This window comes from Streptomyces sp. NPDC051976, assembly GCF_040680795.1.
GTDB lineage: Bacteria > Actinomycetota > Actinomycetes > Streptomycetales > Streptomycetaceae > Actinacidiphila.
In genome coordinates this window covers 57,672-153,873 of the sequence record NZ_JBFAXL010000017.1, presented here as the reverse complement: position 1 = coordinate 153,873, position 96,202 = coordinate 57,672, and the positions used below count along the sequence as shown (strand labels likewise).

Below are 96,202 nucleotides of genomic sequence, written 5' to 3'. Positions count from 1 at the left end.
ACGGCCAGATCCGGTATGACTCCTTCGACAGCAGCCAGTCCAAGTGGATCTACGACGGCCCGGGCCACTCCGTTCGGACCCAGATCATCGACACCCGAGGGCTCAAGCTCTCCTGGGGCATCTACAACTGATCGCGCATCGGGCCGGGCCGGGGAGGCGTGCGTCTCCCTGGTCCGGCTTTCGCCCTTGCGGCGGCGCTGTGGAGAAGACAGCCCCGATCCTGAGGTGCTGAGGACCATGGCACGATCGATGTGCGACATCCGGCGCGTGACTGTGAGCAACCACCACGGCCGCGGCAGCCGGTCAGCCGCACCCAGCACACGCGCCCGAGCCGAAACGCCCGCCCCGGTGGCCGACCGCTGCAGAGCATGCGGGTGCTCGGCTCTCAGCGAAGGGCCATCGCGCGCCGACCCAGAGGACATCCGGCGCGAGCATTTCGCGGATGCAGCGGCGCAGTCCGTTGCTGGAGTCGACCGGGAGCAGCCGAGGCGCCTGCTGGAACACCTCGCCGAGTTCGTCGGTGGCGGGGTCAGTGAGGAGGGTGCGGAGTGAACCGTTCCGGGTTCTATGGAGGCTCGATTCTTTGAGAGGATCGAGTCATGGCACGTCCCTCCCCTTATCCCGCTGAGCTGCGGCGCCGTGCGGTGCGTATGGTCGCCGAGGTGCGCCCGGACTACGAGACCGAGTGGGCCGCGATGAAGGCGGTCGCGAGCAAGCTCGGCATCGGCACGGCGGAGACGGTGCGCCAGTGGGTCCGCCGGGACCAGATCGACTCCGGGACCCGGCCCGGGACGACGACGGAGGAGTCTGCCCAGGTCAAAGCGCTGACGAAGGAGGTCGCCGAGCTCAAGCGGGCGAATGAGATCCTCAAGGCGGCCTCGGCGTTCTTCGCGGCCGAGCTCGACCGGCCACATCTTCGCTCGTGACGTTCATCGACGAGCACCGGGGCCGCTTCGGCGGCGTCGAGCCGGGCACAGCCTCTATCGAAGAGCGAAGAGTCGCCTTCATCCTCGCAGTATGCAAACTATGCGCCTTCGGGGTAATGAAGGTCGAAGAATTCGAGACATCCGGATACCAGTTCGAAGACGTTCTTCTACCCGACCGCGACATGACAGCCATTGAAGGCTTTCTCGACCAGGTCTTGCTCAGAAACCGCTACGAACAGCCCGAGCCTGTTCCCGACAACCTGACCGAATGACCATGTGAAGCCCGGTCCAACCGCCGGGCTTCTTCATACCCGCGTACCGCCAGACGCGCTCCATGACAGCACGACCGCTGGGGGAGGCTCGTTGTTCCACGTCTCACCTCCGCCCTCACGGCGGCCAGCGCAACATCGTCGCGCTTCTCTTCCTGCACTTACCCAGCACGCGTCGGACCGTATGGATGCCATCCCAGCATTGGCCGCCCCCGTGGAAGGTCGCGGGTTGGGGCGTAACGCCGACCCTCGATCACCGCGTTTCAGAACTCCACCCGGGCGTGCTCATCGACGCGAGCCACGGACTCCTGGTGGAAGCGTGCGTTGTACAGGGCCCTGATCTCCTCGATGCGACCGTCGGCCGACGCTGCGTCACCGCTGGGGTAGAGGAGGTAGATCTCGTAGCTGCGCTCTCGTTCGATCATCCCGTGCCGGTCACGGTACTGACCCAAGGCCTGTGTGACGGTCAGCCCCGCGGGAAAGCGGGGCGTGACGGACTGGTCGACGAAGTCCTGGAACTCCTTGTCGCTGACCGCGGGGCCGCCGTCGGGCCGGGCGGTGCCGAACAGCAGATGCGTTTCGATGTACGGGGCAGGAGCAGCGCGCGGCGCCGTGCGGTGTTCCAGGGCCGCGTAGGCGCTCGGGGCTGCCGCCCCCAGCACGGCGGCGGACAGGACGGCAGCAGCGAGAGAACGTGAAGGCTTACGCATGCCCTGGCAACGACCCAGCCACGGTGCGCGATGTTCAACCAAACGGGTGTTCCGGCCTTCGCGACAGGCGCTCCATCGTGCAGGCGGCGGTTCCGTGGCCGTGTCAGCTCGTTGCGGTTCGGCCCGGCCAGCACGCCGGCCGGGCCGAACCGCTCGTGGAGCCACCGCTGTGACCGTCATCGCGAGAGCCAGCCCGCGGGCCTTACCTCAGAGGTTGATCACGTAGACCTTCCGCAGCGTCTCGTGAACCGTCCAGGTCGTTCGGTCGCCTTCGCGTAGCACAGTCAGGTCACCCGGCCCGACCTGCAGCGTCGACCCGCCCTCGACCTCGATCGTCGCCGAGCCGCTGACCACCACGAACAGCTCGTCCGCCTCGGTGTCTGTGACCACGCCGGGAGTGATCTGCCAGATACCCCGGATCTGCTTGCCATCCGCCGACTCCCAGAGCACCTTCCCGGTCACCTCGGGTGTGCCGGAGACGATCTGCTCCGAGTCGAGCGGCTCGGGTTCGAGATCGGCATCGAGGACGTGGAGAGCGAAACTGTGCGTCATAGGGCGACCCTAGCCAGCGGACACCCAACTCGATCCCTACACAGTGTCGCGCATCGCACCTACAACAGGACAGATCATCAGGACGTCGGCTGCCTGGACTTACGAGCTGGTGCGTGATTGCGGTTGAGGCGTGATCGCGCGAGGGTGGGATGATCCAGTCTGTGGTGATCATGGTCAGCCGGGGCATCCTCGCGCATCAGACACGCGACGGGGACAGGACGCGTGAGGCGGGGGCCGGAGCCCGGCATCGGCTGGTGTTCGTCGACCGGCTGGTCGTCACGCTGATCCGCCTGCGCCACGATCTCCCGCACTCCGTCCTCGCCCTGTTGTCTGGTGTCGACCGTTCCTCTTACCGATCCACGACACAACGCCGAACGAAGCGCGGCTGAGGGCGAGTTGCGGTCCCGCGTGTCCCCCGCGCTCAGCCGGCGGCCCGAGGAGCCGACGGCTCCCCCAGCGACAGCTCGGTCCAGATCACCTTTCCCGTGGGTGTGTATCTGGTTCCCCACCGCTGGGTGAGTTGGGCGACGATGAACAGCCCTCGGCCGCCTTCGTCCACGGTGCTGGAGCGGCGCATCCGGGGGGAGGTGCTGCTGTTGTCGGCGACCTCGCAGATCAGGGTGCGGTCCAGGATGAGGCGCAGCTGCACCGGGCCGTTGGTGTAGCGCAGGGCGTTGGCGATCAGCTCGCTGAGCACTATCTCGGTGGTGTACGCCAGTTCCGTGCTCAGCCCGCGTTCGGTCACCCACGCGGACGCGGCGCCGCGCAGGGCGGAGACAGCCGCGGGGTCCGGGGGGATGTCCCATTGCCCGACGCGGTCCGGCCTGAGTACGCGGGTACGGGCGACGAGGATGGCCACGTCGTCGCCGGGCTCGTCGGGCAGCATGGCGTCGAGCACGGCGGCGCAGGTCTGCGCCGGGAGGCGGCGGCCCGCCAGGGCGGTGCTCAGCAGTCGCAGGCCGTCATCGGGGTCGCGGTGGCGGCGTTCGATGAGGCCGTCGGTGAACAGGACGAGGTCGCTGCCCTCGGGGAGCACCATCTCGGCCGACTCGAACGGGAAGCCGCCCAAGCCGAGCGGTGGGCCCGCGGGCAGGTCGGGGAAGGTGACGCGTCCGTCGGTGTCGACCAGGGCGGGCGGGGGGTGGCCGGCCCGGGCCAGGGTGCACTGGCCGGTCAGCGGGTCGTAGACCACGTACAAGCAGGTCGCGCCGATGACGCCGGCTGCGGCGCCGCCGCCGCAGCCCGTCTCTCCCGCCTCCTCGTCGAGCCGGTTGACCAGGTCGTCCAGGTGGGCCAGGACCTCTTCCGGCGGCAGGTCGAGGGCGGCGAAGTTGTGCACGGCCGTACGCAGCCGGCCCATCGTGGCGGTGGCGTGGAGACCGTGGCCGACGACGTCCCCCACGACGAGGGCGACCCGCGCTCCGGACAGCGCGATGACGTCGAACCAGTCGCCGCCGACGGCGGCTTGGGCGGGGAGGTAGCAGTGCGAGACCTCGACCGCGCTGTGACCGGACAGGCGTTGGGGCAGCAGGCTGCGCTGGAGGGCCAGGGCGGTGGCGTGCTCGCTGGTGTAGCGGCGGGCGTTGTCGATGCAGACCGCGGCGCGGGCGACGAAGTCCACCGCGAGCGCCAGGTCGTCCTCGACGAAGGGTTCGGCCCTGTCACCGCGGTAGAAGGCGGCCACGCCCAGCACCGCGCCGCGCGCTCGCAGCGGAACGCACATCATGGAGTGCGCTCCGTGGGTCGCGGCCCAGTGGTCCGACGCGCCGTCATGCTCTGCTCCGAGCACGGATTCCAGCACTGGCTCGTTGCCGCGGTACGCGCGCTCGTGCGGCCCGGCCGAGCGGTACCCGACCAGTTCTCCCACCGTCCCGCACAGCCCGCTGCCCACTGCCGCGACGCGCCGCAGAGCGGCGGGGGCAGGGGGCGGTTCACCGCCGTCGAGTACGGCGTCCGGCAGGTCGACGGTCACCCCGTCCGCCAGCCCTGGCACGGCGACTGCGGCCAGTTCCCGGACGGTCGTACGGACGTCCAGAGTCGTGCCGACACTCACCCCGGCCTCGTACAGCAGCCGCAGCCGCTCCCGTGCCGCGACGGCCAGCCGCCCGACGCCCTGCTCACCGAAGAGCAGCAGCCACCGGTCGGCGCCCTCATCCTTGGGCGCGGACGCGGGCTGGGTCACCGCCGGCACGGGCTCGGTGGCGGGCAGCGGTATCCGGGGTATCTCCCCCGCCCGGGGCAGCTCCACCTCGACCGCGGTGCCGGACACCCCGTCGGGACCGGTGACGGAGTAGGCGTGCAGTGCCGCGGTGCGTTGTGCGGTCAAGGGCACCAGCAGCGGCGTGAGCCCCGGGTGCGAGATCAGACGGGCGGCATGTTCCTGGAGCACCACGATGTCGGCCGGGTCCACGTGGGGGCCGGGGGCCGCGGTCCTCGCCTCCGGCACCTGGTGCAGCGCCGTGCGCAGTGCCAGCTCCCGGCGCGTGTACGGGGCCATGAGCCGGTTCTCGATCTCCCGGCCGAGCCGCACAGCCAGCGACTCGATACGCGCGGTGTCGGCGGCGAGCGGAACGGTGACATCGATGACGCCCTCGATCCGGCCGCACAGTGGATCGCATATCGGCGCTGCGGCGCAGGTGTAGGGGCGCAACTGCTCGGCGAAGTGCTCGGTTCCGACCACGCTGCACAGCCGCCGCTCGATCAGTGCGGTGCCGATGCCGTTGGTGCCGATGGCCGCTTCGGCGAAGCTGAAGCCGGGGGCGATCGACAGGCGGTCCAGGACTCCGTTCAGGGAGCGTTCGCCGACCAGGCGGTGGAGCACGGTGGCGTCCGCGTCGGTGAGCGCGACCACGATCGGACTGCCCGCGATCACGTGCCGAAACCGTTCCAGTACCGGGGCGGCGGCGGTGAGCAGGCGGTCTGCGCGGTCCATGACGTCCGCGTAGGGCAGCTCCGTCCGCTGCGGCAGGACGCCGTGCGACCGGGAGCGGCGCCAGGAGTCCAGGATCGAGGCGCGCACCTCGTGCTCGACCCGGCCGCCCGCGAGGAAGGTCTCCCATGTCTTGACGGTCGGCCAGTCGCCGGAAACCGCGTGCATCACTTCGGGTCACGTCCTTTGTAGACCACAAGATGCCATTCAGCATACGCATATCGGTCAATACCAAATTTGTTGCGTCTAAATCACCCCAAAGAATGTGAATAATAAACATTTTTGGTGTGCTCTTCCCGAGGCTGAACCGTCCCCGGGTGCCGGAGGTCCGGAGCGGCCCGGCGTACATCCCGCCGGTTCGCCGCGGGCCCGCCACCAGCAGGGGTACCGCTCGGCCGGGCGTCGGCGTACTGTCGAGCCGGAGCGGAATGAGCTGGTTTGTACCTTTCGACGAAAGGGGCCGGTCACGATGTACGGACCCGACATGCTCCTGGTCAGGCTGAAGAGCCTGGGCCCGGCGGGGGTGGCGAGCGCGGTGCTGGTGAGCCTCGAAGGCGAGGTCAGGGACGGCGATAGCGCGGTGCTGGACTCCTGCCTGACCGCGGCGCGTACCGGCGGCGGCGACGTGGTGGTCGACGTGGGCGCGGTGACGTATCTGTCCGAGCCCGCCGCCCACGTCATCGAGCGCTTCGCCCGCCTGCAGGCCGCGGAGAGCCGCCGCGTGGTGGTGGCCGGTGCCTCGCCCGGGCTCCGGGCGACCCTTGCGGGCACGGCGGCGGGCTCCTCCCTGCGGTACGCGGCCAGCCTCGCACGGGCGGTCGCCGACACACGGCGGCTCGCAGCGCCCGGCGGACTCGACGGGGCGAAACGCTTCGGCGCCTCCAGGGTGTGCGCGCCGCGGACCGAGACGGCGCCGGTGTGCGAGCCGCGCTCCATGGCCCTGATCCACCGCGCCCAGCAGATACTGGTCAGGCGATACGGACTGGACGGGCCCCGGGCGGCTCTCAGCCTGATGCGGGCGGCGTCCTCGCTCCACCACGACCTCGCCATCGTCCCCCTGGCCGTGGCGGTGCTGTCCACCCCCGCTCCGGACCTCGGCGCCTGGCAGTGGTTCCCCGGCCACCGCGGCGAGGAGGCTCCGCCACTGCCCTTCGCCCCGACCCTGAACGCCAGCTCGGCGAAGCACTCGGAGACCGTGGCCGCGGTACGTGACACAGCCTGCCGCCTCGCGCAGACCGACATGGGCAACGTCCAGCTCACCGCGCATGACGGTGCCGCGCTCCGCCTGCAGGCGCACCGCGGGTTCTCCACGGAGTTCACCGACTATTTCGCATGGGTGAGCGACGACACCTCCGCCTGCGGCCGCGCCCTGCTCGACGGCACACGCGTGATCATCTCCGAGGTGGCCACCGATCCGGTCTTCGACGACACCGCGCGGCGCGTCATGCTCAGCGCGGGCATCCGGTCGGTGCAGAGCACCCCGCTGCGGGGATCGTCCGGGCGCCCCATGGGCATGCTCTCCACCCACTACCCGCTGTCCCGCCGGGTCCACAGCACCTCGGAACTGCGGGCCCTCGACGAACTCGCCACCCAAGCCGGCATGTGGCTGGAGTGGCACGAACGAGCGGTCCTGATCAGTGCCCTGGAACACCTGCACCGCATAGCCCTGCACCGCACCGACCTGCGCGGCGACTCCGGCGGCAACCGCGCGGACACCTCTCCGGCGTGATCGCGAACCACCGCTGGAGTACCGGGTGCCGCCGCGCGCGAGCCTGACGTCCCCTCACTCTTCAGGAGCCGCACCATGTCGCCGCCCATCTCGGCAGACGTTCCCTGATCAAGGCTGCACCGCTCGCCGGTGGGGCCGTCCTACACCGTCGGCGGCGGTCAGGTCGCGTCAACGTGCCGGCCACCGCGCCCGACATCAACGGCTCCGTGGTCTGCGTCGAGGCGTACCCGCCTGCGCCGGAGCGGCCAGGGTGACGGTGTTCCGGGACGTGGGTTACCCGCCACCAGTGCCGTCCTGCCGCTGAGCAGCTACGGTCCGGCGCCTGCCGGGCATCGGCTGACACCGCCCGCCTCCTGCCTCCGCGGGCCCCGGCCAACTGCAGGGGCCCACTCCCCCGCTCCTGGACGAAGCGGTGGCACCGCAATCCGTCCGCCGACGGAGCGGGACCGGCTCCGGTCATCCAGCCGAGGTGATCGACTGCTCCGCCCAGATGGTCTTGCCCGCTCGGGTGTACCGGCCGCCCCAGCGGTCGGTGAGCTGGGCGACGAGGAAGAGCCCCCGGCCGCCCTCGTCCGTGCCAAGCGACCGCCGAAGCCGCGGCTGGCTGTTGCTGGCGTCGCTGACCTCGCACACCAGCGTCCGGTCGACAGGGAGCCGCACCCCGATCACGCTGCCCGCGTACCGGACGGCGTTGGGACCAGTTCGCTGATGATGAGTTCGGTGATGAAGGCCAGCCACGAGGCGCGGCGCGGGCTCATGTGCTGTGTGAGTGCCGTAGGGCCGCACGGGCTGCGGTGACGAGGGCAGCGTTGTCCGGGGCGGGACTGCCGTCGGGAAGGTGCAGCACGTCCTCCAGGCCGATCCGGACGTCCAGGCGGTTGGAGGCCGCCAACCGGAGGACGGGCCAGGCAGCGGCGTCCTCACCATGAAGGAGGATCGGCGCGGCTACTGCCCCGAGCTCGCCCAGCAGGTCGGCGGCCGCACGGACCGCGTCCTCCTCCGCCGTCTCGGTGATCTCGGCCAGGATACGCAGGACCCGGCGGGATTCGGGCCAGTCCAGGAACCGCTGGGCGGCGGGAGTGCCGGAATAGATGCCTGCCTCGATACCGATCCCCCGTTCCAGCAGCGCCGCAGCCACCTCGGCGGCACCGTCCTCGTGCCAGTTGACGGAGGCATGGTCGGGGAGCACGGTCCAGATGCGGACCTGCGCGACGCGGGTCCGAGGGTCCGCTGCGGCCCACGCGCCGGTGGTGACTCCAACGGGGACGCCTGGGACCGCGGCCCGCACCGCGTTCACAGCGGCGGCGACGGCGGCGGCCTCCAGCGTGTCCTGGCCGTCGCGGTCCTTGGGGTGCAGATGAATGTCCTCCGCGCCGGCGGCGACAGCCTCGCGGGCCGCCGCCGCCAGTTCGCCGGGGGTCACCGGGAGGTGGGAACACTCGGTGCGGCTTCGGGCGCCGTTGAGACAGACCTGCAGCATCGCGCCATCTTCGCAGACCCCGGCCGGGAATCTCCCGCGATGCGACCGGGCCCAGGCCGTGATCAGCTCCCTCCCCCAGGCGACCCGTAGACCCGCGTCCCCGACCACGCCTCCACCGCCACCTACCGGGCCGACAGGTTTCCCGTACGGACCGCGGGGAGAGGCTCGACCCATGCACGCGATCTTGCACGCGCTGTCGATCACCGGGTCCATGACCTGGGAGATCACCTGGGCGCTGGTTCTGGGCTTCGCCCTGTCCGCCGTCGTGCAGGCGGTCGTGCGCAAGTCGACGGTCGTGTCCCTCCTGGGCGACGACCGCCCGAGGACGCTGGCGGTGTCGGCCGGCCTGGGTGCGGCGTCGTCGTCGTGCTCCTACGCCGCGGTGGCCCTCGCGCGCTCCCTGTTCCGCAAGGGCGCCGACTTCACCGCGGCCATGGCCTTCGAGATCGCCTCCACCAACCTCGTCATCGAACTCGGAGTGATCCTGGCGCTGCTAATGGGCTGGCAGTTCACCCTCGCGGAGTTCACCGGCGGTCCCGTCATGATCGTCGTGCTGGCGCCGCTGTTCCGGCTCCTGCTCCGCGAACGGCTGCTGCGCCAGGCCCGCGAACAGGCGGAGCTTGGCGTTGCCGGATCGGTGACTCCTCCCCCTCGTGAACGAGGGGGCTTCTCGTTATGCCGGTTGGGCTTTGCGACGGACCAGCCCGGCCCGTAACACGTTGAGTGCGCCCACTGTGTCCGCGTGCGCGGTGTGGCCGCACGAGAGGCAGTGGAACTTCTCCTGAGTGAGCCGGTTCTCCGCGCAGACGTGCCCGCAGGTGGGACAGGTCCGGGAGGTGTTGCGGGGGTCCACGGCGATCACTTCCCTACCGGCGCTTTCAGCCTTGCTGGTGAGGATCGTCAGGAACACCCCCCAACCGGCATCGTTGATCGAGCGGTTGAGTCCGGCCTTCGCAGCAGCCCCGTTGGGCAGGAAGCTGCCGGTCTGGTCAGGGTCGGGCTTCGACGCGGGGGCCCGGCTCATGTTGCGGACCCTGAGGTCTTCGTGCGCGATGAAGTCATGCTGACGCACGAGGTCAAGAGCGGTCTTGTGCGCGTGGTCCAGGCGTTGCCGGCGGACCTTGCGGTGCACAGTGGCGACGCGTTCGACGGCGCGCCGGTGGTTGCCGGTGCGCTTGGTACGGCGAACGTGGGGGAAGCGGGCGAGGGCCTGCTGTGCGGCCTCCAGTTTCGCGGTGGCCTTCCGGCCGTGGCGCGGGTTAGGTACGAACCGGCCGCCTGAGTCGGCGAGGAAGTTGGCTATGCCCAGGTCGACGCCGACCACGCTGCCTGTCTTGGGAAGTGGTTCGGGCTGGGCCTGTTCGGCGGTGAGGACGACGTACCAGCGTCGGCCTTCACGTTTGACGCTGACGGTCTTGACCTTGCCGACGACCGGCCGGTGCTGATTGACCTTGACGTGCCCAACGCCCTGGAAGCGGACGCGGGTGACAGGATCGTGCGGGGTGGAGTCCCAGCGGCAGCCGTCGCCGTCCTTGGGGAAGTCGACCGTGTCGAACCAGTTCACCGCGCGAAAGCGGGGATAGCCCGGAGTGTCGCCGGCCTTGACGCGGCGGAAGAACGCGGCGAACGCCTTGTCGAGACGGCGCAAGGTGGCCTGCTGGCTGGAGAACGACCAGCGGCCCTGACGCTCCGAGTCAAAAGCCCGGATGTCCTTGAGCTGCGCGGACTGCTGTCCGTAACTGACGCTCGTCTTCGATGCATGCCGGTAGGCGTCGCGACGTTCCTGCAACGCACCGTTGTAGAGGGAGCAATGATCGCGGAGCATCTCGCCCAGCGCGATCGTCTGGCCCCCGGTGGGCCGCATGAGGAACTTGTACGCACGGATCATCCAGCCCACCCCCTTCCCCAGTCGGTTCGATGATCATACGACGCTTGGGGTATGTCACCCTGCTGGGAACCAAATCCGGATATCCGTACCGGTCGTCATGTCACCTACAACCTTCACGCACACTTGGTGTTCGTTACGAAGTACCGGCGTGACGTGTTCGATGACACCATGCTCAGGCGCTGCGAAGTGATCATGCGTGAGGTCTGCGAGAAGTTCGAGACTCAGCTACGCGAGTTCAACGGCGAAGCCGAACACGTGCACCTTCTCGTCCACTACCCGCCAAAAGTCTCCCTCTCCAAACTGATCAACTCCCTCAAGGGCGTCAGCTCCCGGTACCTGCGGGCCGAATACACCGGACCGATCAACCGCATCGGCATGGGCTCCGTGTTCTCCCGCTCATACTTCGCAGGATCCTGCGGCGGAGCACCACTGACAGTGATCCGCCAGTACATCGAGGGCCAGAAGCGCCCTGTCTGACCGTCACGACCGAGACGCAGAGAACTCCGGCGCTCCACGCCTCCGGTCTCAAGGATGCGTTTCCCTCCCCGGCTGAAGCCGGGGATACCCACGCAAGACCAGGATGGTGATCGCGCCGACCGCGAAGACCAACAGGGCGCCGATGCCCCACAGCGGCAGGATGCCCGCGGCGAGCGCGCCCAGCGCCGGCCCCACGATGATCGCGCCGCCGAGGCCGGCCGCGATGGAGTAGAGCGCCAGCGCGCCCAGCCGGATGACCGCCCGTCTGGTGTTGGCGGGGCGCGCGCCCACACTCACGCCGAGGATGGAGGCGACCAGGTAGCCGCCCACGCACCAGCCGACCGCCAGATAGAAGGAGGTCAAGCCGTTCTGGTCGCTGCTGGAGACGGGAACGACATCCTGGACGGCGACAGTTCGCTGCTTGGTCGCGTCGAACCGGACCACGATCTTCTCGATCGCGGTGGCCAGCGAAGCTCCCGAGGCCGTGGCAACCACCAGCTGGTCCTTGCTCCCCTTGAGATTGGGGATGAACGCGCTGTAGAGCTTCTGATCCTTGATCTGGCGGACCGCCTCGGCCTCTGAGGCAACCGGCTTCGCCTCCAGCGGCTGCCCCGCCACGGAGTTGATCTGGCCCACCAGCTGGGACTGCACCCTGGCCGGAGCGATGATACCCATGGACGCCTTGTGCGGCAGCGGGTGGTGGAGCGCGCCCACGTAGCTGAGGATGAAGCCCAGCTGGAGCAGCAGGGTCGCGGTGACGAGCAGCACCGCGCGGGGGCTCACCGCATCGCGCAGTTCACTGGCGAAGCCGCGCGGCGCCTCCGGCTGGGTCCGCTCACCGGACATGGTCGAGGTCCATTCGTTGATGGCGTTACATGTCGATGTATATCGGGCGAGGGCTCACGCAGCCTTGTAGCTCCGGCCATCCGGGGGTGACGCCGGGGCCGGACGGGTACGCGGGTGTCAGCCCGCCGAGGAACCAGACCGAGGGCCAGGCACCGGCGGATTCTTCGACGATGGAGGAACAGTGCCCTGGTGACAGGACCACCGACCCTGGCAGTCCAGCGGGGCGAGGGCCGCCCCCGGCTCAGCCGCGCTGCCACCGGCCGTGGAGCGATCAGCCGCCCGTCTCAGCGCCGCCGACGGCCACCGGGGTCACGGCGCGCCGGAACGGCCAGGCGAGGGTGGCGTGGAAGCCCCTCGGGTCGGGATACGAGGTCGGGTCGTCCAGGCCGAGCCGGTCAGGGACGCGCCCGGGCTCGTACACGAAGGTACCGAAGACCATGTCCCAGACGGGGAGCACCGAACCGTAGTTGACGCGCTCGCCCGCGCCGTGGTGCCAGCGATGAGTCTCCGCGCCCACCAGAAGGTAGTTGAGCGGTCCGGTGCGGATGTCGGAGTTGATATGGCTGATCGTCTGCTGGAGGTTCAGCACCGCCAGCGCGAGGAACACCGCGTCGGGCGTCGCCCCGGTGAACCGGAAGACCACCAGGGAGATCACGAAGCGGGAGACCAGCAGGTCGAGCGGGTGGAAGACGGGGTGCATGAGCACGTACACCTGGGAGGGGGCGTGGTGCACCCCGTGGGCCCGCCACAGCCGGGGCAGGGTGTGGGCGGCGCGGTGGTAGACGTACCAGAGCAGGTCGAGGCCGAGCAGGACGACCACGGCTTGCAGGGGCAGCGGGACGCGGGCCAGCGGGCCGAAGCCGCCGCTCGGGACGAGACGGGCGGCGACGACGGAGACGCCCATCGTGGCGATCTGCTCGACCGCGAACGCCAGCCCGATGAATGGCAGATCACGCCCGACGAAGGTGTCCCTGGTCATCCGCCAGCGCTCCAGCAGCGGATTGCGTCGCTCGATGGTGAAGGCGAAGGCGATGGTGCCCACGGTCAGCAGGGCCAGGACGGCGCTCTGGGGGACGCCCAGGCGGTGGGTGGCGGCGGCCCATCCGACGGCGCCGGAGACCGCCGCCAGGAGCGGGTAGGTACCGTAGGTGAGGATCGGTCGGGCGGGGGATGCGAGTTCCATGCCGTCACGTTCGCAAGTGGCACAGGGGGTGGGCTTTCCCGTGGGCGCAGACGTTTTGCCTTCCGGCGCTTCCCGTGCGGCCGACCCGGTGGAGGCCGGGCTGCGGGCCTTCGCCAGTGCCCGGGGCGTACGGCTACCGGAGGCGGGCGCGTCACCGGAAGCCGACTGGCTCGCGCCGCTGTGGGAGGCGCTGCGGCGCTCGGGGCTCGGCCACCCCGGGCTGGCCTTCGCAGCCTGGGCGGAGACCACCATGCTCGGTGGCCTGGTGCCGCCGATCCTCGCCAACAGCCCCGACGTCGAGGCCATGCTGGAGAGCCTGCGGTACTTCCACCCGCTGGTGGGCCGCAACGAATTGGTGGTGCGGCCGCGTTCCGGCGGTGGGCCGGACACGGTCCGGCTGAGCCTGCGGGCGTGCGACGGCGGGGCGGCGGACCCGGACACGGTGGATGCCTGCTTCGCGCTGCTGTGCCGCACGGTACGGCTGCTCTCCGAGGGGTCCGCCGGGCCCGACCGAGTCCTGCTGCGCCGCCCGGAACCGGTGGACGCGGGGGCGTACCGCGAGGCGCTGGGTCCCGCGGTGGCGTTCGGCCAGCCGCAGGACACCTGTGTCTTCGGCCCAGCCACGCTGCGCGCCCGGGTGCGGCAGGCCGATCCCGCCGTTCTCGCGATGCTGGCCCCGTACGCGCGGCGGCAGCTCGCCCAGGAGCACACACCCTGGTCAACGGCGGTACGGACGGCCCTCAGCAACGCGCCCGTCGCCCTGTCCGGTCCGCCACGGCTGGCCGACGTGGCGCGCGCCATGGCGGTCAGCGGCCGCACGCTGCAGGCGCGGCTCCAGGAAGAGGGCGCGTCCTTCTCCGACCTGGCGGACGGGTTGCAGCGCGAACGCGCTCTGGCGCTGCTCGCCGAACCGGAGCCGACGGGGCTGGCGATGACCGCGATCGCCGCACGGGTCGGCTTCGCCACCCCGGCCGCGCTCACCCGGGCGGTACGGCGCTGGACCGGCATGACGCCCACCGCGTACCGGCGCTCGGCCACGGCTGACCCGCACCCTGGTGCTTGGTGACCGCAGCCTCCGCCGACGGCCGTGGCGGTGGAACCCAGGCGTCGCAGCGGTCAGCCGGTGGCCGAGCTTGGACTGACCGGATCACTTGGTCACGGGCAGGCACTCGGCGAGCAGTTCGACGACATCGCGCCAGGCTCGCTGTGCGTGCCGTGGGTGGTAGGCGACGCCGGGGACCGTGCGGTGGTCGACCGTCGGATGGTGGAAAGCGTGCACGGCGCCGCCGTAGACCACAAGGCGCCAGTCGATGCCCGCGGCCTGCATCTCAGCCGTGAAAGCGTCCCTCTGCGCGGGCGGCATGATCGGGTCTTCCGACCCGACCCCGGCCCACACCGGGCAGCGAATGCGCGCCGCCTCGCCCGGTCGGCCCGTGGTGGTCGCGTTGACTGTCCCGATCGCGCGCAGATTGGCGCCATCACGCCCGAGTTCCAGCGCGATGGCGCCGCCGGTGCCGTAGCCGATGGCGGCGATCCGGTCGGGGTCCGTTCGCGGTTCGGCGCGCAACACGTCGAGCGCCGCATGGCCGATGCCGCGCATCCGCTCGGGATCAGCGAGCAGCGGCATGCAACGGGCCAGCATCTCCTCAGGCTCACCCAGATAGCGCCCGCCGTGCAGGTCGAAGGCCAGCGCCACGTACCCCAGCTCGGCGAGCGCGTCCGCCCGGCGGCGCTCGACGTCGCTGAGCCCCATGCCCTCCGGCCCGATCAGCACCGCGGGCCGGCGGTCGGCACCGGCTGGGAGAGCGAGGTGCCCGATCATCGTCAGACCGTCGGCCGGGTACTCGACCGTACGCGTCGCCATCGTCGTCATGACATCGGACTGTAGGGATCATCGAGCCCGGGCGGGCCGGGGTTCACCGCGGGCAGAACCACGCGTTCGACGCTCAGCAATACCGAGCAGAGGTCGAACGTGCACCCCCCCGTCATCCTGCATGCGCAGCGTCTCCAGCACGCCCCGCGCCGGGCCACCGCCAGGTCATGCAGGTCCAACAGCGGCCTGGACGCTTTGGTCAACCACACCAGCGCCAGCCGGTCCTGCGCCGGTATCCCCCGCGCCTCCGGCCCCGGCACCACAAACGCACAGCCGTGTCCTACATGGTGAGGCAGACGTAGCGTTTGTCGCCGGCGTCGGATACGAGACTGCGCACCGAATGCCTTCACTGTTGGATGGCGCTGGTCGTGGTGCGCCGCACGGCTCCCGAGGGCACCTGAGGCCTGTGGTGATGCCCGGTTCCAGTCGGGTCGGCGGAGGAAGGGGCGGGGCCGTCGGCTGGAACCGGGCATCACATGTGTCTCAGGCTGGGATCAGTGGGTCTGGAGCGCAGTGTCGTCCAGGACGAAGGACGTCGTGCCGCCGTTGGCATCGGTCTCGGTGCCGGTGAACCGCACGGTGAGAGTCTGCCCCGCGTACGCCGTCACGTCGTGGGAGTGCTGTGCATACCCGGTGTTGTGGTTGAGGTTGGAGTACGTCGCCAGCGTCGTCAGGACGGTGCCGGACTGGTCGAGCAACTGCACCTTGAAGGTGTCGGGGGTTGCTGTGGTGGTGTTCTCCGTGGTGTCGATGTGCAGCCAGTACGAAAGCGTGGCGGTGCAACCGGCCGGGATGGTCACCGTCTGCGCGACGGTGTCGGTGTCGGCCTTGCCGTCGCCGTTGGTCCAGGCGTCCCAGCTGCCGGTGTGGGCGGGCTCGTCGGCGGTGTCGTTGTTGATCGGGGCGAAGCCTAGCGTGGAGCTCTGTGTCCACGGCGCGATCGTGGCGCCGCCCTCGAAGCCGGCGTTGCCCAGCAGTTGCGCGGCCGTGCAGCCGCCGCCGGTGGAGGTGACGGTCAGGGTGTAGGCGGCGGTGTGGCTGCCGGAGGCGGCTGTGCCCTTCACGGAGAGCGGATAGGTGCCCGCGGCGGTTCCGGTCGCGACGGTGACCGTCGCGGTCGAGCTGCCGCCGGCGGTCACCGAGGCCGGATTGAAGGACACCGTGACGCCGCTGGGCGCACCGGTGGTGCTGAGCGTGACGGTCTGGGCGGAGCCGGAGGTGACCGCGGTGGTGACGGTGGCGGTCGTCGAGCCGCCGGGGGTGGCGGTTCCCGAGGCGGGGCCGACGGCGAGGGAGAAGTCGTTCGCCGGGGCGGTGGTCGCCGAGGGGTTCCAGTAGTCGCCGGCCATGACGATGTACACGAGGGTCTTGATGGTCTCGCCGAAGTAGCCGTCACCGAAGGGGTTGGTGGCGAGCTGGTTCCAGATCGTGTCGGTCCACGCCTGGTCTCCGGCGGCCATGGCGGCCGGGCCCACCGAGTCGCCGGCCTCTTCGGCCTGGTCGGAGGTGGAGTAGACGGTGCAGTTCAGGTTCAGGTGCGGGTAGACCTTCTTCGGGTCGCTCCCGGAGACGGACTTGGCGCAGGCCGACCACTTCTTGGCGTCGTTGTAGGCCGTGGCAGCCGTGGCGGTGCCGTTGAGCAGGGCGTCGGTCCCCATGTGCCAGGGCACGCGGATGGAGTTGTAGCCGACGATGTTGTCCGGCTGGCTCTCCTGGTAGTTCGCGGGGGCCGGCTTGGGGCTGGTGGTGTCAGCGTTCACCACGAAGTCCGACAGCAGTCCCTTGGTGGAGGAGTACGCGCTGGTGAACTCGTTGACGATCGCCTCGGTGCGGGTGACGACCTTGTTCCAGTCGTGCGCGGTGTCGTAGGCGGCGAAGGCCCGCAGGTGGTCGAGCATCATGTCGGACGGCCGGGCGTCGGTGGACGGACCGTCGTCCTCGCACTTGAGGTGGCCGTCGGCGGCCACGTCGTGGGCGTAGATCCGGCCGAGCCAGGCCTTGGCATCGCTGGTGTAGCCTCCCCACTGCTTGTCGGCGAGGAGCAGGCCGTAGCCGATGTCCAGATCGCCGTCGGTGGCGGCGTCGGGGGTGCCGCTGTCGGCGTACTTGCAAGTGCTGCCGTCCAGCTTCCACTGCATCAGGCCGTACTGGTCCTCGTGGTCCTTGACCAGCTGCCACAGACCGTCGAACTCAGCCTTGGCGTTCGCGTCGTAACCGGCCATCAGCGGCACGATGTTCATGCCGTAGCCCTGACCTTCCGAGACCGGGCCGTTGTTGGGGGCGTCGCCGTCGCCCTTGGTGGACACGTAGTACTCGTTGGAGGCGCAGCCGTGGACGAGGTAAGCACTCTTCCAGGCGTCGTACTGCTTCTTGACGGCGGCGTCGCGGGTGGCCGCGGACGCCGACGGCATGACGCCGGTCTGGTAAGTCACATGGGTGGGGAACGGGTTGGCGGGGGTCGTCGCAGCGACGGCGGGGCCGCCGCCCGCGACAGCCGTGCCCAGGGCTATACAACCGGCAGAGGCCGTGGCCGCCACCAGCTTTCTGAGAAAGTGCGCCATCGATGCTCCCAAGGGGGCGAGGGGACGGGGGCGAGGGGGGATTTCGTTAGGAAAGTTTCCTAACTACTTAGAGGCGTGTCAATCCCTTGAGCACTGGCTCGCCAAGTCGTTGCTCTCGCCCACGACTGCCGATGCGTGCCTCGGTCTGCTGCCCGAGGCGGCATCCGCACTGAGACAGTCGATGATCGCCTGTTCGCCCTCTCGCCCGAACCACATCGCCGCAACGCACCAAACGAGCCCCGGCGACCGGCCGGGGCCCGATCGCCCGCTCCCGCAGGAGGGCTGGCGGTTTCATGCGGCGGCACACCAGTCGAGTGACGGATTCGGCCGTCACAGGCCCGCTCCTAGCGTCGGACCCGAACGTCGATCCGACGAAGGGAAGCGTGCTGCGCGCCGAGGTCGGCGACACCATCGTGGTGCACTTCCGCAATGCCGACCATCGCTACCGGTGGCCGCACAGCCCGAGGACAACCCGGGGCAACTGGCTCCACCACTGCCACGTCGTCGAGCACATGGCCGGCGGAATGGTCGGCCACTACCGGGTGAGCACCTGACACCCGCCCTCGTCCGCAGAGCCGGCCGTGAGGCGTTGCGGAGGGGCTTGTTGTCCGTCGGGCGCGGGCGGCCCCCTTCCCAGAACGCACGAGGGAAGAAGCCGTTGCAGCCCCGCGGACCACGCGGTAGCCAAGACGATCCGGCGGGCTCGACGATGCCTCGTCGTCCTTGCCGTCGTGCCGTGGGCGGGCCAGCATTCTCGGGTGGCAGCCAATGAGTTGGAGCAGAGTCTTCTTGACGCGGTCCGCGACGGCGAGATGCTCGACCTGGCAGGTGACAGCCCCGTCGACGAGGCCGCAATGCGGTCTTGGGACAGCACCCGCACTGTCCCGGCGGTGCTGATCCGTGACCTGGTCCGCGGTCGCCGGAACATCGAGGCGGACCCGCACGGGCTGCGACTGCGCGGGGCGCGCATCACCGGCCGCGTCGACCTTGCGAACATCACCAGCGATCTGCGCGTCGAACTGGTCGACTGCTTCGTCCCCGACGGTCTGAACCTTTGCGACAGCCAACTGCCCGGCCTGGTGCTGGACGGTTCCTGTTTCGGGCACCCCACGGGTTCGCACGACCCGCCGGTCGACGCCACACGCTTCACCGCCCCCACGGTGACGATGCGCCGGGCGGTTGCGCACGCCGACACGCCTTCCGGCGCGGTCCGGTTCCTCGGCGCCCAGCTCGGTCTGCTGGACTGCGACGGTGCGCGGTGGGAGAACACGGGCGGTCCCGCCCTGAACGCCGAGTCTCTACGGGTCGATCACAGCGTGTTCCTCCGCGACGAGTTCCAGGCCACCGGCGTCGGGGAACAGGGCACGGTCCGGCTCGCCTATGCTCACCTCGGTCGGCTCGCGTGCGACGGGGCGCGGTTGGAGAACACCTCCGGACCCGCCCTGCACGCCGACGGCCTGCGGGTCGACCGAGCCGTGTTCCTCCGCGCCGGATTCCGGGCAACCGGCACGGTCCAGCTAGTCGATGCCCACCTCGGTCTGCTGGATTGCGACGGAGCGTGGTTGGAGAACACCTCCGGACCCGCCCTGCACGCCGACGGGCTGCGGGTCGACCGAGCCGTGTCCATGCGCGCCGGATTCCGGGCAACCGGCGCCGGACACTGCGTGCTCGCCTTGAACGGTGTGTCTGTCCACGGTTCGCTGATGTGGGACACGAGCGGGGTGAACCGGTCGGGTCAGGCCGCAGGTGCCCTGGTCGGCATCAACGGGCTGACCTACGCCGACCTGCCGGCGCCAGTCGAGTTGTCGCGGTGGCTGGAGCTGTTGCGTGACCACACGCCGGGCTACTCCGCTCAGCCGTACCAGCAGTTGGCCACCGTCCACCGTGCGGCCGGTCACGACAGTGAGGTGCGGGACATACTCATGGCGCAGCGGCGGGACCAGATCGGCCGCGGCGCGCTTCGGGGTCGTGACCGGGCCTGGGCCCGCTTCACCGGGCTCACACTCGGCTTCGGCTACCAACCCTGGCGAGCCCTGCTGCTGCTGTTCGCCGTCGTCGCCAGCTCCGTCGCACTGGCGGTCGTCCTCGGCGGGCCGGGCGGCGGCCTGGAGCACTCCGCCGGCCCAAGCACGTCCACGACGCCGTGCAACGTCGTGGAGCGGATCGGTGTGGGTTTGGATCTGGGCCTGCCGGTGGTCAAGACGGGGGCGCAGGACCTGTGTGTCCCCACCGACACCCGTACGGGGCAGACCCTCACTGTCACCGGCTGGCTGCTACAGCTCGCCGCATGGGCGTTCGCCACCCTCTTCATCGCCGGCTTCACCGGCGCTGTGCGCAAGACCTGACGATTCGCCGAGATGAAGACATGCCCGAAATCACGATCGGTCCGGCGATCGCGAGGCGGGATTCCAGCCCGCGACCTGCCCACGCAGGGAGCGCCGCTCCACCCGCCCCGTGCGCGGTACCCCACAGCACATCCTCGACGTGCTCGACATCTCGCGGCCACCGCCCTCGCCGACCGCACAGACCGGCCCCCGCGCGGGCGCGCGGGGGCCGTCTGCGGGAGAGGCCGGCCGATACCGGCCCGGGTCCCTACGGGCGGAGCTGGACCTGCGTCTGCGTGCCGGTGGACTGCAAGGGCTGGACGCCCTGGGCGAGGAGGGTGGCGGTCAGGGTGACGGGGGCGGGGGCGGGGTGCGCCTCCTTGAAGGCGACGGTGAAGGTCGTGCGGTAGGAGCCGCCGGGGCCGAGGTCGGCGCTGGTGGGCGGCACGACCACCCCGGACAGCGTGCCCGCCGGGTCGGCGGTCAGGGTGAGCGGCTGTCCGTCGGCGGTCACCGTCAGGTCACCGGCCTTGAGGCCGCCGGCCCTGGAGAACTGCAGCTTCGTGCCGACCGACGCGTACGCGGCGCCGTCCGCCGGGCTGGTGAAGGTGACCGAGCCGCTGAGCGGGGTCGCGCCGGTCTTGGCGGGGGCCGCGGCGGCCATCGCGACCTTCGCCGCGCTGGTGCTGCCGACGCTGAACTCGTACACCGTGCTGTTCACCGCGAGGTTGTCGACGTACGTGTCGAGGCTCTGACCCGCGCTGCCCAGCCTGCCGACGCCCGCCATCACGCCGACCGCGCCGTCATCTGCCGCATTGCAGGCCGTGGCGTAGTCGCCCAGCGTGTGGACGCTGCCGGCGTCGAAGCCTGCCACTGCGCGGGAGGTCGACCACTGGGAGGTGCTGCCGGCCACGAAGTGCCGCCAGGTGTCGGCCACCGCGCCCGTGCGTCCCAGGCTGTCCTTCGCCAGTTGCGGCTGGAAGCTGAGCGTGGTGGAGGCACCCTGGCACAGGACGGGCAGTTGCAGCTCGGCGCCGTACGGGACGGCCGCGGCCGAGGAGGTCCAGCTCCTGACGTACATGTCGTACGAGGGGGTGGCCGCGGCGATGCCGGTCAGCGGGATCTTGCGGTTGAACCAGTGGGTGACCTGGGACTGCTGGGCGACCGTCCCGGCGGCGACCGCCAAGTGCAGGCTCCCGTTGAACCGGGCGCCGTCCGCGAACGGCGAGATCTCCGCGACGCCCGCGGACCGGTTCGCGTGGGCGGGGTCGTCCTGGAGGCGCAGCCAGGAGCGGGAGGGTCCCAGGTCGTTCGCGGTGACCTGCTGCAGGACGTAGGCGGTGGCGTGCGCGCCGGGGGCGAGGGCGACGCTTGGGATGGCCACGGCAGCCGTGGCGAGGACCCCGGCGAATGACGCGCCGAGGCGGGCGGGGAAGCGGGACATGCGGTGGAACTCCCATCGGCAGGGGGGCTTGTCGAGGGCGGATACGTCCCACCGTCGCGGCACCGCGACGCCTTCTCCGGTCCTTCTCCACCCGGACGGCCCGGCCCCTGCGGTGGCCGCCTGCCATCTCACGCCGCCCGCAACCCCGCCCGCAGCGCCTGCCCCGCCCAGATCGTCTTGCCCGTCGGCGTCTGGCGCGTCCCCCAGCCCAGGGTGAGCCGCGCCACCAGATGCAGCCCGCGGCCGCCCTCGTCGCTGATGGGGGCGCGTTGACCGACACCGCGCTCTGCACGGACGGACCTGCGCGGTCGCCGGCCGACCTCGCCCCGGCGCCGGAACACCGCCCAGGCCACCGCTCCCTCTACGTCGGCCACAACCAACACCGCGACATGGGCCGCCGACCGGCTGGCCGACCCCTTCGGGAAGGCCATCGGGCACAGCATCGTCGCCAGCGCCCGCCTCCGCCGCGGCAATTATGAGGACGCCCGGCACCACCTGCGCCACGCCCTCGACCTGTGCCGCGACCTCGGCGACCGCCCACTGGAAGCAGACATCCTCAACCGCTTCGGCGACGCCCACCATGCCGCACACAACCCCAATGCAGCCCAAGAAACTTGGCAACTGGCCCGGGACATCCTCACCGACCTCGAGCACCCCCACGCCGACCAGATCCGCGGCAAACTCGCTCTGCACAGTGACCGGCCCGGCCGGAAGTCCCGGCCAGGAAGCGCGTCAAAGGGCGGTACGAGCTTGACGTCTCACCTCATTACTGCTCGCGTTCCTTGACCGACTCGGCGCGTGCGGCGGTCTTGCCAACATCCTGGATCGGGCCTTGCGCTGGTTGCGGCTGCCGCGCGGACGTCCGGGCCGGGCCTGTCCCGTTTCGGTGCGGCAGTGACAGAACGCCTTCGAGCGGGCGTTGCGAAACCCTCGCGGGCTACCGACGAAATGCGGCTCGTGAGGTGACGGAATGCCGGTCGCGAAGTCGGCGGGCCGGGCAGCGGCCTCGCGTCTGCCAGGATCTGCCGCTCCCGGCCTCATAGCCGGGTCAACGCAGGAAGTCCGGCACATCCAAGTCACCCGGCAAGTCATTCGGCGGGAGGTGAACGGGGAGACTCCGACCCCAGTCCTCCTCCGACGTTCGGCGGATGTGGATGAGACGAAGGTGGACCCCGTCGGGTGCTGCCAGGCCTGCCTGTACCGCCCTGCTGCGGGCCTGCTCCCACGTCGGTGCCCGGTCGTAGGTGTGCAGCGGATGGTCGTTCCTCCTGGGTACGTCCCACGTGTGGCGGATCTCCCAGCCGTCGAGATGCTGACCGGTGTAATCGTCTGCGGGCAGCCACCGCTGCTCCGTTTCAGACCAGTACAACGTCCTTCCGCGGACGGCTTCGCCGACCGGGTCGAGGTCAATGAGCGCCAGCCGGGCGGTTTCGCTCAGATGCTCTGGGAGGATCAGTGTCGTTGGGCTGGACGTGTCGGGAAGCCGGGTCTCGAGCTCGCTCTCCGGTGATCTCACGTGGCGTCGCAGCCGGATGCGACCCAGAGCGCGCACGGTGGACTCACCCAGTTGCTCGCCGAGCTTCTTCGCCCATTCCTCAAGGAACGGGCCTAACGCCTTGACCACCAGGTAGCCGACCACGACCTGCTCGGCAGCAGGCTCCATACTGGGAAAGGCCATGGGCGTGGACGACGCACTGGTCTCCCGTGGCGGGCGGACGGCCCCCAGCCGTGCGTCTGCTTCTCGCTTCCATGCCTCGGGCACGTCCTCTCGCCCCCAGATGGCCTGCTCTGCCCTGTCGAACGCCGTACCGGCACAGTCGAGCAACCGGACCCGTTCCTCCTCCGTCACCACCACGAACTGTGGGTCGTTGCCGGACGCGCCGCAGTGATGATCACTCCCGGCGACCGTGACGCCCGCGGAGTGGGCCAGGTACACGCCCCGCTCTGTCATCATCTCGAACAGGGCCACACTGAGTTCGCGTGATGAGCTGCTCACCTTGGCCAGGGCGTATGCATCCCAATCGAGCTGGTCGGCTTCGGCATGGCGCCCGGTCTCGTAGAGGGCCTGGGCCAAAGAGTAGAACGCGAGGGTCCTCTCCTGAACGTCGCCTCGCGTGCGAGCGTCCACCAGACGGGCCCATGCGGTGTCGATGTCGAACACTGACTCACTCATGCACCTCACTGTGCCGTACCACCCGAGCGGTCGGCAGATAGGGCAACACGGAGTTCCCTCAGGAACGCGGCTGTTCCGTGAGCTTGCCCTTGCGCAGGACGAGGATGCGGTCGGACCGGGCGGCCAGTTGGTGGGAGTGCGTCACGACGACCACGCATTTCCGCTGCCCGTGGGCGAGTTCACGGAAGGTGTCGATGATGCCCCGGGCGGTGTCCTCGTCGAGGTTTCCGGTGGGTTCGTCGGCGAAGAGGATGTCGACGTCGCAGGCGAGGGCGCGGGCGATGGCGACGCGCTGCTGTTGGCCGCCGGAGAGCTGCAGCACATTGCGCCGGGCCATGTCCTTGTCCAGGCCGATCTGTTCCAGGAGCTGGAGGGCGCGACTCTTGCGGCTGCCCGACGGCGGTCTGGCACCGGTGATCTCCATGGCGGTGGTGACGTTCTGGAGGGCGGTCATGTAGGTGAGGAGGTTGTACTGCTGGAAGATGGTGGCGGCGTGCCTGTTGCGGTAGCGGCCGAGGCCCAGCTCGGTGAGGTCACGGCCGTCGAAGCTGATCGCGCCCCCGGTGGGGGTGTCGAGCCCGCTGGCGAGGCTGAGCAGGGTGGTCTTGCCGCTGCCGGAGGGGCCCAGGACGGTGTAGAACGTGCCGCGTTCGAAGGCGTAGTCGATGTTCCTCAGCACCGTGGTCCGGCGGCGCTGGCCGGAGTAGGTGTGGCTGACGTCGGTGAGGCGCAGGACGGGCGGGGTGGGGGTGGTGCCGGCGGCGGTGGCGCGGGTCATGGCGGGTCACTTGCCCTTCGTGAGGATGACGCGGGGGTTGAGGCGCAGCACGGCGCCGGCCGGGACGGCGGTGGCGAGCAGGCCGATGCCGAGGCCGACGGCACCGACGGTGGCGAGGTCCGCGGGGGTGAGCGCCACGGTGATCCTGTCGATGGGGTCGGCGTTCTCGACGGGCTTGTCGTTCGGGTCGATGCCTTCGCCGAGGCCGGTGCTGCCGGGTGCCGGGGGCTTCCACGCGTCGAGCTTGCGCTCGGCGGCGCCTGCCTCCCTGCCGAGCAGCGCCTGCCCCGCGCTCTGCGTCAGGCGCGCGGCGAACAGGGAGCTCAGACCGATGGCCACTGCCGCCACGAGGACGATCTCCAGAGCCTGCTGCGCGATGAGCATGCCCTTCCTCTCGCCCATGGCCAGCAGGACGCCGTGCTCCTTGCGACGCTGCCTGACGGCGAGTTGGGCCAGCAGAGCCAGCACGGCCGCGCCGGCGACGCCCATCATCCACATGGCGAGCGTGGCCGTGGACCGGATGCTCTTGAGCGGGCCCGTCATCTGCCGGACGGCCTTGTCGTTGGCGTCCAGCGTGAAGCCGTCGAGTGCCGCGCCCGCGACCCGCTTCGCCCCGTCCCTGAACGCGCCCTGCGCATCGGCGTCCTGGAGGAGGAAGGTCGCCGTGCCGACCCGCAGCCCCGCGTCGTGGTCCGAGCTGAGCTTCGCGAGGCCGCCCACCGTTCCGTACAGCATGTCGGCCGGGCTGATGCCGTACTCGGGGTCGGGATCCGCGGTGGGACGCGGGTCGCGGTAGATGCCCGCCACCGAGAAGTCGGCCGTGGTCTTCTCGTCGTTTCCGGCCAGGGTGATCCTGTCGCCGACCTTCAGGCCGTTCTTGCGGGCCAGCCGTTCCTCGATCAGGAGCAGTTTGGTGTCCTTGTCGGCGGCCGTGAGGTGCCTGCCGGACAGCAGGGTGAACCTGCCGCTGCGGAAGGCGTCCAGCAGCGAGGTGTCCAGGACACCCATGCCGACGGTGCCACCGGGGCCCATCGGGTCCTTCGGCCCGCCGTCGGCCAGCTGGGCGCCGCCCCTGAGGACGGCGCGGTCCCAGTTCGCGTACGTGTACTTCTGGACCTGGGGCAGATGGCCCAGCTTGTCGACGGTCGAGGCGTCGATGCGCGGGGCCTGGAGGCCGGCGCCTGCGTGCAACTGGCTTGGGTCCATGGCGAGGTTGACCTCGGCGCCCACGGAGTGCCTGGCGTGCCGCACGGCCTGGGCCGTCGCTTCGTTGATCAGGATGCCGGCCAGCGTCATCACGGAGATGACGACGAAGGTGGCGAGGGTGATCATGGTGCGGCCCTTGCGCGCCCACAGGCTCAGCCCTGCGCGCTTCACGAAGTTCATAGGGATCAGCTCTCTCGGTCCGTGGTGATCGACGGGCTATTCGGTGTCGGTGAGGATGGAGCGGGGGTGCAGGCGGAGGATCCCGATGCCCGGGATGACGGTGGCGACCAGAGAGATCCCGAGCCCGATACCGGCGACCTCGCCGACGGCGGCCGGCTCGACCCGTACGGTCGGCGGAGCGATCCCGGGATCCTCCGCGTGCGGCCCCGCAGCCGGGCTGTCGTCCTCGCGGCCGAGGAACGCGTCGCCCGCGGGCTGTCCGGCGAGCGCACCGGCGAGCGCGGCGAGCGCCACGGAGGGCAGGGCCACCGCCGCCACCTCCACGGCGTGCTGGCCGATGAGCTTCCATTTCCGCTCGCCCATCGCGAGCAGCACCCCCAGCTCGGCACGCCGCTCCCGGATCTGCAGCATCACGACGAGACCGAGGATCAGCGCCCCGGCCAGGGCGATCACCCGGACGATCAGCCCCGCGAACGTGCCGACCCGCTGGATCGGGCGGACCTGGTCCCGGTACGCCTTGTCGTTGACCCGGAAGTCGAAGGTGCCCTTGCCGAGGAGGCGTTCGGCCTCGGCGTGCAGCGGCCGTTCCTGGTCCGGCGAGCCGATCCTGTACACGGCCTCGCTGACCGGTGCGGGACCGGTGCCCAGCCTTTGCGCCGTGCCGACCGGTACGTACAGCGTGTTGCCGGGTAGTTGGTGCGGGGGCTGTCGGCCCGGCGGGTCCTGCGTCGGGTCCTCGAAGACGCCGACGATCTCCAGTGGCACGGTGCGCCTTCCGTCCGCCGAGCACACCCGCAGGGTGTCGCCGACCCTGAGGCCGTTCTTCTCGGCCAGGCGCCGCTCGACCAACGCGACGCCCTTGTCCGCGTCGCCGGGGGTGATGCCGCGCCCCGCCATGACCTTCATCGACCCGTACGAGAAGGGCAGCAGCATGCCGACGTCACGGACGCCGTTCACGGCCATGGGGGCCTGCTCCCGCCCCTCGTGCTCCCCGCGCTTGGTGTCTCCCGCTTCGGGCGGGTCCGAGGACAGCGGCGTGAAGCCACGCGCCCCGGCGCGCACCGAAAGCTCCGGGTTGTAGCGGTGCACCAGGTCCGAGCGGCCGAGCCGGTCGGCGAGGGCCGGGGTGAGGCCCTTCTTCTCCACCGTGACGTCGACACCGATGGTGCGCTGCGCGTCGGCCTCCTGGCGGGCGGCGGCCCCCTGGAGCAGGAAGCCGCCCAGCAGCAGCGAGCAGAGGACGAAGAAGATGCCCAGCAGGCCCGCGGTCCTGGACATTCTGGCACCAAGGCTCATCCCGGCGCGCTTGACGAAGTTCATGCCGACGACCAAAGCAGGAGGCTGTTTGCAGCGGGATAAGCGTGTGACAGCGGCATAAGGACCACAGCCGGAGGGCCTGCGGCAACGGCAGGACCGGTCGAAGCGGGACGCGAGGCTGCTCCCCGTACGCCGGGCTCTGCGCGCAGCGCTCCGGCGTCCTTATCCCCCTGCAATCGCCCTCTTGGTTTCATGACGGCATGAGAGTCCTGGTAGCCGAGGACCACCGTGTTCTGGCCCGTACCGTCGCCACCGGTCTGCGCCGTCAGGCGATGGCCGTCGACATCGCCTCCACCGGGGCCGAGGCCGAGCAGATGTGCCTGCTCACCGCGTACGACGTGCTGATCCTCGACCGCGACCTGCCGGTCATGAGCGGCGACGAGGTGTGCAGGCGGCTCCGCGAGCTCACAGACCCGCCGCGGATCCTGATGCTGACCGCGGCCGGCGAACTCGCCGACAGGGTCTACGGACTCACCGCGCTCGGCGCCGACGACTACCTGGCCAAGCCCTTCGACTTCACCGAGCTGGTGGCCCGGGTGAGGGCACTGAGCCGCCGGGCGCCGAAGGCGGCACCCGCTGTGCTGCGCTTCGGGGACGTCACCCTCGACGAGACACGGCGTGAGGTCTCGGCGGCGGGCACCCCCCTGGAGCTGACACCCAAGGAGTTCGCAGTCCTCAGTGTGCTCGTGCGGGCCGGCGGAGCGCCGGTGCCGCACGACGAGCTGGTCCGCAGAATCTGGGACGAGCACCTGGACCCGCGCACCAGCGCGGTCCGCGCCACCATCAGCCGCCTGCGCGGCAAGCTCGGCGATCCCGGTCTGATCCTCGCCGACAAGGGAGAGGGATACCGGCTGTGCGACTGAACCCGCGGACTCTGCTGAACCGGCTGCCCTTCCGCACCCGCATCGCCGTGGCCTTCTCCGGGCTCCTGCTGTGCACCGGCGTCGCCCTGCTCACCTTCGTGGTGCTCCTCGCACGCTACGGAACGCAACAGCAGGTACAAGGCATCGCGGTCAGATACGGCGAGGTCCCGAGCGGCCTGGCCAGCGCCCCGGCCTCACCCTTCGCGCCCGTGCTCGGCGGCCCCACCCGGCCGGACCACACCCGCCCCTCCACGGACAGCGTCGCCGAGATCCAGAAGATCGACCAAACGGTGCAAGCCGTCCAGGACACGGCCCTGCGCCAGATGCTGCTCTGGTCCGCCGTGGGCCTGCCCGTCATAGCCGTACTGGCCGGGCTGCTCGGCCGGTGGCTCGCAGGACGGGCGCTGCGCCCCGTCGCCTCCGTGACCGAGGCAGCCCGCCGCATCAGCGAACAGAACCTGCACCAGCGCCTCGCCCTCACCGGCCCCTCCGACGAACTCCAGCGCCTCGCTGACACGTTCGACACCATGCTGGACCGGCTGCACAAATCCTTCGAGAGCCAGCGCCGCTTCGTGGCCAACGCCTCCCACGAGCTCAAGACCCCCCTCGCGGTGCAGCGCGCCAGTCTCCAGATCGGTCTGGCCGATCCCCTTCCCGAGGGCCTCGCCGACGTCCGCGAGGACCTGCTGGACGCCAACCGCGAGGCCGAGCAGCTCGTCAACGCCCTCCTGCTGCTGGCCCGCGGCGACCGCGGCCTGGAAGAGACCGAGCCCGTGGACCTCACCGACACCGCCCGGCTCGCGACCGCCGCACTCACCCCGCAGGCGGCCGAGAACGGTCTGCACATCGGCTTCCACGCCGCCAGGACGCCCGTGGTCGTCGCCGGCGACCCCGTGCTGCTCCGCCACCTGCTGACGAACCTGATCCGCAACGCCGTCCAGTACAACCATCGGGGCGGCCACGTCCGCGTACGCGTCGACGCCCGGACCGTGACGGTGACCAACACGGGCCCCCTCGTGCCCGCCGACCGGATCCCCGACCTGTTCGAGCCCTTCCACCGCCTTGACGGAGACCGCACCGCCACCACCGGCCACGGCTTGGGCCTGTCCATAGCCGCCTCCATCGCCACCGCCCACCACGCCACGCTCACCGCCGGGCCCGGAGCACGGGGCGGACTCACCCTCACCCTGCGCCTTCCCTGAGCTTCAACGGCCTTACGCCGAAAGGCAGTCGGCGGGTCGCGGGCGGCGGAGGAAGAGGGTCGAGGCCAATGCGGCGGCCGCCGCCAGGGCCGCGTTGGGCCGCCTTGCGCGCCGCCACGAATCCGCCGGAAGCAAACGCAGGCTTCGCGCACGCGAGAACGGCCCTCGGCTCTCGGGGCGGTGAGGACGCCGGCGCGAGGGTTTGGCCAGCCGTACGAAAATGCCGGTAACCGCTGGTGCGGGGGGACGAAATCCGCAGGTCGCGGGCGTCCTAGGCTCCCTCCCAATCGAGCGAGGGAGGGCTGCCGTGCCGGTGTCGGGCGGGTTGAACGGGGTGGGGGCGTGGCTGCGCGAGCGGCTGCCGGGGCTGCTTGCGGAAAGCGGGGTGCCGGGGGCGGCGGTCGCGGTGGACGTCGGGGGCGAGGTGGTGGAGGCGGCGGCCGGAGTGCTGTCCACGGCCACCGGGGTGGAGGCGACCACGGATTCGCTGTTCCAGATCGGTTCCATCACCAAGACGGTGACCGCCACGCTGGTGATGCAGCTCGTGGACGAGGGCCTGCTGGACCTGGATGCACCGGCGCGGAGCGTGCTGCCGGAGTTCCGGCTCGCCGACGAGCGGGCGGCACAGACGGTGACCGTACGTCAGCTGCTGTGCCACACCTCGGGTTTCGAAGGTGACGTGTTCACCGACACCGGTAAGGGCGACGACTGCCTGGAGCGTTATGTGGACGCTCTGGGCGGCGAAGCGCAACTGTTCCCGCCGGGCGCGATGTTCTCCTACAACAACGCCGGCTTCTCGGTGCTGGGCCGGATCGTGGAGGTGCTGCGCGGCGAGCCGTTCGACGTCTGTGCTCGCACCCGGCTGTTCGCGCCGCTGGGCATGGACCACACCGCCTGCGACCCCTACGAGGCGGTGCTGCACCGCACCGCCGTGGGCCACGTCGGGCACAAGCCGGGCGGCCCGCTGGAGCCCACCGGGATCTGGGCGCTGCCGCGTTCCACCGCTCCTGCGGGGTCCATGCTGGCGATGCGGCCGAGGGACCTGCTGGCGTTCGCTCGGATGCACTTGGACGACGGGGCGGGGCTGCTGAGCCCCGAGAGCGTGCGGGCCATGCGGCAGCACCAGGTGGCCCAGCCGGATGTGGACCTCGGCACGGGCTGGGGCCTGGGCTGGGAGCTGTACGCCGGGCCGACCGCCTCGGGCGGCAGCACGGAGCTGATCGGGCACGACGGCGGAACCATCGGCCAGGCGGCCCGGTTGCGGATGGTGCCCGCACACGACCTGGCACTGGTGGTGCTCACCAACGGCGGCAGCACCCAGCAGGTGTTCGCCGAGATCGTGAACCGGGTGCTGGGCGAACTGGCGCAGATCGAGCCCCACTCGGCACCGGTGCCGCGGCCGGAGGCACTGGTGCCGCACGCCTCCCGCTACGTGGGCACGTACCGAACGCCGACCGGTGAGACCACGGTGGGCCTGGACGACGCCGGGCGGCTGTGGCTGGAGCGTACGCCCCTGGGCGTCGCCGCCGACCTGGACGAGCCCGCGTACCGCACCGAACTCGTGCACTGGCGCGGTGACTCGGTGCTGCCGCTGGAGCCGGAACGTGGCGCGCACGCGCGGATGGCCTTCATCGGCGACGACGGCCGCGGTCACGCACTCTTCCTGCACACCGGACGGGCCGAGCCGAGGGCGGCGCAGTGAACGGGCTGCACGAGCGGGCGTACGTCGCCGACCTGCACAACGACCTGCTGTGCGCGGTCACCGAGCGTCCCGTGGACCGCTGGGCCGATTTCTTCCGAGAGCGCTGGCTCCCGCAACTACGGGCCGGCGCAGTGGACTTGCAGGTCCTGCCGGTGTTCGTCGACGACCAGTACAGACCCGAGGGCGCACTGCGCCGCACCCTGCGCATGATCGAGGCCGCGCACCGGCTCGCGGAAGTCAACGCCGACGCGGTGGCGCTGTGCACCGACAGCGTCCAGATCGACCGGGCCGCCGCCGAGGGACGCACCGCGCTGGTGCTGGCGCTGGAGAGCGCCCCGGGTGTCGGCGAGGACGTCGAACTGCTGGAGACGCTGTTCCGCCTGGGCGTCAGGATCGCCTCCCTGGCCCACTTCGGCCGCACCGCGCTGGCCGACGGCAGCGCCGAGGACGCCGCGGGCGGACGGCTCGCCCGGGCCGGTGTCAGCGCACTGGCGGAGATGGAGCGCCTTGGGATGCTCTTCGACGTCAGCCACCTCGGCGCGGCCGGGGTCGAGCATGTGCTGGAGCTGGCGACGCGGCCGGTACTGGCCACCCACTCCAGCGCGCGGGCGCTCTTCGACCACCACCGTAATCTGACGGATGCCCAGATCCGGGGCATCGCCTCCGGAGGGGGCGTGATCGGCGTCAACTTCTTCGGCGGCTATCTGCACGCCTGCGACTACTCGGTGGACCGGCTCGTCGACCACTTCGAACACATCGCGGGGGTGGCGGGCATCGCCCACGTGGCCATGGGGCCGGACTTCATCAAGGAAGTGCTGGCCGACACCGTCCCCCTGTGCTGCGAGGAGGTGGCGGTGGAGGGGGCGCCCATGGACTCCTACCTCCCGGGGCTGGAGGGTCCGGCCGGGCTGCCCCTGGTCACCACCGCGCTGCAGCGGCGCGGCTGGCCGGAGGAGGACATCCGCGCGGTGCTGGGCGAGAACGTCCGGCGGCTGCTCCACAGGGAGTTGGACCGCTCCGCCGCCGCATCCTGACACCGTCGCCGAACGGTCCGGGAGACGGTCCGTGACACCGCTGGGACCGCAGCGACTCTTCGTACTACCGGACGAACGCACCAGCGAAGGTTCATCAGCTCTCACGAACAGTGCACGCCCCCGCTGTCCCACCATCGTCGGACAGCCGAGGAGAGGGAGACCCCTACCATGGACCGTATTGACGACCGCGTGCTGACGGTCCGCGACCTGTCGGTCGAGATCCGGCGCGGCGACCGGATCGTCCGCCCGGTGTCGGGCGTCAGCCTGACGCTGCGTCGCGGGGAGACACTCGGCATCGTCGGCGAGACCGGCTCCGGCAAGTCCATGACCGGCCTGGCCCTGATGGGCATGCTGCCGGCCGGCGGCACGATCACCGGCGGGTCGATCGACTTCGACGGCACCGAACTCGTCGGCCTCCCCGCCGCCCGCTACCGGGCGCTGCGCGGCAACGACATCGCCATGGTGTTCCAGGACTCCCTGACCGCGCTCAACCCCACCCGCCGCGTCGGCGACCAGGTCGCCGAGCCGGTGCGGCTGCACCAGCGGGTGTCCCGGCAGGCCGCACGGGCGCGGGCCGAGGAGATGCTGGCGCTGGTGGGCATCCCCAGGCCCGGCGAGCGCATGGACGACTTCCCGCACCAGCTCTCCGGCGGCATGCGGCAGCGCGTGATGATCGCCATGGCCCTGGTCTGCGAACCCCGGGTGGTCATCGCCGACGAGCCGACCACCGCGCTGGACGTCTCCATCCAGGCCGAGATCCTCGAACTGCTGGACGACCTCAGCTCCCGCCTCGGCATGGCGATGATCCTTGTCACCCACGACATGGGCGTCATCGCCCGCCACGCCGACCGGGTGGCCGTGATGTACGCGGGGCGCACCGCCGAGACCGGCGGTACCGCCCCGCTCTTCGCCCACCCGCGGCACCGCTACACGCACGCGCTGCTGGCCTCCATCCCCTCGCTCGCCCAGGACCGCGCCGAGCCGCTCTTCAGCATCACCGGCTCCCCACCGGACCTGTCCGCGCCGCGGACCGGCTGCCCCTTCGCGCCGCGCTGCGCCGCCGCCACCGACCGATGTCGCAGCGAGGACCCGCCGGTGTCCACCGCGGACGACGGCCACAGCTACGCGTGCTGGGAGCCGGCGCCCGAGCCGGAGGTACGGGACCGGCGCGCCACGGTGACCGTCACGGAGCGCGCGGCGACCGCGGCAACCACGGGGCAGGCCGCGGCAGAGCCCCGGCTGTGCGTGGCCGACCTGCGCCGGGAGTACCCGGTGGGGAGCCGCAACCCGCTGCGCGAGCGACGCACCGTCAAGGCCGTCTCCGGCGTCAGCTTCGAGGTGGCGGCCGGCGAGACGTTCGGCCTGGTCGGCGAGTCGGGCTGCGGCAAGTCCTCGCTCGGCCGGCTGCTGGTGGCCCTGGACCGGCCCGACTCCGGCGAGGTGGTCTTCGAGGGCACTCCCGTCACCGCCCTGAAACCGCGTCAGCTCGCCCGGCACCGCGGCCGCCTGCAGATGATGTTCCAGGACTCCAGCACCGCCCTCGACCCCCGGATGCGCGTCGGAGCCGTGCTGCGCGAGCCGCTCGCCATCCAGGGCGTGGGCACCCGCGCCTCACGTACGGCCCGGGCCCGCGAACTGCTGGCCGACGTCGGACTGGCGCCCGGCGTCCTGGAGCGCTTCCCCCACGAACTCTCCGGCGGCCAGCGTCAACGCGTGAACCTGGCCCGCTCCCTGGCACTGGACCCGACGGTGCTGGTGGCCGACGAACCGGTCAGCGCACTGGACGTCTCGGTCCGCTCCCAGGTCCTCAACCTGATGAAGCGGCTCCAGCGCGAACGCGAGCTCAGCAGCGTGGTGATCTCCCACGACCTCGCCGTGGTGCGGTACCTGTCCGACCGTGTAGGCGTGATGTACCTCGGCAAGCTGGTGGAGACCGGCACCACCGAGGAGGTGTACGGCACCACCGCCCACCCCTACACCGCCGGCCTGCTGGCCGCGGTACCGGACGCCGACCCGGCCGCGCCGCCGCCCGACCCGAGCGCCCGGGTACGCGGCGAGCTGCCCAGCCCCATCGACCCGCCCAGCGGCTGCCGTTTCCGCACCCGCTGCCCCCACGCCACCGAGGTGTGCGCGACGGCGGAACCGCCCCTGACCGCGGTGGTGGGCACCCACCAGGTCGCCTGCCACCACCCCCTGATCACCCGTCAGCCGACGTCCCGTCAGCCGGTCCCCCAGCGGCAGGGAAGTGAGCGCGCATGACCTGGTACGTGGCCCGACGACTGGCGGTGTCCTGCGCCGTCCTGGTGGGCATCTCCGCGGTGACCTTCTTCCTGCTGCACGTGGTGTCCGGCGATCCGGGACGCGTGGTGCTCGGCCCGCGGGCCTCGGCCGCGGCCGTCGCCGACTTCAACCGCGCCCACGGCTACGACCGTTCGGTGGTGGTGCAGTACCTGAGCTACCTGAGACAGCTCGCCCACGGCGACCTCGGCCGCTCCTACAAGCTCAACGAGAGCGTGGTCACACTTCTCAGGCAGCAGGCCGGCCGCAGCGCCATGCTGTCGCTGGCCGGCCTGGTACTGGCACTGCTGATCTCCGTCCCTCTGGGCATCGCGCAGGCCGTCCGGCGCAACAGCCTGCTCGACCGCGGCACCACGGCCCTGTCCTACGTGCTGTACGCCACCCCGTCGTTCCTGCTGGGCCTGGTGCTGATCGACTGGTTCAGCCAGGAACTGCCGTGGTTCCCGGCGGAGGCCTCGCAATCGCACTCGGCCTGGGCGGTGATCACCGAGCCGCGTTCCATGGCACTGCCGGTGATCACCCTCGCGGTGACCAGCGTCGCCCTCTTCGCCCAGTACCAGCGCTCCTCCGCGCTGGATGAGCTGGGCCTGGACTACATCCGGGTGGCGCGTGCCAAGGGCCTGCCCGAGCGGCTGATCCTCACCCGGCACCTGCTGCGCAACGCCTGCCTGCCGCTCATCACGCTCGTCGGCACGTTCATCCCGGCCCTGCTGGCCGGGAATCTCATCGTCGAGTCCCTGTTCAACTACCGCGGCCTGGGCCTGCTGTTCCTCAACAGCCTCCAGCAGGAGGACTACCCGGTCCTCCTCGCCTACACCCTCATCGGCGGCGTGCTCACCGTCCTGGGCAACCTGCTCGCCGACCTCGCCGTCGCCGCCGCCGACCGCCGAATCGAGCTGCAGAAATGACCACTGTCCCGCTGCGAGCGACCGAGCCCACCGAGCCGCAGACCCTGCCCCTCGGGGAGCACCGCTCCCCGCGCGTCGCGGCGCTGCGCACCCTGCGCAACCATCCCCTCGGGCTGGCCGGCGGACTGCTGCTGCTGGCCGTCCTCGGCTTCTGCTTCCTCGGCCCGCTGTTCCACCGCACCGACCAGACCCATGTGCAGCTCCTGGACGCGGCGCTGCCGCCCGGCGGCGGCCACCTGCTGGGCACCGACACCAACGGCTTCGACGTGCTGGGCCGGCTGATGGTGGGAGGCCGGGTGTCACTGGAGATCGGCCTGCTGGCAGCGGCCTTCGCCACCGCGTTCGGCACCCTGTACGGCGCGGTGGCCGGGCTGGCGGGGGGCGTGGTCGACGGGTTCCTGATGCGGGTGGTCGACACCCTGCTGTCGGTGCCCTTCCTCTTCTTCGTGCTGATCCTCTCGGCCCGCTTCCACGCCGACGCGCTGTCGCTGTCGCTGGTCATCGGCGCGTTCTCCTGGCTCGTATCGGCCCGGCTGGTGCGCGGCGAGGTGCTGACGCTCCGGGTGCGGGAGTTCGTGCTGGCCGCGAAGGTGATGGGTTCCTCGCGGCGGCGGCTGATCCTGACCCACCTGGTCCCCAACGCCCTGGGCGTGATCATCGTGGCGGTCACCTTCCAGGTGGCCGACGCGCTGCTGGTGGTCTCCGCACTGGGCTTCCTCGGATTCGGCCTCCAGTACCCGGCGGCCGACTGGGGCAGCCAGCTCGCGGACGCCGCCACCCACATGTCGGCCGGTTACTGGTGGCTGATCTACCCCGTCGGCGCCTGCATCATCCTCACCGTGCTGGCGCTGAACCTGCTGGGCGACGCGCTGCGCGACGCCGTCGGACGCCGCGCCGACTGACCTGGGACAGGACCCCCAGCGCCCGGACCGCCCACTCCCGCACTCCTCCTTTCCCGACACCCTCGCAGGGAGCCCTCCATGACGCATGCCTCCAACCGGTCCAGAGCCGTCCGGCTCGCCGCCCTCGCCACCGTGGTCACGGCCCTCGCCACCGCGTGCAGCGGCACCACCACCCCCACCGCCGTCCGCGACAGCTACCGGGTCCTGCCCAAGGAGTCGGGCAGCCCGAGCACCGGCGGCACCGCGACCATCGCGCTGACGCCCGGCCTCAACCCCACATCCGTGTTCCCCTACCCCCCGGCATCCGCCAACGGCACCGAGATCGCCAAAGGCCAGATGTGGCGCGCGCTGTACCGCCCCAGCGGCCAGGGCGACCAGGTCGCGGACATGACGACGGGCATGGCCGACGCCCCCGTCTACAGCGCCGACCGCAAGACGGTCACCATCAAGCTGAAGCCACGCACCTGGTCCAACGGCCGCGCGGTCGGCGCGGACGACGTGGTCTTCTCGCTGGACCTGCTCAAGGCCGCCCTCAAGGAGTCCGCAGCCAACTGGAGCTTCTACACCCCGGGCCAGTTCCCCGACGGGGTCACCGCGACCGCCACCGCCACCGCCGCCGACACCGTCGCCTTCCACCTGGACACCGCCTACAACCCGTCCTACCTGCTGTCCCTGCTGACGCTGCTGTACGTGATGCCCTCCCAGGAGTGGAACATCGCCCGCACCGGCGGCCCGCACCTGGACTTCACCCAGCCGAAGAACGCCAAGGCCATCTACGACTACCTGACCAAGCAGTCGTCCACGCCCGCCACCTTCGCCACCAACCCGCTCTGGCAGATCGTCAACGGGCCGTACCGCCTCAAGAGCTACGACGCCACGACCGGTTCGTACGCGCTCGCCCCCAACAGGCGCTACACCGGCCCCGGCGGCTCGCGGCTGGCCGAGGTCGACTTCAAGTCCTTCACCTCCGCCGCCGCCGTGCTCAACCAGCTCAAGGCCGGCAACCTCACCGTCGGCACGCTCGACTCCAGCTTCGTCACCCAGATCAGCACCCTCAAGCGGGCCGGATACCACGTCTACGGTGCACCCGCGCCCGCTGTGCTCGACATGCTGACCTTCAACTTCACCGATCACACGGGCAACTTCGACAAGGTCGTCGCCCAGCCCTACATCCGCCAGGCACTCCAGCACCTGGTCGACCAGCAGGGCGACATCACCAGCCGCGGCGTCTACAACGGCGCGGCCTCGGCCAACTACTCCACGGCGGCCCTGGGTTCCCCGTACCCGCCGGCCTTCGGCGACAAGGCCCCCTACCCGTACTCCCCCGCCGCCGCCGAGAAGCTGCTCACCGCCCACGGCTGGAAGGTGGTGCCCAACGGCAGCACGACCTGCGTACGCCCGGGCACCGCGGCCGACCAGTGCGGCACCGGCATCCCGCAGGGGCAGACCATCTCCTTCACCATCGCCGCCGCCAACACCCCCAGCTACGTCCCGGCCAGGGACATCTCCCTCTCCTCGGCCGCCGGCAAGCTGGGCATCAAGATCAAGGTGGAGACCAAGGCCCTGGACTACCTCTACAACAACTACGGCCACAGCTACGCCCCCGCCAACGACGACAAGTGGGCGGCGCAGGACTACGGCTCCCTGTCCCTGGCCGCCGGCTACCCCAGCAGCAACACGGTCTTCAACACCGGCGGCAGCTTCAACCTCGGCGGCTTCCAGGACACCGCAGTGGACAAGATGATCAACGCCTCCACCTTCGGGGCGGATCCCAAGGCGCTGTCCGCCGAGACCACCGGCATCGCCAAGGCGTTGCCCGCGCTGTTCTTCCCCGCCCCGGACATCCTGGTGGTCTGGAAGGACACCCTCTCCGGACCGCCTTCCGCCTTCCAGTCCCTGACCAGCTACCTGTACTCGCCCGAGCAGTGGTACTTCACCAAGTGACACACGCCAGCCATGCCGCAGCGGTGCGCGCCGTCGTCGGTGACGCCCGGGTCGTGGCACTGGGCGAAGGCGCGCACTCGGTCACCGAGTTCTACGAGCAAAGGCACAGCCTGTTCCGCCTCCTCGTCGAGGAACTGGGCTTCACCGCCCTGGTGCTGGAGTCCGGCTTCGCCGAGGGCCTGGCAGTGGACGCCTGGGTGCGGGGCGGCGACGGCGACGTGGAAGCGGTGGCCCGTGAGGGTGTCAGCTACCGTTTCGGCGAGTGCGAGCCGATGCGCCGTCAGCTCGGGTGGCTGCGCGCCACCGGCGGCGTCCGCTTCTACGGCATGGACCTGCCGGGCTCCTCCACCTCCCCGGGCCCCGCGGTGCGCGCCTGCCTGGAACGCCTGCCCGCCTGGCCGGGCGACGCCGAACTGCTGCGCCTGAGCGACCTCGGCGGCAGATCGGAGGCAGCGGTCCGCTCCGCGTGGCTGCCCGCCGCCGACCGGCAGCGGCTGATGGACGGCCTGCTCGCGCTGTACGGCCGCGCGCTGCGCGACGGCGACGACACCGCCGTGCGGTGCGCGGAGTCGCTGCGAGCGTTCGTCGCCGATGCGGCCGCCGGGCAGTTGCCGGCGCGGCAGCCGTACCCGCGCGAGGAGTTCATGGCGGACACGGTGCGATGGATCCTGGAGCGGGAACAGCGGGTGCTGGTCAGCGCCCACAACGCGCACGTACGCCGCACGCCGCTGCACGGCCGCCCGATGCTGGGCGCTCTGCTCGCCGCCGAGCTGGGGCCGGAACTGAAGGTCATCGGCATGACCTACGGCTCCGGGCCGGAGGTCCGCATCACCCCGCGCTCGCCCCGCCCCTTCGACTGGGAAGTCTCGCTGCGCGAAAGGGAGTTGGCGCCGGAGAGCCTGGAGGCACGGCTGGAGCGGCTGCCCGGCGGCCCCGAACTGCTGGTGGACACGCGGCAGGTCCCGCCCGGCTTCTTCGACGGCGTCACCGGCACCCAGGTCGGCGGTGGGCTGGACCCGCTGGACGACGTCCCCGCCGCCTTCGACGCGCTGCTGCACGTGCGTCACGTCACCCGCGTCCCCGGAGCCTTCGAGCGGCTCCGCGACGAGCTCGAGGCAGCCGCGAGGCTGGGAACGGAGTCCCCGTGACAACCACCGCCCGTCCGTCGCAACCGGCCACCCGTACGGTCGACGCCGTCGAGGACCTCGCCGGGGTGCGGGTGCCGGACCCGTACCGGTGGCTGGAGGCCGAGACCGACGAGGTCGGGCAGTGGCAGCGCCGCCAGGCCGAACTGGCCGAAGCCGTCTGCTACGAGGGGCTGGACCGGCAGGCCGTGCGAGCGCTGGTGCAGCGCTACGATCGCGGCTCCCGTCCCGCCCTGCCGCGGCACGCCGCCGGGCGCTGGTTCCGTGCGGCCGCCGTGCCGGGCCGGGACACGCCGGTGGTGCTCGTCGCCGACCAGCCCTACGGTCCTGGCCGGCGGATCGCGGATCTGGCCGACTTCTCCACCGGCAGCGGCCCTGCGGTGCTGTCCTGGCTGGCGCCCTCGCCAGACGGCCGCGTGCTGGCGCTGGGCGTGTGCACCGACGGCAGCGAGCACAACACCGTCCGCCTGGTGGACGTGGAGTCGGGCCGGCCGCTGGACGGCGCACCCGAGGAGGTGCTGCACAGCGCCTGGGCGGGCGGGGTGTCCTGGCTTCCGGACTCGTCCGGCTTCAGCTTCTTCGCCCTCACCGGCACGCCCGAGGAGTTCCGGCAGGCGGTGTTCCACCACACCCTCGGCGGAAGGACCGAGGTACTGCCGGTGCCGGTGCCGGCGGGCTCGCGCGAGTACACGCTGGTGCAGTACTCCCCCGACGGCCGCTGGGCGGTGGCCAGCCACCGGGTCGGCAGCCCGGTGCCGGTGGCGGTGCGCGACCTGACGCGGCCCGGCGCGCCGTGGCGTCCCTTCCTCACCGACTGCGCGGGCACCGTCGCCGGGCATGTCGTCGGCGACCGCTATGTGGCGGTGACCGACGTGGGCGCCGCACGCGGCCGGGTGGTGGCCGTTCCTCTGGCGGCGGAAGACCCCAACGACCAGGAGTGCTGGGAGGAGTGGCTGCCCGAGAGCAGTACGGTGCTGCGCTCTCTCACTCCGGTCGGCGACCACCTCTACCTCAGCGGCTTCGAGGAGACCTTCGCCCGGGTGCTGGTGCTGGATCGCTCGGGCGCGGTCACCGGGCAGGTCCCGCTGCCCGGCCGCGGCGCGCTCGGTGCGCCGTTCTTCCCGCTCACCGGGCTGGCGGTCGGCGCACCGCCGCAGGAGTTCCTGTTCGCCTTCTCCACGCTCACCAGTTCCTGGGGCGTCTACCGGCACCGGCCGGGGGCGGCCGGGGTGGAGGTGCTGTCGGCCCCGGAGGTGGTCCTGGACGCGGAGCTGACGGCGGGTCACGCCGTAGCGGCTGACGGCACGCGGGTGCCCTACCACGTGGTGCGCGCGGCGGGCACGGCGCTTCCGGCCCCGGTGCTGGTGTCCGCCTACGGCGCGGCCAACATCCCCACCCTGCCCGAGTACCGGCCGGACCTGGCCGCTTTCGTCGCGGCCGGCGGCGTGCTGGTGCAGGCGTACCTGCGCGGCGGCGGCGAGTTCGGCCGGGACTGGTACCTGGGAGCGCACCGCGAGCAGCGCGGCGTGCGCGACGGCGACCTGACCGCCGTGGCCGAGCAGTTGGTCGCCTCCGGGCTGACCACCCCCGACCGGCTGGCGCTGACCGGTGGCTCGGACGGCGGCCTGATGTGCGGGGTCGCCGCCACCACCCGGCCGGACTTGTGGCACGCCGTGCTGCCGCGCGCACCGCTGCTCGACCTGATCGGCGCGATCCGCGTGCCCTATCTGGACTTCGTCATCCGCAAGGCCTGGGCCGACCCGGACGACCCGGACCAGGTGCGCCGGCTGCTCGGGCTGTCGCCGTACCACCTGGTGCGGCCCGGCGACCTGCCCGCCGTCTATGTCCAGGCCGGCGCGACCGACCCGCGCTGTCCGGCCTGGCAGGCGCGCAAGTTCGCGGCCCGGCTCCAGGCCGCGCAGCAGGGCCCGGCCCCGGTGCTGCTCCACGTCTACGACGCGGCCGGGCACGGCGCGGCCACCGCACCGGAGGTCGCGGTGGCGCAGGACGCGGAGTGGCTGGCCTTCCTGGTACGGGAGTTGGGGCTCAGGGTGCCGAACGTGCCGGCCGCGCCGCTAAGGCAGTAGCCCCGGCCGCAGGGCCAGCAGTTTGAGCTGGAGCATCGCCGCCAGCCGGGCGTCCGGGTCCTCCAGGTCGATCACACCGACCTCGGCCACCCGCTTGAGCCGGTAGCGGAAGGTGTTGGGGTGGACGAACATGGCGGCGGAGGCAGCGGGGATGTCTCCGAGGGCATCCAGCCAACAGCCCAGCGTCTCCACCAGGTTCGACTGGTGGCGGGCGTCGTAGGCGGCGAGGCGGCCGACGACACCGCTGGGCAGTTCGCCGCGCGGGACCACGTCGGCCAGCTCCAGCAGCAGCGCCTCGCTGTGCACGTCGTCCAGGCGTGCCACCTGCCGCCATGTGGACGGCGCGTCGGCCGCGGCCCGGCGCAGCACCCGCAGCGCCCGGTCGGCGCTGGTACGGGAGCGGGCCAGGCCGGAGCTGTCGGCGGCGTACCGGCCGACGCCGACCACAGGCCGCAGAGGCGAGCCGACGCGGGTCAGGAACTCGGCGGCGACCACGGCCGCCCGCTCCTCGGCGGCGTCACTGCCCTGCGCGGGAACGGGGAGCACCCCGTAGGAGGTGTCGCCGATCAGCGCGGCGGCGGCACTCGGGTGCACGGCGGCCAGATGCATGGCGAAGGCGTCCGCGAGGCGACCGCGTTCGGCGGCGAGGCGGGCGGGCAGGCCGCCTTTCTCGGGCGCGTCGACCACGGTGAGCGCCAGGACGACGGCGGGCCCGTCCCTCAGGCCGAGGCGGCGGACCGCGTCGGGTGCTTCGGGGCCGCTCTCCAGGGCGGTGGCCAGCAGTTCCGCGCGCAGCCTGCGCTCCCTGTCGGCGTCGGCGCGCTGCCAGACCATGTGCATGGCGATCAGCTTGGACGCCTCGTGCAGGACCTGGCTGCGCTGCTCGTCCAGCGGCCCGGTGACGACCACCCAGACCGTGCCGAGGATCTCGTCCCCGGCGCGGACGGCGATGACGGCCCGGGGCCGTTCGGGCTCCGCGGCGTCGGCCTCGCCGGGTAGGGAGTCCACGAAGACCGGGTGGTCGCTGCGGTAGATCTCCCGGAAGACTCCGCGCTCCTCCAGGATGCGGGTGTACTCCGGGGGGACCTGCCGCCCGAGGATGGTCTGCACCCGGGACGGGTCCACGTGGTCCTGCCGGCTGGAGAACGCCAGCAGCCGGGAGTTGCGGTCCTCGATGGTGACGGGGGCGTCCAGCAGCGCGGCGGTGGCGTTGGCGACGGCGAACAGGTCCCCGGCCCCGAACCGCCCGGGCACGACGGCGCCGGGATCCGCGTTCTGGACGGCGTCCGCCGTCAGGGTGCGCAGCATCCCCGCCAGGTGGGTCCAGGAAGCGCCGCGGGCGACGGCCAGCAGTGCGGTGCCGGAGTCGCGGGCCGCGGCGAGCACTGTCTCGTCCGGGACGAAGGGCGCGCGAACCACCAGCGCGGCCGCCCGGCTGCGGCCCAGGTCGGCGAGGGCCTGGGCGACGTCCGCGGGTTCGTGCAGCCCGACGCCCAGCACCATGGCGTGGTCCGGCAGTTCGGGCCGGTCCAGCGGGTCGTGGATGACCACCCCGCCGATACCGTCGGTACCGGTCGCGTCACCGCACAGCAGGTGCAGCAGCGTGGTGCCGAGTTCCTCCAGCACGCGCCCGAGGCTCGCCCGCGGCAGTTTGGTGTCCGGGATCATCATGCGGGTGAACCTAGCGCGGCCCGCAGGGACGAGTTTCGTCTCGCATGACGACATCGTACCTCCGGGTTCGTACGCGGGTACGAACCCGGAGGGCGGGCGGGCTCAGCCGAGCGGCACCCAGGTGGCTCCTGTGGTGAACTCCTCCAGCGCGTCCGGAAGCGGAGCGACCCCGATCCCGGGCCCGGTGGGTACCGGCAGGTGGCCGTCCACGAGGCGGAACGGCTCGGTGAGGTCGGTCGCGTAGTAGCGCTCCGAGGCGGAGGTGTCGCCGGGGAAGCGGAAGCCGGGCAGCGCTGCCAGCGCCAGGTTGGCGGCCCGGCCCACGCCTGTCTCCAGCATCCCGCCGCACCACACGGGCACGTCGTGCGCGGCGCAGACGTCGTGGATGCGGCGGGCCTCCAGATAGCCGCCGACCCGGCCGGGCTTGATGTTGACCACCCGGCAGGCGCCCAGGGCGATGGCGTCGGCGGCGGCGCGGGCGGAGGTGATCGACTCGTCCAGGCAGATCGGGGTGGTCAGCAGCGCCGCCAGCCGGGCATGGCCGAGCAGGTCGTCCACGGCCAGCGGCTGCTCCAGCATGAGCAGGCCGAAGTCGTCCAGCCGGGCCAGGTGACGCAAGTCGGCGCGACTGTAGGCGGTGTTGGCGTCCACCTGGAGCGGCACGTCGCCGAAGCGCTCGCGCACCGCGCGCACCGGCTCGACGTCCCAGCCGGGCTCGATCTTCAGTTTGATTCTCAGGTACCCCGCGTCCAGGTAGCCGCCGACCGCGTCCAGCAGCGCGGGGATCGACTCGGTGATGCCCACCGACACCCCGCACGGCACGGTGGACCGCACCGCTCCCAGCGCGTGCGCGAGCGGGACGCCGCGGGCGCGCAGGTCGGCGTCGAGCACCGCCGTCTCCAGCGCGGCCCGCGCCATGCGGTGGCCCTTGAACCCGGCCAGAGCCGGGGCGACCTGGTGGGCGTCCAGCTCCGGCACGCCCGCGACGGCCGGGACCAGGAACCGGGTCAGCACGTCGGCGGCGGCGTGGGTGTACTCCGGGGAGTACAGCGGTGCGGTGTCCGCACCGCACTCTCCCCAGCCCTCGGCCTCGTCGCTCACCACCCGCACCAGCAGCGCCTCCCGCACCGTCTCGGTGCCGAACGAGGTGCGGAACGGGGTGACCAGCGGCACCCGCACGGTGCGCAGTTCGACTCCGGTGAGCTTCATGCCTGCTCCTTGGGTGCTTCGGCCGCGTTCTCCACGACGTACCAGCCGGTGCGGTCGAAGCCGCGGATACGCGCGCCCACCGCCAGCAATCCGCCGAGCACCTCCCGTACGGTGGTGCGCCAACGCTCGGCGCAGTCCGGTTGGTCCCGGCGCAGCGCCTCGATGTCGGCGGGTACGGCCACCAGCAGCGTGCGGGCCCGCCGGTCGTACGCCTCGGCCACGGGCGCACCGTCGGCGGAGGCGCCCAGCGCCACGGCCGTGTCGGCCGCCGGCGCGGCCGGCACGCCGTCGAACAGCGGCTTCCCGGAGCACGCGGACGTGACGTCGGGCGCGTCCAGACGCCAGCTGACCATGATGCGGTCGCTGTCGTCGCTGCGGTTGACGCCGTCGTCGATCGGGCCGTAGAAGTTCGGCAGGTACTCGGCCGCCCGCGCTCCCAGCTTGCTCAGGTTGAAGTAGGCGTTGCGGCGCACCAGCGGGTCGTACGTCCAGCGGACCTCGCGTATGCCGCGCTCCAGCGCCCAGGCCCGCTGGTGCAGCTTCAACGCGTAGCCCACACTGCGCTTCTGCACCTCGGGCAGCACCCCCGCGATGTGACTGTGCAGGGACGCACGGGCCGGCGGGGAGCAGAAGCCGAAGCAGGTTCCGACCAGTTCGCCGCCGTCGTAGGCGCCGCTGACATAGCTCCCCGCCTTGGCCAGGGCGCGCAGCACGTCGGCGCCGATCGGCGGCCGGTTCGCGCCGGTCTGCCAGACGCGCTCGCACAGGAGCTGGATGGCTTCCAGATCGCCGATGTCGTCCAGGCAGCGGATCTCGACCCGCGCCGCCCGCGCCGCCGCCTCGGCCGCGCGGTGAGCCGACTCCAGCAGGGGGAACTCGGCGCGGTCACACAGGAGATCAGTCACGGCCGTCATGGTTCCCGCCCCTTCCGGCGCTGTGGTCGTCCGCGGGCACAGGATGCGCACCGCGCGTTCGTTCCCGCGCACGACTTGCCGCTGGTGCAAGTCCCTCGGTGAGCAGCTCGGACAGCAGCGCGGTGAGCAGCCGGGTCCGCCGCGGCAACTCCGCGACCAGCACGTGCTCGTCCTCGGCGTGCGCGCCGCCGCCGACAGCCCCCAGCCCGTCCAGTGTGGGGGTGCCCACCGCGGCGGTGAGGTTGCCGTCGGAGGCCCCGCCGACAGCCATTCCTGACAGCGGTTCCAGGCCGAGTTCCGCTGCCAGTCGCTGTGCCCTCGCGAACAACCGGTGCGAGGCGGCAGGAGGCAGTGGTGGACGGTCGGGTCCGCCCGCCACCTCGACCCGTGCCCCGTCCAAGCGCGTTGTCAGCATGCGCAACGCCCGGTCCACACGCTGTTGCTCATCGGCGTCACGCACGCGTACGTCCACCTCGAAGCAGGCTTCCGCGGCTACGGTGTTGGAGGTGGTGCCCGACTCCAGCCGGGTCGGGGTGACGGTGGTGCCGCGATCCCGATCCCCCAGCGCGGTGACGGCCAGCACCTGATGCGCGGCCTCGACCGTGGCGTTCACCCCGGACTCCGGCTCCAACCCGGCGTGCGCCGCCCGGCCGCGCACACGGACCTGATAGCGCGAGACGCCCTTGCGCTCGGTCTTCAGCGTGCCCCCCGGCCCGGCCGCTTCCAGGACCAGCGCCGCCGCGCAGCCACGCGCCTCCTGCTCGATGAGCTCACGCGAGGTCGTCGAACCCGGCTCCTCGTCGCCGGTGATCAGCAGCGTCACCCCATCCAACCGGTCGGAGCCGCCCTGCGCCGACAGGGCGGCCAGCGCGTGGAACGCCACGACGAGCCCTGCCTTCATGTCGAAGCAGCCGGGACCGCGCATCACGCCGCCCTCGGCGCGGAACGGCAGGCGCTCGATCGAACCGAGCGGCCACACCGTGTCGTGGTGGCCGAGCAGCAGCACCCGCGGGCTGCGTCCGAAACGCCAGCGCAGGTGCGTGCAGCCGTCGATAACGATGCGTTCGGGCTCCGTCCCGAGGTACCCGGCACCCATCCGGGCCACCACCTCGGCGCTGCGAGCGACCGCTTCGGTGTCCTGCGAAGGGGACTCGCACCGCACCAGCCGCCCCACGTCGGCCACCATCACGGCCTCGTGCTCCGTGATGATCCCCGGTGGGGATGGCACAAGCACACTGCGCTCTGTCACTGCGGACACCTCCAGTCGATGCGTGCGCACCAGCTTGGGGGCACGCGACGCTCCGGTGTCCGTACGACAGAACAAGAACGACCCGCCGCTTCGGTTCCTCGTGATGAAACAGCGGAGTCTGCGGCTACCCTCGGCGGACAGTCCGCGCATGCCGTGTGCGTACGGCTGAAGAGGTGAGGATGCCTGGCACCGCGGTTCCCGATCTCGACCACGTACTCAGCCTGTTGGGTCCGGCGCTGCTGCGGCCGTTGACCGTACTCCCGGCAGGGCCGGTACCCGTCTCCGGCGTGCTCATCTTCGAGCCGCGAGCCCCTCTTCCCCACGCCAGGGACGCGATCCTGCTCGCCGTGGGCGTAGGGACAGCCGGGACGCAGGCCAAGGAACTGGTGGGTGCCGCGGCCAGGGCCGGGTACGCCTGCCTGGTGGTGAAGAGCTTCGGCGATCCGGTCACCGAACTGGTGGGAGCGGCACAGCGGTCCGGGATCGTGCTGCTCGCCGCCGACGAGGGGCTGGCCTGGCACCATCTGGACACCATGATCTCCTCGGCTCTCGCGTCAGCCGTGCGTTTCCCGCGGACCGCGGGTGCCCCGGCCGTGGGTGATCTGTTCGCGCTGGCCAACGCGATGGCCGGGATGACAGGCGGTGCCACCGTCATCGAGGATCCGCACCGGCGCATCCTCGCCTACTCGACTCTGCCCGGCCAGGCCGTCGACGAGGGCCGCCGCCAGGGCATCCTCGGACTCCAGGTGCCCGAGGGCCCGGACTACGACGAGCAGTACCGCGTCCTCGCCCAGGCTGTCCGCACCTGCCGGTTCCCGGCCGTCCGCGGCGGCTTCCCGCGTCTGGGTGTCGCGATCCGGGCGGGAAGCGAGGTACTGGGCTCGCTCTGGATAGTGGATGCCGAGGGCAACCTGGACTCCGCCGCCGAACAAGCCCTTTGCGACGCGCGGGACATCGTCGCGCTGCACCTGCTCGCCGCCCGCGCCGCGGCCGATGCCGCCCGGCACAGGCATGCGGACCTTTTACGGCGGCTGCTCGCCGACCCGAACTCCGCCACCGTGGTGGCCTCGCAGCTCGGCCTGGACCCGAACCAGCCCGTGGCGGTGGCCGCATTCACCGCCGCGAGCGCTACCGAGGACAGGCTCACGGCACACGCCGCCACCCGGCTCGCCGACCTGGTGAGCCTGCGCTGCGAGGCACGTTACGGCAGACACGCCTGCGTGCTGATCGACGGAACGGTCTACGCACTGCTGCCCAGCGCGTCCTCGCCGACCGCGCAGCGTGAACTCGTCTCCGACATCGCCCGGCGGGCCCACGGCGCGCTGAGGGTGCCCGTCCGGGCCGGGCTCGGCTCGCTCGTCCCGGGGCTGCGCTCGATCGCGAACTCACTCGCCGAAGCCGATCTCGTCCTGCGCGCACTCACCGACCGGCTGGGCGATCCGGAAGAGTGCCGCGTGGCCACGATCGAGGAAGTGTGGGCCGGCGCGACGCTGGCCGCACTCGGCCAGATACTGGCCGCCCAAGAGGCGATGCCCCACAGACTCGGGCCGGCGGTCAGTGCCCACGATCTCGCACACGGCACCAGCTACGCGTCCACCATCCTCGCCTACCTCGACGCCAACAGTGATGTCGCCGCCGCCTCCCACCGGCTGTCCGTACACCCGAACACGATCCGGTACCGGCTCTCCCGCGCCGAGGAGATCTTCGGGTTCGATCTCGCCGATCCGGACGAGCGTTTGGTGCTGTGGCTCCGGTTGCGGCTGGGCGACTCCTGGTAGGAGACCGGGACCCGGTACACGGCGGCTTCACCTCTTTGGCCGGTCGCACAACGCATGCGGGGAATCTCTGGACGGGCGCTGCAAGCGCTCCGGCGCGGGCACCGGCCACGCTTTCCGCATGCACAGTGCGGCATACGTGCGGCGGACGGCTTCGGCCCGGCCCCGGCCTCGGGTGAAAAGAGGAGACATCATGTGGTGCAAACTGACAGTCGTCGTGGCCTTGGCGTTCACAGCCTCGCTGGTGGCGGTGCCTGCCGCGTCGGCCGCGGCACCGCGCTGTGACACCAAGCCCCTCCAGACCGCGCTGGAGCAGCTGAAGAGTGTCGGTGCCTCGGGAATCAGCGTCACGGTGAAGAGTCCCCTCTGCGGAGTCCGGAACGCCGGTGTCGGCCTTGCCGACCTCACCACGGGCCGCAAGGTCGTCGGCTCCGAGCACAGCCGTATCGGCAGCGACACCAAGGCCTGGACGGCAACGGTCGTGCTGCAACTCGTCGGCGAGGGAAGGATCACGCTCGACGACACCGTGGACCACTATCTGCCCGGCCTCATCCGCACCAGACTCTACGACGGGCGCAAGATCACGATCCGTCAGCTCCTGCAGCACACCAGTGGCCTGCCCGACTACCTCGACGCGCCGTTCTGGGATGACGAGGACGCGCACCGCTGGGATCACATCGAGCCCCTGCTGACCGTCAGGCAAGCGCTGACCCTGCCCCGCCCCGACAGGACTCCGTCCGGCTTCTCCTACGCCAACACCAACTACAACCTCCTCGGCCTGATCGTCAGGAAGGTCACCGGCCGCGGTATCGGCGACGAGATCAAGGACCGGATCATCAGGCCCCTCGGGCTGTGCGAAACCTCCTGGCCGGGCGACCGGACCACCATCGGCAAGCCGGACCTGCGCGGCTACGCGGAGCGGCACGGAGCCTTGGCGGACAGGACGGAGTGGAACACCTCCGAGGCCGACGCGTCGGGCGAGCTGATCTCCACCGGCGCGGACGCGACGACCTTCTGGACCGCCCTCATGAGCGGGAAGCTGCTGGCCCCGGCCCAGCTCGCCGCGATGAAGCAGACCATCACGGACGACCTCCCGGGAGAACGCTACGGCCTGGGAGTTGAGCGGTACGAGCGCACTCCCGGCCTGGTGACCTGGGGACACAGCGGCAGTATGGCCAGCGGCCACAAATTCAGGAACGCCGTCACCGATGACGGCCAACGGGCCGTGACCCTGCTGGTCGGATCGGAGAACTTCGACTCGGACAGGGTGGATTCCATCATCGGCGACCTCATCCGCGACCTCCGCTAGCCCACCACGCCGAGGTCCCTACCGGTCGCTGAAGACACGCCTTCCCGATCCGGACCTCTGCCTCACGGTCCTCGTTCCACCCCGCGGCCGACAAGCCCGCGGTACCCGGCGGCGGGTACCGCGGGTGCTTCGAGTACCGCGGGCGGTCGGTACGAGAACTGCTGGATCTGCGCGTCGTTGGGGCCGAAGGTCCAGCCGGTGCGGGTGGCCGGGTCGAACTGGACAGCCGACGGGTGGACACACGGCCGACGGGTGGCGTACGCCAATGACCTGAGCGACCCGCAGCACCTGGTCGCAGTGACCGCGCGGCCGAACCGGTCCAAGGGCGATGCCGGTCCGACGCGGTGGATGCCGCCGGCCGCGGACGCGCGCTGCCGGTACACCGCGACTGGATCTCGGTGAAGTTGGCCTGGGGCCTGGCCGTGGACCCGACTGACCAGCAAGCCTTGAGTTCTCTCGCGGCCTCCTGCCCTGATGTGGAGATCGGCTACAAGCCGGTGTCCTGAACGGCTTCGCAGCGCATGCGGACCCCGTACGTCGGAGCGGGGCGGACCGGCCGTGTCAGGGGCTGTCGCACTGCCAGTCCCACAGGCTCGGGTCCGCTGCACGTGGTTCGTAGACTGCACGCCCTCCGGGGCCCCAGCGCCCGAGTTCCGTGGCCAGGGCCGCACCGCAGGCCAGGGCTTAGGTGGTCCAGCCGGTCACGTCGAGCAGGAGGCCGTCCAGCGGCTCCCCGACCAGCTCCCGGTACTCGTGGCCCGGGCGCGGGTCGGGGTCCTCGTGGTCGGCGCCGTGCTGGCGGATGTCACGTCTTCCTGAACTGGCTGACCGTGCGCGGCCGGTGGCTGTGCTACGCGGTCGGGATCACGATGTGTGTACACGCGGGCGCGGGAGAGGGCTTCACGACGGCGCGCCACGGGGTGCACGCCGTGTGCGGCGTGCACCCCGTGGCGTCCGGCGTTGCTGTTCAGCCCAGGGCTGGGATGTTCCACTGCTGGTTGGATGTGCCGTAGCAGTCGAAGAGATTCAGTTCGGTGCCGTTGGTGGTGCTCTTGCCGGCGGCGTCGAGGCATTTGCCGAAGGCTGTCAGCTCATGGGTGGCGGGGTTGTAGGTCCATTGCTGGGCGGTGGTGCCGTTGCACGGGTAGATCTGTACGTGTGTCCCGTTGTCGTTGCTGCCGCCTTGGGCGTCGAGGCACTCGCCCATGGCCCGCACGGTGTGGTCGCCCGGGAGGGTCCAGTTCTGGGCGGCGGTGTTGTTGCAGTCGTAGAGCTGCACCTGCGGGTTGCCGGTGGTGTCGGCGCCGGGGATGTCGACGCAGCGGCTGCTGCCAGCTCCGGTGATCGGACCTGCCGGGTCGGTGCCGCAGTTCGTCGGCCCGGTAGTCGCAGCCGGGTGCCGGGTCGGCAGGGTCAGCGTGGTCCCGGCCGACACCTGGTGCACCGTTTCGCTGTGGTCGCGTACCGCGAGGGTGCCGGACTGCACGGTCACCGTCGCGGACTGCTGGCCCACGGCGATATCGAAGGTGCTGCCGTGCCACTTGAGGCCGGTGACATCGTCGCCGGGCAACTGCGAGGGCAGGAACGGGTCGATGGTGACCGCGTCGGTGCCCCAGCGCATGCCTGTGAACCCGTAGAGGAACTGCTGCAGGTAGCCGCCTTCGCCGGTGGTGAAGGTGAACGCCCCGCCGGTACGGGTCTCGTGGAACTGGTCGAACGGCGCGCCCAGGAACGGGTTGACGCTGCTTTGCAGGTGGTTGTAGGCGGTGCAGCCCGGTGAGCCGAGGGCGGCGGCGTCGATGGTGGCGATAGCGTCGGTCATCGAGGGGCCGTTCGGATCGACGCGCTGGGCGTAGTAGTCCAGGTCGCCCTGCGCGAGGGAATCCGGCATCGGCACGTTCCAGGGGTACTGGAGCATCGTGACATCTGCCTGGTTGATGGTCTGGCCGCTGTAGCCCTGGAACTCGGGGTGGGTGTTGGTGGTGGTGTCGACCGGGATCTTCAGGCCGTCGGCGACCGTGGCCCAGGCCGGGTCGGCGCTCTGGCCGAGGATGCCTGCGGCCTGGACGGCGATCCGCAGCGATGTCTGTGCGCCGGCGTCAGTGGACGCGCTGTTGTCGACGGGGTCCGCGCTCTCGTCCTGGGACATGACGTTCTTGACGTCGTAGCCGCCGGAACCGTCCGGGGTTGCGCGGGTGGACCAGTAGTCGGCGACGTCCTTGAGTACCGGCCATGCCTTGTCCCGCAGCCACGCGGTGTCGCCGGTGGCCTGGTAGTACTGCCACTGAGCCAGGGCTATGTCGGAGTTGACGTGGATCTCGTCCCGGTCGTAGGCACCCCCCGCCGTCGACGGCTTACCCGTCAGGGAGCTCTCCCAGGGGAACTTCGCCCCCTTGAGGGACACCGCTGAGGCGTTGGCCTCGGCCTGCGGCAGGAGCTTCTGCCGGTAGGTGTCCGCGGCTTGGGCGATGTCGGGGTACTGGGCCAGCAGGGCCGGGTACATCCAGGTCTCCATGTCCCAGAAGACATGGCCGCCGTAGCCGTCGGAGGACAGCCCGCCCGGGCCGGTGCTCCAGGTCGTGTCCGCGCGCATGCTCGCGAGCAGGTAGAACATGGCCGCGTGGATCTGAGCGGTCTGCGCCGCGTCACCAGGAACCGAGATGCCGGACTGCCACAGGCTCGACCAGGCATCGTTGCTGGCCGCGATCGCCTGCTGGTAGCCGCCCGCGGCGGCGTCGGCCGCTGCCGTCGCGGCAGCCTGCTGGGGAGTGGTGCTCAGCGACCGGTCGGTGTCGACGGAGGAGGCCACGCCCACGTACTTGGTGACCTGGTAGCTCTGGCCGGCCGTGACGGGGAAGGTCGCGCTCTGCCCGGCACTGCCCATGGGCGAGGTCGATACGTTCGCTCCATTGACCCGCAGCACGGAGTCCAGCGCGGCGGTGACCAGATTGCCGTTCGAGACGACGTCCTGCGACATCGTGGCGTTCGCCCCGTCGACACTCACCCCTCCGGCGGTGGCGTAGCTCAGCCCCCGGGTATCGAACTCGTCCACGGCTCTGGCCGTGCCGCTCCAGTGCGGAACCGCCGTCACGCTCACGGTACCCAGGTGGGCGTGCGCCCGGTTCGCGTTCACCTCGTAGGTGAAGGAGGTGGCATCGCCCGCGGGCGAGGTCCAGTCGAAGGAGGTGGTCAGCCGCCCGGTCTTCAAGTCCAGCGACTGCCGGTAGTTGCTCGTGGTCCCGGAGCCGGGGTCCTGGCTCGGGGGCTGCGCACCGCTGGGGTAGGCCGCGACGTAGTCCACGTTCACTGCCGCCGTGTCCCCCTGGACCACGGCGATCCCGACCGTGTTCGAGCCCGCGTTCAGGCTCACGGGAACGGTCAGCACCGCCCAGCTTTCCCAGTTCGCCGTCGTGGGCACAGTCATCTGCTGCGAGGCGCCGTTCACCAGCAGGTGGACGCTCTGCGGGCTGCCGCTGCCGTTGGAGTACCGAACCGACAGTGACGCGCCACCGGCCGGGGCATCCTGAACCGTCATCAGATCCGTGCCGCCCACCGTCGGCCCGCTGCTGGTGTTCAGCCCCGCGAGGTAGCCGTCGGCCGTCGAACCGCCGTGCGAGGCCTCGACGAACGCGCCACCGGAGATCTGCCCGAACCGCGCCAGGCACAGATGGTCGAAGCCGCACGTACCGGAGCCCCCCACTCCGTACACACCACCAGTGACGTCGTCGCGGCCGAAACCGAGCATGGTCCAGGACGGCAGGCTCGCCCGCCGCTCGTACTGGCCGCCCGGCGCGGCGTAGAAGCCAGCCAACTCCGACTGCGTGACGATCGGGGAACTACTGTACCCCTCACCCGCCGCGGGTACCCTCGCGCCGAAGTAGCCGTTGCCGATGAACGCCGGGGCGTAGTTCGACGAGGTGTCCGTGGTGCTCAGCACCCACCCGTCCGTGCCGCTGTCAGCAGCCGTGGCCACCGCGGTGGAGACGGGCAACGCCGACGCCATCGCGGCGATCAGACAACCAACCGCCAGCACAGCGCCCGCCCGGCGGACCACCGCGCGGCGCCGACCGCGCACCCGGCGGAAGGCCGGCGCCCCGCCCCCTGCGACAGCCCGGGGCCCTGCGCCGTCCCGGCCCGCGTCCGCAAACGACGTCGTCCCCTGTATCAACGTGACAGCCGCGTGGGAGACCACCAACGCGGCGCCCATTGCCGCGTTCAGGAGCCGGCCACGGGGTCGGCGACGGCTCGATCGGATGTCCATGGCGCGGCCCTTCCACGGGGGATCAGAGGGCCCAGCGCCTGCCGCACTGCAGACGCTGGGACGCCGACGTTACGAGCCAGGAAAATGGCCGTCAAGAGTCGTAACAGCACTTCGAATTAGTCCTTTGAGTGGCGGAAATAGGTCCATGCCAGCCTCGGACCACCACAGGCGTGCCCGTGAGTTGTAGGGCAGGAGTGTGTCTCCGCGCCGCAGGTCGGCCGACACCGACAGGGAGCCCGTTGACCGCGGCGGACAGGTTGTTCCTGGTCGACAGGGCGTCTACCAGGAACTTCACCTCCTGCCGTATCCACTCCAGCCCAACTCACCTTGTCCGTCAGCAGCCACCAGGGGCCGCGGCTGACGCCCGCACGGCGAGGGGAACGGCGCAGTTCCTCACCCGTGCCCCTATACGGCAGCACGGTCTTGATCTGCAGTCGCTCTCGAATGCCGGCGAGGCGACGAACCTCGTACCTCGTCTGTATCCGGGCCCTGGCAGCCGGTCCGACGGCCTTCCCGCTAAAGGCGGAACCCGACTTCACGACAGGAGCGTCGCAGACCCGCTCGCGCGGCTGGCATGCGGCTGCCGTCCCTTCTGGCACCGGCTCGAGGCCGGGGCGGCCGAAACACCGGAAGTCCTGCCCGGTCAGGCCGCTTTCGCGCAGCCCGTCCAAGGTGGTCGCCACGATCGGGATGCACGCGTTGTACGACGCGTAGTGCGGGGCACGCCCTGCCAGTGCCGACCGGTGCGCCCGGCGACACCCGCGATTTCCCCAACGGCTGGGACAGCGGTCCCGGCAGCGCCGACTTCCACTACTGACCCCCGCCACGGGCTATAACAGCCCCGGCTGCGCGAGGAACAAAGCCCCGCGGGCATCGCCTGCGGGGCACAGCCATGTCACGAAAACAGCGTGTGACTCGAAGTCAGTCCGCAGCAGCGCGGCCCACGGCCGGGCCGGTCGGGGAATCTGTCGGCGGCACATGATCACTAAGCGGACGTCACGCCGCTGTGCCGAAGCGCTGCCCCGACAGGAACGAGCGTGCCCCACGCGAATCTCTGCCGAAGAGCCCACCTCACGTTCTACGACGACCGTCCCTCCGCCCGACATCACACTTTCAAGTTCAGCAGCCCGCTTCACCAACGCAGGGTGCCAGGTGGTTGGCTGGTCTCCCACTCGGATGACATTTCGCTGGCGAGACGGTGCTTCGTCCAGACCTCCGGCTGAGTGAGTACCGAGTGGCCGTACCACACGGGTACCTGGAGGCTGCAGACACGGTCAGAGGGGAACTCACCGGTCACGGGGATGTCCCTGACAGCCGACCATGCACGGTCGAGCAGGACGACCATGTCGAAGCGGGGGCGCAGGGACACGATGCGCTTCACGTGCTGGGAGATGGTCGCCCACTCCAGGCTCGTGCGTTGATGCGGCGGTGTCGCGATCATGACCAGCAAGTCGATGCCGATCTTGTGCCGGGCTGCCGCGAGAAGTGCGACGTTTCCGCCGTGGCTGTGAGCGAAAACCTTCGAGAACCCGTTCGTACATTTGTGCCGGACCGCCCAGTTGGCCAACTGGTGAGCGCCGGCGACGCGGTCGCTGAGGGTGAGACCCGTGGGCCAGCGGAAGTAGTTGTCCTTCGCGTAGAGATCTTTTCCGATCGGCTCGAAGGTTCCGTCGGAGGGCTCGCTGTTGCCCGGTTCGTTCTGGAGGTAGGAGAAGAGTGGCTCCCCCGGTCGCCACCATGACGGACGCGAGAACCTGGTCCAAGTGCCGGGCACGATGATCGAGGTGTGCGCCTCGTCGGTGCCGTTCTCCTCTTCCCGCTCCTGGCCTTCGCGCAGCGCGGCAAGGACCGGGTGGCTGGGAGCGACTCGAATCAGGGCATCGACTGCCATCTGCTGGATCGTGTCGTTGGTGGATGAACAGCCTTCCACGAGGGCTTCGATCGTCGGCCAGGACAGCGTGGTGCGGAAGTTGGCAATCGCGGCGGCCGCGGCGACGCGCACAATGCGGTGGCGGCTCAACTGGCTGACGTGGAGCAGAGAAGCCGCGGCAGCAGCCGGGGCGCCGCTGGTAGTGATCGCCTGATACAGCGGCCGTGCCACACTCTCCTCCCATCCCCCGAACTGCCTCCACCACCTCTCAGGGGGTGGAGACACCCGGTCCTGGGTGTAGCTGGCGATCGGCTGGGACCATCCCGGGAACTGGCGCCACGGGAACGGCGTGCGGGTACCAAAATGGTCTTGAAGGAAGAGCTCGGCGTATTCGGCGGGGAAGGGAGCGCTCAAGCCCGGCACCTCCGGGATGAGCAGCTCGGACGCATCATCATCCGCCCAGAGCACCTCTCCCTGCCCGGCAAGTTGAAGGCCGAGGCCGACGAGCTGCGCAGCCCGCGACCAAGCGGCTTCCTCGCTCTCTTGGTCCTCAAAGGCCTCCTCGCCGCGCAGGGGACTCTCGATCAGCGGATCAGGCACGGGTCCTCCTCAATCGGCGGAAGTATCGGGCCACGACAAGGCAACAGGTTCACCGCATCAAGGCCGGACAGACTCGCGCCCAGCACCAGCTCAGTCCACCCCAGCAGCCCACCCCCGATCACCAGGCCAGCCCAACAAGGGGCGCCGATGGGTGGGGCCGATGAGCGCCAGAACGTGCAGCGGGCTCGGCGAGCAGAGGCACATCCGTTCGCCTAGACTTACCGTGCGTGGACGCTAACCAAATGGGCCACGCTCTTGAAGCGCTGGGAGACCCCACCAGGCGCGCGATCATCGACTGCCTGGCAGAGCGCCCACGCGCGGTGGGCGAGCTTGCCGATGCGCTGCCGGTCAGCAGGCCTGCGGTGTCACAGCATCTCAAGGTGCTCAAGGACGCAGGACTGGTCACCGAGCGCGCGGATGGCACCCGCCGAATCTACCGTCTCAACCCCGCCGGAGTGGCTGCGCTGCGTGATCAGCTCGACACGTTGTGGCGGCGTGCCCTCGAAGGCTACAAGGGGGCGGCCGAACAACCGGAGGAGGAGAATCCATGACTCGCAGGCAGATGGCCGTCGACGCGCCGATCGAAGGGCCTTCACCGTGTTCACCGAGCGGCAGGTCAGGGCAGGCGTTCAACGCCAGGTCTCGGCTCAGCCAGTCGTAGCGGACCACGTACGGGATCTTCAGTGCGGACGGCCTGTTTCACCGAGCCCGGGAGGGCTTGTTCGACCCAGATGGTCTTTCCGGTATCGGTGTAGCGGGTTCCCCAGCGCCGGGCCAACCGGCCGACGATGTACAGACCCCGACCTCCCTCGTCGAGCAGGCGGGGCAGGCGCATGTGCGGGGCGGTGCTACTGGTATCAGAGACCTCGCAGATGAGTGCGTCGGTCATGATCAACCGCAGGACAACGGGCGGGGAGGCGTACCGGATGGCGTTGGTCACGAGTTCGGTGACCACCAACTCGGTGGCGAAGACCTCCTCATGCAGACCCCACGTCGTCAGTTGCCGGCCTGCGGCCGCCCGTGCCCGGCCGGGCGACCTGGTGTCGGCGGGGAACTCCCATGCCGCCACGTGGCCGGCCACAACGGCGTGGACACGTGCCAGGAGAACGGTGACGTCGTCGTCGCAGTCCGCCGGGGCGACGTCGTACACGTCACCGCAGATCTCCGGCAGGGGCCGCGCTGCCGGACCGAGCGCCGCCGCCACGTCCGTGAGGGCAACCTCGGGCGCGCGGTGGCGCAGATCGAGCAGCCCGTCGGTGAACAGGGCGAGCACTGTGCCGTCGGCAACTTCCAGCGTGGTGGTCTCGAACGGGGTGCCGCCGATACCCAGCGGAGGATGCTCCGCCATCCGCGGGAATTCGACCGTGTCATCGGGCCGGAGCACCGCCGGCGGGGGGTGGCCCGCGCCGGCGAGCGTGCAGGTGCGGGAGACCGGGTCGTACACCGCGTACAGAAGGGTCGCGCCCAGATCGCGGTTCTCGTCCTCCTCAGCCAGTTGTACGGCCAAGTCGTCCAACCGGGACAGCAGTTCATCGGGGGGAAGGTCCAGGTCGGCCAGCGTACGCACCGCCGTGCGCAGCTGACCCATGGTGGCGGCCGCGTGCACACCGTGCCCCACGACATCGCCCATGACCAGGGCCACGCGCGCTCCGGACAGCCGGATCACGTCGCACCAGTCGCCGCCCACGCCCGCCTCGCTGTCGGTGGGCACATACCGGTGGCAGACCTCCACCGCGTGGTTCCCGGTCAGTGAGCGGGGCATCAGCCCCTGCTGAAGTCCGAGGGCGACGTCCTGTGCCTTGTTCAGCCTCTGCTCGCGGGCTCTGGCCTGGCTGAACAGCACGGCCGTCGCCGCGGCCGCCGTGAGGAAGGCAAGCTTGATCAGTGTCACATCGACGTCGTCGTCGTTGCGCGACAGGCCCGCGCCGGCATACAGGGCGACCGTCAGTGTGCCGATCAGCGCCGTGAGGTAGACACCGTGCACGGCTGCGGCCAGGAACGGTACGACCGACAACAGCAAACCGTAGTGATCGCCGGGCGGCGCAGCCACCAACAGCGCCCCGGCCGCGACCAGCACGGCGAACGGCAGCAGGCGGCCCACGACGACAAGCGCACCGGGGCCCGCCGCCCGGGAAGCGGAAGACGCGTTACCCATCTGCTACCGCCTTCGTCCACGAAGCGGAACAAAGGCGGACCGCACCGCACCCCTCACTGGATCCACTACCGGAGTGGGCGAAATGTCCATATGTGCAAGGCTACGCGAACGGGCGGGCCCGGCTCCGCGACCCATGTCATGGAACCCGACGCCGTGACCTCCCGCAGCGGCGTGGCCGGTGCGCTTGTCACGGAAAGCATCGGAGAGAACACGGATGGGCACTTGCCCGGGCTAGTGCTCTGACCGGGAAGGTTCGCCGGGTTGGCTTTTCCAGCGGTTGGATGCGCGGTGACTTCTCCGAACCAACGGAGAACAATAATTTCTTCGGCGCCATCAACGTCGACGTCGAAGCGGAACTGGCCAAGCTCGACACTGACGGGTGGCGGCCACTACGACCGGCAGCCCTCGGGGATCTGGGTCTGTGACGCTTCCCTGTCCGCGGGTGCGGCGCGCCTGCCGGTAGCCCCCGGATTTCGATATCGCCGGTGTCGGCGCGTTCAGCGCCGCAGGCTCCGAGTGCCCTTGCGCCCCCTACCCATCGCCGCCTTCGTGCGTGCGTGCTGCGGGTTCGTCGGGCGACGGTCCGGTGTGGAAGATCGGCCAGCAGATCTCGGTGCGCCACTCGGCCGCCTCTGCGCTCTCGTGGCGCCCGACGGGGTAGTACTCGCGGATCGGGCCGTCCACGGCGAGGGCATGTTCAGCGACGTATGTGCCGAGGGCTCCGTAAGCCAGGTCGATATTCGCATGCGGACCGCGGTGCACAATCGTCGCCAACTCGACCGCCGGGATGACCAGCGCGTCGACCCGACCCATGGGGCGCAGCGGTCCGGCGCACGGCACGAAGATCGTCGCCGGTCCGTGCCCGTGGGTGAACAGGTCGGTACTGAAGATCCCGCCAGCCGTCGCGTCGGCGGCCAGGCCCTGGGCGTCGAGCGTCGCGAAGATCTCACCGAGCGCACCCTGGTACCAGGTCAACGCCTCGGCGACGTCCACCGTCTCGGTGATCGCAGCCGCCGGCGTGGCCGGAACGCTTCGGCGCCCGATCTCGGCCCGGGTGCCGCCCGGCGGGCGGGTAAGCAGGTCGCGCAGCGAGGCGACCGCAGACTGGCTGCGCGCCAACTCCTGCTCCATCTGGTTCAGGTGCGCGGCCAGCAGCGCGTTGCGGGTGTCGAGGTCGGGGGCGGCCAGTACCTTGGCGATCTGCTCGACGGGCATGTCCAGGGCGCGGAAACGGCGGATGATCTGCGCGGTCGGGATCTGCGCGGTGGTGTAGTACCGGTGGCCGGTGTGCCGGTCCACCTCGTCCGGTTCCAGCAGGCCCACCTGGTGGTAGTAGCGCAGCGTCTTCACGCTCAGGTGCGTGGCCCTTGCGAAGTCCCCGATCGGCAGTGTCGCGTCCATGCCTGCCACTGTGCCACCTCCCCCAAGGGGAGATGCACGGGCGCGCGAGGGTCTTGCACCTCTCGTCGGGGCACGCCCGAGCCTGCTTGCAGGCGGTCGACCGGGCCGCCGGCCGAAGGGAGCCGAAACGATGACCACACCCACGAGCACCGCCCTGCCGCCCGCCGTCGCCGAGTACCTGGCGGCGGTCAACGCCTTCGACCTTGACCGGATGGTCGCCACCTTCGCCGAGGACGCCTACGTCAACGACGCCCGCCGTGAGATCAACGGCATCGCAGCCATCCGCGCGTGGGCCGAGAAGGAGATGATCGGCGACCACGTCACGATGCAGCCGATCGAGGTCGTCGCGCACTACGGCCAGACCATCGTGCGCTCGCGCTATGACGGCACCTACGACAAGACCAGCCTCCCGGCCGAACTGGTGATGTCGGACTACTTCAGCGTGCACGACGGCAAAATCGTCGGCCTCGCCGTGATCCGCAACCAGCCCTCCCCGTACTGACAGACACCGCTGTGTCCGGCCCGCCCGAGGCCCGCGGCGCACGCAACCGGCCCACCGACCCGCGTACGCCGCCACTTCGTTGCGCACCCATCCGTCCACCTCCGGAAAGCCGGTACCACTTCCCATGAGCTACACCCTCGACCCCGAACTCGTCCCCCTCCTGGCCGCCCGCACCGAGCAGGCCGCCGGCGTAGCCGCCCGCGAGCGCGGGGACTGGAGGTCGATTCGCCAGGCCGGCAACCTCGGCCAGGCTGCCATGGCGGCCCTGGTCCCCCCGGTCACCGGGATCAAGACCGCCACCTACTTCGCCACGGCGCCCGACGGCGCCCGGATTGAACTGCGCTGGTACACCGCTGGCGAGACCACGGCGCCCGGCCCGGCCGTGCTCTACGCCCACGGCGGCGGCATGATCCTGGGCGACCTGGACGCCTACGACACCCTGCTCTCCTGGTACGTCGCGCACAGTCAGGTGCCGTTCCTGTCCGTCGGCTACCGCCTGGCCCCCGAGGCCATCGGCACCATGCTCGCCGAGGACGTCTTCGCCGGCCTGACCTGGCTCACCGACCACGCGCACGAACTGGCCGTGGACACCGGACGCATCGCGGTGATGGGCGACAGCGGCGGCGGCGCACCTGCCGCGGCCACCGCCATCCTGGCCCGCGACCGGCACACTCCCCTGGCTCGGCAGATCCTTGTCTATCCCATGCTCGACGACCGCAACCAGGGCCCCGAGCCGACCCGCGAACCCTTCCTGACCTGGACCTACGACGACAACTACACCGCCTGGAAGGCGGTGCTCGGCGACACGTTCGGCACCGCGGATGTCTCCCCGATCGCCGCACCGGCCCGCCTGACCGACTTCACCGGACTGGCTGCTGCCTACATCGACACCGGTGACCTCGACATCTTCCGCGACGAGGACATCGCCTACGCCGCGCGCCTGGCCGCCGCGGGCGTCCCCGTTGAACTGCACGTCCATCCCGGCGTCCCGCACGGATGGGACCGCCTCGCCCCCCAGTCCGGGGCCGCCCGACGGGCCTTCGCCGACCGCATCCGCACCCTGGCGGCCCTCTGAGCGGCCGGCTTCACGGGGAAGCCCCCGATATCCAGCGCTGACGGCAGGCCCTTGGCAGGGGATCTCCCCTCAGGGGAGATCTCGTCGCGCGGCTGGCTCTTGCACCTCCCCTGACGGCACGCCGCAGGGTTGTCCGTAGCGGCCGATCAGGGCCGCGAGACGAAGGGAGCAAAGTCATGACGACGGCCGAGCAGGACAAGGAAGCCATCATCGCCATCGTCCGCGAGATGGCGGCGTCGATGACCGGTGCGCAGAGCACCCGGCACTGGGCGTCCGACGTGCTGTGGTTCGACATTCCCCCGTTCGCGTCCAGGGGCGTCGCCCCGGCGCGCAAGCTGTTCGACGACACCTTTGCCAACTTCGAGTCCTGCAATGTCGAGATCCTCGAACTGGACGCGAAGGTCAACGGGGACATGGGCATCGTCTGCACGGTGCAGAGCACGAACATCGTGCTCAAGAACGGCTCCACCAAGCACGTCATGGCCCGGCAGACCGACTGCTTCGAGCGGCGTGAGAACGGCTGGGAACTGACCCACCAGCACGCCTCCGTCCCGGCCGGCGGCGAGTGGGACGGCAAGATCACCACCGTGTAGGGCCTGATCTGCGACGCGACCGGCCTCCCTGCCGAGCGGATCCCTTCGGCGACGGCGGCGCACGCGACGGCAGACTCTCCCGGTGTCGTCGCGGGCGGCAGGACCTGGCCCTTGGGGCCGAGTTGAACGCCGCCAGCGGCCGTACCGTCCCCGCCGACCGACTGCTACCACCGAGCGTCGAGGCCGCACTCTCCCTCGCGGGCGCGGGGAACGGCCCGGCGGCCCCGGCCCGGACACGCCCGGCACCTGCTCCACGCGGCCCGCGGCACCGTGCACATCGCCAGCGCCCTCACAACCCACGGCGACCTCGGCATCGGCTGGGACTGGCGGGCCTGAGCTGCGACAACATCACCCGGGTGGGCGATGTACCGATCCCTGCGCCGGGTGGGAAGCTGACGTGACCCCGGTTCCGGAGAAGGAGGCGAGATGCCTGTAGGCGAGACGAGAATCCTCTACCAGCAGCCGCTCTTTCTCCGCGAGGAGCTGCGCCGCCGGTGGGCCGACAGGCACATGCTCGCGACGTCGGCCACCGAGCTGGAGTCCTTCTACGAGCAGGTGGTGGCCGACCCGCGGTCCAGGGAGCTGGGAGCGTCACGGGAAGTGGTGCAGGAGGCTCTGGCGTTCTACAACGCTGTGGTCGCCGACGGACGCCACATCTATGACTTGCGGACCGATCCCCAGCAGGTGGCTCGGACAGTCGGCCACGAGGTCAGTGACGAGGCGGCCGAACTGGTCAGCCGGGCGGCCTGGATCACCGGTGAGGCGCAGAGCAACGATGTGACGATCGTGCTGGCACTCGTCATCGTCATCGTCGCCTTCGACGAGCCTGGCGAAGTGGTCATCGACTGGTCGCAGCGCGTGGAGTTCAAGGTCTGAGCTGATTTCACCATGACGTCGATTGCGCCGCGGGTCGCGCTGGCTGCCATGCCGTGGCCGGGACTGGCCGAACCGTCGCTCGGCCTCGCGACTCTCAAAGCCGAGCTAAGCCGGAACGCGATTGCCTGCCGCGTGCACCATCTCTACATCGGCCTCCTACGGCACGTGACCCAGGAGACCTACGACGCGTTCTCCCGGATGGTCGGGCTGAACGAGTTCCTGTTCACCGCGCCCCTCGACGACGTCGACGCGGTGCAACTGGACCGCCTGCTCGATGTCTGCGCGGACCCCGAGGGCACGCGGCCGCATCCCCGGTACCCGACCGCGGTCGATCTCGCGGAGGCGGCGCTGCGGGTCCGCAACGAGATCGTTCCCGTCTACCTCGAGGAATGCGCCGACCGCGTGCTGGCCGATGACCCGACGATCGTCGGGTTCACCTGCATGTTCGACCAGACGATCGCGTCGGTCGCCCTTGCCGAGGTGCTCCGGCGCCGCCGGCCCGACCTGATGATCGTGATGGGCGGCTACGCCCTCTTCGGTGAGCCGGGAATCGAGGTGCTGAAGACCTTTCCGCAGATCGATGCCGTCGTCCAGGGCGACGGCGAGCCGACCATCCACCGGCTGGCACTCGCCTCGGTCGGCGCCGACCAACTCGACCGCATCCCCAATGTCCTCACCCGCGGGCGAAGCAGCGCATGCCGTACTGTCCGTTCCGATCTCGCGACCGCGCCCACCCCCGACTTCGACGACTGGTTCGCCGACGTCGCGGCTCTGCGGGACGACGACCAGGTCACCATCACCACACGTTCCCTCCCACTGGAGGGTTCACGCGGCTGCTGGTGGGGCCAGACAAGTCACTGCACGTTCTGCGGAATCGACGAGTCGTCGCTGCAGTACCGCACGAAACCGGCCGAGGTCGTGCTAGCGACACTGCGCGACCTGCGCAGCCGCTACGGCGACCACGAGTTCCGCTTCTCCGACTACATCCTCGCCCGCCACCACTACGACGACCTGCTGCCCGCCCTAGCCCGCGAGCAGCCCCGATTTCGGCTGTCCTGCGAGATCAAGGCAAACCAGTCGGCCGCCCGGATGCGGCAGATCGCCGACGCCGGCTTCGTGGAGGTCCAACCGGGAATCGAGTCGTTCTCCTCGGAGCTGCTGCGCGAGATGGGCAAGGGCGTGCGCGGCATCCAGAACGTGGCCACGCTCAAGTCGGGCTACCTGCACCGCGTAGTGATCCACTACAACGTGCTGTTCGGATTCCCCGGCGAGAAGGTCGAGTGGTTCCAGGACCTCTTCGCCCGCATCCCGATGATCTACCACCTCGTGCCACCGATCAGCCGCTCACTGGTCCAGATCACCCGCTTCGCACCCCTTCAAGCCGACCCCGAACGGTTCGACATCTCCACCCGCGCCTCACACGACTGGCGCTACGACGTGATGTTCTCCAAAGAATTCCTGGAGCGGTCGGGAATGCAACTCGACAACTACGTCTACTGCTTCGAGCGCACCTTCGACACCCCGCCCGAACTCGCCGAGGCCCACCGGATCCTGGTCCACCAGGTCGAACACTGGAAGAACCAGCACCGACAGCGCGACGTCGTGCTCTTCTGGGAACGCACCAGGGACGGCGCCCGATTCACCGACTCCCGCTTCGGTGCCCCCGCCGTGCTCGATGTCGACGAGACCGTCTGGCGGGTCTACCAAGAGTTCGACCAGAACCCCCGCTCCATCTCCGACGTCCGCCACACCCTCGGCCGCACCGCGGGCATCACCCCAGAAGCACACGACAAAGCGCTGGACCAACTCGTGGCCGCACGCCTGGTATGGCGCGAGGGCCGACAAGCCCTCGGACTCGCCCTCCCCGCCGACGCCATGCGCGCCCACCTGGAATCCCACTGGAAGAACGAGTGGATCAGCCTGCGCGCCTAGCCGGGACAGCAGCGGCCTAGCACTGGACCTGCCGATCCTGTCGGCGGCGACGGTGGTGAACGCGATGCCCCCGCCGTGAGGTGAGTTCATGTCGCCTTCGTGCTCGCTACAGGTAACGGTGGACGCACGCCGGGTCGTGCCCAGGCGCTGTGCCAGGCAATCCCGCCACCCCGCACCACCCCAAACACCCGTGCCCAACCCCTCATCGGAACCGGTCGCGGGCAGCCAACGACCATCCCCAAGGCGCGGCCTGGACGCCGCTGTGGTCTGCCTGTTCACTGGGACGTGCCGCTGCGTGCGGCACACCGGACTCGCGTGGGGGTGGGATGATCCGGATTGATCTGGGGTCAGAGGGACTGGCACGGACCAGGTTCGTCGTGTCTCCGCTGCATCTGGTGTGCGAGCTGCTGTACAAGGCAGGCCACCACCCGAACAAACTGCCCAGGGCATGGCAGTCACGCGCGACCACAGTGGTGCGGGAGAAGAGGCTGACGCTGCTGGCCGCGCTCGCCACCGCGAGCCCTGGCATACCCGACTTCATCAGCCCCCAGCCAGCAGCATTCGACAGCGACCCGCACGACCAGCTGCACCTGGTGGCGACCACCCCGACGGACAGAGTCGACTACGAAGTCACGTCCCACCTCCCTGGCCCCCAACGTGATCGCACTGACCTGTCCAGCCGGTCGGGCACCCTTCTGCGACGGGCCATGGACCGCGGTGAACGCGACTTCGCCAACCAAGTAGCCAGCCAGCTCGGACAGTTCTGGGACATCGCAGTCAGCCCTCACTGGGCACAGCTCCACCACCAGATGCATTCCGACATCTCACGGCGCGCCGTGACCAGCGCGCGTGACGGCTTCCACCAGATGATCAAAAGCTTGGGCCCAGCCTTCACGTGGAACGCCGGAAGCCTGGAGCTCACCTTCCCCCTGTGCGACCAGAACGTCTCCGCGAGCGCCCAGGGCGTGATGTTCGTCCCGTCGGTCTTTGGTACCCCCAACATGTCCTGCATCGACGGACCCGAGGCCCCCGGCCCCCGCCTGCCCATGATCACCTACCCGGTCGACGCGCTCCCTCCGAAGCAGAACCTGCCGGAGCTGATCGGCACCACCAGAGCCGAGATACTCGCCGAACTCACCCAACCTCAGACCACCGAGAGCCTTGCCCGGCGCCTGCACCTCAGCCGCGCAACCGTCTCGTACCACCTGCAGATCCTCCATCGTGCCGGGCTGCTCCAACGCACCCGCCAGACGCGGCACGTCTATTACCAGCGCACGGAGATTCCCGTGCCGTGAGCGGCGATCAGTCCCGGCTCAACCGCGGCCCTGCACGGGCTATACGTCGGATGCGGACATCGCGCTGAGCTCCTTCGCGACTCCCGGACGACGACGTCGGCGCCGAGATCGATCCTGAGCATGCAGTCTCCTGACGCCGTCAGAATTCGAACCTGATCGAATGATTCGAGGATCCGTCAGGCCTGCGCTTTCCTTGAGCCGGGCCAGAACATGCTGGCAGCAGCAGGATCCGGCCGGTGCCAGCAGGGCGCCAGGACGGGCCAAAGACCCGTGAATGTCGCGTCAGCGTCGGTCAGTTGGGGCCATCGCTCGGGTTCGGCCAAATGCCACCACGTCACAGTCAGGAGTCATCATGCGCTTACGTTCCATCGCCGCCGCCACCGCGGCCTCCGCCGCCCTCACCTTGGCCGCCGCCGGCACCTCGCAGGCGGCCACCACAACGAGTCACCACACGCCCGTCAGTGTCACCAACAGCCAGGTGAACACGACCTACAACACCGCCGGGCGGGCGATTCTGCGCTCGGGCATCAAGGGCATGCACACCAACGCCGCGGCGTCATGCGGCCTGGAAAACATCGGCGCCCCCGGCAGCTTCGGCTACCAGGGCACCTACGCGGGCCAGGTCGAGCAGATGTGGGACACCTGCTCGGGTCGAGTGGTCGCGCACTGGCAGTTCGCGGACGGGTTCATCAACTCCGGCTACAACGGGACACCCGTCTCCCTGGCGGTCGGCGACCCCTACGGGGGCACGCTCTGGGCGGACAACGCGGGCTACGCGATCTCCTCGCAGAAGAACGTCTACCTCTGGGGACCGAAGTGGAACGTCTACAGCCCGGATGCCTGGCGCGTGGGCGCCGAGGTGAACGACTGCCAGTGGATCTCCTGGGGCACCCTGCACAACTACGCGGGCTACGACCAGAACGGCCCGGTCGTCACCAGCGGGCAGGGTACCTTCCCGAGCGCCCCCTTCTGATGAACTGAGCCGCCGCGCTGCTGCTCGGTATCCCCCCGGGCGTCGGCAGACCGGCATTTCAGTTGGCAATTCGCAGTCAGGCGAGCGACCGGGGCGCACCACGGGCTCCCGGACCGGCAGAGACAACCCCTGCGGGAGGCGTCATCGTTTCGCTGACGCCTCCCGCGGCTGCCTCCACCGTCACGGCCGCCGCCGGGGCAGTGCCGCGTCTCGCCAAGGTCCAGAAGATGCAGGAACGCTCCATCGGCCGCCGCACCTACATCGCCGTGGCACATGTGAGACGTGACGCTTTGCCGCCAGCGGCGCTCTGTTCCCTCCCGCCGCCGTGGGCCGGTAGGACCTGCACATGATCTCCATCACCCCTCGCCACAAACCTGGCCGGCGGGCAGTCACAGCGACGTTCGGCACCATCGTCGCCGTCCTCGCGTCGCTGACCGGATCGGCCGGACCGGCATCGGCCGACACAACCGCACACGCCCCAGGGCCCGCGGCCACCACAGTCGGCAGCCGGCACACCGTCACCCTCCTCACCGGTGACGTCGTCCGGGTGTCGGGGCCGGGCAACGGTCCCCAGTCCATCGACATCACCCGCCCGCGCGGCGCCACCGGAGGAGTAAGGACGGAGGTCGTCGGAGGCGACCTGTACGTGTACCCCGACGAGGCGATGCCCTATCTGGCCGCAGACCGGATCGACCGCCGCCTGTTCGACGTCACGTCACTCATCAAGCAGGGCTACGACGATCAACACAGCGGCAGCATCCCGCTGATCCTCGGATACCGCCCGGGAGCAACGCAGCCACTGTCGTCGCGCGCCGTCCCCCGCGGCAGCACCCGGCTACGGTCGCTGCGGAGCGTCAACGGAAACTCCGTCAGGGCCGCCAAAAAGCAGGCGAGGCAGCTCTGGACGTCAGTCGTCCCGCCCGCGGCCACCCGCACTACGGCACCGCTGCTGCGTGACGGACTGTCCAAGATATGGCTGGACGGCAAGGTCCACGCCGATCTACGGGACAGCACCGCACAGATCGGCGCGCCCACCGCCTGGGCCGCCGGCTACGACGGCAAAGGCGTCAAAGTCGCCGTGCTGGACACCGGCATCGACTCCCACCACCCCGACCTGGCCGGCCGGGTGAGCCAGGCCGTCAGTTTCGTCCCCGGCGAGTCGACCGAGGACGGCAACGGCCACGGCACCCACACCGCCTCCACGGTGGGCGGCAGCGGCACCGCCTCGGACGGCGCCGAGAAGGGTGTGGCTCCCGGCGCCGACCTGCTGGTCGGAAAAGTACTCGCCAACGAGGGCTACGGAGACGACTCCTGGGTGATCGCCGGCATGGAGTGGGCAGTCAGCCAAGGCGCCAAGGTAGTCAGCATGAGCCTGGGCGGCTCCGACCCCACCGACGGCACGGACCCGATGAGCCAGGCCGTCGATCGGCTGACCGCCCAGAGCGGTGCGCTGTTCGTGGTCGCGGCCGGAAACACCGGCGCCGAGGCAACGATGAGCGCCCCCGGCACCGCCGACTCGGCGCTGACGGTGGCTGCCGTGGACTCCGACGATCGACTGGCGTCCTTCTCCACCCTGGGCCCCCGCTACGGCGACTACGCCCTCAAGCCGGACATCGCCGCCCCTGGCGTCGACATCCTCGCAGCCAAAGCCGGCGGCAGCGCCGACACCGGCTGGTACCAGACCATGAGCGGCACCTCGATGGCGACTCCGCACGTGGCCGGGGCAGCCGCGATCCTCGCCGAGGAGCACCCGGACTGGACCGCGCCGCAGCTCAAGGACGCGCTGATGAGCACCTCGAAGCCACTCCCCGACTACACGGCCTACCAGGTCGGCGCTGGCCGCGTCGATGTGGCCGCCTCGCTCGGCGCATCGGTGTCGGCCACCGGCTCGGCGTACTTCGGCTTCGACGGCTGGCCGCACGACGACCAGGCACCCGTCGACCGCACGGTGACCTACCGCAACAGCGGCCCCGCCCCGGTGGAACTGCACCTGTCGCTGAACGCCTCCGTGGCCGGGGGCCCGGTCGACGTGGACCCCGGCGCCGACGCCGGCACGCCCGCCCCCGCCGGGATGTTCGCACTGTCCGCCGCCTCAGTGACCGTGCCCGCGCACGGTTCGGCCACCGTCACCGCCACCGCACGGCCGCAACTCGGCGCCGACGGCCGCCGGTACCTCGGGCAGATCACCGCGAGCGACGCCTCCGGCGCCGTGCGGGCGCGCACCCAGGTCGGGTTGTACAAGGAGGACGAACGGCACTCCCTGAACATCGTCCTCAAGGACCGGTCCGGCAAACCCACAGCAGGCCTCGTCGAGCTGCAGCAGTTCGGCACGGACGCCGACCCCCAGCTGATCCAGGTGGGCGACACCGGCCGCCTCAGTGTCCGGCTGCGAGCGGGAACATACAGCGCCCTGACCTATCTCGACGTCGTCGGCAGCCACGGCCCGGACTCCCTGGGCACGGCCCTGCTGGGCGACCCGCAGATCTCCCTCGACCAGGACCGGCAATTGGTCCTCGACGCGAGCAAGGCACGCGAGGTCACCGCGAAGGTGCCGCGCAAGACCGAGGACCGGATGCTGTACATGGACTGGCACCGCTCCGACGGCGGCGTCAGCACCATGGACGTGCAGTACCTGCTGCCGCCCACGTACGACAGCATGTTCGTGCTGCCCACCCAGCGTGTGACCCAGGGCAGCTTCGAGTACGAGACACGGTGGCGCAAGGCCTACCCGCTGCTGACGCTGGCTCACCACGGTTCGCCCGTCACCGTGTTGGGCCAGGCCGGATCCGCGCTGTACGACGGCAAGAGGCGCCTGGTCGCCGTGTACGCCGGCGCCGGAACCCCTGCCGACTACACCGGCATCGATGCCAGGGGCAGAGCCGTGCTGGTCACCCGCTCCGACGCGCTCACCGCCACCCAGCGGGCCCAGGCCGCAGCCGACGCCGGTGCCGCGCTGCTGATCGTGGTGGACGACGCACCCGGCAAACTGATGGAGTGGGTCGGCACCGACGACGGCGGCTACAGCAAGGTCCCCGTGGTCGCGGTGACCGCGCGCGAGGGGGCGCCACTGATCGCCCAGACCCGCAAGGGCACGCTACGGCTCGACGTCGAAGGCGTGCCCAACTCACCGTACGTCTACGACCTGGCCGACCCGCACCCGGGCCGGATCCCGGCAACCGGGCTGACCTACCGTCCGCGCCCGTCCGAACTGGCCACCGTGGACATGCGTTTCCACGGCACGAGGTCCTACCCCAGCGGCGAGTTCCGCTGGGACTACCGGCCCTACCGCACGTACGCGGTCGGGTTCCCGCTGCGGATGGACATGCCCGGGACGCGTACCGACTACCTCTCCGCGCAGCCCGGCACCACGTGGGCCGAGGACGCCGTCACCGGGCCGGACCTGGAATGGGAGTCCAACGGAGCCATCACCTCGTACCGGGCGGGCACCCGGGTAACCAGCGACTGGTTCGCCCCCGTCGTCCACCCGCGCAACGGCGGCGGCTACTGGTGGTCCGAGCGGCAGCAGGGCTTCCTTTCCATCAACATCCAGCCCTGGACCGACAGCGGCGCCGGATCGAGCCACGGCGGCACCATGGTCGACGGCACCAGCACACTGGACTTCAAGGTGTTCCAGGACGGTGAGCTGGTCGCAACCTCGGCATGGCCGTCGGCGACGCTCTACCCGATTCCGACCGTACCGTCGACGTACACCCTCGACCTGCGCGCCGAGCGGGACCCGGCCACGTACCGGCTGTCGCCGTCCACGCACACCGTATGGCAGGTGAAGTCCGCCCCGGTGACCGATCCGACGGAGATCGACCGCATGGCGCTCCTCCAACTCGACTACGGCCTGGACACCGACCTCGCAGGCGACGCGCGAGGTGGCCGGCAGACGCTGCGGCTCACCGGAAGCCATCTGCCCGACGCGGCGGGCGCCGGCCGGATCGCCGGAGCTACGCTCTCGGTCTCGTACGACGACGGCCGCAGTTGGCACCAGGTCTCCCTCGACAAGACCGCCCGCGGCAGGTGGACGGCCCGCTTCGACGCGCCCCGTCACGGCTTCGTGTCGCTGAAGGCGCAGGTCTGGGACGACGCGGGCAACCGCGTGTCCCAGGAAGTGACGCGGGCCTACGGCCTGAAGTGATCACGACGGATGCTGCTGCCCGCTCTAGGAGTCGGGCGGCAGCATCCGTATCCTCCAGGGACCTCTGTTCGATCTCCAGGGAGTCCCATGCTCGCCGCGCTCGGCCTCGGTCGCGCTGAAGAGGAGATCTACCGCCTCCTCGTAGCCCGCGCCCGCACCCACGCCCATGAACTCGCCGCCGAGACCGGGCGTGCTCCCGACGACGTGCTGGAGTTGCTCAACGCCCTCGTCGCACGCGGTCTTGCCGTGGTGGACGTGCCCGAGGAGTCCGGCCCGGCCCACGTCGGCGCCCCGATGCCGACCGTGTTCAGAGCCTCGCCTCCCGCGGTCGCGCTGGGCGGTGTCCTGCGCCGCCGACGCGACGACCTGCGCGCCGCCGAACTGGAACTGCTGGCCCTGGCCGACCAGCACCGCGCGGCAACGGCGAGCGGCAGCGTCGCCGAGGTGATCACCGACGCCGACGCGGTGCGACACCGCTTCACCCAGCTCCAGGAGTCCGCACGGCACGAGGTGCGTTCGATGATGGTGCCCGATCTGACCGTCGTCCCTCCGCACGCGAACACTGCTGAAGAGAGCGGGGTGCGCCGCGGGGTGCTCTACCGCACCATCGTGCAGCGGGACGCACTCAAGGAACCGGGAATGGTCGCTCTGGCACTGGCCGCGCTCGCCTCCGGCCAGCAGGTCAGCGTCACCGAGGTGGTGCCGGTGAAATGCATGATCGCCGACCGTGAGCTGGCGATGGTCCCTCTGCTCCCCGGCCGCAACACCGCCGCGGCGTCGGTCCTGGTGCACGCGGGCGGACTGCTCGAAGCCCTTGTCGCCTACTTCGAGCTGGCCTGGCGTCAGAGCTACCCGCTGTCACTGAACATGGTCTCGGACGCGGTCACCGAGCGCCGTCCCGACGTGATCGACCCACTCGATGCCCAGGTGCTGAACCTGGTTCTGGCAGGGCTGACCGACCAGGCCGCGGCCAGCCAACTCGGCGTCTCCCGGCGCACCGTCCAGCGGCGGATCGGCGAACTCATGGTCAAGGCCGGCGCGGAGAGCCGCATCCAGCTCGGTTGGATCGCCGCCCGCAAGGGCTGGGCCTGAGCCAGGCCGAGCATGGGCCCGCATGACCGGTACATCGTCGACGTGTCCGGGAGCCGGGCGGAAGTCCGTCAAGGTCCGCAGCCGGAGACCGGGCCAGCCGGCACTGCGAATCAATGCGGCGGACGACGACCTTGGACCGTTCGAATGACCGTCTTGTCACCACCGCGTCGTCGCAGCGAGTCCGCCCGGAGGCAGATGGGCCACGTGGTAACACCTCTGGGAGGCGCCGCGCGCCACCGTCACCGCGACGGGAAACTCGTGCCGAGGAGTTGATGCGCATGTCGGCCGACCGTGCCGGCGGAGAACCGCGGACACTGCTGAAGGACTTCTCAGGTCCGGAAATCCAGCAGGCGGACAACGATGGTCCTTGAACTCATCATTGTCGGTCTGGGAATCACGCTGGAGCCGTTCCCACTTGTCGCGTTCGTTCTGTTGCTGTCCGCCGAGCGAGGTGTCCGCAACGGGCTCGCCTTCATCCTCGCCTGGCTGGCATGCCTGGTCGTGGTGATCGCTGCCGTAGTGCTGTTGACCGGTGGTCACCCGCCGTCCCACAAAGCGGCTTCGTCAACGGCTGCGGTGGTGGTCAAGCTGGTGGTGGGCATCGGCTTGATCGGATACGGCGAGCACAAACGGCGCAAGGTCAAGGTACCGCACGAGCGCAAGACCCCGAAGTGGCAGACACATCTCGACCAGGTCAACCCCTGGTCGGCTGCCGGAATTGCGGTGTTGCTCCAGCCTTGGGGGCTGGTGGCCGCTGCTGCGGCCGCGGTGGTCCAGGCGAACCTGTCGGACTCCGCCACCTGGTTCGCCCTCTTCGCCTTCTGCATCCTGGCGACGTCGAGCCAGTTGGCGATGGAGATCTACAAGGCCTTCGCCCCGAGCGCCGCCGAGCTGAGATTGGAGCGGCTGCGTCGATGGATCGTCGATCATCAGGAGCAGACGATCGTCGTTCTCTCACTCCTGATCGGCTTCTGGCTGGTGGGCCACAGCATTTCGCAGCTCGCGTGACAGACCGCAAAACTGCCCCCTCACGGGCGGGCCGTCCCCCTACTTGGGTGCCGCCATCCGCAAGGCCCCTCGGGCAGGTCGGCGAGCTGGCACACCTGCGAGCAGTTGACGGGCGGCAGCGGAGAAGACCATCCACGGGTCGCTGCGGTCCTTCAGCACGTGTACAGGCGTAGAGCCCGCTTGTGTCGGCACCCTTGCTCGGACTCGAACCGGCGTCCCCCGGGCGTACGGGGCCGCCCCGGCCTCTTCCTGGTTGTCTCCGTCAGCAGCCCGCCCTCAACCGGCGTGGCGGTTCCGTTCCGCCTGGCCACAGGACCTGCGGTCGGGCCCTCGGCCAGGCTGTCACGTCACGGACTACGGCTCGTACGCCGGATGGGGAAGGTCTGCTGCGGGCGTCAGTAGCCGGTGCCGCGCTTGACCTGGGCCCGCTCGACCTCGTGGGTCGCACCCTTCTGGTCCAAGGTTCCGCACGCGTCGGCGATGTCCTGGCTCAGGCGATCGACCTGCTCACGGCTCAGGGTCTCCTTGACCAAGGCACGCAGGATCTTCACCCGCTGCGCGTTGGGCGGGAGCGTATACGCCGGCACCATCCAGCCGCGCTCGGCCGAGAGCTGCCAGGCGACGTCCGACTCGTCGTAGGCGTGCTTGCCCGCGAGGCGGAAAGCGACCAGTGGCAGCTGCTCGAGGTCGCTGCCGATCACTTCGAAGCGGCCGCTGCTGCGCAGGTTGTCCGCCAACGCGCGGGCGTTCGTCTGCATGGTCTCCATGACGTAGGCGTAGCCCTGGCGGCCCAGGCGCACGAAGTTGTAGTACTGCGCGAGCACCATCGACGCGCCGGTCGAGAAATTCAGCGTGAACGTCGCGTCGGTCTTGCCCAAGTAGTTCTCGTAGAACACGAGGTCCTTGGCCAGGTCCGACTCCTGGCGGAAGATCAGCCAGCCGATGCCGGGGTAAACCAGGCCATACTTGTGTCCCGAGACGTTGATCGAGCGGACCTGCTCGAGCTGGAAGTCCCATACCGAGTCCGGGTAGAGGAAGGGCCACACGAAGCCGCCGCTCGCGGCGTCGACGTGGATCGGGATGTCGAGGTCCCGCTCCTTTCGGATGTCCCGCAGGAGCTTGTCGATCCCGACGACATCGTCCTTGTGGCCGGTGAACGTGGTGCCGAGGACGGCGACGACGCCGATCGTGTTCTCGTCGAGGTGAGGCTCCACGTCCTGCGGGCCGATCGTGTACTTGCCCTCGGCGAGCGGTACGATCCGCGGCTCGACGTCGAAGTAGCGGCAGAATTTCTCCCACACGACGTGGACGTCGCCCCCGAAGACCAGGTTGGGCCGGTCGACCGACAGGTTCGCCGCCTGGCGGCGCTCCCGCCACTTCCACTTCAGCGACGTCGCGCCCAGCATGATCGCTTCGGACGAGCCCTGGGTGCGGCATCCGGTTGTCTTGCCCGGTGCGTGGAAGAGGTCGGCGAGCATGCGCACGCAGCGTTGCTCGATCTCGGCGGAGATGGGGTACTCCGCGTGGTCGATGAAGTTGCGGTGGAGGTTCTCGGCAATGATCCGTTGCGCCTCCGGCTCCATCCAGGTGGTGACGAACGTGGCGAGGTTGCGCTGCGGGTCGCCCTCCATGACGAGGTCCTCATCGAGCAGCCTCATTGCGTCCGTTGCGGTCATGCCTTCCTCGGGGAAGGTCTCCGAGGGCGCAGGCGCAGTCAGGAACCGGTTACCGAACAGAGCCGCGTCGTCACGCTTGGTCATGGCGATGATCCAAGCAGTTACGGGACCTTCCTCGGTACAAGACACGCCGCAGCACACCAGCGAGCCGCGTCGGCTGGCGGACCGGCTCTGATCCGGAGCCGGCCAGCGCCAGGCCCGCACCCGTGGCGGGGCGGGGCGGGCGATGCCGATGGCTTCCTTCGTCCCGTACTTCAGCCACACCAGGAACAGCCCCAATTCCTCGGCTGCACTCCGCCAACCGCGCCCGGATTGTACGCACCAGTGGCGGCGTGTTCGCCAGCAGGCCCTCCGACACCAACCCGTACATCACCTGCCGCAGAGTGACGCCGACCCCGTAGCCGTCCGCGATCTCCCGCGGCCGCGCCACGATGACCGACCATCGCGCCATGCCCTCCATGGGGTACATGCACCTAACCCCGCCCCGCCGACCCCGCCGCACACGGCCGAGTACACTCCTTCGACGGCCACCCGTGCGATCCGCAGCCGCGACCGCCGCCCTCCCCCGACGGCCACCAGCTCAGCCAGCAGATCGATCCGCCGCCGAAGCTCCTCCAGCCGCGACCCAGTTCGGCGCCGTCCAGTGCGACGCGGCCCATCTTGACCATGCCGAGCTTCCGGGCAAGGTGCAGGGCACCGTGCGGGTCCTCCGTCGCGCCCAGGAATTGGCCGAACTCTTCCTCCTCAGCGTTCTGATCGAACGGCGGGAACATCATCAGGTCCAGAAAGCCCTCGTGCCCCACGTCCTGGACGGCATGGACGTAGACCTCGAACAACTGCCCCGCGGGGCGGACCTCTACGTACCTCACACCAGGGCGCTGGGGCACTGCGATCGGCCCGAGGAACTGCTCGACCGAACGCCCCCGCCGCAAGGCCCCGATGATGAAGGGTTCCTCCAAGTAGCGCACCCAGGCACAGTACGGCCTGCTGAACAGCTGACGAGCTTGACGATCGAGGAGCTGCCGTCCGGCGGTCGCTTCCCCTACCCCAGGCCGAGGGAGGCGAGCGCGGTGGTCCAGTCGGTAACGATGGCCTTCTGCGCCTGGGCCAGGGTGATCTTGCCGTTGCAGACCGCGGTGTGGAGTTTGGTCTCCACCGGGTCCTTGAGGTTGTTCACCCCGGCGCCAGCTTTGTGGCCGGGGTCCGCGGGCTCTACCCAGAGATTGCGGGGGTCGTTGGGGTCACCGCCGAGCTGCAGGCTGACCAGGTGGTCATACTCGGCTTCATTCATGGGGCCGGTGTACCCGTAGGACGTGGCGTTTGCGGTCTTCTCCTTGCCCGTCACCGACGCCGGCGGGCGGATGCCGCCGGTGTAGCCGCCTTTGCGGCAGATCGTGCTCGCGATGTTGGCCTGCGTCACCGCAGGGCTGACCGCGCCCGGGGTGCAGCTGCGGTCCTCGAGCGGCTCGCCGTGCTCGTAGCGGTAGTGGCAACTAGCGGCCGCAGGCTGCTGCCGCGCCCGGTACTTGCTCTGCGGCCCCTCCCCCACCGGGATGGGTCCCGCGGCCACGGGTGCTGTGGCGCTTGCCGTCGCGGGCGGAGTCCCGTGCCCGGACGGAGTGCTGGAACCCGCACTGGTGGACGCGTGGCAGGCCGTCAGCGCAAGAGCGGCAAGCAGGGCGGTCAAGGCGGCTATAGGGGTGGGGCGCACAGGTGGTTCCTCACGGTTGGAAGCGGCGCGGACATCCTGCCCCACTCGCGGTTCCCCTACGCCGCTGGGTACCGGCATGGAGAAGCAGTTGTGGGCGCTTTGGGGCTTCACGGCCGGCCATTCCTCGTCATGCCGGGCCCCGGGAGAGCCAGGCCTGGCCACGCGCGGCCAGCCTGCTGGCCAGCCAGCCGTCCAGCGCTTGAGCGCGCGCACCGTCCGGCGATGTCGATGCGGTTCGCCCTGGCGTCGGCCCCGCCCCAGGGATTCGGGCGGGTCCGGAGAGGTGGGTGCAGGCGGCTGCGGACGCGCGCTGCTGGTACACCGCAAACTGCCTTGAGTGCTCTGGCGGCTTCCTGCCCCGATGTGGAGATCGGCTACCGGCCGGGGTCCTGAACTGTGTCGCAGCGCATGCAGTCCCGGTACGTCGGAGCGGGGCGGACCGGAAGTGTCAGGGGCTGTCGCACTGCCAGTCCCACCGGCGCGGATCCGCTGCACGTGGTTCGTAGACCGCACGCCCTCCAGAGCCCCAGTGCCCAAGTTCCGTGGCCAGGGCCGCCCCGCAGGCCAGAGCATCGGCGGCCCAGCCGGTCACGTCGAGCAGGAGGCCGTCCAGCGGCCCCCCGACCAACTCCCGGTACTCGTGACCCGGGCGCGGGTCGGGGTCCTCATGGTCGGCGCCGTAGACGCGCCGCAGCGGGGTCGTCATACCGCCAGGCTGACACACGGGACTGACAGCTTCCTCGACGCGCACGGCAGCCAGACCCGGCCCGTGACATCCGACAGGGCAGGCCTGTGGTCGGGTTCGGCCGACTCTCGGGCTACCCGGGCATACCCACGCCTGCGCAACGACGCAGGCCCCAAGGATCCAAGAGATCCCACCCGAAACACGACGCAGCGCCAGCAACCGGCCATCTGCACAAAGATGCGCAACATAGAACTGAACGAGGCACTTTCGAGCAAGGAGCGCTCTTTTGATCTTGCAGAAGGGATTGGCATCGCTGCCATCCTCTGCCATAGTTCCGGCCGCTGGCTCCGTTACAGCAGCACCCCGTACTGCCATATTGCCCCCGTACAACCATTGGACCTCGGACTGATATCGATCACATCGGATCGGTCTACGGGTTCTGGGATGGGATGTCGGCCGCCCCCAAGGAGCACCGCGTGGCACGTGTCATGAACGTCAGAGGGAGACGGCAAGGGACTGGCCGCCGCCGCGGCAGCCGTCCCGTCGGCCGCCGGTGGCGCCCTGACGGCCGCGCCGACGGCGACGGCCGCGCCCAGCCCCACCCACACCGTCACCCTCGGCGCGCAGGGCGCCTGGTCGCACCCGGGCGACACGCCCGCCAACCCGTACACCGACAAGGACGGCACCTTCTACTCCCAGCAGTCGCACTCCCTGTACGGGGCGACCGAGGGCCGGTCATGGAGCTTCTATTCCGGCTCACCGTGCGCGCCGCATCGGACCCGGCTCTGTGACATCGCCGTCACTGCGTTCCTCGCTGCGTGCAGCCGGCCTCGTGGCGATGCCGCCAGCTTGTGATCTACACCCCCACGACCACAGCCGTCCTCACGCATCCGGACTGTTGTGCCATCCCCTGGGCAACCAGGGCCGAATGGAGCATCGATGACAGAACTTGCACGCCGGGCGATCATCGCCACGGCAGCCGGGACAGCCGCGGCGAGCCTGCTTCCCGGAGCACGCGCCGCGGCTGCCACCCCCGTCACGAGCGGCGGGCCAGCTCCCGCGGGCACGTACGCGGTGAGCGATTCACCGCGGGTGACGTGGTCGCTCAACCAGGGGTGGCGCTTCATGGTCGGTGACCCGACCGGCGCCTACCAGACATCCTTCGACGACTCCGCCTGGGACCAGGTCGACGTCCCCAACCCTCTGGCCCTGCAGCCGGTCGACATCGGCCCGAACAACCTCCAGTCGGCCGCCTGGTTCCGGCGGCGCGTGACGGTACCCACCAGCGCCCGCGGCCAGCGTCTGCTGCTGCGTTTCGAAGGCGCGATGCAGGTCTGCGATGTCTACCTCAACGGCATCAAACTGGGTTCGCACTACGGCGGTTACACGCCGTTCGGCTGGGACGTCACCGACAGCCTCCAGCCCGGCACCGAGGCCGTGCTGGCGGTGCGTGTGGACAACACCGACCAGCCGCTGGTCCCGCCGGGCAAGCCGGAATCGGGTCTGGACATGCTCTACCTGGGCGGGCTGTACCGCGACGTGTGGCTCATCGCGCTCAGCCCGGTGCACATCACCGACCCCATCATCGAGGGGCGGACCGCGGGCGGTGGCGTGTTCGTGACCACCCCGACGGTCTCCCAGACCTCGGCGACGGTGAACGTGGCCAGCGACATCGTGAACAAGGGCAGCGCCAAGGCCTCCGTCACGGTGGTCACCACACTGCTGGACGCCACCGGGACCACTGTCGCCACCACCACCAGTACGAACAATGTCGCGGCCGGGGCGACCACGGCCTTCACGGCAACCCTGACGATCAGCAACCCCCAGCTCTGGACACCGGACACACCGTACCTGTACACCACCCAGGTGCAGGTGACGGTCGGCACTCAGACCGTGGACCAGGTCAGCACCCGCTTCGGTGCCAGGACGATTGCCTGGAGCTACAGCTCGGGCTTCTCCCTCAACGGCAAGAACCTGCTGGTCAACGGCACCAACCGGGGTCATCAGGAGTACCCGTACGTCGGCTACGCGGCGCCCGCGAGCCAGCAGCGCCGCGACGCGCTGCTGATCCGCCAGAGCGGAGCGAACTTCGTCCGCTCCGCACACTACCCGCCCCACCCGGCGTTTCTCGACGCCTGCGACGAGGTCGGCCTGATGGTGCTGAACTGTGTGCCGGGCTGGCAGAACTGGAACAGCGACCCGGTCTTCGCGCAGCGCTCGCACGACGACTTCCGCACCATGATCCGCAGGGACCGCAACCACCCCAGCATCATTTTGTGGGAGGCCACCCTCAACGAGACCTACAGCGGGAACTCCCCGTTCGAGTCCGACCAGGAGCGGATCGCGCAGGAGGAGTACCCGGGCGACGAGATGTGCACCTACGGCGGCAACGGCACCTTCGACGCGAAGATCTTCAACGTCCAAAACGCCTACTGGGTCCGCGCGGATGCCGGCTCCACCATCAACACCTCGCCCGGTGCGGCACTGCTGCTGCGCGAATACGGCGACTACGAGTTCGGCGGCGAGGTGAACAACACCTCGCGCACCACTCGCGCCGACGGCCCCGACGCCATGCTCGCCACCGTGCACAACAAGCAGTCGATCTTCAGCTCGGCCCTGTCACCCGGCTTCTACGGATCAGGCGTCGCCCTGGCGGGCCTGGCCACCTGGTCGGCGACGGACTACAACCGCGGGCTGAACTCAACAACCTGCCTCTCGGGCCTGATGGACCTGTTCAGGATCCCGAAGTTCGCCTGCTACTTCTACCAGTCCCAGCGCGACCCCAACGTGCAGCAGAGCGGCGTCGACTCGGGTCCGATGGTGTACGTGGCGAACTACTGGAACAAAGCAGCCTCGGGCTCCACCACGACGACGATCGCGAACACGGCGGTGGACACCGGGCTCAACCTGTGGCGCTACACGGGCAACTGGCAGGGCACCAGCGGCGACAACTCCTACAGCAACCACACCGGTGACACCGCGGTGGTGCACTTCACTGGGACGTCCGTCACCCTGTACGGCGACCTGGACCCCGTCCACGGCATCGGCGCGGTCACCCTCGACAGCCAGGCCGCCGTCAACGTCGACTTCTACGCCTCCAGCCGGCGCAACCAGGTCGCGGTCTGGAGTGCCACCGGCCTGACCGACGGCCCCCACACCCTCACCGTGAAGGTCACCGGCACCAAGAACTCCGCCTCCGGCAACACCTTCGTCTCCCTCACCAAGGCCGCTGTCACCAGTGCGGCCTCCGGAAACGTCACGATCGTGAACACGGCGGTGGACACCGGTGACAACCTGTGGCGGTACACAGGCAACTGGCAGGGCACATCGGGCGACAACTCCTACAGCAACCACACCGGTGACACCGCCGTCGTGCACTTCACCGGGACGTCCGTCACCCTGTACGGCGACCTGGACCCGGTCCACGGCATCGGCGCCGTCACCCTCGACAGCCAGGCCCCCGTCAACGTCGACTTCTACGCCTCCAGCCGACGCAACCAGGTCGCGGTCTGGAGCACCACCGGCCTGACCGACGGCCCCCACACCCTCACCGTGAAGGTCACCGGCACCAAGAACTCCGCCTCCGGCAACACCTTCGTCTCCCTCACCAAGGCCGTCATCACCAAGGGCTCTGTGGTGGTCTTCTCCAACTGCGACGAAGTCGAACTCAGCCGGAACGGCACGGTCGTCGCCCGCCAAAAGCCGGACACCGGCGGTATCAACGCCAACATCCCCCACCCGCCGTTCACCTTCAGCCAGGCCACCTTCCAGTCCGGAGCGCTCAAGGCAACCGGATACCTCAACGGCACAGCCGTCGTCTCCCAGACCGTGAACACCCCCGGCGCAGCGGCGAAGCTCAAGGTCGACGTCGACCTGCCGGGCGGGCAGCTGGTAGCGGACGGAACCGACTTCGCCGTGGTCCGCGCGACCGTCACCGACGCCCAGGGCAACATCGTCCCCGACAACGGCGTCTCCGTGACCTTCAGCGTCAGCGGAGCCGGACAACTCATCGGCGACTCCACCATCAACGCCAACCCGGCCACCGCCACCGCTGGCATCGCCGCCGCACTCGTCCGCGCCACCCGCACCTCCGGCACCCTCACCATCACCGCGAGCGCCACCGGCCTGACCAACGGAACCGCCACCGTCACCACCACGACCGACACCACATCGAGGATCTGAACGCCGCGCTCCACTTGCCGATCCAAGCGGCAGCACAAGCCACGAGGGGAGCCGAAATCCGCATCGGAGGTCGGCTCCCCTTGGCCATCCCCAGTTGCGGGGCTTGCCGGCGGGGCGAGGGGGTCTCGTCCAGGGCTTGACGTACGTAGTCGAGGACGTCGGGGGTCTCCGGCCACACCACCTCCAGGACGGCCCCGGCACGCCGGCGCCCTAGGGAACGGCCCCGCGCGGCGGCCTGCTTGGGACCGGCCATCGCATCCAAGTCGCGGTAACGCCGCGGCGCTGCGAGGTGGGCGGGCCGGCCTCGCAGCGCTTCTTCAGGTGAGGGGAGACGGTCGGCTGAGAGACGCCGACGTCGGAGATGTCGCACACACACGCGGAGTCACGAGAGCTGGGGGCACGTTCCGGTCTGGCAGAAGGCGGCGAAGCTGGTGGTGAACCTGCTGAGGGTGGTGGGCCATTCGTCGGCGGGGCCGACCGAGAGTAGGAAGTACATGGTGGTTCCGTCCGGGCTGAGGAAATTCCGGTCGATGGCCCGGCGGTTGCCGAACTTGGCGTTGGAGTAGCTGTATTCGAGAGTGGACGTCTGCCCGGTCGAGGTTGTCGACGTGGTCAGGCTGATCCGCTGGTAGTGCGAACGGCCGGATAGTGCCGTGTCGATCTGCCTCATCGCCCGGTCGGGCGATGTGCCGTCCGCAGGGTTCACGCCGATCTGGAGCAGGTGGTCGAGTTGGTCGGGGCTGTAGTAGACCTGCGCCTTGTCGACGGTGCGCTGCCAGCCGTCCGGCACCCGCAACGTGAAGCCCGCGGGGTCCTCCAGCAGTTGGTACCCGGAGGTGTCCGGAGTAGTGGGGTCGAGGGATGTCGGGGTGTCAGTCGGCGTCCCGGTGTCCGTGGGCGGACTGGTGAGGGGCGGGGGTGTGGTGTCGGACGGTGTCGGGGTCGCTGTGGTGACCGGCGCCGCGGACGACGGGCCTGAGGGCGAAGCGGCCTTCTCCTTGCCGGAGCCGCCGAGCCAGGAGGGCTGCTCGCCGGAGACGTGCAGACCCAGGAACCCGCCTCCGAGCACGACGACGGCCGTGGCCGCCGCGAGCATGGCCCGGGCCCGGCGCTGCCGTGTACGACGCCACCTGTCGGGAGATCGCAGTGCGTCCGGCGGCTCATGCGCGGGCACCGCGGAACTCCCCGGTCCGGCGATGTACGGCGAAATGGGCTGCTGCTCGTCGGCGGTGAGCGGGGTCGGGGACGGTGGAGGCGGCTCGTATCCCTGGGCGGATTCGGGCGCGGGCTCGTAGGTCTGAGGCGCCGTCGGGGCGGGCGGATCGGGGACGGTGGCTGGGGGCTCGGCCTCGGCGGCCGTCCACCCGCTCCTGGCCCGCACCCATCGTTGGCGTTCCGCGTCCCACACCATCGGTGGGTCCGATCTGCTCACGACAGCAACCCCCGGACGGAGTCGGCCACCGCGACGGCCGAAGTCAGCGCGGTGAGGGCGGCATTGCTCGTGGTGAGCTGGTCACGCAGCCGCTCGAGGCGACCACGGGTCGCCCGGCCCGTGGCCGTGATGTCCTGCCGCACCTCGTCCAGGGCACCGGCGAGCGCGTCGCCCTCAGGGCTGTCGGCGGGCGAAGGTAGCTGGCTGATCAGAGCGTCGATCGACGCCAGCAGGTCTGCGTGGCGCGAATCGATCCGCACGGCGCTGAATTCCGCCTCGCTGCCCGGGGCGGTGGCCGCGGCGCCCCCCGTCAGGTGGCCACCCACGAAAAGGCCGCCGGGCTGCACGGAGGAGGGCGGCGCGACAAGAGAAGGGGGCCCCAGTGAGTCCAGGGGCGAGGGGCCGACGGTGCGGCTGGAGTCCTTGGCGCGGGAGTCGTTTCCGGTGGCCACCGCGCCTCCGGTCATCGACCCCCCGACGACCACTCCACCGCCGGTACCCGCGCTCCCCGTGACACCGCCCGTGTGATCGGCCGCCTCTTCGCCCGGCTCCTCGCCGGAGGTACTCCGCTGCTCTTCACTCATCTCCGTCACTCCCCCGCCGTCGTGTGTGCCGCCGAGCCGCCGGCGGTCGCGACCGCGCCGCCGCTCATCGATCCGCCGATGAACACCGCGCCTTGGGCCACGTTGTAGACCTGCTGCTCGAACTCGCCGGTCTCGTAGCCTTGCGACTTCAGCGCCTCACGGGCACCGTTGACGATGCGGTCCTGGATCGTCTTGACGTAGCGGCTGATGTCCATCTCTTGGAAGAGCAGCACGGCTGTGCGGGTGCCCAGTTCACGCACCGACGCGGCCGGGCCGTCGGGCGGCAGGTCGCGCGGGTCGGTCATCAGCAGTCGGAAGTAGCTGGACACCGTCCGGCCCACGGACACCGCGGTGGCCACGCTGGCGACGGGCGCGGTCAGCAGCGCCGACAGCGCTCCCCGCGCGAGGCCGCCCTCGGCGCGGGCGGCGATCGCGTCACCCCGCCCGAACTCCGCGCGCACCGGGCCGAGTACGTGCGGGATGACTTCCAGCACGAGCATGCCGCCCTGGGTGTGGACGCGCAGCAGGATGGTGACGATCACCTGCTCGTCCCACGCCCCCACCCGGATGCGCAGGAAGAGGCGGCGCGCCTCGGCCCCCTCGTCCACGGCTGCGGCAACATGGGCGGCAACGGCGTCGGGCCGGTACAGATCCGTGGTGCGCGCCGGCCCCGGCGGCAGCAGGACGCACTCCTGAAGCTCCAGGTCTTTGAGCCGGTCCCGGCTGGTGGCGGCCGAGACCTCCTTCAACCGCTCCAACCTCGGTGTGATCAGCCCCAGTACGTCCCGGCTGGTCAACTCCGGTTCCTTGCCGTCACGTACCGGGTCCTTGCGGCGCAACTCGATGGCCAGGGACCACGATCCGTGCGCCTCGCCGGCACCGATGAACGGCCGGAAGGGGTCGTAGATCACCATGGGCGAGTACTGCTCGCGGTCAACGGCCGCGCGGATGCGTTGGTACCGTTGCGCCGGGGGGAGCGTCGGTCGCCCGGCCTCGGTGAAGTTCTCGGGGGCGAGCACACCACGCAGGACCTCGGCCACCCGGTAGCGGTGCCATCCGATGGCTGCGGCGATGGCCAGCGGGAAGGCGACGGCCAGCAGCGCAGACCCTCGGACGGCCTCGACCCAGTAGAAGATCGCGGCCGCCCACGCGACGCGGCGCAGGTAGCGGCCGGTGGACAGCCGACGGCCGGTCGGGGTCGCGGACATGCTGTGGTCGTCGACCACACTGACCGCGGTGTTGCGCCCGCTCACCACCCGGCCGAGCCAGATCAGCAGGCAGATGACGGCGTACACCACGGCCCAGGGCGGCGACGCCACACCGGTCAGTTGGATCGGTCCCGACTTCCCCGGCCCCACGTGGAGGATCGAGAGGGTGAGGAACGCGGCCCACAACGCCAGTAGCACCGCGGCGAGTTGCATCTCCTGGACTCGTGCGCGCAGAGCGTGCGCCAGCACCGGGACGACGTCGATGCCGAGTGAGGGCGCAACCGTACGCTCCTCGTGTTCGACCAGCTCCTCGATCACCCGACTGCGGTACTCCACGTCCAGATACGTCCCGACGCAGAGCAACCGGGTGGCCTCGCTGGTGGGGCCGGTGGACCCTACATGGGGTGACGGCGCGGCGGAGGGCTGTCGGCCCACTAATGGCTTTTCGGGCACGGGAATTCCGTCGACGTGCGTCATGATCCCCCCTGGGAAACACAAGATCAAAGCAACGGGCGCACAGTTTTTTGGGGCCCTCGCTCCGGATCTTAAGGGTAAGGGTTCGGAGCGCCGGCGAACCGCAGTCGCCTGTACTGATACAACTTCGATCACCCGCGCCTCGAACATCATTCAGACCTGCGGAAATCACGTCACACACTGCCCACCAGAAACGTAGGTTCCCGCCAAGAATTCTTGGCCGTAGAACGGATACGCATAAAGGCCCGCTGCGACTGCGCTAAGTGAGCGAGGTGTTGTCCCTCCGGTACGCCGAATTCCCGTCGCCCGCCCGGAGAGGGAGCGGCGTCGACGCCGCTCTTTTCTGCCGCGCGTCTGGGATCTCGCGCGCGCCCGCTCGAGGACGGTCACCGAGTCCCTCGTGAGTGGCTCTCGACGCGGGTGTCGCTCCGCCGACCCGGACCCTGACTCGTGCACGTGGTACCCCCCGGTGCCGCGAGGCAGGGGAATTGCATGATCGAGATCTGTCGGGGTTCGTCACGTGAGACCGAGGGCTCGTAGGGGCCGGTGGTGGTCGCGGCCGGTGTGGCGGAGGGCGGCGGCAATTTTGGTCTGGCCGCGGCGGCGGCCGGGCAGTTGCTTCTCGTAGCGTTTCCATCTGCGGACGTGGCGTTTGTAGCGCGGGGTGGATTCGCGTGATCGCCGCAACGTTGCAGGCCCATGGTGCCAGTGCGGCGGCGAGATGCGGTCACACATCCGGAAGCGTCACCCCGGGGCCGGGTTCACGACGTTCGATCAGCCAGTACAAGTAGCCGCGCAGATAACGGCGCAGCGGGCCTTCAAGGTGCCCTGCGAATGCGCGTAGGGCTGGAATGTCCTCGTGATCCTGGGCTCGCTCGCTGGCGGATCACCGAGCGATCTCGCTGTGTATCCACTCGCGGACCCGTGCCCGGCCAGCCCACCAATCCCGGACGGAATCCTCGCTCCATCGGTCGTCACCGTCCCAGGCATAGCCGCCGAAGGGTTCGCCCCAGGCGACCTCGAGCAGTGTCTCCACCTCCTCGCGGGTCTGCGGCTGACGGTAGATGAATTCCATACCCCCATCACCGCCGCAAAGGACCAGCCCGGGCGCGTAGACAGGGCCGTTCATGCCGTCGTCGGTTTCACCGGTGTAGAAGGGGCCAGGGACGTTGAGCCAGTTGCGGTCCTCCCACCTTCCTTCGCCGATGGAGAGCTCATCAGATCCGCCGCGCCAGCGGGTCACGATCTCCCGGGCCGTCGGCACCGGGTCCCAGTAGGCACTCTCTGTCCTGGCGTCATCTGCACCCATGGCCGTGAGAGTACTCGTGACGCTCGGCGCCTCGGACGACCCCCAGAAATGCTGCCATCACCACTCAGAGATCGGCTCCCGCGACTGCGCTTTCCGCGACGGCTTCGGCTGGAAGCCGGTACATCCGCAGCCGCGATGGTCTCCTTGTCGCCGCAGACGCTCAGCACAGCCGAATCCTCGGGCTCAACTCGGCTGTCTGTGCCGGGGAATCCGGGTCTGGCAGGATGCGGTGCATGGCGGAACGATCAACGGACGACAACGGGGACGAGGACACGGACGGGGGTCGGCCGTACGATGCCGCCGCCTTGGTCGGGATCGCCGGTAACACCACCCTCGACCGTCGGGAGCGACTTGAGGCGGCACAGGCTCTGGCATGGACGGACGGGCACCTGGACATCGGCGCCGCCTTCCTGACCGGGATGGCCAAGGACACCACCGGCCGATTGCGGAAGCGACTGAAGTGGGCCCGGCGGTGGTTGCCGATGTGGCTCTGGGACAAGGTGTGGCCGTGGAAACTGGGCCAGGACATCGAGTGGGTCCGGGTGGACGCGGCCAAGGCGCTGGCCGGACTGGCGGGGCACCGCGAGGTCGGCGCATCATTGCTGGTCTTCCTCGCTGACGACACTGTCCTCGACGGCTACACCCGCGTGAGGGCGGCTCGCGCCCTGACGGAGTTGGAGGGACACCGGGAGGTCGGGACCGGCCTGTTGACCCGCTTCGCGGGTGATTCCCGCATAGAGGGAGCCGACCGCGTGCGGGCGGCCTTCTGCCTGGCCGAGGCGGACGGGTGCCAGGACCTCGGCGCGGACCTGCTGACGCGCTTCGCCGACGACACCACCCTTGAGGACTCCGACCGCACCGCTGCCGTCAGCAACCTGGCCCGCCTGGCAGGGCACCGGGACGCCGCCGCAACGCTGCTGACCCGCTTCGCCCGCGACCCCGCCCTCGCGGGCTACCATCGCCTTTTCATGGTCCGGGTCCTCGTCCCGCTGGATGGGTACCGGGACGCCGGCGTCGCCCTCCTGACCGGTATCGCCGACGACACCACCGTCGACGGGACCATCCGTCTCGACGCGGCCAAGGACCTGGCCGGTGCGAACCCGTACCTGCGCGGGTACGTGGACGAGTACCGGGATGATGCGATCGCCCTCCTCACCCGCCTGGTGGACGACGCTGTCCTCGAAGGCTTCGTGCGTCGCCGGGCTGCCTCGACCCTGGCTGCCATGGACGGGCAGCGGGACGCCGCTGCAGCCCTCCTCACCCGTCTCGCCATGGACACCACGACGGTCGGCCGCGACCGTGCGGAGGCGGCGGAGTGCCTGGCCGAACTGGAGGGATACCAGGGCGCCGGGGTCACTCTGTTGACCCGCTTCACCGAGGACACCGAGTTCGGCGGTACCCACCGGGTATCGGCAGCGCGAAGCCTGACCCGTGTCCAGGATCACGAGGAGGCCGGCGCGACCCTCCTCATCAGCCTCGCCAGGAACACCGCACTCGGCGGGTTCGACCGCATGAACGCCGCCCGAACCCTTGCTGGCATGGACGGGTACGAGCGCATCGGCTCCAAGCTCCTCCGCGAACTCCAATACGTGTCCAACGGCTACGGTTCGTAAGGTCGTTGCCAAGCTACTCCCGCGACGGGGGATCGCCTCGTCGCACCCCCCTTCACGGAGCAGGGGGGACCATAGGACGTTGACGCGGCGCCGGGCGAGAGCGAGGACGGCCTGAGTGTGTCGCTTGCCCTCGGCACGCTGGCGATCGTAGAAGCCGCGGGAGTCATCACAGCAACGCACACTGATCAATGTCGAACGCCCGGAAGGTCTTGTCCCCCGCCGCCGGATCACCCTGCGGCTGCTTCTTCTCGCCCGGCTCCAGCTCAAATAGCCCATACCGACCATGCGTACCGTGATCATCCCGCACCTTGGCCGCAGCACCCCGCTGGCCCACGTTGGCTGCTACGCCAGCATGGCGGTGAAGCGCCGGGCGAACAGGTAGGCGTCGCCGGGCCAGCGGGCGGACAGGTAGTTGCCATCCTGGACGACGAAGGCGGGGGTGTCGTCGGAGGCCGTACCACGTCGGCGCAGCTCAACCGGCCCGCGCTCGAATCGCGCGGGGTCGTCGAGCGCGGCGACCACCTCGTCTTGGACGTAAGCCGAATACGTCCGGTAATAGCGGCCGCGCCGCCATGCGGTGAGGTAATAGGCGCTGCGCTCCATGTACTTGGGCAGACACGTAGTGCGTCTGCCGGCGAGGACGCTGCGGCCTGTCTCCGGTTCGATGGTGCGGGCGAGCACGAGGACGCCATGGCAGATAGCGCCCACCGGCCGACCCGTCGCCCAGAAGCGGGCGACCTTCGCCTGCAGGGCGCGGGAGCCGAGGTACTGCCGCATACCAGGCGCGTGGCCGCCGGGCAGGAGGAGCCCGTCGTACTCCTCCGGTTTCACGGCGTCCCAACCGAGCGGAGCCCGGAAGGCAGCCTCGCCGGTGAGTTCGCGGTAGAACTCCGCCGGCTCCGGCTCCGCGCCGAGCTGCCCGAAAAGCACACCGGTGAGCAGCAGCGGGTCGGCCTGCGGCGACCGGCCGCCGTGCTCGGTTGCGAACACCACGTCGTGCCCGGCGTCACGCAGCAGCCGCCAGGGGACGGCAACCTCGGTGACATCGAAGTCCCGATCGGGCAGTGGGAGGAGGATGCGCATGCCTGATGCCTACCACACCGCGATACCGGCGAGAGCGCTCAGCGCAACTGCAACGTGAGCTACGTTCAGCCGACCGCAGTCCGCTGTGTGCGCCCGACAGGCCCGTCCGACGACCGATCCCCCGCCGATCACGACCACCCGGCCTCTTGCCGGTTACCGAGACACGCTCCTGGCCGATTGCAACGATCCTCTGGGGGAAACCGCCTTCACGACGTCCTTCTGGCCCGGGTTGAGACTGTAGGGCGCACGTCCCTGGTAGGAGATGGTGATCCGCTGGGCCGCCGTGTCCGTATGTCCCAGTCCGATTCGTCGGCGTTGGGGATGACGGTGTCCAGGACGGTGTGGAGCAGGCTGGCGATCGTCTTGCAGGCGTGAACCGCGAGGCGTCCCGTGCCCGGAACGGCCGCGCGCCTCACCGCAGCGCTTCTTCCGGAGCCGAGTTCCCGCACTCCGACAGACATAGTGGCCTCACGGACACCGGCGGCACGGGCGACTGCTCTGATCCCACCGTGGCCAAGAAACTGGACCTTCGCCCCTATCTATCAACAGGCGACGCTGCCGCACGTCAAGGTGCGGCAGATTCGCCTCGAACTTGGCTGCCAGCACAACCCGTTGCCCATCCAACCCGCTCGTGCCAGACCACCGAACCACCGAACCAAAAGCCACGAGTTGAAGATCTGCACGCCCTTAGACGGGAGGGATCTGGGTGGGGGGCGCGGTTCCCCCGGCGGAGGTGCGCTGTCGTTGTTCTGTCCATTGGGTGACCTGTTCGGTGCCGACTTCTTCAATGGCTGCGAGCAATCGTGCCCGCGCTTCGGCGTCCCGCTCGGCCACCGGGAGCAGCCGGTAGCGGTTGACCGCGCGGCGCAGGGACTCGCGGGCCTGGGCCGCCACCACCCAGCGAGGGCCGGGGGCGAAGACCTGGCGGAACCCGGTACAGAACAGGGCGCCCCCGGCGACGATCGTCGTCACCCACGCTGGAGCACGCAGCCCTGCCGCCACCACCGTCAACGACGCACTGGCCAACGCCCCGAGTTCTATCGCACGGTGCGCGCGCCGCGCGGCATCTCCGCGGCGCTGGTAGAACGCCAGCTCGCGTTCGGCCAGGGCCAACAGTGGGTCAGGGGCGGAGGCCCAGGCATCATCCGGCAGGGTCTGTCTACGCATGCCGAGCATCATCGCCACCCCCGCACTCCGGTGTCAGCCGAATCCATCCGTCCGCGGTGCAGCCGACCACCACCGTCCCCACCGCGCCCCGATCCTGTCCTGCCTGGTCTAGTGGCCCCGACCCGAGCACGGGCGGTTCCCAGCCGTGCTCGGCGACCGGGTTTCCGACGGGCGATCCCGGAACACCGCAGGCCCCCCGGGTGGTGGGCCCGCGGCCGGCCCCAGGGCGTCAAAGTCGCTTCGTCGCGGCTGTTCAGCTCCGCTTGGCTTGCCCCGCGGCCTCGCGAGTTCACGCAAAGTGCGGGGCCTCGCGTGCCGTGTCCACACGCGCCAAAGCGGTGCACGGTGCAGACCGCGCCGGCGCCACCACAAGGGACGAGCGCGGTCGCTCAGCGGGCAGCCGTCTTGGCCCGCTCGCAACGTCTATGTGATCAACCGCGGTGACGAGGACCTGTCGGAGCGGCTCAACACCATCGGGCGCAGATCAAGATGTTCGGTGAGATCTGAGGCGGAGCGTCGGTCGGTCGTCACCGCTGTCGTCAGTGGCGGTGAGACAGGCGCGGACCTGGTCGGCCTCGGGCATGCCGAGGTCGCCGTAGAGGGCCAGGGCGTGGAGGTAGTGCTGCCGGGCGCGGGCGGGCTGGCCAAGGGCGTGGTGGGCGTGACCGAGGCCGGTGTGGGCGCGGGCCTGCTGGTCGCGTGCGCCGATGTCGACCGCGAGCGCGTGGGCGGCGGTGTGGTGGGCCAAGGCGTCGGGTGTCCGGCCGGCGGTGCGGGCGGCCTCGCCCAGGCCGTTGAGCGCGCTGGCTTCGCCGTTGCGGTCGCCCATCTCGCGGAAGAGGCATAGAGCCTGCTGGTGCTGCCCCGCGGCCAGGCCGAGACGGGTGTGGAGGGTGCCGAGGCTGTCCAGCGTCCAGGCCTCGCCGACCTGGTTTCCCAGGTGCCGATACATGGTCAGGGCCTGCTCGAGGTGGCCGCTCGCCGGGCCGCACCGGTCCAGCCGCATCTCGATGTCGCCGAGGCTGGTCAGCGTCCAGGCCTCACCGGTGCTGTCGCCGAGCTGCCGGAACAGGGCCAGCGCCTGCCGGACGCGCTCGGTGGCGGGAGTGAGCCGTCCCAGCTTCCCCTCGGTGTCACCGAGGTTGTTCAACGCGTGGGCTTCGCCCGCCCGGTGGCCGGTCTGCCGGAACAGCGCCACGGCCCGCGCGTAGTGGTCGACGGCCGGCCCGTGGTGTCCGAGCCTCCCCTCGGCCACTCCGAGGTTGTTCAGCGCACGGGCTTCGCCCGCCCTGTCGCCCGCCTGCCCAAACAGGCGCAGGGCCTGCCGGAGGTGGGTGGCGGCCGGTGCGTACCGGCCCAGCTCCATGTGGGCGACGGCAAGGCTGGTCAGTGCGTGGGCCTGTCCGCTCGGGTCGCCCGCCTGGCGGGCGGCGTGGCGCGCGTGGCCGTAAACGGTCAGCGCGTCCGTGAGATAGCCGCTGATGAGGTACTGGAACAAGCTGGTGGACAGTCGGGCGGTGTGGGCGGGCCAGCCGTGGGCGGCGGTGTGCCCCGCGACCGCCACCAGGGTCGGGCGTTCGGTGTCCAGCCAGGCCCGGGCGCCGGCCGGGTCGGTCAGCGCCGGTACGGGGGTGCCGGGTGGGGCGGCGAGCGGACGACGGTGCGTCTCGGCCGGGTACAGGACGTCCATGGCGGCGGACGTGTGGGCCAGGTAGAAGTCGAACAGGCGGGTCAGGGCGCCGCGTCGTTCGGGCGGGGGATCCTCATCGGCGGCCCGGCCGACGGCGTGGGCGCGGACCAGATCGTGGAGGACGTACCGGCCGCGGGTGCCCTGTTGCAGCAGATGCTCTTCGCACAGGTGGTGCAGGCCGGTCCCGGCGGTGGACAGGTCGGTGTCGGTCAGGGCAGCGGCGGCGTGGGCGTCGAGGTCCTGGCCGGGGTGCAACGCCGCCAGTCGCAGCAGCCGCTGCTCGTCCGCGGGCAGGTGCCGGTAGGACAGGTCGAGGGCGAGCTCCACGCCGGTTTCCAGGCGTCGGTGGCGGTGGCGTTCGTCGAGCCGGTCGGCGTGGTCGGTGAGTGTCCACCCGCGAGTGCCACGGATGTGTGCGGCGACCAGCCCGAGCGCCAGGGGCAGATGGCCGCAGCGGCGCGCGATGCGGGCCGCTGCGAGCGGATCCGCGCCGACGGATACCCCGGTCGCGGCCCGGGTCAGGAAGGCCGCGGCCACGTCAGGGGGGAAGACGTCCACCGTCAGATGTGTGGCGGGGCGTAGGTCGGTGAGGTCGCGTCGGCTGGTGACCAGCACCGGGCAGCCCGGCGTCTCGGGCAGCAGCGGGCGGGCCTGCTCGGCGTCGGCGGCGTTGTCCAGCACGACCAGGGTTCGGGTGCCGCCCAGCCGGGCGCGGTAGGCGGCGGTACGGGCGGCCAGGTCGTGGGGGATCTGCTGGCCGGCCACCCCCAGCGCGCGCAGGAAGCCGTCCAGCACGGCCGACGCGTCGGCCGGCGGCTGGGCGGCGTCGTGGTGGAATCCGCGCAGGTTGACGAAGAGCACCCGGTCGACCAGGTGGTCCCGGACAAGCAGGTGTCCGGCGTGAACGGCGAGTTGGGTCTTGCCGACCCCCACCATCCCGACGATCGCCGCGACCGCCACCGCGCCGCCCTCATCTCCGCCGTGGTGCAGGGCCGCCCGCAACCGGTCGAGCTCGGCGGTCCGGCCGGTGAACCCGTCCAGGTCCGGCGGCAGCCGGTCGTGGACTCGTACCTGCGCGCCCGCCCGCGCTTCCCCGGTGATCACCCGCAGCGCCTGCCGCCACTGCGTCACGTACCCGGCGTCCGGGTGCAGTGCCGCCACCACCGTGGTCACGAGGTCGGTGTTGACCCGCCGCCGGCCGGACCGGAAGCAGTCCGCGACGGTGGTCTTGCCCGTCAACTCGCCCTCGGGCCGACCCGCCGCCTTCCAGGCCGTGTTGACACGGTCCTTGATCGTGTCGAAGGACGGATCCCCGGCCCAGGTCTTCAACGACCGCAGTCCCGCTGCCAGTTCGTCGAGCGTGCCGAGGCAGCCCGGGTCGGGCGGGGCGGCGTACACACGGTCGTGCTGCGGCACTGTCACAGTCGATCCCCCCGGACCGATATCCCGTCACACACGCTCTGTCCAGCTAAGCACACCCGGCCCACGGTGCCGGGTCGGTGCCGAAACCCCGGCCGAAACACGACGATGCCGACCCGTTCGGGATCGTTCGGGATCGCGCCACGGGCCGCCTCGCCGCTGAACGCTGGACGGGCACGCCGTCATCCGACACACGACCGAGCAGGAGACATCATGGTCACAGCAAACCCCGCACCCGCACGAAGCGCGGCGATGGCCTCCGACGAGCCGTACAGGCCGTTCGTGTCAGGAAGCAGCCCGTCTTCGACTCGCCGGGCCGTCCGCAGCAGCCTCACCCGCGTGGTCGTCGCGATGGTGCTCGCCGGCGGCGCGCTGGCCGTCACGGGACCGTCGGCCGGTGCGCAGCCCGCGCCGAACGGGCACGTCAAACCCGCCATCGGTGGCGCCTTCCACTGGATCAGGAACTCCGGCAACAGCAACCTGTGCCTGGAACCCCAGGGACTGTCCACCGACGCCGGGGCGCCCATCGTCCAGGAACCGTGCGCGACCACCGGCACCGAGAGCATCGCGCAGGGATGGGAAGCCGACAAGGTCGGCACCAACCACTACAAGTTCAGGAACCAGCTCAGCGGCCTGTGCCTCAACGCGAACCAACTGGTGAACGGGGGCGCCGTGTTCCAGTGGCCTTGCGCCTCGATCAGCAACCAGGAGTTCAACGCCGGTACGTCGCTGCCCGCCGTCGCCAAGATCGAGTCGCGCATCCACTTCAACGACAGCGGCTTCTGCATCGACGAGCCGGGAGCCCAGGGCGCCCTCGGGCTGGCGGTACAGCTCTGGCGGTGCAACGGCACGCCCGCGCAGATCTGGGTCAACGGCTTCTAACCCCCACCCCAGCTGAGTCCGCCCCCCCCTAAGCAGCCCGCCCTCCGCGGAGGGCGGGCTGCGCCACGCGGCATCGCTACGAGGCCTGGCCGCTTCCCAGCCGGCGCCTATGAACCCGACCTGGCGCCGCTCAGGGCCGACCAGAGGGCCCCGCTCAAGTCCGCGTCGCCCCGACGGCCGACGGTTCGGCCGGCCCGAAAGCCCGCCGAACCGCCGGAAGACCGGGTGGGAGTCAGCCCACCCGCAACCTGTGCACCCCTCCGTTCACCGTTCCCACGAACAGATAGCGGCCGTCCGGACTCGCCGCCAGGCGCGTCGCGTCGAGATCCTGGAGGCCCGCCGAGACGGACGTCCACGTGCGGCCGTTGTCGGTGCTGCGCAGCACCCCGCGGCCGCCCTTGAGGAGACCGCTGGGCCGCGAGGCAGTGGTGGCCGCGTAGAGGGCGTGGCCCACCCGCAGCACATCGGACACGGTGGTGGGCAAACCCCCGAGGTCAGCGGTACGGAAGGTGCGGCCGCCGTCCGTGCTGACCCGTATGCCGTCGCCGGAGACGATCAGGCGGGGACCGTCGAAAGTGATCGAGGCGACCGGCCCGTCGGCGATCTTGGTGGCGGTGGCTCCGCCGTCGTCGGAGCGGTAGAGGCCGTCGGCGGAACCGAGCCAGACGCGGCGCGGGTGGGCGGGGTCGGCGGCCAGGGCGGTGCGGATACGGTCCTGGTGGAGCACCTTCCAGGTGGTTCCGCCGTCGGTGGTGACGTACAGGCCCGACTGGTCGAAGACGTGGAACGCGACCGCGATATGGGCGGGGTTCCCCGGATCCACCAGGAGGGCGTCGGGGACTTCGCCATAAGAGCCCATCGTGGTCCAGGTGGCACCGGCGTCGGTGCTGCGCTGGACGTTGAACTGGCCGATCGCCAGCTTCACGATTCGCCACACCGTTCCGTCGGGCGCGGTGGCGAGCTGCGGGACCTCGCAGCCGATGCAGCCCTCGCTACCGGAGCGGCCCCATTCGGGAGAGGCAGCCGGGAGCGCGGTCCGGTAGGTGCCGCTCCAGGTTCCGGCGATCAGGGTGGTTCCGCTGACGGCGAGGTCGAGGGCGGTCTGGCCCTGGACACCGATCCGGTGCGAGCCGGTGCCGTCGGGGGCACTGCGGTAGATGCCGTCCTGCGCGGAGGAGACGGTCACCGAGCCGTCGGACCACTTGTCGTAGTCGGTGAGATAGGCCCGCGGGCTCGGCAGCGGGACCTGCTTCCAGGTGCGGCCGTGGTCGTGGCTGACCCAACTGGTGTCGTCACTGCCGGCGCCGATGAACAGGTCTCCGCCGGACGCGGTCAGACCCCCGCCGGTGTACGGCAGGGTCAGCGTGGTGGACCAGCTCGCGCCGCGGTCCTGGCTGACCATGACGCCGTTGCCGATCTGCCAGACGGCCACCGTGTCGCCGTCCACGGCCAGACCCGACAGCAGGTTGCCGGCGAGGATGCGACGTGCGGTCGCGGGGGCGGCCGCCACGCCGGGGAGGGTCCACAGACCGTTGTCGTACGTCTCCAGGTACAGGTCGCCGCCGCCGAAGACCGCCTGCCGTACGGTGCCGGCGACGCCGGTGGGTTCGGCGGTCCAGGTCGTTCCGCCGTCGCGGCTGACGATCAGGTCGGTGGCGGTGACGACGACCAGGGCGCGGGCCTTGCTGTCCGCGGTGAACGAGACGATTTCCGTGCTGAGGGTGTCGAGGATCTGCCAGGTGCGGCCGCGGTCCTTCGTCTGGAGGACGTAACTGCGGCCGATGGCAGCGTCGTTGACCGCGTACCACCAGTGGGCGGAGTCGGCCGGGTCGATGACGATGTGGCCGTCGCCGCTGTTCTCGGCGACGGGCAGCCGGCCCAGCCGGCTCCAGGTGGCGCCCTTGTCAGCGGTGAACCACAAGGGGGCGGAGCCGGGCTCGGCGAGGACGGCGTCGGTCGGTGTGCTCGGCGCGAGGGTGAGGTCGCCGCTCTCGCTGTTGGGGCCGACCGGCCGCCACTTGGCGTCCGCGGCGGTCTTCGGGGTGACCTCGAAGGCGCTGGCTCCGACCAGCTGCTGGCCTGTGGTGGCGGCGGCGGATGCCGTGACACGGTAGACGCCGGGTACCGCGCCGGTCAGGGGCACGGTGTACCAGGTGTCGTGGTCGAGGGTGGCGGTGACCGTGACCGGCCGGCCCCTGGGCGGGGTGACCCTGAGGACCGGAGCATGGGCCAGCGGCACGGGCGTGTGCACGT

Annotated in this window: 70 protein-coding genes and 7 pseudogenes (1 of these 77 running past the window's edge); 37 read left to right on the top strand and 40 right to left on the bottom strand. The window is 70.3% G+C overall.

Going from position 1 to position 96,202, the window contains the following annotated elements; genetic code table 11:
* Positions 1-599: 599 nt before the first annotated feature.
* A pseudogene (locus AB0M29_RS19430) lies at positions 600-946 on the top strand (transposase); the annotation flags it as partial.
* Positions 923-1,198, top strand: a complete 276-nt coding sequence (locus AB0M29_RS19425) for a hypothetical protein (RefSeq protein WP_365384056.1) — start codon at positions 923-925, stop codon at positions 1,196-1,198. The pseudogene AB0M29_RS19430 and the gene AB0M29_RS19425, both read left to right, overlap by 24 nt.
* 260 nt (positions 1,199-1,458) lie before the next feature.
* Here the strand turns inward: AB0M29_RS19425 and AB0M29_RS19420 are convergent, their stop codons facing one another.
* Both AB0M29_RS19420 and AB0M29_RS19415 read right to left on the bottom strand, forming a co-directional pair.
* Complete coding sequence (locus tag AB0M29_RS19420; RefSeq protein ID WP_365384043.1) at positions 1,459-1,905, bottom strand: DUF3574 domain-containing protein; 447 nt, start codon at positions 1,903-1,905, stop codon at positions 1,459-1,461.
* 207 nt (positions 1,906-2,112) lie between these two features.
* Positions 2,113-2,457: a cupin domain-containing protein gene (locus AB0M29_RS19415; protein ID WP_365384041.1), complete on the bottom strand. Its 345-nt coding sequence runs from the start codon at positions 2,455-2,457 to the stop codon at positions 2,113-2,115.
* Between the two features lie 170 nt (positions 2,458-2,627).
* On the opposite strand from AB0M29_RS19415, the pseudogene AB0M29_RS19410 reads away from it, so the two are divergent.
* A pseudogene (locus tag AB0M29_RS19410) lies at positions 2,628-2,834 on the top strand (hypothetical protein); the annotation flags it as partial.
* Between the two features lie 44 nt (positions 2,835-2,878).
* On the opposite strand, the gene AB0M29_RS19405 reads toward AB0M29_RS19410, so the two are convergent.
* On the bottom strand, positions 2,879-5,554 hold the full coding sequence (locus AB0M29_RS19405) for a SpoIIE family protein phosphatase (protein ID WP_365384039.1): 2,676 nt from the start codon (positions 5,552-5,554) through the stop codon (positions 2,879-2,881).
* Between the two features lie 301 nt (positions 5,555-5,855).
* Here AB0M29_RS19405 and AB0M29_RS19400 point away from each other — a divergent pair, with 301 nt between their 5' ends.
* A complete protein-coding gene (locus AB0M29_RS19400; protein WP_365384037.1) occupies positions 5,856-7,115 on the top strand; it encodes a GAF domain-containing protein in 1,260 nt (419 codons plus the stop codon).
* Positions 7,116-7,571: 456 nt separating this feature from the next.
* Here AB0M29_RS19400 and AB0M29_RS19395 read toward each other — a convergent pair.
* Positions 7,572-7,849 (bottom strand): annotated as a pseudogene (locus AB0M29_RS19395) (ATP-binding protein); the annotation flags it as partial.
* 20 nt (positions 7,850-7,869) lie between these two features.
* Positions 7,870-8,595, bottom strand: a complete 726-nt coding sequence (locus AB0M29_RS19390) for a 3-keto-5-aminohexanoate cleavage protein (RefSeq protein ID WP_365384035.1) — start codon at positions 8,593-8,595, stop codon at positions 7,870-7,872.
* A 172-nt stretch (positions 8,596-8,767) separates the two neighbouring features.
* Here AB0M29_RS19390 and AB0M29_RS19385 point away from each other — a divergent pair.
* Positions 8,768-9,235: pseudogene (locus AB0M29_RS19385) on the top strand (permease); the annotation flags it as partial.
* Positions 9,236-9,268: 33 nt separating this feature from the next.
* On the opposite strand, the gene AB0M29_RS19380 reads toward AB0M29_RS19385, so the two are convergent.
* Positions 9,269-10,483: a transposase gene (locus tag AB0M29_RS19380; protein ID WP_365384033.1), complete on the bottom strand. Its 1,215-nt coding sequence runs from the start codon at positions 10,481-10,483 to the stop codon at positions 9,269-9,271.
* A gap of 51 nt (positions 10,484-10,534) precedes the next feature.
* Here AB0M29_RS19380 and tnpA point away from each other — a divergent pair, with 51 nt between their 5' ends.
* On the top strand, positions 10,535-10,960 hold the full coding sequence (gene tnpA / locus AB0M29_RS19375; protein WP_365384031.1) for an IS200/IS605 family transposase: 426 nt from the start codon (positions 10,535-10,537) through the stop codon (positions 10,958-10,960).
* A 48-nt stretch (positions 10,961-11,008) separates the two neighbouring features.
* Here tnpA and AB0M29_RS19370 read toward each other — a convergent pair whose 3' ends face one another.
* Both AB0M29_RS19370 and AB0M29_RS19365 read right to left on the bottom strand, forming a co-directional pair.
* Positions 11,009-11,806, bottom strand: a complete 798-nt coding sequence (locus AB0M29_RS19370) for a DUF3533 domain-containing protein (protein ID WP_365384029.1) — start codon at positions 11,804-11,806, stop codon at positions 11,009-11,011.
* A gap of 271 nt (positions 11,807-12,077) precedes the next feature.
* Entirely contained in the window at positions 12,078-12,989 is a 912-nt protein-coding gene (locus tag AB0M29_RS19365; RefSeq protein WP_365384027.1) for a sterol desaturase family protein, read from the bottom strand.
* A 40-nt stretch (positions 12,990-13,029) separates the two neighbouring features.
* Here AB0M29_RS19365 and AB0M29_RS19360 point away from each other — a divergent pair, with 40 nt between their 5' ends.
* Positions 13,030-14,055 (top strand): helix-turn-helix domain-containing protein, encoded by a 1,026-nt coding sequence (locus tag AB0M29_RS19360; RefSeq protein ID WP_365384026.1) that lies wholly within the window; start codon positions 13,030-13,032, stop codon positions 14,053-14,055.
* Positions 14,056-14,136: 81 nt separating this feature from the next.
* Here AB0M29_RS19360 and AB0M29_RS19355 read toward each other — a convergent pair whose 3' ends face one another.
* Complete coding sequence (locus AB0M29_RS19355; RefSeq protein ID WP_365384024.1) at positions 14,137-14,862, bottom strand: dienelactone hydrolase family protein; 726 nt, start codon at positions 14,860-14,862, stop codon at positions 14,137-14,139.
* Positions 14,863-15,356: 494 nt separating this feature from the next.
* Positions 15,357-17,423, bottom strand: a complete 2,067-nt coding sequence (locus tag AB0M29_RS19350; protein WP_365384022.1) for a glycosyl hydrolase family 8 — start codon at positions 17,421-17,423, stop codon at positions 15,357-15,359.
* A gap of 314 nt (positions 17,424-17,737) precedes the next feature.
* Between AB0M29_RS19350 and AB0M29_RS19345 the strand changes: the two genes are divergently transcribed.
* Together AB0M29_RS19345 and AB0M29_RS19340 are read left to right on the top strand one after the other, a co-directional pair.
* Positions 17,738-17,977 carry a hypothetical protein gene (locus AB0M29_RS19345; RefSeq protein ID WP_365384020.1) on the top strand — a complete coding sequence of 80 codons (240 nt, stop codon included), beginning with the start codon at positions 17,738-17,740 and terminating at the stop codon, positions 17,975-17,977.
* A 204-nt stretch (positions 17,978-18,181) separates the two neighbouring features.
* Positions 18,182-19,768 carry a hypothetical protein gene (locus AB0M29_RS19340; RefSeq protein ID WP_365384018.1) on the top strand — a complete coding sequence of 529 codons (1,587 nt, stop codon included), beginning with the start codon at positions 18,182-18,184 and terminating at the stop codon, positions 19,766-19,768.
* Between the two features lie 247 nt (positions 19,769-20,015).
* Here the strand turns inward: AB0M29_RS19340 and AB0M29_RS19335 are convergent, their stop codons facing one another.
* Positions 20,016-21,191: a hypothetical protein gene (locus tag AB0M29_RS19335; protein WP_365384017.1), complete on the bottom strand. Its 1,176-nt coding sequence runs from the start codon at positions 21,189-21,191 to the stop codon at positions 20,016-20,018.
* Positions 21,192-21,319: 128 nt separating this feature from the next.
* The gene (locus AB0M29_RS19330; RefSeq protein WP_365384015.1) at positions 21,320-21,565 is read right to left on the bottom strand and encodes a hypothetical protein; all 246 of its coding nucleotides are present in this window, start codon (positions 21,563-21,565) and stop codon (positions 21,320-21,322) included.
* Between AB0M29_RS19330 and AB0M29_RS19325 the strand changes: the two genes are divergently transcribed.
* Entirely contained in the window at positions 21,492-21,977 is a 486-nt protein-coding gene (locus tag AB0M29_RS19325; protein WP_365384052.1) for a tetratricopeptide repeat protein, read from the top strand. The two genes, AB0M29_RS19330 and AB0M29_RS19325, sit on opposite strands and share 74 nt — an antisense overlap.
* Positions 21,978-22,239: 262 nt before the next feature.
* Here the strand turns inward: AB0M29_RS19325 and AB0M29_RS19320 are convergent, their stop codons facing one another.
* The 4 genes from AB0M29_RS19320 to AB0M29_RS19305 are packed head-to-tail and all read right to left on the bottom strand — an operon-like array spanning position 22,240 to position 26,848.
* A complete protein-coding gene (locus AB0M29_RS19320) occupies positions 22,240-23,364 on the bottom strand; it encodes a hypothetical protein (protein WP_365384013.1) in 1,125 nt (374 codons plus the stop codon).
* A 58-nt stretch (positions 23,365-23,422) separates the two neighbouring features.
* Positions 23,423-24,142, bottom strand: a complete 720-nt coding sequence (locus AB0M29_RS19315; protein WP_365384012.1) for an ABC transporter ATP-binding protein — start codon at positions 24,140-24,142, stop codon at positions 23,423-23,425.
* 6 nt (positions 24,143-24,148) lie between these two features.
* Complete coding sequence (locus AB0M29_RS19310; RefSeq protein ID WP_365384010.1) at positions 24,149-25,528, bottom strand: ABC transporter permease; 1,380 nt, start codon at positions 25,526-25,528, stop codon at positions 24,149-24,151.
* 36 nt (positions 25,529-25,564) lie between these two features.
* Positions 25,565-26,848, bottom strand: coding sequence for an FtsX-like permease family protein (locus tag AB0M29_RS19305; protein WP_365384008.1), 1,284 nt, complete (start codon positions 26,846-26,848; stop codon positions 25,565-25,567).
* 197 nt (positions 26,849-27,045) lie between these two features.
* Between AB0M29_RS19305 and AB0M29_RS19300 the strand changes: the two genes are divergently transcribed.
* The 10 genes from AB0M29_RS19300 (at position 27,046) to AB0M29_RS19255 (ending at position 40,930) form a co-directional block, all read left to right on the top strand.
* Positions 27,046-27,708, top strand: coding sequence for a response regulator transcription factor (locus tag AB0M29_RS19300; RefSeq protein ID WP_365384006.1), 663 nt, complete (start codon positions 27,046-27,048; stop codon positions 27,706-27,708).
* A complete protein-coding gene (locus AB0M29_RS19295; protein ID WP_365384004.1) occupies positions 27,699-28,910 on the top strand; it encodes a HAMP domain-containing sensor histidine kinase in 1,212 nt (403 codons plus the stop codon). The genes AB0M29_RS19300 and AB0M29_RS19295 overlap by 10 nt, the downstream gene beginning before the upstream one ends.
* A 307-nt stretch (positions 28,911-29,217) precedes the next feature.
* Complete coding sequence (locus AB0M29_RS19290) at positions 29,218-30,612, top strand: serine hydrolase (RefSeq protein WP_365384002.1); 1,395 nt, start codon at positions 29,218-29,220, stop codon at positions 30,610-30,612.
* Complete coding sequence (locus AB0M29_RS19285; protein ID WP_365384001.1) at positions 30,609-31,646, top strand: membrane dipeptidase; 1,038 nt, start codon at positions 30,609-30,611, stop codon at positions 31,644-31,646. Before AB0M29_RS19290 ends, AB0M29_RS19285 begins: the two co-directional genes overlap by 4 nt.
* Positions 31,647-31,814: 168 nt before the next feature.
* The gene (locus AB0M29_RS19280) at positions 31,815-33,905 is read left to right on the top strand and encodes an ABC transporter ATP-binding protein (protein WP_365383999.1); all 2,091 of its coding nucleotides are present in this window, start codon (positions 31,815-31,817) and stop codon (positions 33,903-33,905) included.
* Positions 33,902-34,852: an ABC transporter permease gene (locus tag AB0M29_RS19275; RefSeq protein ID WP_365383998.1), complete on the top strand. Its 951-nt coding sequence runs from the start codon at positions 33,902-33,904 to the stop codon at positions 34,850-34,852. The genes AB0M29_RS19280 and AB0M29_RS19275 overlap by 4 nt, the downstream gene beginning before the upstream one ends.
* Complete coding sequence (locus AB0M29_RS19270) at positions 34,849-35,754, top strand: ABC transporter permease (RefSeq protein ID WP_365383996.1); 906 nt, start codon at positions 34,849-34,851, stop codon at positions 35,752-35,754. Before AB0M29_RS19275 ends, AB0M29_RS19270 begins: the two co-directional genes overlap by 4 nt.
* A 78-nt stretch (positions 35,755-35,832) precedes the next feature.
* Complete coding sequence (locus AB0M29_RS19265) at positions 35,833-37,698, top strand: ABC transporter substrate-binding protein (RefSeq protein ID WP_365383994.1); 1,866 nt, start codon at positions 35,833-35,835, stop codon at positions 37,696-37,698.
* Positions 37,695-38,846: an erythromycin esterase family protein gene (locus AB0M29_RS19260; RefSeq protein ID WP_365383992.1), complete on the top strand. Its 1,152-nt coding sequence runs from the start codon at positions 37,695-37,697 to the stop codon at positions 38,844-38,846. Before AB0M29_RS19265 ends, AB0M29_RS19260 begins: the two co-directional genes overlap by 4 nt.
* Positions 38,843-40,930: a prolyl oligopeptidase family serine peptidase gene (locus AB0M29_RS19255; RefSeq protein ID WP_365383990.1), complete on the top strand. Its 2,088-nt coding sequence runs from the start codon at positions 38,843-38,845 to the stop codon at positions 40,928-40,930. The genes AB0M29_RS19260 and AB0M29_RS19255 overlap by 4 nt, the downstream gene beginning before the upstream one ends.
* On the opposite strand, the gene AB0M29_RS19250 is transcribed toward AB0M29_RS19255, so the two are convergent.
* The 4 genes from AB0M29_RS19250 to AB0M29_RS19235 all read right to left on the bottom strand — a co-directional run bounded on the left by AB0M29_RS19250 (position 40,919) and on the right by AB0M29_RS19235 (position 45,910).
* Complete coding sequence (locus AB0M29_RS19250; protein ID WP_365383988.1) at positions 40,919-42,601, bottom strand: helix-turn-helix domain-containing protein; 1,683 nt, start codon at positions 42,599-42,601, stop codon at positions 40,919-40,921. The genes AB0M29_RS19255 and AB0M29_RS19250 overlap by 12 nt on opposite strands.
* 102 nt (positions 42,602-42,703) lie before the next feature.
* A complete protein-coding gene (gene menC, locus AB0M29_RS19245) occupies positions 42,704-43,810 on the bottom strand; it encodes an o-succinylbenzoate synthase (protein ID WP_365383986.1) in 1,107 nt (368 codons plus the stop codon).
* On the bottom strand, positions 43,807-44,715 hold the full coding sequence (locus AB0M29_RS19240) for a GNAT family N-acetyltransferase (protein ID WP_365383984.1): 909 nt from the start codon (positions 44,713-44,715) through the stop codon (positions 43,807-43,809). The genes menC and AB0M29_RS19240 overlap by 4 nt, the downstream gene beginning before the upstream one ends.
* Positions 44,708-45,910 (bottom strand): M20 family metallopeptidase, encoded by a 1,203-nt coding sequence (locus tag AB0M29_RS19235; protein WP_365384051.1) that lies wholly within the window; start codon positions 45,908-45,910, stop codon positions 44,708-44,710. The genes AB0M29_RS19240 and AB0M29_RS19235 overlap by 8 nt, the downstream gene beginning before the upstream one ends.
* 242 nt (positions 45,911-46,152) lie before the next feature.
* On the opposite strand from AB0M29_RS19235, the gene AB0M29_RS19230 reads away from it, so the two are divergent.
* Both AB0M29_RS19230 and AB0M29_RS19225 read left to right on the top strand, forming a co-directional pair.
* Positions 46,153-47,751: a helix-turn-helix domain-containing protein gene (locus tag AB0M29_RS19230; protein WP_365383982.1), complete on the top strand. Its 1,599-nt coding sequence runs from the start codon at positions 46,153-46,155 to the stop codon at positions 47,749-47,751.
* 190 nt (positions 47,752-47,941) lie between these two features.
* Positions 47,942-49,057 (top strand): serine hydrolase domain-containing protein, encoded by a 1,116-nt coding sequence (locus tag AB0M29_RS19225; protein WP_365383980.1) that lies wholly within the window; start codon positions 47,942-47,944, stop codon positions 49,055-49,057.
* 62 nt (positions 49,058-49,119) lie between these two features.
* Here AB0M29_RS19225 and AB0M29_RS19220 read toward each other — a convergent pair whose 3' ends face one another.
* The 4 genes and pseudogenes from AB0M29_RS19220 to AB0M29_RS19205 all read right to left on the bottom strand — a co-directional run bounded on the left by AB0M29_RS19220 (position 49,120) and on the right by AB0M29_RS19205 (position 55,788).
* Positions 49,120-49,323 (bottom strand): hypothetical protein, encoded by a 204-nt coding sequence (locus tag AB0M29_RS19220; protein ID WP_365383978.1) that lies wholly within the window; start codon positions 49,321-49,323, stop codon positions 49,120-49,122.
* Between the two features lie 295 nt (positions 49,324-49,618).
* A pseudogene (locus tag AB0M29_RS19215) lies at positions 49,619-49,861 on the bottom strand (hypothetical protein).
* 163 nt (positions 49,862-50,024) lie between these two features.
* Entirely contained in the window at positions 50,025-53,060 is a 3,036-nt protein-coding gene (locus AB0M29_RS19210; RefSeq protein WP_365383976.1) for a ricin-type beta-trefoil lectin domain protein, read from the bottom strand.
* A 1,390-nt stretch (positions 53,061-54,450) separates the two neighbouring features.
* Positions 54,451-55,788, bottom strand: coding sequence for a hypothetical protein (locus tag AB0M29_RS19205; protein WP_365383975.1), 1,338 nt, complete (start codon positions 55,786-55,788; stop codon positions 54,451-54,453).
* Between the two features lie 227 nt (positions 55,789-56,015).
* On the opposite strand from AB0M29_RS19205, the gene AB0M29_RS19200 reads away from it, so the two are divergent.
* A complete protein-coding gene (locus tag AB0M29_RS19200) occupies positions 56,016-56,339 on the top strand; it encodes a metalloregulator ArsR/SmtB family transcription factor (protein ID WP_365383973.1) in 324 nt (107 codons plus the stop codon).
* Between the two features lie 65 nt (positions 56,340-56,404).
* Here AB0M29_RS19200 and AB0M29_RS19195 read toward each other — a convergent pair whose 3' ends face one another.
* Positions 56,405-57,889, bottom strand: a complete 1,485-nt coding sequence (locus AB0M29_RS19195; protein WP_365383971.1) for an ATP-binding SpoIIE family protein phosphatase — start codon at positions 57,887-57,889, stop codon at positions 56,405-56,407.
* 335 nt (positions 57,890-58,224) lie between these two features.
* Here AB0M29_RS19195 and AB0M29_RS19190 point away from each other — a divergent pair, with 335 nt between their 5' ends.
* Positions 58,225-58,368 (top strand): hypothetical protein, encoded by a 144-nt coding sequence (locus AB0M29_RS19190; protein WP_365383970.1) that lies wholly within the window; start codon positions 58,225-58,227, stop codon positions 58,366-58,368.
* A gap of 106 nt (positions 58,369-58,474) precedes the next feature.
* Here the strand turns inward: AB0M29_RS19190 and AB0M29_RS19185 are convergent, their stop codons facing one another.
* The gene (locus tag AB0M29_RS19185; RefSeq protein ID WP_365383969.1) at positions 58,475-59,344 is read right to left on the bottom strand and encodes a MerR family transcriptional regulator; all 870 of its coding nucleotides are present in this window, start codon (positions 59,342-59,344) and stop codon (positions 58,475-58,477) included.
* Between the two features lie 130 nt (positions 59,345-59,474).
* Here AB0M29_RS19185 and AB0M29_RS19180 point away from each other — a divergent pair, with 130 nt between their 5' ends.
* From AB0M29_RS19180 to AB0M29_RS19135, 10 genes are all read left to right on the top strand, one after another.
* Entirely contained in the window at positions 59,475-59,846 is a 372-nt protein-coding gene (locus tag AB0M29_RS19180) for a nuclear transport factor 2 family protein (protein ID WP_365383968.1), read from the top strand.
* A 124-nt stretch (positions 59,847-59,970) separates the two neighbouring features.
* Positions 59,971-60,921, top strand: coding sequence for an alpha/beta hydrolase fold domain-containing protein (locus AB0M29_RS19175; RefSeq protein WP_365383966.1), 951 nt, complete (start codon positions 59,971-59,973; stop codon positions 60,919-60,921).
* A 176-nt stretch (positions 60,922-61,097) separates the two neighbouring features.
* Positions 61,098-61,514: a nuclear transport factor 2 family protein gene (locus AB0M29_RS19170; RefSeq protein ID WP_365383964.1), complete on the top strand. Its 417-nt coding sequence runs from the start codon at positions 61,098-61,100 to the stop codon at positions 61,512-61,514.
* Positions 61,515-61,940: 426 nt separating this feature from the next.
* Positions 61,941-62,390 carry a hypothetical protein gene (locus AB0M29_RS19165; RefSeq protein ID WP_365383962.1) on the top strand — a complete coding sequence of 150 codons (450 nt, stop codon included), beginning with the start codon at positions 61,941-61,943 and terminating at the stop codon, positions 62,388-62,390.
* Between the two features lie 12 nt (positions 62,391-62,402).
* On the top strand, positions 62,403-64,322 hold the full coding sequence (locus tag AB0M29_RS19160; RefSeq protein WP_365383960.1) for a RiPP maturation radical SAM C-methyltransferase: 1,920 nt from the start codon (positions 62,403-62,405) through the stop codon (positions 64,320-64,322).
* A gap of 377 nt (positions 64,323-64,699) precedes the next feature.
* Complete coding sequence (locus AB0M29_RS19155; protein ID WP_365383958.1) at positions 64,700-65,617, top strand: DUF5937 family protein; 918 nt, start codon at positions 64,700-64,702, stop codon at positions 65,615-65,617.
* Positions 65,618-65,969: 352 nt separating this feature from the next.
* Positions 65,970-66,590: a hypothetical protein gene (locus AB0M29_RS19150; RefSeq protein WP_365383956.1), complete on the top strand. Its 621-nt coding sequence runs from the start codon at positions 65,970-65,972 to the stop codon at positions 66,588-66,590.
* A 346-nt stretch (positions 66,591-66,936) separates the two neighbouring features.
* Positions 66,937-70,734, top strand: a complete 3,798-nt coding sequence (locus AB0M29_RS19145) for a S8 family serine peptidase (RefSeq protein WP_365383954.1) — start codon at positions 66,937-66,939, stop codon at positions 70,732-70,734.
* An 87-nt stretch (positions 70,735-70,821) separates the two neighbouring features.
* Positions 70,822-71,826, top strand: coding sequence for a helix-turn-helix transcriptional regulator (locus tag AB0M29_RS19140; protein WP_365383953.1), 1,005 nt, complete (start codon positions 70,822-70,824; stop codon positions 71,824-71,826).
* A gap of 360 nt (positions 71,827-72,186) precedes the next feature.
* A complete protein-coding gene (locus AB0M29_RS19135) occupies positions 72,187-72,834 on the top strand; it encodes a GAP family protein (protein ID WP_365383951.1) in 648 nt (215 codons plus the stop codon).
* A gap of 395 nt (positions 72,835-73,229) precedes the next feature.
* Here the strand turns inward: AB0M29_RS19135 and AB0M29_RS19130 are convergent, their stop codons facing one another.
* The 4 genes from AB0M29_RS19130 to AB0M29_RS19115 form a co-directional block, all read right to left on the bottom strand.
* Complete coding sequence (locus tag AB0M29_RS19130) at positions 73,230-74,594, bottom strand: glutamate decarboxylase (protein WP_365383949.1); 1,365 nt, start codon at positions 74,592-74,594, stop codon at positions 73,230-73,232.
* Positions 74,595-74,983: 389 nt separating this feature from the next.
* Positions 74,984-75,478 (bottom strand): hypothetical protein, encoded by a 495-nt coding sequence (locus AB0M29_RS19125; protein ID WP_365383947.1) that lies wholly within the window; start codon positions 75,476-75,478, stop codon positions 74,984-74,986.
* Positions 75,479-75,552: 74 nt separating this feature from the next.
* The gene (locus AB0M29_RS19120; protein ID WP_365383946.1) at positions 75,553-76,080 is read right to left on the bottom strand and encodes a hypothetical protein; all 528 of its coding nucleotides are present in this window, start codon (positions 76,078-76,080) and stop codon (positions 75,553-75,555) included.
* 589 nt (positions 76,081-76,669) lie between these two features.
* Complete coding sequence (locus AB0M29_RS19115; protein WP_365383945.1) at positions 76,670-76,927, bottom strand: hypothetical protein; 258 nt, start codon at positions 76,925-76,927, stop codon at positions 76,670-76,672.
* A 918-nt stretch (positions 76,928-77,845) separates the two neighbouring features.
* On the opposite strand from AB0M29_RS19115, the gene AB0M29_RS19110 reads away from it, so the two are divergent.
* Positions 77,846-81,088, top strand: coding sequence for a glycoside hydrolase family 2 TIM barrel-domain containing protein (locus AB0M29_RS19110; RefSeq protein ID WP_365383944.1), 3,243 nt, complete (start codon positions 77,846-77,848; stop codon positions 81,086-81,088).
* Positions 81,089-81,298: 210 nt separating this feature from the next.
* On the opposite strand, the pseudogene AB0M29_RS19105 reads toward AB0M29_RS19110, so the two are convergent.
* The 5 genes and pseudogenes from AB0M29_RS19105 to AB0M29_RS19085 form a co-directional block, all read right to left on the bottom strand.
* Positions 81,299-81,466, bottom strand: a pseudogene (locus AB0M29_RS19105) (ArsR family transcriptional regulator); the annotation flags it as partial.
* 4 nt (positions 81,467-81,470) lie between these two features.
* Positions 81,471-82,520 (bottom strand): hypothetical protein, encoded by a 1,050-nt coding sequence (locus AB0M29_RS19100; protein ID WP_365383942.1) that lies wholly within the window; start codon positions 82,518-82,520, stop codon positions 81,471-81,473.
* Positions 82,517-83,104, bottom strand: coding sequence for a hypothetical protein (locus AB0M29_RS19095; RefSeq protein ID WP_365383940.1), 588 nt, complete (start codon positions 83,102-83,104; stop codon positions 82,517-82,519). Before AB0M29_RS19095 ends, AB0M29_RS19100 begins: the two co-directional genes overlap by 4 nt.
* Before the next feature lie 5 nt (positions 83,105-83,109).
* On the bottom strand, positions 83,110-84,789 hold the full coding sequence (locus AB0M29_RS19090; protein WP_365383938.1) for a hypothetical protein: 1,680 nt from the start codon (positions 84,787-84,789) through the stop codon (positions 83,110-83,112).
* 883 nt (positions 84,790-85,672) lie between these two features.
* Entirely contained in the window at positions 85,673-86,095 is a 423-nt protein-coding gene (locus tag AB0M29_RS19085) for a hypothetical protein (RefSeq protein WP_365383936.1), read from the bottom strand.
* Between the two features lie 233 nt (positions 86,096-86,328).
* Here AB0M29_RS19085 and AB0M29_RS19080 point away from each other — a divergent pair, with 233 nt between their 5' ends.
* Entirely contained in the window at positions 86,329-87,708 is a 1,380-nt protein-coding gene (locus AB0M29_RS19080; RefSeq protein ID WP_365384054.1) for a hypothetical protein, read from the top strand.
* Positions 87,709-88,050: 342 nt separating this feature from the next.
* On the opposite strand, the gene AB0M29_RS19075 is transcribed toward AB0M29_RS19080, so the two are convergent.
* The 4 genes and pseudogenes from AB0M29_RS19075 to AB0M29_RS19060 form a co-directional block, all read right to left on the bottom strand.
* Complete coding sequence (locus AB0M29_RS19075; protein ID WP_365383934.1) at positions 88,051-88,791, bottom strand: type 1 glutamine amidotransferase domain-containing protein; 741 nt, start codon at positions 88,789-88,791, stop codon at positions 88,051-88,053.
* Between the two features lie 422 nt (positions 88,792-89,213).
* Positions 89,214-89,397: pseudogene (locus tag AB0M29_RS19070) on the bottom strand (ISAzo13 family transposase); the annotation flags it as partial.
* Between the two features lie 81 nt (positions 89,398-89,478).
* On the bottom strand, positions 89,479-89,970 hold the full coding sequence (locus AB0M29_RS19065) for a DUF4231 domain-containing protein (protein WP_365384049.1): 492 nt from the start codon (positions 89,968-89,970) through the stop codon (positions 89,479-89,481).
* Between the two features lie 472 nt (positions 89,971-90,442).
* Positions 90,443-93,070, bottom strand: coding sequence for a tetratricopeptide repeat protein (locus AB0M29_RS19060; RefSeq protein ID WP_365383933.1), 2,628 nt, complete (start codon positions 93,068-93,070; stop codon positions 90,443-90,445).
* Positions 93,071-93,280: 210 nt separating this feature from the next.
* On the opposite strand from AB0M29_RS19060, the gene AB0M29_RS19055 reads away from it, so the two are divergent.
* A complete protein-coding gene (locus AB0M29_RS19055) occupies positions 93,281-93,949 on the top strand; it encodes an RICIN domain-containing protein (RefSeq protein ID WP_365383931.1) in 669 nt (222 codons plus the stop codon).
* Between the two features lie 232 nt (positions 93,950-94,181).
* Here the strand turns inward: AB0M29_RS19055 and AB0M29_RS19050 are convergent, their stop codons facing one another.
* Positions 94,182-96,202, bottom strand: the final stretch of a protein-coding gene (locus AB0M29_RS19050) for a S8 family serine peptidase (protein ID WP_365383930.1). The gene runs 2,146 nt beyond the window's last position; the window shows 2,021 of its 4,167 coding nt (coding positions 2,147-4,167); its start codon lies beyond the right edge, outside the window — the gene reads right to left on this strand; it ends in the stop codon at positions 94,182-94,184.

Excerpts from the sequence above, each read along its gene's own strand:
- AB0M29_RS19420 (WP_365384043.1), bottom strand. The coding sequence starts at position 1,905 with ATGCGTAAGCCTTCACGTTCTCTCGCTGCTGCCGTCCTGTCCGCCGCC.
- AB0M29_RS19415 (WP_365384041.1), bottom strand. The coding sequence starts at position 2,457 with ATGACGCACAGTTTCGCTCTCCACGTCCTCGATGCCGATCTCGAACCC.
- AB0M29_RS19405 (WP_365384039.1), bottom strand. The coding sequence starts at position 5,554 with ATGCACGCGGTTTCCGGCGACTGGCCGACCGTCAAGACATGGGAGACC.
- AB0M29_RS19400 (WP_365384037.1), top strand. The coding sequence starts at position 5,856 with ATGTACGGACCCGACATGCTCCTGGTCAGGCTGAAGAGCCTGGGCCCG.
- AB0M29_RS19390 (WP_365384035.1), bottom strand. The coding sequence starts at position 8,595 with ATGCTGCAGGTCTGTCTCAACGGCGCCCGAAGCCGCACCGAGTGTTCC.
- AB0M29_RS19380 (WP_365384033.1), bottom strand. The coding sequence starts at position 10,483 with ATGATCCGTGCGTACAAGTTCCTCATGCGGCCCACCGGGGGCCAGACG.
- tnpA (WP_365384031.1), top strand. The coding sequence starts at position 10,535 with ATGTCACCCTGCTGGGAACCAAATCCGGATATCCGTACCGGTCGTCAT.
- AB0M29_RS19370 (WP_365384029.1), bottom strand. The coding sequence starts at position 11,806 with ATGTCCGGTGAGCGGACCCAGCCGGAGGCGCCGCGCGGCTTCGCCAGT.
- AB0M29_RS19365 (WP_365384027.1), bottom strand. The coding sequence starts at position 12,989 with ATGGAACTCGCATCCCCCGCCCGACCGATCCTCACCTACGGTACCTAC.
- AB0M29_RS19355 (WP_365384024.1), bottom strand. The coding sequence starts at position 14,862 with ATGACGACGATGGCGACGCGTACGGTCGAGTACCCGGCCGACGGTCTG.
- AB0M29_RS19350 (WP_365384022.1), bottom strand. The coding sequence starts at position 17,423 with ATGGCGCACTTTCTCAGAAAGCTGGTGGCGGCCACGGCCTCTGCCGGT.
- AB0M29_RS19335 (WP_365384017.1), bottom strand. The coding sequence starts at position 21,191 with ATGTCCCGCTTCCCCGCCCGCCTCGGCGCGTCATTCGCCGGGGTCCTC.
- AB0M29_RS19320 (WP_365384013.1), bottom strand. The coding sequence starts at position 23,364 with ATGAGTGAGTCAGTGTTCGACATCGACACCGCATGGGCCCGTCTGGTG.
- AB0M29_RS19315 (WP_365384012.1), bottom strand. The coding sequence starts at position 24,142 with ATGACCCGCGCCACCGCCGCCGGCACCACCCCCACCCCGCCCGTCCTG.
- AB0M29_RS19310 (WP_365384010.1), bottom strand. The coding sequence starts at position 25,528 with ATGAACTTCGTGAAGCGCGCAGGGCTGAGCCTGTGGGCGCGCAAGGGC.
- AB0M29_RS19305 (WP_365384008.1), bottom strand. The coding sequence starts at position 26,848 with ATGAACTTCGTCAAGCGCGCCGGGATGAGCCTTGGTGCCAGAATGTCC.
- AB0M29_RS19300 (WP_365384006.1), top strand. The coding sequence starts at position 27,046 with ATGAGAGTCCTGGTAGCCGAGGACCACCGTGTTCTGGCCCGTACCGTC.
- AB0M29_RS19280 (WP_365383999.1), top strand. The coding sequence starts at position 31,815 with ATGGACCGTATTGACGACCGCGTGCTGACGGTCCGCGACCTGTCGGTC.
- AB0M29_RS19275 (WP_365383998.1), top strand. The coding sequence starts at position 33,902 with ATGACCTGGTACGTGGCCCGACGACTGGCGGTGTCCTGCGCCGTCCTG.
- AB0M29_RS19270 (WP_365383996.1), top strand. The coding sequence starts at position 34,849 with ATGACCACTGTCCCGCTGCGAGCGACCGAGCCCACCGAGCCGCAGACC.
- AB0M29_RS19265 (WP_365383994.1), top strand. The coding sequence starts at position 35,833 with ATGACGCATGCCTCCAACCGGTCCAGAGCCGTCCGGCTCGCCGCCCTC.
- AB0M29_RS19250 (WP_365383988.1), bottom strand. The coding sequence starts at position 42,601 with ATGATGATCCCGGACACCAAACTGCCGCGGGCGAGCCTCGGGCGCGTG.
- menC (WP_365383986.1), bottom strand. The coding sequence starts at position 43,810 with ATGAAGCTCACCGGAGTCGAACTGCGCACCGTGCGGGTGCCGCTGGTC.
- AB0M29_RS19235 (WP_365384051.1), bottom strand. The coding sequence starts at position 45,910 with ATGGTGGCCGACGTGGGGCGGCTGGTGCGGTGCGAGTCCCCTTCGCAG.
- AB0M29_RS19230 (WP_365383982.1), top strand. The coding sequence starts at position 46,153 with ATGCCTGGCACCGCGGTTCCCGATCTCGACCACGTACTCAGCCTGTTG.
- AB0M29_RS19225 (WP_365383980.1), top strand. The coding sequence starts at position 47,942 with ATGTGGTGCAAACTGACAGTCGTCGTGGCCTTGGCGTTCACAGCCTCG.
- AB0M29_RS19210 (WP_365383976.1), bottom strand. The coding sequence starts at position 53,060 with ATGGCGTCGGCGTTGCCCGTCTCCACCGCGGTGGCCACGGCTGCTGAC.
- AB0M29_RS19190 (WP_365383970.1), top strand. The coding sequence starts at position 58,225 with ATGCGCGGTGACTTCTCCGAACCAACGGAGAACAATAATTTCTTCGGC.
- AB0M29_RS19185 (WP_365383969.1), bottom strand. The coding sequence starts at position 59,344 with ATGGACGCGACACTGCCGATCGGGGACTTCGCAAGGGCCACGCACCTG.
- AB0M29_RS19180 (WP_365383968.1), top strand. The coding sequence starts at position 59,475 with ATGACCACACCCACGAGCACCGCCCTGCCGCCCGCCGTCGCCGAGTAC.
- AB0M29_RS19175 (WP_365383966.1), top strand. The coding sequence starts at position 59,971 with ATGAGCTACACCCTCGACCCCGAACTCGTCCCCCTCCTGGCCGCCCGC.
- AB0M29_RS19170 (WP_365383964.1), top strand. The coding sequence starts at position 61,098 with ATGACGACGGCCGAGCAGGACAAGGAAGCCATCATCGCCATCGTCCGC.
- AB0M29_RS19165 (WP_365383962.1), top strand. The coding sequence starts at position 61,941 with ATGCCTGTAGGCGAGACGAGAATCCTCTACCAGCAGCCGCTCTTTCTC.
- AB0M29_RS19160 (WP_365383960.1), top strand. The coding sequence starts at position 62,403 with ATGACGTCGATTGCGCCGCGGGTCGCGCTGGCTGCCATGCCGTGGCCG.
- AB0M29_RS19150 (WP_365383956.1), top strand. The coding sequence starts at position 65,970 with ATGCGCTTACGTTCCATCGCCGCCGCCACCGCGGCCTCCGCCGCCCTC.
- AB0M29_RS19145 (WP_365383954.1), top strand. The coding sequence starts at position 66,937 with ATGATCTCCATCACCCCTCGCCACAAACCTGGCCGGCGGGCAGTCACA.
- AB0M29_RS19140 (WP_365383953.1), top strand. The coding sequence starts at position 70,822 with ATGCTCGCCGCGCTCGGCCTCGGTCGCGCTGAAGAGGAGATCTACCGC.
- AB0M29_RS19135 (WP_365383951.1), top strand. The coding sequence starts at position 72,187 with ATGGTCCTTGAACTCATCATTGTCGGTCTGGGAATCACGCTGGAGCCG.
- AB0M29_RS19130 (WP_365383949.1), bottom strand. The coding sequence starts at position 74,594 with ATGACCAAGCGTGACGACGCGGCTCTGTTCGGTAACCGGTTCCTGACT.
- AB0M29_RS19115 (WP_365383945.1), bottom strand. The coding sequence starts at position 76,927 with ATGACGACCCCGCTGCGGCGCGTCTACGGCGCCGACCATGAGGACCCC.
- AB0M29_RS19110 (WP_365383944.1), top strand. The coding sequence starts at position 77,846 with ATGACAGAACTTGCACGCCGGGCGATCATCGCCACGGCAGCCGGGACA.
- AB0M29_RS19095 (WP_365383940.1), bottom strand. The coding sequence starts at position 83,104 with ATGAGTGAAGAGCAGCGGAGTACCTCCGGCGAGGAGCCGGGCGAAGAG.
- AB0M29_RS19090 (WP_365383938.1), bottom strand. The coding sequence starts at position 84,789 with ATGACGCACGTCGACGGAATTCCCGTGCCCGAAAAGCCATTAGTGGGC.
- AB0M29_RS19085 (WP_365383936.1), bottom strand. The coding sequence starts at position 86,095 with ATGGGTGCAGATGACGCCAGGACAGAGAGTGCCTACTGGGACCCGGTG.
- AB0M29_RS19080 (WP_365384054.1), top strand. The coding sequence starts at position 86,329 with ATGGCGGAACGATCAACGGACGACAACGGGGACGAGGACACGGACGGG.
- AB0M29_RS19075 (WP_365383934.1), bottom strand. The coding sequence starts at position 88,791 with ATGCGCATCCTCCTCCCACTGCCCGATCGGGACTTCGATGTCACCGAG.
- AB0M29_RS19065 (WP_365384049.1), bottom strand. The coding sequence starts at position 89,970 with ATGATGCTCGGCATGCGTAGACAGACCCTGCCGGATGATGCCTGGGCC.
- AB0M29_RS19055 (WP_365383931.1), top strand. The coding sequence starts at position 93,281 with ATGGTCACAGCAAACCCCGCACCCGCACGAAGCGCGGCGATGGCCTCC.